Here is a 101,586-nt window from a genome sequence, read left to right on the forward strand (position 1 = left end):
CGGACACGACGTTCGAGACACCGTGGATGACGGTCGCCTGCTCCTTGCCCTTGGGCAGCGGGTAGGCGACGACGTCCTTCTCGAGCTCGGTGCCGGTCAGCGCGGAGCGGAACCAGCTGCCGCCCTGGTACATCGCGAGCTTGCCCGAGGTGAACCACTGGTCGGCCGTGGTGTCGGTGAGCTGCTTGATCGAGGGCGATGCCCCCGAGTCGATCAGGTCGGTCCAGAACTGCAGGCCGTCCTCGGAGGCCTTCGTGGCGTACTCGGACTCGGTGCCGTCCGCGTTCACGACCGATCCCCCGGCCTGCAGGATCGTGTTGTAGTACGTCGTCTGGCCGTCCATGCCGCCGGCTGCGCCGTAGGCGCCCTTCGCCTGCAGCTTCTCGGACAGCTCGGCGCCGGTCCGCTGGAAGTCGTCCCAGGTCCAGTCCTTGGAGGGCAGGTCCATGCCGGCCTGCTCGAACAGCGACTTGTTCACCCAGACGCCGATGGTGTCGAAGTCCTTCGGCACGCCGTACTGGGTGTCGTCGTACGTGTAGAGGTCGTTGAGGGCGCTCGAGTACTTCGACGCGTCGATGTCACCCGACTCGACCTCGCCGGTGATCGGCGCGAGCTTGCCGTTGGCTGCGTACAGCTGGAAGTTCGGGCCGTTCATCCAGAACAGGTCGGGCAGGGTGTTGCTCGAGCCCTGGGTCTGCAGCTTCGTCCAGTAGTTGGCGTACGGCGTGACGTCGACGCTCACCTTGATGTCCGGGTACTCCTCGTTGAAGCCCTTCAGGTTGGCCTTGATGGCCTTGACCTGGTTCTCGTCCCAGACGGCGTAGGTCAGGGACGCCTTGGTGTCCTTCGGCGCGGCTTCGTAGTCGCCGCCGGAGCCGGACGCTCCGGACGACGCGGAGCAGCCGGCCAGGAGTGCGGCCGCGCCGAGTGCGGCGACGGCGCCGAGGAGGACGCGGCGCACGCCGGTTCCTCGGGTGGGGATGTGTGCGGTCATCGGGGTGTCCTTTCGCACGGCCGTCAGGAACCGACGGTCTGGGCGGGATGCGGGGTGGAGGGGGTGGAGCGGGTGAAGTGCGCGATGGTGTCGGCCGGCAGTGGGGGGACGTCGATGGGGACGGACCCGTTGCGGAGCGAGCGCGTGGCCAGCGCGCCGGCGGCGACCGCGGCACGGGCCGCGATCGGGGAGAGCTCCGACGGTTCGCCGAACGCGACGGACCGCAGGAACTCGGTCATGGTGAGCAGGTCGGCATCGGCGTGACCGTCCTCGACGCCGTCGATCGGGTACTCGCGGTCCCCCGCGGTGTCCCAACCCCGGCGGTGCGTCCAGACCTTCACGACGCCACCACCGGTGTCGCCGATGTTCTCGAGGCGTCCTTCGGTGCCGATGACGGTGTAGTTCCGCCAGTAGTCCGGGGTGAAGTGGCACTGCTCGTAGCTGGCCTGCACCCCGTTGTCGAGCGTCATCATCACCATCGAGACGTCCTCGACGTCGACGACGGGGTTCAGCCCGGTCTGGGCGAGCGGCGGCCAGTTGTCGTGGGAGAACCAGTCCCCCATGAGCTCGCCGCTGCGGTCGCGCCGGTCGGTGACGTCGCCGTAGACCGACAGCGACCCCATGCCGACGACCCGGGCGGTGTCACCCCCGCCGAGCGCGTGGATGACGTCGAGGTCGTGGCTCGCCTTCTGCAGCAGCAGGGAGTTCACCTTGCTGCGGTCGGCGTGCCAGTCCTTGAAGTAGTAGTCACCGCCGTTGCCGACGAAGTGCCGGCACCAGACGGCCTTGACCTGGCCGATCTCGCCGCGGGCCACGATCTCGCGCATCAGGCGGACCACGGCGGCGTGCCGGAAGTTGTGCCCGACGTACAGCGGCGTGCCGGTCTCCGCCGCGGTGTTCAGGACGGCGTCGGCGTCCTCGACCGTGATGGCCAGCGGCTTCTCGAGGTAGACGGCGATGCCCGCGCGGAGCAGGTCGATCGCGATCTCGGCGTGGGTCCAGTCCGGCGTGGTGACGATGGCCGCGTCGACGTGACCGGTGAGGTCACGGTGGTGTTCGACCACCAGGGCGTCCGGGTACCCGTCGTGCCCACGATCCCGGCCGGCCGCGGTGACGTCCGCGACGGCCACGACCCTGGCCTGCAGCGACGGGTCGTCGGCCGTTGCCTCGGCCACGTGGCGCGCGATGGCGGACCGCTGGCCCATCCCGATCACCGCGACGCGGAGTCCTGCGTTGTCAGCGCCCATGCTCATCGCTCCCTTGCGTGAATGTGACGCCAATGATGCCGAATCGATCATGAATGCACAATAGGCGCTCACAGATCGCTCACGCATCCGTGCCGGGGAGGGTTTTACACGATCGAAACGTCCGGACCGTTCCGGGGCGGCCGCAGGGGGCGCTCAGTCGGCGACGACGAGCTCCACGCCTGCGCTGGCCAGGTCGGCGGCGAACGAGGCCGGCACCGGCTGGTCGGTGACCAGGACGTCGATGCGGTCGAGCGGGCAGATCCGGGCGAAGGTCGACCGCTCGATCTTGGTCGAGTCGGCGACCACGACGACCCGTCGCCCGACCGAGGCGAAGTGGCGGCTGACCTCGGCCTCGCCCTCGTGCATGGTCGTCGCGCCGTACTGGCCGGTGAGCCCGTCGACACCGAGCACCACGAGGTCGAGGGCGAACTCGTCGAGGGTGTCCCGGACGAGCGGCCCGACGAGCTCGTAGGACTGCCGCCGCGCCACACCACCGGTGACCACGATCTTCACGTTGGCGCGGACGGACAGCTCGTACCCGACGTTCAGGGCGTTCGTCACGATCGTGATGCCGAACTCGCCGTCGGCGCGGATGAACCGCTCGCTCTTGCCGAGTTCACGCGCGACCTCGGTCGTGGTCGTCCCGCCGTTGAGCCCGACGGTCTCCCCCGGCTGCACCAACCGGGCGGCCGCGCGGGCGATCGCCGTCTTCGCCTCGGCCTGCCGGGCGATCTTGTACTGCAGCGGGAGCTCGTACCCGGCCCCGAGTGCTGCCGCTCCCCCGTGCGTGCGCGTGACGAGCCGCTGGTCGGCGAGGGTTGCGAGGTCACGGCGAGCCGTCGCGGCGGAGATCCCGAGCAGCTCCCCGATCTCGGCGATCGACACGTTGCCGCGTTCACTCACCAGTTCGAGCAGGGCGTTCAGCCGCTGTTGGGGGGTCATGACGGTCATCCTACGGCGTAGCCACCGTCCCACGGTGATCGGAAATGACGTTTTGCCCTTCCCTTGCGCACGATCGCTCGCTACGCTTCCTGATCATCGATCACCCGGATCGATCCGGACCCGGAAGGCTCCCATGACCGACACCTTCGTGAGCGCTGAACTGGCCTCGCAGCCGGAGACCTGGCGTGCAGCCGCCGCGCTCCTGCCGACCTTCGCCGATGCGCTCCCCCAGCCGGGCGAACGCGTGGCCGTGATCGGCTGCGGCACGAGCTGGTTCATCGCCATGAGCTACGCCGTCGCCCGTGAGCAGGCGGGCCTCGGCGTGACCGATGCCTTCGCCGGGTCCGAGTACCCCGCGTCCCGCGAGTACGACCGTGTGCTCATGATCAGCCGCTCGGGCACGACGACCGAGATCGTCGACCTGCTGCAGGCCCTGCCGTCGCAGCGGACCGTCCTGATCACGGCCGTCGCCGACAGCCCCGCCGCGGCCGTCGCCGACCAGGTGGTCGCCCTGCCGTTCGCCGACGAGCGCTCGGTCGTCCAGACCCGCTTCGCCACCACGACGCTCGCACTGCTGCGGGCGTCCATCGGTGACGACGTCGACGCGCTCGCAGCCCAGGCCGAGACCGCACTGACGGTGCCCATCGACGACCTGCTCGACGCCGAGCAGGTCTCGTTCGTCGGTCGTGGGTCCGCCGTCGGCCTGACGTTCGAAGCCGCGCTCAAGACGCGTGAGGCAGCGCAGTTCTGGGCCGAGTCCTACCCGGCGATGGACTACCGGCACGGTCCCATCGCGATCGCCCAGCCCGGACGGCTCGTCTGGTCGCTCGGTACTGCGCCGGACGGACTGGCCGACGAGGTCGCCGCCACCGGCGCCCGCTTCGTCCAGCACGACCTCGACCCGATCGCCGGACTCGTCGTCGTGCACCGGTTCGCCGTCGCCCTGGCCGAGGGACGCGGGCTCGACCCGGACAACCCCCGGTCGCTCACCCGGTCGGTCATCCTCACCTGATGGGCGGCGCAGGCGCGGTGCTCGGGGTCGACGTCGGCGGCACGGGCATCAAGACCCGGCTGACGACCGCCGACGGACTCGTCCTCGACGAGACCCGGGTACCGACGCCGCGCGACGACCCGGGCGCCGAGCGCCTCGCCGCCGTCGTCGCCGGACTGGCCGCACAGGCCACGCGACGGGCGCAGCTCGGAGCCATCGGGGTGGTGACCCCCGGCGTCGTCGACGAGACCCGCGGCACCGTGGACCTGTCCGTCAACCTCGGGTGGCGCGACGTCCCGGTGCGTGACCTCGTCCGCGCCGAGCTCCTACGGCAGGGGATCGACGTACCGATCGCCTTCGGCCACGACGTCCGCGCCGGCGCCCTGGCCGAGGTCCGGGCCGGCGACCCGGCGCTCTCGCGGGGGTCGGTCTCGTTCGTGCCGGTCGGCACCGGGCTCGCGAGCGCCCTGGTGGTCGACGGCGCCGTCGTGTCCGGCGGTGGCTGGGCGGGGGAGATCGGACAGGTCCGGATCCAGGCCGGCCCGCACGTGGGCCACCGCGTCGAGGAGATCGCGTCCGCCGGGGGAGTCGCACGTCGTTCCGGTGTGCCGTCCGCTCACGCCGCCATGCTCCTGGTCCGCCAGGGCGACCCCGCTGCCCGTGCGGTCTGGGACGACTGCGTCGCGGTCCTGGCCGACGCACTCGCCTGGACCACCGCGGTCGCCGGGGTCCACACCATCATCGTCGGCGGGGGACTCGCCGAGTCGGGCCCGCTGCTGCTCGACCCGCTGCGCGACGCCGTCTCGGAGCGTCTGCAGGGCGTCCGTGTCCCCGTCATCGTGCCCGCCCGGCACGGTGACGCAGCCGGCGCCATCGGAGCGGGGCTCCTCGCACGCACGCTGCTCGAGGCCGAGACCGGGGTCCTGCTGTGACCACCCTCGTCCGGGCCCATCGCATCGTCACGGCCCAGGCAGACCTGCACGACGGCTGGCTCGTCATCGGTGACGACGACACCGTTCTGGCGACCGGCACCGGGTCCCCGATGCGCACGGACACCGCCGTCACCGTCGACGGTGTGGTCGTGCCCGGGTTCGTCGACCTGCACGCCCACGGGGCGCTCGGGCACGACTTCGCCGGGTGCTCCGCCGAGGACGCCCGTGTCGCCGCCGGGCACCACCGGTCACGGGGCACGACCACCCTGGTCGGGTCCATCGCCACGGGCGAGCGCGCGGACACCGTGGCGGCCCTGACCCGGCTCCGGCCGCTCGTCGCGGACGGCACGCTCGCCGGGCTGCACCTGGAGGGGCCGTGGCTCGCGCCCGCCCGTCGCGGGGCGCACCGCGTGGACCTGCTGCACGCCCCGGACCCCGCCGAGGTCGACGCCTACTGCGACGCCGCGGGTGGTGCCCTGCGGATCGTCACGCTCGCGCCGGAGCTCCCGGGTGCACTCGAGGCCGTCGCCCGTTTCGTCGAAGCCGGGGTCGTCGTCGCCATCGGCCACACCGACGCCACCGCCGAGCAGACCCGCCGCGCGGTCGACGCCGGAGCCTCGCTCGTCACCCACCTGTTCAACGGGATGCCCCCGCTGCACCACCGTGCGCCCGGGCCGGTCGGGGTCGCGCTCTCCGACGACCGTGTGCTGCTCGAGTGCATCGTCGACGGCCACCACCTCGATCCCGTGACGGTCACTCTCGTGCAGCGCAGTGCTCCGGGCCGGATGGTCCTGGTCTCCGACGCCATGGCTGCGACCGGCTGCCCCGACGGCACGTACTCGGTGGCCGGATCGGCGGTGACCGTCCGCGACGGGCTCGCCGTGCTCGCCGACGGTTCGTCGCTGGCGGGCAGCACGATCACGGTCGCCGACGCCGTCCGCCGCCTGCTCGACGCCGGGACCGCCCTGCCCGAGGTCGTCGCGGCGTCCGCGGGGCGTGCCGCACGCCTGCTCGGGGCTCCGGCACCGCTCAGCGTGGGCGGCCCCGCCGACCTGGTCGTGCTCGACCCGGAGCGCGGCAGCGTCCGAGCCCTGCCGACGGCGGTGGTCGCATGATCCTCGTCGTCACCCCGAACCCGGCCGTCGACGTGACCTACCGGGTCGCCGAACAGCGCATCGGCGAGACCCAGCGCGTGCTCGAGGTCCAGCGGCGCCCCGGCGGCAAGGGCCTGAACGTCGGGCGGGTCCTCGCCGCCACCGGCGTGCCGACCCACGCCGTGCTGCCCCTCGGCGGCGACGGCGGGCGCTGGATCACCCACGCCCTCGACGACCTCGGGCTCGTCCACACCGACGTCGCCGTCCGTGGTGAGACCCGCACGACCGTGACGGTGGTGGACGACCTCGCTCACCCGACGATGTTCGGCGAGCCCGGACCCGTGCTCAGCCCCGACGAGTGGGACACGGTCACCGCCGCGGTCGAGACACTGCTCGACAGTGATGTCGGCCGTACTGGCGGCGCCGGCGGTGCCGCCGGTACCCCGCCCGCAGCCGCCCTGGTCGTGTCGGGCTCGCTGCCCCGCGACTCCGATCCCGCGGTCGTCGCCCGCTGGGTCACCGCCGCTCGCCACCGCGGTGTGCTCTCGGTGGTCGACTGCTCGGGCACCGCGCTGCTGGCGGCCGCCTCGGCCGGGGCGACGGTCTGCAAGCCCAACCGCGAGGAACTGCTCGAGGCCACGGGCACCGACGACGAGCGCTCCGGGGCACTCCGGCTCCTCGGACTCGGAGCGACGGTCGTCGTGGTGTCCCGCGGATCCGACGGCATCGCCGCCCACACCACCGAGCACGTGCTCGAGGTGCCGGCGGTCCCCGGGGTCTCGGGCAACCCGACCGGCGCCGGTGACGCCGCCACCGCCGGGCTCGTCGGTGTCCTCGTCGAGGTGCTCGTCGGTGCCGGTCTCCCCTCGTCCGACGGCAGCGTCCGGGCCCTCGACGACGCCACCCTGCTCCGAGCCCTGCGGTCCGCCGCCGCACACGGGGCCGCGGCCGTCCTCCAGCCGGTGGCCGGCGCGGTCGACGCGGCAGACGTCCACCGCTTCCTGTCCACACCGCCCGATCCCGCCCACGACCGAACGAGGACCCCCGCATGATCACCGACCTCGCCCTCACCGGCCTGCTCGACACCGCCCGCACGGCACGCCGCGGGGTCGGTGCGTTCAACGTGGTGCTGCTCGAGCACGCCGAGGCGATCGTCTCCGGCGCCGAGCTGGCCGGTCTGCCGGTGATCCTGCAGATCAGCGAGAACTGCGTCCGCTACCACGGCGGCCTCGCACCGATCACGACCGCGACGCAGGCGGTCGCACGTGCCGCCGACGTCGAGGTCCTCGTGCACCTCGACCACATCGAGGACCCCGAGCTGGTGGCGGCCGGCGTCGACCTGGGCGTCGACTCGGTCATGTACGACGGTTCGCACCTGGACTTCGCCGCCAACGTGGCAGCGACCCGCGAGCTCGCCGCCCGGTGTCACGCCGCGGGTGTCGCGATCGAGGCCGAGCTCGGCGAGGTCGGCGGCAAGGACGGCGTGCACGCGCCCGGCGTCCGCACCGATCCGACCGACGCCGCCGCGTTCGTCGCCGACACCGGGGTCGATGCCCTGGCGGTCGCGGTGGGGACCTCGCACGCGATGCAGACCCGCGAGGCCTCGGTGGACCGCGACTTGGTCGAGCGCCTCCGTGCCGCGGTGCCGGTGCCGCTCGTGCTGCACGGGTCCTCGGGCCTGTCCGACGACGAACTCCGCGGCGCCGTGCACGCGGGGATGACGAAGATCAACATCTCAACGCACCTGAACGGCCTCTTCACCCGTGCGCTCCGCACCGTGCTCGACGAGCGGCCGGACGTCGTCGACCCGCGCAAGTACGTCTCAGCGGGCCGGGACGCCATCGCCACCGAGACGGCGCGACTGCTGACGCTCCTGCACGCCTGACGCGCGAGCGGACGCTCAGCAGAGCGGGACGTTCACCGCGAGCCCGCCCATCGCGGTCTCCTTGTACTTCGACGACATGTCCGCCCCGGTCTGCCGCATCGTCTCGACGACCTGGTCGAGCGACACGTGGTGCACCCCGTCGCCGCGCAGGGCCATCCGGGCGGCGTTGATCGCCTTGTTCGCCGCGATCGCGTTCCGCTCGATGCACGGGATCTGCACCAGACCGCCGATCGGGTCGCAGGTCAGCCCGAGGTTGTGCTCCATCGCGATCTCGGCGGCGTTCTCGACCTGCTCCGGCGTGCCCCCGAGGACCTCGGCGAGCCCCGCAGCCGCCATCGACGCCGCGGAGCCGACCTCGCCCTGGCAGCCGACCTCGGCGCCGGAGATCGACGCCCGTTCCTTGTAGATCGACCCGATCGCCCCGGCGGTGAGCAGGAACCGCACGACGGCGTCGTCCCGTTCGGCGGCGGGGGCCTCGGCGACCGTGGGCACGTAGGTGAGCGCGTAGTACAGGACCGCGGGGATGATGCCGGCTGCGCCGTTCGTCGGGGCGGTGACGACGCGGCCCCCGGTGGCGTTCTCCTCGTTGACCGCCATGGCGACGAGGTTCACCCACTCCATCGCGAAGAGCGGGTCGTGGTCGGGGTCCTCGCGGGTGAGCTGCTCGTGCCAGGTGGCGGCGCGACGGCGGACGTCGAGCCCGCCGGGCAGGCACCCACCTCTGCGGACGGAACGGTCGACGCACGACTCCATCACGCCGTGGATGCCCAGCAGTCCGGACCGGATCTCGGCGTCCGTCCGGGTGACGGCCTCGTTCGCCAGGGCGACGCCGCTGATCGGCAGGCCTGAACCGGCACACGCGGCGAGCAGCTCGGCGCCGCTCGAGAACGGGTGGGGCACGGCGTCGTCGACCGGGATCGCCGCACCGGCGACGGCAGCCGAGGCGTCCGCCGCGGGCTCGGCTGCCTCGTCCCGCGCGATGAAGCCGCCACCGATCGAGTAGTAGGTCTCGTCGGCCAGATCGGTCCCGTCGGCGTCACGGGCACGCAGCCGCATGGCGTTCGGGTGCCGGGGGAGCATCGTCAGGGGGTGCAGGACGATGTCGGCGAGGCGGAACGGCACGCTCGCACCGCCGTCGAGCCGCAGGACACCGTTGCGTTCCAGGGCCTCGAGCGCGAGGACCATGGCATCGGGGTCGACGGTCTCCGGGTGTGACCCCATGAGCCCGGCGACGACGGCACCGAGGGTGCCGTGACCCTGCCCGGTCGACGCGAGGGACCCGTACAGGTCGACCACCACGGACGTGACGGGCAGGCCACGGACGAGGGTGGCGAACTCGGCACCGGCCCGCATCGGGCCGACGGTGTGCGAGCTCGAGGGGCCGACACCGACGCTGAACAGATCGAAGACGGAGACCGGCACGCCGCCACACTAACCCGTCCGGACGGACCGGTGCTCAGCGCCGCGACCCCGACCGCTCAGCGCCGCCGACCACCCTCGGGCGGCATGACGAACCACAGCACGACGTACGCGATCCACAGCGGCCCGGGGAAGAAGCTCAGGATGACCCAGACCACCCGGACCAGGGTGCGGGACAGGTTGAAGCGGTCGGCGAGACCGGCGCAGACGCCGGCCAGCAGACGACCGTTGCGGGGACGGGAGAGTGTGCTCATACCGACGACGCTACGCAACGCCGCCGGTCGAGCGCATCCGGGACGCACCCCGAGCGTGGTGGGGGAAACCCCCGGACCGGCCCTGAGCGACCCTGGGATCAGGGGATGAGGACGATCTTGCCGCGGGTGTGGCCCTGCTCGAGCTCCTCGAAGGCGTCCTGCACGCGGTCGAGCGGGTAGGTCGCGGCGACGGGCACCTCGATCGCACCGTTCGCGACCTCGAGGGCGAGCGCCCCGAGGATCTCCGGGTCGGCGGTGTCCGCGCTGCCCGAGGCCTTCGCCCCGACCTCGGCGGCCTCGTCGAACGCGATGATCGTCTCGATGCGGTCGACCGGCACCCCGAGGGCGATGCCGAGCCGGACGTACTCGGCGCCGTGGGTGTCGATCACGGCGTCGACGCCGTTCGTCGCGAGTTCGGTGATGCGCTCCTGCAGCCCGTCGCCGTACGCGACCGGCCGTGCACGCTTGGAACGGAGCCACTCGTGGTTCGCCTCGGACGCGACGGCGATGACGTCGATGCCCTCGTTCGCGAGCAGCTGGGTGACGAAGCCGCCGACCCCGCCCGCGGCGCCGGACACCACGACGGTCTCGCCCGGACGCGGATCGACCGCGCGGACGGCCGCGGCCGCGGTGGTCGCGATGACGTCGAGGCCACCCGCCACGGTCCAGTCGAGCAGGCGTGGCTTCTGGACGACCTGGACGGCCGGCACGGAGACGTACTCGGCCTGGCTCGCGCGGTCCCACGACCAGCCGATGACCTCTTCGCCCTCGTCGACGCCGTCGACCTCAGCCCCGACGGCCACCACGATGCCGGCGAAGTCGGTGCCCTGCCCGGACGGCAGGTCGCCGCCGAACGCGCCCTGGCGGATGGCGGACTCACCGGGGTTGATGCCCGCGGCGCGGACACGGACGAGCACCCGCCCGGGCGTCACCTCGGGAACGGGCACCTCGGCGACGTGCAGGACCGATCGGTCACCCCACTCGTCGAAGCGGACAGCGCGCATGGTCTCCGGGATCTCAGTCATCGGCACCGACGCTACCCCGGCGCGCGGCACCCGGTCTGCGTGGACCGCTCCATCCCTGCGAGGACGCGAAAGGGAGAGGGTGCGAGACTGGGGGCATGCCCATCCTGAACAAGGACATGCAGGTCTGCATGTCGCTGGCCGCGCGACCGAGCAACATCGGCACCCGGTTCCACAACTACCTGTACGACGAGCTCGGCCTCAACTTCCTGTACAAGGCGTTCACCACGACCGACCTGCCCGGCGCCGTCGCCGGCATCCGTGCGCTCGGGATCCGCGGTTGCTCCGTGTCGATGCCCTTCAAGGAGGCGATCATCCCGCTGGTCGACCACATCGAGGACTCCGCCGCCGCGATCCAGTCGGTCAACACGGTCGTGAACGACGACGGCGTGCTCACCGCGTCGAACACCGACTACGAGGCGATCGCCGCCCTGCTCGGGTCCCACGAGGTCGACCCGGCTTCGCGCGTGCTGCTCCGCGGCTCGGGCGGCATGGCCAAGGCCGTCACGGCGGCGTTCCGCGGTGCCGGCTTCGACCGGTTGACGGTCGTCGCCCGCAACGAGCAGACCGGCCCGGCCCTCGCATCGCAGTACGGCTACGAGTGGGTCGCCGACGAGCGGGAAGCGGGGGAGACCGACCTGGTCGTCAACGTCACCCCGCTCGGCATGCGCGGCGACCAGCAGGACGCACTCGCCTTCGCGCCGGAACGGATCGAGGCGGCGCACACCGTCTTCGACGTGGTCGCGTTCCCGTCGGAGACCCCGCTCGTGCGGGCGGGCCGCGACGCCGGCAAGCACGTCATCACCGGCGCCGAGGTCATCGCCCTGCAGGCAGCCCGCCAGTTCGAGCGGTACACGGGCGTCGCCCTGACCGACGACCAGGTGGCGCGGGCCAGCGAGTTCTCGCGCGCCGAGTAGTCGACGCACCCACAGGGCGGACGGGAGGCACGTGGCGGCACCGCCACGGGCCTCCCGTCCGTCTCGTGGGACGTCTCAGGCGTTGGCCGCGCGCCCGACGGCCACCCACTCGAGGCGACGGAGCGTCTCGCGGTTGCGGATCCAGATGAGCGGCTGCATGAGGAAGTCGGGCACGTACGAACCCGGCCCGGCCACCGCGTTCTCGGTGATCGTGACCTTGCAGCCGTGCCGGTGCGGTTCGACCGTCAGTTCGACGCGGGCCTCGCCGATGGGCCAGCCCTTCGGCTGGATGACCATGCGGTGCGGCGGCTCCCACACCAGCGACGTCGTGACGTCGTTGATGACGATCGGCCACGCGCCGAACGAGTGGTGCAGGTGGGTACCGACCTGCGGCCAGCCGGACTCCTCCTTGCGCATGCGCGAGGCCCCGACCACCCAGGTCGTGTAGAGCCACCCGTCGCCGAGCACGTCGAAGACGGCTTCGGGACGGCAGTGCAGGATGCGGACGTTCTTCGCCATGGTGATCAGCCTTCCGGGGTGAGGTCGACGTCCTCCGGCAGGCCGAAAGTGTGCCGGAGTGCGCTCTTCGCCGCGTGCCACCCGGCCATCCCGTGCACGCCGGGGCCGGGCGCGGAGGACTCGGAGCACAGGTACATGCCGCCGCCCATCCGCCACGGGTCGCTGGACAGGACGGGGCGCTTGACGAGCTGCCAGAAGCTCGCGGCACCGGCGGCGATGTCGCCACCGACGTAGTTCGGGTTGTACTCGCCCATCTGCACGGCCGTGCGGGAGCTCGACGACAGGATCGTGTCGCGGAACCCCGGCGCGAACCGCTCGATCTGGCGGGTGACGGCCTCGGTCGGGTCGACGTCCGACCCCGCGGGGACGTGCGCGTAGGCCCAAAAGACGTGCTTGCCGGCCGGTGCCCGGGTCGGGTCCACCACGGTCGGCTCCGCCCCGAGCACGTACGGGCGCTCGGCGTGCTGCCCGTGCGCCACCGCCCGTTCTGCCGCCGCGATCTCCTGGCGGGTCCCGCCGATGTGGACGGTCCCGGCCTTCCGCAGCGACTCGTTGGTCCACGGCACCGGGTCGGACAGCGCGAAGTCGACCTTCGCCGCCGCGTTGCCGAACCGGAAGCGACGCAGCGCCCCGCGCTTCGGCGTCGGGATCTGCTTGCCCGCGATCCGGAGCATGCCCGGCACGCTCGTGTCGAACAGCACCGCCTTCGCCGGGGTGAGGTCACCGAGCGACCGGACCTCCTGCCCGGTGACGATGCGGCCGCCGTGCGCGACGAGGTCGGCGGCGAGCGCGTCGACGATCGCCTGGCTGCCGCCGATCGGCACCGGCCAGCCGCGGGCGTGCGCGTACGAGCCGAGCGACAGTGCCGCCGCCGCGGTGGACAGGGACGGCAGGTGCTGGATCGAGTGCGCGGCGACGCCGGACACCATCGCCGGAGCAGCGTCGCCGCGGAAGCGCAGGTTCCACGCGGCGGTGCCCTGCTCGAGCGCCCGCAGGCCGAAGCGCAGGACGGTCAGGGGGTGGCGCGGCACGTGCAGCAGCGCGTCGGTCGCGAAGTCGGCGACCTGGTCGGCGTTCTCCGCCAGCGGGGCCATCAGCTGCTTGAAGGCCGGACCGTCCACCCCGAGCTCGGCGGCGGTGCGGTCGAGGTCCTGGTAGGCGATGCCGGCGCGGCCTCCGTCGAGCGGGTGGCCGTACTGCACCTCGGGCAGGCGGAGTTCGATGCGCTCCTCCATCCGGAAGAGCCGGAAGAACTCCGACTGCAGGGCCATCGGGTGCACGGCGGAGCAGACGTCGTGCAGGAAGCCGGGCAGGGTGAGCTCGGCCGTGCGGGCGCCGCCGCCGATCGTGTCGTTCCGTTCGACGACCTCGACCGACAGTCCGGCGCGTGCGAGCGTCACCGCTGCCGCGAGCCCGTTCGGTCCCGCTCCGACGACCACCGCATCAACCATGCACCGAGCCTAGGGACTCGTGACTGCGTGTGGTGTCGGTCAGATCACCGAAGCGCCTGTCGACACCGCCATCCGCTTCCGAGCCAGCACGTCGTCGATACGGTGCGCACCGGTGATGAAGGCCGCTGCGTCGGGATCGATCGCTCCGGCGATCGCGACGATGTCGTCGCGGATGGCCGCCAACGGCGCGTTGTGGATCGGTTCGTGGTGGGCGAGCCGGTTCCGGAACCTGCGCACCGCATCGAGTCGCCGGTGCAGCTGCTTGCGTCGGACCGCTCCCAGGCCGGGGAACGCGTGCACGAGCCGCGGCTGCCAGAGCGTCGTCTCGTAGCTCCAGATCGGGTCTCGGGGGATGCCCGCATCGGTGAGGCCGACCCAGAAACCGAAGCTCGTCGCGGCGACCACCTGATCCGGTTCGGGATCGGCGAAGCCCCGTCGACGCAGGGTTCGAGTGGCGTCGTCGACCGCTCGGCGTTCGCGTTCCAGCAGGTGGACTGCGGCGTCGTTCCACCAGTCGTCACGACGCCCCCGGCGAAGTTCGTCGTGGAGCGCGTTCCGGACGAACACTTCGAGGCAACCGACGGGACCCCAGAACGCCGACGCGATCTCTGAGTTCCAGGCGTAGAGCCGCGCGGCGAGGTCGGTACGGCCGGCGTAGCGAGCCGCGTACCGGTCGAAGCGCGCTGCGCTGAGCAGCCTCGGGAGCGCCTGCAGCGTGGCTGGATCGATTATCGCGCCCTTCGTCACACCCCTCTGAGACAGCAATCGCCCCAGGAGTCCGGCGAGCCGAATGGTCCTGGGGCGTTACTCGAGGAGCGTATCGAAGACGAGTCGGTATATCAAGTACCGGTCAGGTGCGCGAGGTGTCGGGATCAGCGGGGTCCGACTCGTCCTGGTCGCCGTCGGCGTCGTCGGGCTCGTCGGCGTCGACCGGGGTCGATCCGACGGGGTGCTCGGCGAGCAACTCGGCGAAGTCCTCGTCGAGCATCTGCTGCAGCCGGTCGTCGCGGCCGATCTCGTAGTCGTCCGCGGGGCGCTGGGCCCAGCCGAGGCGCCCGACGACGGTGGTGCCGATGTCGTCCCAGGCGCGGGCCCGCGCGGCGAGCACGATGCCGTCGACGAAGTGCTGGTCGTCGCGCCGCTTGTCGAGCATGGTGGCGAGCTGCTCGTAGGTGGCCTCGCGCATCCGGAGCTTCAGGTCGTCGCCCCGCCGGTAGTCGTGCTGGTGGCGGGAACGGCCCTTCTGCTTGCTCGAGGTGGAGCGGATCTCCCGCATGCGTGCGGCGTCGCCCCGCTGTTCCTCGGCCATGCGGTGGAGTTCCTCGCGCGTGGCCTCGGCGATGAGCGCGTGGTCGAAGTACCCCTGGTCACGCAGGGCGTTCGTGATGATGCGGTTGGCCACCGCGATGGTGACGGCGGCCTTCGCGATGAGGAAGCCCTCGTCGACCGCCCGCTTCAGTTCGACCTGGCTGATGGGTCGATCGCGCACGTCGGGGTTGCGTCGTCCGAACAAGGCCATGCTCCGACGATACCGGCGACCGGTGTCGGTCGGCCTGCACGACGGTCGCGCGGGCACCCGGTGCCGACGCGCCGCGCACAACCGAAGTGCCGTCGAACCGGCGGTCGGCGCGGTTCGGATGGGCTTTGGTTGTGCGGCGCTGCGGCACACCGGGAGCGCGGCCAGCGGCCAGCGGCCGTCGGCCGTCGGCCGCGGCCGGCGGCCTGCACGACGGCGACGGGCGTCAGAGCAGCAGGCCGTACACCGCGACGTCGACACGCTCGGGCCCGAGGGGCAGCGCGCCGCGCAGGGTGCCCTCGTGCGCGAAGCCAAGCCGCTCGGCGAGTCCCCGGCTCCGCGCGTTGTCGACCGCCGTCCGGATCTCCATCCGTGCGGACCCGCGCGCCCGGGCGACCCCGATCAGCACGGTGGCGGCCCGCCGGACGACACCACGGCCCTCCTGTCCGGCGTCCACCCAGTAGCCGAGCGATGCCTGGCCCAGGTACGGATCGAACGTCAGCGAGGCCACCCCGACGATGCGGTCGTCCGCCCGGATGACGCAGGGCAGCGCGCGGTCCATCGCGAACTGACCGAGCAGCCGCTCGGTGTGCAGGGCGATGGCCTCGCGGGTCTGGGGGTCCCAGGCCCAGGGCTCGGCGGCCCGCAGACGATCGGTGTTGGCGTGCACGAGTGCGAGCACCGGGTCGACCGTCGTCAGGTCGCGCAGCGTCAGCGTGTAGCCGTCACCGAGATCGCGTCCGAACGTCGTCACCGTCCAGACACTAGGCACCCCTGCCTGTCACTCGTACCGGAGCGCCTCGATCGGGTTCTGCCGTGCCGCTCGTCGTGCCGGCAGGGTGCCCGCCAGGAACGCGATGAACATCACGACGAGGATGATCGTGGCGACGGAGCCCGGCGCGAACTGCATGATCTGCAGCCCCGGCAGGTCCTTGAGGAGCGTGCCGGCCAGGACGTTCGAGATCCCGGTGCCGAGCAGGATCGCGACCCCGGCGCCGATGGCGCTGCCGAGGAACCCGATGAACACCGCCTCGAGCGAGAACAGCGTGTAGACCTTGCCGCCACCCATGCCCATCGCCTTCATGAGGCCGATCTCGCGGGTGCGCTCCTGCACGCTCATGAGCAGGGTGTTGATGATGCCGAAGCCGGCGGCGACGAGCGCGATCACGGCGAAGGCGTTCAGGACCCCGACGATGCCGCTGATGACGGTCTGGAACTGGCCGAGCTGGTCCTGGATGGTCTGACCGAGGAACCCGTCGTCGGCCAGGGACTTCTTGACCGTGGTGACGGAGGCGTCGGAGTCGAGCGTCGCGGTGGCGCTGGCGTAGGACGTGGCGATCGAGTCGGGCTTGCCGATCTCCTGCGCCGCCTGCATGGCGTCGGTCAGTGCGGCGTTCGCCCCGGCACCGCTGCCGAACAGCGACTCGTTCTGCACCCCGACGACTGTGGCGGTGAGCGTGTGCGGCTTGCCCTGGTAGTCGTCGACGGCGATCGTGAGCTCCTTGCCGACGGCGGCCGACGCGCTGCCGAGGCCCATGTTCTTCAGGTAGTCCGTCGGCAGCATCACCTGGTTGGCGTCGGTCTCGTCGTCGAGCTGCTTGCCGCTCGCCAGGTCGGCGTCGAGCTCGCCGGCGTTGGCCGTGAGCGAGACGACGTACTTGCCCTTGTCCCCGTACTCGGCGTACTTCGGTGCGAGGGCGACCGCGGGGCGGAGGCCCTTGATGCCGTCCGTCTTCTTGATCGCGTCGACGTCGGACTGCGACAGGTACGAGAACGACGCCGGGCCGCGGTCGACGCTCTGGCCCGAGGCCTCGGGGTCGTACTTCGCCGGGCCGCTGTCGGTCGAGGTGGAGTCCACGGCCTTCGTGACGACCAGGGTGCCGTCGTCTCCGATCGAGGAGACCTGGCTGTCGATGTAGTTGCTGACGCCCGTGCCGATGGCCGAGGTCAGGGTGATCGTGAAGGCGCCGATGAAGATCGCGATGACGGTCAGGGTCGTGCGCAGCTTCGAGCGGAAGGTGTTCGAGACCGCGGTGCGCAGGAGGTCGAGGAAGTTCATGCGGAGTGCCTTCCGTGCGTGGCAGACGCGTCGACCGCGTCGTCCGAGCCGCCGACGATCAGGCCGTCGCGGACGTTCACGCTGCGGTCGCAGCGCGCGGCGAGCTCTTCGTCGTGCGTGACCGCGACGAGCGTGATCCCCCGCTCGCGCTGCAGCCCGAACAGCATGTCCTCGACCACCTGCCCCGTGTTCGTGTCGAGGTTGCCGGTCGGCTCGTCGGCGAAGATCACGCTCGGCTCACCGACCAGCGCCCGGGCGATGACCACGCGCTGCTTCTGGCCGCCGGACAGGTCGTTGGCGTCGTTCTTCGCCTTGTCGGCCAACCCGAGCGCATCGAGGGCTGCCATGCCCCGGCGCTTCCGCTCGGCTCCGGAGACACCGGCGATCTTGAGCGGGAGCACGACGTTGTCGAGCACCGAGGTCTTCGGCGTCAGGAAGAACTGCTGGAACACGAACCCGAAGGTGCTGTTCCGGGTGCGGTTGACCTGCCGCGCACCGAGCGTCGCCGCGTCGGTGCCGTCGAGCAGCACCTGTCCGGCCGACGGCTTGTCGAGCAGTGCGAGCAGGTGCATCAGCGTCGACTTGCCGGAGCCGGACTTGCCGACGATCGCCAGGCTCTCACCCTGGTGCACCGCCAGCGACACCCCCTTGAGCGCGTCGAACCGCGTCGCGCCGCGGCCGTAGGTCCTGGCGAGGTCACGGGCCTCGAGCACGGGAGTGGTCATGGGTTCACCGTAGTGGCCGGTGCACGACTGCAAGTTTGCGTTTGCTGTAGATCATGTGACGTTCCGGTTACAGTCGGGCCCATGCCCGACTCCGCGACGCCGTCAGAACTCGGTCTCCGTGACCGCAAGCGCATCGAGACCCGCAACCGCATCGCCGAGGCGGCTCGGTCCCTGGCCCTCGAGCAGGGCGTCGACGGCACCACGATCGAGCAGATCGCCGCGCGGGCCGACGTCTCCCCGCGGACGTTCTTCAACTACTTCGAGAGCAAGGAGGACGCGGTCCTCGGGCACACCGAGCTCGACCTCGAACCCGCCACCCTCGAGGCGCACCTGGCGGCCGTCGCAGGGGAGCCGGCGGAGCAGGCCGTCGTGGACCTGGCGTTCCTGGTGTTCGGGTCGTCGTTCGGCGACGAGCACGAGCGGCTCGAGCGCAAGGCCGTCATCGTGCGGTTCCCGCAGCTGATGCGTCGGCAGGTCGCGCGGATGACCACCGTTGCCGAGGCGATGACCGGCGCCGTGCGCACGATCCTCGAACGCGACCCGGCCTGGGGCCCGGAGGCCGCGACCCCGCAGGCGGCCGAGATGCTCCTCGGCATGTGCATGACGGGCCTCCGCAGTGCCGCTCGGTACGAGGGTTCCGACCCGGAGCAGGTGCGGGCGGCGGTGGTCGCGTCGATCCGCGACACGGCGGCGCGCATCGCCGCGGCCTGAGACGCGACCACGAACGCAGGGGAGGCACGGTGCCAGCTGGCACCGTGCCTCCTGTCCCTGACGTGGATGCGTCGAGAACGGTCAGGGCTTCGTGATGAAGCCCTCCTTCACCATCCAGTCGAAGGCGACGTCGGCCGGCTCACGCCCCTCGACGTCGACCTGACGGTTGAGCTCCTGCAGCACGGCGTCCGTGAGCTTCGGCGAGATCTGGTCGTAGATCCCCTCGAGCTGCGGGTACTCCTTGAGCGTCTTCGAGTCGATGACGGGCGCGACGTTGTACGCCGGGAAGAAGCCCTTGTCGTCATCGAGCACCGTGAGCCCGAGCGACTTGATGCGGCCGTCGGTGGTGAAGACCTCACCGAAGTTGCACTTGCCCCGGTCGGTGGCCGTGTAGACCGTGCCGGTGTCGAGGATGCTCACGTTGCTGCTCGGCACCCCGTTCGACCCCGAACCGCCGAGCTCCAAGCCGTACTTCTTGAGCATCGGCTTGAAGCCGTCGGCACGGGAGTTGAACTCCGACTCGACACAGAACGTGCGCTGGTCGACCGGCAGCTTGGTGATGTCGGAGAGCGTCTTGACGTCCCCGAGCTCCTTGACGGCCTCGTTGCGGACGGCGAACGCGTAGGTGTTGTTCATCGGCGCGGGTTCGAGCCACGTCAGTCCGTTGCCGGCGTCCTCCTTCTTCACCGCCGTCCACTGCTCGGTCTTGTCCGGGATCCCCTTCGTGTGACCCATGAAGGTCAGCCAAGCGGTACCGGTGTACTCGTACGTGAAGTCGGCCGCGTGCGAGGTCATCAGCTCACGGACCGCGACACTGCCGGGCACGTTCGTCTCGTCGGTGACGTCGAACCCGGCGGCCTTGGCGGCGAGCACGGCGATCTTGCCGAGCACGAGCTGCTCGGTGAAGTTCTTCGACGTCACGGTGATGTGGGCGCCGGCCGGCAGGTCGTCGATGCGCTGGATGGAGCCGGCGCCGGCCTCGGGCACGAACGACGTCGCGGGCTGCAGGCCGCACCCGGTCAGGACGAGGGCGGTGGCACCGGCGACGAACGCGGCGGCTCCGACCCGGGTGCGGGTGCGGCGGGTGCTGCGTGTGCGGCGGGTCATCGGAGTCCCTTCGGTCGTGCGACCGTCTCGACCACGCGGCCGAGCCAGTCGATGGAGAGGGCGAGCAGGGCGACGAGGAGGGCCCCGGCGACGAGCACCTTCGGCAGGAACAGCGTCACGCCCGTGGTGATGAGCAGACCGAGTCCGCCCGCACCGACGAAGGTGGCCAGGCTCGCCGTGCCGACGAGCAGCACGAGGGCGGTCCGGATACCCGAGAGCATCACGGGCACCGCGAGCGGCAGTTCGACGCGCATCAGCACGCTGAAGGCGCTCATGCCCATGCCGCGACCGGCCTCGACCAGGCGGTCGTCGACGCTCTGCACGCCGATCATGGTGTTCCGGAGCACCGGCAGGATCGCGTAGAGCACGAGCGCGATGACGGCGGACGAGCTGTTCAGGCCGAGCCAGGCGGCGAGCAGCACGATGAGGCCGACGGCCGGGGCCGCCTGCCCGAAGTTCGCGACGGCGAGCACGTACGGGCTCGCCCGGCGCAGCGGCCCGCGGGTGAGCACGACGCCCAGCGGGATGCCGATCACGAGCACCAGGACCGTCGACTGCAGGGTCAGCACGAGGTGCTGGCCGGTCAGGGCCAGGATGTCCGCCGGGTTGAGCGTCGTGCGCTCCGTCGGGGTCAGGTCCGCCGTCGCGAGCCACACCGCGAAGCCGGCCAGGACGACCAGGATCGCGATCGGCTGGAACAGCAGGCCCTTCCACGAGGTGCGTGCACCGGTGGCGGGGCCGGCGACGGCGACTGCGCTCACAGGTCTTCTCCGGTGGGCATCGCCGACACCGGTGACGACGGCATGGTCTCGATCGGGTTCGTGTTGGTGCCGACCGGCGTGTAGGCCTGGTCTCCGGCGGCGGTCGCGCGGGAGCGGGTGATCGCCTCCATCACGGTCTCGACGGTGATCACGCCGCGGAACGCGTCACGACGACCGGTGACGAGTGCGGCTCCGGCGCTCGAGACGAGCATGGTGTCGAGCGCGTCGTTGAGGGTCGCTGCCTCGCCCACGACGGGCAGGCCGGGCTCGACGCCGTCGGGGATGCGGTCGAGACGCTCGAGCTGGCGGCGCGACGGCCACCCGATCGGGCGCTGGCGGTGGTCGACGACGACGGCGTGCTGGTGCCCGCCGGCCTCGTTCATCCGCTGCAGCACGGCCTTGACCTCTTCGCCGGGCGAGCACGTCACGGCCGACTCGACCTCGACGTCGCGCACGCGGTTCAGCGTGAGTTGCTTCAGGCCCGCACCGGAACCGATGAAGTTCTCGACGAACTCGTTCGCCGGCTCGGCCAGGATCCGCTCCGGGGTGTCGTACTGCACGATGTGCGCGCCCTCGGTGAAGATGACGATCCAGTCGCCGAGCTTCACGGCCTCGTCGAAGTCGTGCGTGACGATGACGATCGTCTTGTGCAGTTCCTCCTGGATCCGCAGGAGCTCGTCCTGCAGGCGCTGGCGGGTGATCGGGTCGACCGCACCGAACGGCTCGTCCATGAGCAGGACGGGCGGGTCCGCCGCGAGCGCACGGGCCACGCCGACGCGCTGCTGCTGGCCACCGGAGAGTTCGCGGGGGAACCGGTCGCGGTAGGTGTCGGGGTCGAGCGAGACCAGGTCGAGCAGCTCGTCGACGCGCGCCGCGATCTTCTCCTTCGACCAGCCGAGCATCTTCGGCACGATCGCGATGTTCGCCGCGACCGTCATGTGCGGGAAGAGACCGCCGGCCTGGATCACGTAGCCCATGCGGCGGCGGAGCTCGTCACCGTCGATGCCCGTGACGTCGTCGTCGCCGACGACGATCCGGCCCTGCGTGGGCTCGATCAGGCGGTTGATCATCTTGAGGGTCGTCGTCTTGCCGCAGCCGGACGGGCCGACGAGCATGACGATCTTGCCGGCCGGGATCTCGAGCGTGATGCCGTCGACGGCGGGCTTCGACTGCCCGGGGTACCGCTTGGTGACCTCGTCGAGCAGGATGCTGCGCCCGGTGACGTCCCCGTCGGGCGCGGTGGTGGTGGCGGAGTCAGTGCTGGACACGGATACCTCTCGAGATGGTCAGGCGGCCGAGGCCGATGAGGAGCAGGTCGAGGACCAGGGCGAGCAGGACGACGCCGACCACCCCGACCACGACGGAGAACAGGGCGTTGGCGCCGCCGAGGCGGGACAGCCCGGAGAAGATGAAGCCTCCGAGCCCGGGACCGAGCGCGTACGCGGCGATGGCGGCGATGCCCATCACCATCTGCGCGGCCACGCGCACGCCGCTCAGGATGATCGGCCAGGCCATCGGCAGTTCGACCTGCAGCAGGGTGCGGAACCGGCTCATGCCGATGCCGCGCGCCGACTCGACGACTGCAGGCGGGATCTCGGCGAGACCGACGACCGCGTTGCGCAGGATCGGCAGCGCGGCGAAGAAGACGACCGTCACGACCGACGGCAGGACGCCGAAGCCGAGCGGGACGATGAGCAGGCCGATGACGGCGAAGGACGGCAGGGTGAGGCCGATGGCCGACACCCCGTTCGCGAACGCGGTCAGGCGCGGGCTGCGGTAGACGAGTGTGGCGAGCACCACGGCGATGACCGTGGCGAGGACGACGCACTGGACGACCAGTGAGAAGTGCTGCCACGATGCGAACCAGATCTGGTTCCATCGCTCCACGACGTACTGGAACACGGGTGGGCGCTCCCCTTCCGGTCGGCTGAACTGCCCACAGATCGGGGCACGAGCTCGGCCAAAGCTATGCAACAGCGGGACCGGTTGTACAACGCAACCCCGCCTGTACGACGGTTTCCCTTGCGGTTGCGAGGAGGACAACCCCTGGTCAGCGGGGGTTTACCAGGGCGAGCCTGGGAGAACGGTAACGATCGGTCTGCCTGCTCGGCTATACGTCGAGCTCGCGCAACCCTGATCGCTCCGCGATGTCGACGAGCTGCTCACGCCACCGGACCCATTCCTCCGGGGACTTGTCGGCCAGGTTGCCGTCGCCGTCGCCGGCCAGGCCGTCGAGCATCTCGCGCACGATGTCGGCGTGACCCGCGTGCCGGGCGGTCTCGTACGCCATGTGCACCAGGATCCGGTGCAGGGTGACGTCCCGGTGCCCCTCCGGCCACCACGGCACGGTCCCGGTGGCGGTGAGGTCGAGCGCTTCGATCGTGGCGTCGGCGTGGGCGGCACTCCGGTGGTGGAAGGCCACGATGTCGGCCATGGTCTCGTCGAGCGAGGCGTACATGTCCTCGCCGTCCTCCGACTCGAGCCAGGCGGGCTGGTCCGGCAACGGCCGCCCGAACACCTCGCCGAAGTAGCCGGCCTGCACCCCGGCGACGTGCTTCACCAACCCGAGGACGTTCGTGCCCGTCGGCGTCACCGGCCAGCGAGCCTGCCGCTCCGCGAGCCCGTCGAGCTTGGCCAGCAGGGCCGCGCGGTGCTTCTGCAGGTACCGGTGCAGCGTCCGCTTCACCGCGGCGTCGGCGGCAGCGGCGTCGGTGACGGTCGCGCCGTCGGGGTTCCGCGTGGACCCTTCGTCCGACAGCAGGGCGTTGCCGCTCGCGGCCAGGGTGCTGGTGCTCGCGGGGTGCACCTCGGGGACCGCTTCGACGTCGCTCATGCCCCCGATCGTGCCACCCGGAGCTCCTGCAGGCGCGTCGACTCCTGCACGGCGACCCGTTCGGCCGTCAGCAGCAGCCCGGCGACCTCGGCGCCGGTGCGTGCCGGGGCGTCGTTCCAGCTCGTCAGGTCACGCACGCGCCCCATCCGGATGTCCGGCGCGGGGCACCACAGCACGGGCTCGCCCTCGTCGCGGGCGAGGGCGTGCCACACGACGTCGAGCGCGTGCTGCACCCGGGGCGCGTGGACCGCGTGCGGCCCGCCGGCGGCGGACACGACCGCGCCGACCAGGCAGGCACCGACGAGCGGCCGGCCCTGCACGTCCATCGCGGCGGCACTGGAGGCCTTGCGCTCGCGGCCGTGCTCGTCGAGGTAGGCGAACCAGGCGTGCTGGACCCACCCGCGTTCGACGACGGCGCGGGCGTCGGAGAGCAGGTGGACGAGTTCCCCGAGTTCGCGCACCCGGTCGTCGACCCGCCGCGCGCGGGCGGCGGCGCGGCGGTCGGACAGACGGTCGAGCAGGCCGCGGAGACCGCGTCGCTCGGGTCGGACGGGGGCGGGGGAGGCGTCGGTGGCGACGTCGTGCTGGACGCGGAGCTCGAGGGTCATGGCGGCCCCTCCGATCGGCTGTGCACGGATGGTGCGGTCACGATAGCCCCGCGAGGACTCAGTCGTCCAGCACCGCGTCGATGCTCCGTCGCGCGACGCTCCGGAAGGCGCGTTCGTCGGCGGTCGCCAGCGCGGACGCGAGCGCGACCACCCACCCGCGTGCGCGCAGCCAGGTGGCCTCCGGGGCCGCGACGCGCGCGCGGAACGCGCGCCGCCCCGGCCGGTCGAGCGTCAGCCAGGCCGTGGCCAGGTCGACGGCCGGGTCGCCCGCGGTGACGTCCCCGAAGTCGATCACGGCCGACAGACGGTCGACGCCGACCGACGAGTCGACGAGCAGGTTGAAGGGGTGCAGGTCGCCGTGCACCCAGACGGGAGGCCCGGCGTGCGCGGGCACGGCCGCTGCGGTCCGCCACAGCGTGGCCAGCTCTCCGGCCCGGTGCACGCCGTGGTCGTCGAGTCGCGCCAGCACGGCCTCGCTCCGCGACGCGAGCGGCACCGCACGGAACGGGTTCGCCGGGGCGTCGTCCGGGGCGGGGACGTGCAGGAGTCCGACGAACGCGGCGAGCGCCTCGGCGACGGGGACCCCGGCCGCCCGTTCACCGATCGCCGTGCCGGGCAGCCACGGCACGATGCTCCACGACCACGGGTACCCGAGGGCGGGGCGGCCGGTGCGCACCGGGGCCGGCACCGGGACAACCGATCCGACCCGGGCGGCGATGTCGGGCAACCAGCGCTGTTCGTGCTCGACGAGGCGTGCGGCCAGCTCCCGACGGGGGACCCGGACGGCCAGGTCGTCGCCCAGGCGCAGCACGACGTTGTCCCAGCCGTTCGCGACGACCTGGAGCGGGAGCCCGGCCAGGTCGGGGTGCTGGTCGCACAGCAGGGCCCGGACGAGCGGGACGTCGACGTCGACCTCGGCAGCGGGTGTGGGCACGGCGTCAGGCTAGTGGGCCGCCGGACACACGCCCGCGAACTGGGGCCGGTGGCGCGACACCCTTCTCGCTAGTCTCAGAGGCGAGGTGACGTGGGTGTTTCCCTGGGGGGACCCGCGTCACTCCGGAGCGATGAGCGCGACGAGCCGCGGGATCTCCGGACGCAGCCGTTCGGTGACGAACGCGTCCAGCAGGACCGTCCAAAGTTCCCGCAGGCCCGCGAACAGGTCGGCCCGGCGGGTCATCACGTCCGAGACGGTCTGCACGCCGGTGTAGGCGCGGACGACGACCCGGCCGACCAGGTCCGGGTCCCACCGCTGGTCGAGCTCGCCCACCTCGACGGCCTGCCGTGCGAACCCGGCGACCACCGTGGTCCAGTCGGTGTACGGGTCCTGCCGCGCGACGTCGCTCGCGGCCACGTCGGTCGACAGCCGCACCCCGGCGCTCACGACGACCTCGGACGTCATCTGGACCGCGAGCCCCTGGCACAGCCACATGATCGACTCGAGCGGGGTGGTGCCCCGGGCCACCGCGGCCTCGCCGTACCGGCGGGAGATCGCGTGCTGCTCGGCGACGACGGCCCCGGCCATGTCGGCCTTCGACGTGAAGTGGAAGTACAGCGCACCCTTGGTCATCCCGATGCGTTCGGCGATGCCGTCCATCGAGGCACCGACGTACCCGCGTTCGTCGAACTCCGCGGCCGCGCCCTCGATGATCGCCGTGCGGGTCGCGAGCGACCGCTGTTGCCGGGTCGGTCGGTCCTGCGCCATGGGGTCCGATCGTAGTCAGCGCACACTGCCGCCGGGGTCCACTGGCCGCATTCGGCAGGCGTTCGGCCGGGTGCCCTACGGTCGGTCGCCATGGACGGATGGCGGAACCCTGCGCGCTGGGCACGGACGGGGCGGTGGCTGCTGCTGCCGATCGCGGTGCTGGACTGGGTCGCGCTCGCGCCGCAGACCATCGTGGTGCTCGCGTTCCTGCTCGCCGTCGTCGGGCTCGCCGGCATGGGTGCGGCCCTCGTGGTGCACATGCTCCGTCGGTCCCGTGGGGCGATGGCCGGTCTCGGGGTCGTCCTGCTGCTCGGTGGCCTCGTCGTGTTCGGCCTCGATCCGTTCCCGGGCTCGTTCCCGCTCATCGAGTCGTGGTGGCCGGAGTCGATCACGCAGCCGCAGCACGTCGGCAGTGCGTACTGGCAGCTCGCCGGCCTGGGCATCGAGCTCGCCGGGTTCGCCCTGCTCGCGACGCTGCTCGTGGTCGCGCTGACCGGAACCCCGCGGCCGCGGCCGGACCGCTTCCGCTCCTGATCCACTGCGGGCGGCGATCCGCACCCCGGGCGACGCCTGACGCACCGAGGCGGCGGATCTCGCTCAGTGCCGTGTGAGCACCACCAGCGTGACGTCGACCGCGGCGTCCGTCGGGATCGCCGTCCGCACCCGTTCGACCGCCGTGGCCCCGTCCGGAGCCGAGCGCACCAGCGAGGCGAGGTCGTCCAGGTGCCGGAGTCCGTCCAGCGTCAGGACGCCCTGGGTGCAGATCGCCAGCCGGTCTCCGGGTTCCAGGTCGAGCGCCCCGGGCGACCGCGGGATCGACTCCGGCTGCAGCCCGAGCGGCAGGTCGAGCGGGTGCAGGACGCGGGCCGGACTGTCGGCGGGGACGAGCACCGCCAGGCCGTGGCCGGCGTCGCCGAAGTCGACGTGACCCGACGTCGGGTCGAGCCGCAGGTGGAAGAGCGAGCCGACGGCGGCCGCAGCCGACAGGTCGGCGGTGACCTGCGCCTCCAGGCCGACGATCGCGTCCGACATGGCCGAACCGGTCCGTGCCGCCACGGCACCGCGGACCGCCGCGGCGAGCAGGCCCGACGCAGGGCCGGCCGCGCTCACCCGGCCGACGGTGACGTGCAGGGCACCGTCCGGTGCGATGCGCCAGTCGGCGACGTCACCCCCGCCGTCGTCGTGCTGGGCTACCAGGACGTCGAGGTCGTAGCCCGGCAGCGCGACCGGGTCCGGCACCAGGCCGTCAAGCACCCGACGGACCCGTCCGCGGTCGATGGCGACGCCGAGCTCGCGCTCCGCCCACCGGGCCAGGTCACCCAGCAGGGCGACGTCGTCCGGCGAGAACGTGCGCGGCACCGCGTCCATCAAGCACAACGTGCCCACCCGGGTGCCGTCGACCATGGTCAACGGTGCGCCCGCGTAGAACCGGATGCCGTGCTCCGCCACCGCCGCCGTGTGCGCGAACCGGGCGTCGAGCGACGCGTCCGGGATCACCATCGGTTCGCGGGTGAGCACGGTCGACGCGCAGAACTGCTCGCTGGCGGGGACACTCGATCCCTGGTGCCAGCCGAAGGTCGACTGCGTGGTGACGAGGTCGTGGTGGACGAGGTTGAGGAAGGTCAACGGGACGTCGAACGCCTCGTGGGCCATGCGGGTGATGCGGTCGAAGCGCTCCTCGGGTCCTGATCCCAAGATGGCGAGCGCCTCGATCACCGCGGCGCGCCTGTGCGCACCGTCGAGATGGTTGGTCACCCGACCTGTCTACCCCCATCGTCCGTCAGGAACCAGTCCCGCGGGTGGGGGTCGGCGGTCAGTTCGCGGCGCTCGGAGACCGGGGCCGCCCAGGCGGCGGCGTTCGACAGCACGCGCTGGATGTCCGGGTGGTGGTACACGGGGTACTCCTGGTCGCCCGGCGAGAAGTAGAAGACCTTGCCGAGCCCCCGGCGGTACGCGACGCCGGAGCGGAAGACCTCTCCGCCCGCGAAGGTCGACAGGAACACCTCTTCGTCGGGGCGCGGGATGTCGAAGTACTCGCCGTACATCTCCTGCCGGTCGATGACGATCGGGTGCGGGACCCCGGCGGCGATCGGGTGCTCGGGCGCGACGGTCCAGACGAGTTCGCGCTCGCCGTCGTTCCGCCACTTCAGCGAGCAGGTCGTGCCCATCAGGCGCTTGAACGGCTTGGAGTAGTGGCCGGAGTGCAGCACCACCAGGCCCATGCCGGCGTGCACGGCGTCGACGACCAGGTCGACGACGGCGTCGCTCACCTCGTCGTGGGCGGCGTGCCCCCACCAGAACAGCACGTCCGTGGTGGCCAGCCGTTCGGCGGTGATGCCGTGGTCGGGTTCCTGCAGGGTGGCGGTGGAGACGTCGGCCCCGGGCTGCAGCTGCCGGAGCGCCTCGGCGATCACGGTGTGCATGCCGTCGGGGTAGTGCCCGATGACCGTCGCGTCACCGCGGGTCTCGTGCACGTTCTCGTTCCAGACGACGATGTTCAGGGGACGGTTCTCGGTCGACGGCGACATGCAGGCAACGCTACCCGTGCTCGGTTCGCGCATCCACTGGCGTTTTCTGATCGTTTGGCCTAGCTTCAGATCACATTCGCGCAGGACGGCAGCGCCAGGGGGCGCCGATCACCGTCCGCGCCGAGGACAGGGGCTCGTCCGATGCAGCACCGCACCATCACCACCGTCGCACTCGCGGCGGTACTCGCACTCGCCGTACCGACCACTGCGTGGGCGTCGTCGCCCACCGGCCACCACCCGACACGGACCGCGACCACCTCGACCGTGACCTACACGGCGAGCGACGCGGTCATCCCGAACCCCTCGCGCGGGTTCGACCACACCACCGAGACGCACTACCGCGCCGACGGCACCGGGTACACGCCGCTCGACGCCGCGACGCTCCGCGGTTACCGCGCCGAGGGGGTCACCCAGGTCGTCCGGGTGTTCTACATGGAGGCGTTCGTGCAGCAGCGGCGCCTCAGCCCGGCCTGGCTCGCGCTCGTGCAGCACGACTACGACACCGCGCGCTCAGCCGGCGTGGGTGTGATCACCCGGTTCGCCTACGTACAGGGCGGCGCGTACCCGTACTCGGCGCCCTACGGCGACGCAGACCTGCCGACCGTGCTCGCGCACATCCAGCAGCTCACCCCGACGCTCCGCCGGAACGCCGACGTCATCCCGACCCTGCAGCAGGGGTTCATCGGACTCTGGGGCGAGGGCTACTACACCGACCACTTCGCCAGCGACCCGGCGAACCCGGGCGTGCTGACCGAGGCCGACAAGGACGCCCGACGGCAGGTCCTGCAGGCCGAACTCGCCGCCCTGCCGTCCAGCCGCTCGGTCCAGGTCCGCACGATGCAGATGAAGCAGGACGCACTCCGCACACCGTCCGGCACGGCCGGGGCACTCACCCCGGAGCAGGCGCACGACGGGTCGGCAGCGTCGCGGATCGGGCACCACAACGACTGCTTCCTCGCTTCGCCGGACGACTTCGGCACGTTCCTGAGCGATCCGCTGTCACTCGACCAGGACTACCTGGCCGCCGAGTCGCGGTACGTCCCCGTGGGTGGCGAGACCTGCGCCGTGAACGCGCCGCGGTCCGAGTACCCGTCCGCCTCGGCCGAGATGGCGAAGTACCACTACAGCTACCTCAACCTCGACTACAACAAGGACGTCCTGGCGACCTGGGGCGCAGACGGCATGACGGACGCCGCGAAGAAGCTCGGCTACCGCTTCACGATGACCTCGAGCACCGTCACCACCGGTCGCACGCCGTCGGTCGCGGTGTCGGTGCGGAACGACGGCTGGGCGGCGCCGTACAACAGCCGCCCGGTGCAGCTCGTCCTGACCGACGGGGGCCGCCGGGTCACCGTGCCGGTGCGCGCCGACGCGTCGTCCTGGCAGCCGGGACGGACCGTGACCGTCCGGGCGTCGCTCGCACACCTGCCGAAGGGCCGCTGGGACGTCGCCCTCGCCCTGCCGGCACCCGAACGCTCGGTGGCGTCGAACCCGGCCTTCGCGATCCAGACCGCGAACACCGGCACGTGGGACGCGCGCGCCGGCGTGAACCGCCTGGGCCAGACGGTGGTCGTGCGGCGCTGACCCGACAAGCAGAGGGCGCCCCGGGTCGATCGGCCCGGGGCGCCCTGCTGTCTGTCAACCGGGTCCGCCACCATGGAGGCCATGACTCCGCGCTCCCTGTTCCGCGCCGCCGCGGTCGCCGAACTCGTGACCTGGACCCTGCTCATCCTCGGGATGGTGCTCAAGTACGGCTTGGACGCCGGCGACTGGGGTGTCCGCATCGGCGGTGGGGTGCACGGCTTCGTGTTCCTGGCGTACCTGGTGGTCACGACGGTCGTGGCGGTGAACCAGCGGTGGTCGTTCGGGGCGCTCGTACTCGGCTGGGCCAGTGCCGTCGTGCCGTACGCCACGGTGCCGTTCGAGGTCGCGGTCGCCCGCCGCGGCATGCTCGAGGGCTCCTGGCGCCGCTCGCCGGACGCCCACTCGGGGTTCTGGGACCGTCTGCTGTTCTTCGTGGTGCGTCGGCCCGCCGTGGCCGCCGGCATCGGGGTCGTGGCCGTCGCCCTGGTCTTCACCGGGTTGCTGGCCGCCGGCCCACCCGTGCCGTCCCGCGGCTGACGCCCCGCGCGTCCCCTGTCACTTCGTGAGCAGGAATGGTCGGGTTCGTGGTGCGGACGCGACCATGGCTGCTCACGAAGCGCGGCTGTGGTCGCGACCACGGACGGACGGGAGGCCCGGTGCCAGCTGGCACCGGGCCTCCTGTCCGGGGGCCGGTCGCTGCTAGAGCGCTGCCAGCGCCGCGTTCAACGTGGCGGACGGACGCATGACCGCGCTCGTCTTGGCGTCGTCGGGGCGGTAGTAGCCGCCGATGTCGGCCGGGTGGCCCTGCACCGAGACGAGCTCGTCGACGATGGTGTGCTCCTGCTCGCCGAGCTTCGCCGCGAGGTCCGCGAACGACGCCGCGAGCTCGGTGTCCTGGGTCTGCGCCGCGAGCTCTTCGGCCCAGTACTTCGCCAGGTAGAAGTGGCTGCCGCGGTTGTCGATCGAGCCGAGCTTGCGGCCCGGGGACTTGTCCTGCTCGAGGAACGTCCCGGTGGCACGGTCGAGGGTCTCGCCCAGGATCTTCGCCCGCTCGTTGCCCGTCACACCGGCGAGGTGCTCGAGGCTGACCGCCAGCGCGAGGAACTCACCCAGGCTGTCCCAGCGCAGGTAGTTCTGCTGCACGAGCTGCTGCACGTGCTTCGGCGCGGAACCACCGGCACCGGTCTCGAACAGGCCGCCACCGCCCAGCAGTGGGACAACGGAGAGCATCTTCGCCGAGGTGCCGAGCTCCATGATCGGGAACAGGTCCGTCAGGTAGTCGCGCAGGACGTTGCCGGTGACCGAGATGGTGTCCTCGCCGCGGCGGATGCGCTCGAGCGAGAAGCGCATGGCGTCCTCGGGCGCGAGGATCTCGATCTGCAGGCCGTCGGTGTCGTGCTCGCCGAGGTACTCGCGGACGAGCCCGATGAGGTTCGCGTCGTGCGCGCGGGTCTCGTCGAGCCAGAACACGGCGGGCGTCGCGGAGGCACGGGCGCGGGTGACGGCGAGCTTCACCCAGTCGCGGATGGCGACGTCCTTGGTCTGGCAGGCGCGCCAGATGTCACCGGGCTCGACGTCGTGCTCGATGACGACGTCGCCCGAGGCGGTCGTGACGCGGACCACACCGGCGCCGGGGAGCTCGAAGGTCTTGTCGTGCGAGCCGTACTCCTCGGCCTTCTGCGCCATCAGGCCGACGTTGGGCACGGAACCCATCGTCGACGGGTCGAAGGCGCCGTGGGCGCGGCAGTCGTCGAGCACGGCCTGGTAGATGCCGGCGTAGCTCGAGTCGGGGATGACGGCGAGGGTGTCGTGCTCGTCGCCGTCCGGGCCCCACATGTGCCCCGAGGTGCGGATCATCGCGGGCATCGACGCGTCGACGATGACGTCGCTCGGCACGTGCAGGTTCGTGATGCCCTTGTCCGAGTCGACCATGGCGAGCTCGGGGCCGTCGGCGATGCCCTGCTTGAAGGCACGCTCGATCTCGGCGCCGTTCGGCAGCGCAGCGAGGCCGGCGAGGATCGAGCCGAGGCCGTCGTTCGGGGTCAGGCCCGCGGCGGCGAGGTCGGCGCCGTAGCGCTCGAACACCGACGGGAAGAACGCCTTGATGACGTGCCCGAAGATGATCGGGTCGGAGATCTTCATCATCGTGGCCTTGAGGTGCACGGAGAACAGGACGTCCTCGGCCTCGGCGCGCTCGATCTGCTTGCGCAGGAACGCCTCGAGTGCGGCCACGTGCAGCACGGTGCCGTCGACGACCTCGCCCTGCAAGACGGGGATCGACTGCTTGAGGACCTGCTCGCTGCCGTCCTCGGCCACGAAGGTGATCGTCAGGACGTCGTCGGCGGGAGCGATCCAGGACTTCTCGTTCGAGCGGAAGTCGTCGACGCCCATGGTGCTGACGTTCGTCTTCGAGTCACGCGACCAGGCGCCCATGCGGTGCGGGTGCTTGCGGGCGTAGTTCTTGACCGACAGGGGTGCGCGGCGGTCGGAGTTGCCCTCGCGCAGCACCGGGTTGACGGCGCTGCCCTGCACACGGCCGTAGCGGGCGCGGACGTCGCGCTGCTCGTCGGTCGTGGCCTCGTCCGGGTAGTCGGGCAGGTCGTAGCCCCGCGCCTGCAGTTCCTTGATCGCGACCTTGAGCTGGGGGATCGATGCCGAGATGTTCGGCAGCTTGATGATGTTCGCCTCGGGGGTCTTCGCCAGGTCGCCGAGCTCGGCGAGGGCGTCGTCCAGGCGCTGCTCGTCGGTGAGCCGCTCCGGGAACTGGGCGATGATCCGGCCGGCGAGCGAGATGTCGCGGGTCTCGACGTCGACACCCGCGGTGCCGGCGAAGGCTTGGATGACCGGGAGGAAGGAGTGGGTGGCGAGGAACGGCGCCTCGTCCGTGAGGGTGTAGATGATCTTGGCCATGCTGGCGGGTACTCCCTTGTTCGACCGTCGGTACGTCCACGGTACTCGTGGCGCAGGATGTCTCGACATCAAGATACATGGCCCCCGCTTCCGCGCGGCAGATGCTCGGCCGACACCCTGGAGGCGCACTGTCGACACATAGGAACGGTGCGTGGACTGGTCTTCCGCAGCACCAGAGCGAGGGAGAGCGCGCATGACCACCACACGGCAGACCCCGGACGACTTCGGCTGGAGGGCGGAGGACCTGCGGTCCGCCTACGCCTCGGACGGCAGCGGCCCCTACCGGTACGCGCCGGACGGCTCCGGCCCGTTCTCGTACGACCCCGACGGCTCCGGTCCCTGGCTCGTCGGCCCCGAACCCCGACGGAGCACGAAGCGGTTCGCACCGCGTCAACATGGCAGCCGATCGCGGTTGCGGCGGATCGGGACGGCCTGCACCGCCGGAGCGCTGGCGCTCGTGCTCGCCGTCGGCAGTGTCTCCGTCGTCGCGCACGCCGCTCCTCCACACCCGTCGGTGCAGGCGAGCGCCGCGCAGGGCTCCGGACCCGACGGAGCCTGAGCCTCAGTCGCCGATCGAGACGCGGAACACCCGGACGCCGGCGGCACGGAGCCCGGCGAGGCCGAGCCGCATGCGCAGGGGCCGGAAGGGCCGACGGAACCCGGACGACGCCGACGCGGCATCGATCTGGTGCAGGACCTCGGACGTCAGGGTGCGCTCGAGCTTCGGCGCGAGCCGGGTCACCCCGGACACCGTGACGACGATGCGGACGGCGTGCGGCGCGAGCATCGGCGCGATGAGTTCGGCCGCCGCCTGCGCCCGGTGGAACGCGGGGTCGTCACCGGGGCGGCGGATGGCGATGACGGCCAGCGCCGCGTCCCAGGTCTCGTCGGGGTCCGGCAGGTCGTCGACCCCGATGACCCGCATCCGCGCGGCGTCGATCCCGGCGCGAACGGCCGCAGCCCGGAGCACGGGCAGGAGTTCCTGGGTACCGGCCAGCACGACGTCGGCCGACGCCAGGTCGACCGTTCCGTACCGCTCACGCGGCGATCGGGCCATGGTGCGGGTCCTTCCGTCGCTTTCCCCCGACCGTACCGATGCGGAGGGCCCGGGGGACGCTTCCGCCCGTGGTGGTCAGGCGCCTCCCAGCGCACTCGGTAACGAAAAGATCACGGAAGGGCCTGTACAAAGCGACAGAGTCGTGCAGAATGGTGGGCGGCCATGACGACTGCACCCGAACCAGACCAGCACCCGGAGACCCCGGTGGTGCACCTGTCCCGACGCGCCGCCCTCGAGGCCGAGCGCGCAGCCGCCCGCGGACCACAGCGTCGCAGCAAGACGGCCCCGGCCGCGAAGGCCGCCAAGCCGGCCAAGGCACCGAAGGCCGCCAAGCCGGCCAAGGTCGCAAAGCCGGCCAAGGCACCGAAGGCCGCGAAGGTCGCCAAGCCGGCGAAGTCCGTCGTGCTCGCGACCAAGTCCTCGGCCACCGAGCCGGCCGGCCGCCGCTCCGCCGCCGCACGCGCCACCACCGAGCACGTCGACGACCGCATCCAGCGCGTCGTCCGCCGCCCCGCGCCCAGGGTGACCCGCGTCGCCAGCGCACCCCGGGCCTCCCGGTCGGCCCGTGCCGGACGCATCACCCTCACCAGCGCCGCCGCAGCCATCGCGATGTTCGCCGCCTCGGCGATGCCCGCACACGCGAGCGCCGGCACCTCGATGGCCACCTCGACCATCGCGCCCATCGTGCGCACCCAGGACTACGCCGTGACCCAGGCGGTCACGTCCGCCGGGTTCGACCGTGACGGGTTCACCGTCGGCGGTGGCTCGACCGTCACCACGACGACGGCTGGTTCCGCCGACACCGCGGCGATCGCCGGAGGCGCCGTGTCGTTCGGCGGCGCGGTCCGCTCGCCGTTCCCCGGCCCCGTGCAGATGAGCTCCGGCTTCGGGTACCGCTCGGCACCGTGCGGCGCGTGCTCGTCGCTGCACCAGGGCCTCGACTTCACCCCGGGCATGGGCACGCCGATCGGCGCCGTCGCCGCGGGCAAGGTCCGGGTCTCGGGCACCTACTTCTCGTACGGCAACGCGGTCATCATCGACCACGTGGTCGACGGCCGACAGGTGTCCACGCTCTACGGCCACATGATCCCCGGCTCCTCGCCGCTCAAGGTCGGCGACACCGTCGCTGCCGGGCAGTTCATCGGGCTCGTCGGGTCCTCCGGCGTCTCGACCGGTGCGCACCTGCACCTCGAGGTCCTGATGGACGGCGTCACGCCGATCGACCCGGAGGCGTGGCTCGAAGCCCGCATCGGTCGCTCGCTCACCCTGTAGCGACCGCTTCCGCCGCGACGCGGGATCCACAGCCGCTGTCGAGCGGCAGCACGGTGATGTCCCAGTCGGCCTGTGCAGACTCACAGGCATGGACGATCCCCACAGACCGCCCGCCCGTCGTCGATCCGAGGCGGCTGCCCGCTGATGGGCGCCGACACCTGGATCGCCTTCGGGCTCGTCATCCTCTTCGTGCTCGTCGGCGGGGTCTTCGCGGCCGCCGAGATCGCACTCGTCTCCCTCCGCGAATCCCAGCTGCAGCAGCTCGAACGCCGCGGCCCCCGGGGGATGCGGGTCGCCGAGCTCGGCCGTGACCCGAACCGGTTCCTGTCCGCCGTGCAGATCGGCGTGACCGTCGCCGGGTTCTTCTCCGCCGCGTACGGTGCGTCCTCGATCGCACCCGACGTCGCACCGCTGTTCCAGGGACTCGGCCTCGAGCAGGGCACCGCCGAAGCCGTCGCGCTGGTGCTGATGACCCTCGTCATCGCGTACCTGTCGCTCGTGTTCGGCGAGCTCGTGCCGAAGCGCCTCGCCCTGCAGCGTGCCGAGGGCTTCTCGATGGCCGTCGCCCCGACCCTGGAGCGCTTCGCGGTGCTGATGCGGCCGGTGATCTGGCTGCTCTCGAAGTCCACCGACACCGTCGTGCGACTGCTCGGTGGCGACCCGGACGCCCGCAGCGAGTCGATGAGCACCGAGGAGCTCCGCGGCCTGGTCGACGAGCACACCGGCGTCGACGAGCAGGGACGCCGGATCGCCCGCAGCGCCCTGGACGCCGGTGACCGCATCCTGCGCGAGTCGATGCGCCCCTGGTACGACGTGTCGACACTGGACGCCGGCCTCTCCGTCGCCGACGCCACCGACCAGGCCATCGCAGCCGGGCACACCCGGTACCTCGTGACCTCCGGCGGGCGCGACGAGGTCCAGGGCTTCGTGCACCTCCGTGACCTGCTGCGTCCGGTCGACCCCTCGGCCCCGGTCGCCACGCTCGTCCGGCCGGTGCTCGCCCTGCCCGAGACGAAGTCGCTGTCGAGTGCGATCGCGGACATGCGCACCGACGGCCACCAGATCGCCCTGGTGGTCGACGAGTACGGCGGCAGCGCCGGCATGGTCACGCTCGAGGCGCTGCTCGAGGACCTCGTCGGCCGCATCCGCGACGAGTGGGACTCCAGCGAGTACGACGAGTCGATGCTGGCTCACGACGGGGTCGACGGGGCCACGGTGCTCGAGGACCTGGCCGCGGACGGCGGTCCCGTCCTGCCGGACGGCGACTACGAGACCGTGGGTGGGCTCGTGCAGGTGCAGCTGGACCGCGTACCCGAGGTCGGTGACGTCGTCCTGGCCGGCGGACACCGCCTCGAGGTGACCGCCATGGACGGTCACCGTGTCGCGCGGGTGCGGATCGGGGCCGACGCCGCGCCCTGACCGCGGCCCCACAGCGGTCGGGAGGCCCGTGGCGACGGGCGGTCGCAACACCCCGCCAGACGCCGACGAGCGGTCACAGGCCGTCGTCTACGGCACCACCAGCCGACCGGTCGCGACCACCCGGCGGGCGGCACGCGACGTGTCGCGACCGGTCGGGCACGGCCGGTCACGCAACGGAACGCGACCAGACGGCGTACGGGAGACGCGTGGCGGGGCCGCCCCGCGCCTCCCGTCCGCTCCGGGCGGTCGCAACACCCCGCGGGACGCCGGCGAGCGGTCACAGGCCGTCGTCTACGGCGCCACCAGCCGACAGGTCGCGACCACCCGGCGGGCAGCACGCGACGTGTCGCGACCGGTCGGGCACGGCCGGTCACGCAACGGAACGCGACCAGACGGCGTACGGGAGACGCGTGGCGGGGCCGCCCCGCGCCTCCCGTCCGCTCCGGGCGGTCGCAACACCCCGCCAGACGCCGACGAGCGGTCACAGGCCGTCGCCTGCGGCGCCACCAGCCGACAGGTCGCGACGGGACGGCACACGGCACGCTACGTGTCGTGACCAGTCAGCGACGGCCGGCGGCCCCGCCACGGCCCTCCCGCCTGCCGGACGCACGGCCCGGGCACGTACGCTCGTCGCATGGGTATCGACGTGCGCAACGAGATCCGCGACTTCTTGTCCTCCAGGCGGGCGCGGCTCACCCCCGAGCAGGTCGGCATGCCGTCGTTCGGCGGCGGGGTCCGACGCGTGCCCGGGCTGCGTCGGCACGAGGTCGCCATGCTCGCCGGCGTCAGCGTCGACTACTACACGCGACTCGAGCGCGGTTCGCTCAAGGGCGTCTCGGACAGCGTGCTCGAGGGCCTGGCGAGCGCCCTGCAGCTCGACGAGGACGAGCGCGCGCACCTGTGGGACCTCACGCGCCTGGCGAACTCCGGCGCGAAGGTCATGCACCGGAACGTGCCAACCCGCGTGCGCCCCGGCGTGCAGCGGCTGCTCGACGCCATCACCGGCGCACCGGCCTGGGTGCGGAACGAGCGCGGGGACGTCGTCGCGACGAACGAGCTCGGCCGTGCCCTGTACGCACCGCTCTTCGCCGGCCCCGGACGCCCGGTGAACACCGCACGCTTCACGTTCCTCGACCCGGCCGCCCGCGACTTCTTCCCGGACTGGGCGCAGACCGCGAAGGACGCCGTGGCCGTGCTCCGGACCGCCGCGGTGTCGAACCCCTGCGAGCCGGGGCTCATCACGCTCGTCGGTGAGCTCTCCACCCGGAGCGAGGAGTTCCGCGGCTGGTGGGCCGCCCACGACGTCCGGATGCAGCGCACCGGCAAGAAGCGCATCGACCACCCGATCGTGGGGGAGCTGCGGCTGTCCTACGAGGCGCTCGACCTGGTCGCCGACCCCGGTCTGACGCTGTTCTCGTACTCGGCCGAACCGGGCAGCGAGTCCGAGCGGTCGCTCGCGCTGCTCGGCAGCTGGGCCGCGACGGAGCGGGCCGAGCAGTACGCGGCCCTGCGCGAGTCGGAGTCCGAGTCCGAGTCGGTCGACTGACCCGGCGCCCGCGGGTTCGTAGGGTGGGGACGTGACGAGGACCACGGACGGCTCAGCAGGGGATGCGGACCGCCGGCAGCACCGCCGGCCCGAACCCGCGTTCGCCCGCGCGGTTGCGAAGGCACTCGGAGACGCCCGGACCGTGCTCGACATCGGTACCGGTACCGGTGCCGCTGCCCGTTCGTACGCGCCGACCGATCGCGACGTGACCGCCGTGGAGCCCGCCGGAGACCTGCCCTTCGCCGACGACACCTTCGACGCCGCGATGACGACCTTCTCGATGCACGAGTGGCATGACCTCGAACGCGTGCTCGCCGAGGTGCGTCGCGTGACCCGGGGCCCCGTCGTGGTCCTGACGTTCGACCCCGACCGCATCGAGCGCTCCTGGCTCGCCGAGTACGCGCCCGAGGTGCTGTCGGCCGACGCCCGTCGCCATCCGGCACTGCCGCGGATCGCCGACGCGCTGGGCGACGACACCGTGACGAGCACCCCGTTGCCGATCCCGTTCACGTGCGTCGACGGGTTCGCCGAGGCGTACTACGCCCGCCCCGAGCGACTGCTCGACCCCGGCGTGCGCCAGGCGGACCCGGCGTGGGGACTGGTCGACGAGTTCACCGTCCGGCGGTCGGTGGCAGCGCTCCGGACCGCGCTGGAGTCGGGGGAGTGGGATCGGCGGCACGGGTCGCTCCGGATCCGCCCGACGTACGAGGGCTCGGTCGTCCTGGTCACGGCGACGCCGAACCGACCGCAGGCGGACCGGGCCGGGCTTGACACCCGGTCGTAGGCTGGTCGGGTGAGCTTCCAGGAGGTGGTCGGCGCCCGTATCGCCGGCATCAGGGCGTGAGGCCCTCGGTCGTGCCCTCGGGTGCGGCCGCCCTCGTCGAACCCTGACCTCCTCCGCCCGGTGCGGTGTGCGTCCGCACGCCCCGGGCCCGCACGAAAGCGATCACCCATGCTCCCCATCGTGGAGAAGACCCTCCGCACGTCCTTCGTCAACGCCTCGCGCAAGGAGGTGTCCGACCTCACGCTGCCCGCCGACTTCGAGACACTCGACTGGGACGCGCTCGACTACCTCGGCTGGCGCGACCCGAAGATCGGGCGGCGTGCGTACGCCGTCGTGCCGACCCTGGACGGCGACCTGATCGGCATCCTGTTCCGGCAGGCCGAGGCCTCGCCCCGCTCCCGTGCCCAGTGCTCGTGGTGCCAGGACGTCAAGCTGCCGAACGACGTCGCGTTCTACAGCGCGAAACGGTCCGGGCCGGCCGGACGGAACGGCAACACCGTCGGCACCCTGGTGTGCCAGGACTTCCAGTGCTCGCGGAATGTCCGGAAGCTGCCGCCGCCCGCCTACGAGGGCTACGACGTCGAGGCAGCGCGCCTCCGGCGCATCGAGGACCTGCAGGTCCGGGCCGCGTCCTTCGCCGCCGAGGTCTGAGACGCCGGCGTCCTCGGAAGACGCCGCCGAGTCAGCGAAACGCCGCCGGATTCGGAGGCGTCTCGCGCTGACGCCGGCGTCTCGCGTCCGCAAACGCGACTGACGACGGACGGGAGGCCCGTGACGGATCCGCCACGGGCCTCCAGGCCGTCATCCGGTCGCGTCTACCGGCCGATGGTCGACATGTCGGGGTAGCGGTCACCGGTCGGGACCGGCAGCGCCGACAGGCGCGACAGCTGGTCCGCCGTGAGGGTCAGGTCGGCTGCGCCGACGTTCTCCTCGAGGCGGGAGACCCGCTTCGTGCCCGGGATCGGGACGATGTCGTCGCCCTGGGCCAGCAGCCAGGCGAGCGACACCTGCGCCGGGGTGGCGCCGGCCTCGGTGGCGATCTCCTTGACCGCGTCGACGATCCGCATGTTCTGCTCGAACGCCTCTTCCTGGAAGCGCGGGTTCGCCAGGCGGAAGTCGTCGGAGTCCAGGTCGGACGGCTTCGTGATGGCACCCGTCAGGAACCCGCGGCCGAGCGGCGAGTACGGCACCAGGCCGATGCCGAGCTCGCGCAGGGTGTCGAGCACGTCGCCCTCGGGGTCGCGCGTCCACAGCGAGTACTCGCTCTGCAGCGCGGTGATCGGGTGGACGGCGTGGGCCTTGCGGATGGTCTCGGCACCGGCCTCGGACAGTCCGATGTGCCGGATCTTGCCCTCCTGCACGAAGCCGGCGAGCTGGCCGATGACGTCCTCGATCGGGACGGCCGGGTCGACGCGGTGCTGGTAGTAGAGGTCGATGTGGTCCGTGCCCAGGCGACGGAGTGAGCCCTCGAGCGCCTCGCGCACGGACTCGGGCTTGCTGGAGATCCCGCGCTGCTGCGTCGGCGTCTCCTCACCGGCCTCGTGGTGGTACAGGCCGAACTTGGTCGCGATGACGACGTCGTCGCGACGGCCCTCGAGCGCACGGCGCAGGAGTTCCTCGTTCGTGTAGGGGCCGTACGCCTCGGCGGTGTCGAACAGGGTGACGCCGAGGTCGATCGCGCGGTGGATGGTGCGGATCGACTCGTCGTCGTCGGTGCCGGCGCCCGTGTAGAAGGCGCTCATGCCCATGGTTCCGAGGCCGATCGGGCCGACCTCGAGGTCTGCGAGCTTGCGTGTCTGCATGCTGCAGGTCTACTCCCGGTCCCCCTGACGGCGGGAGGCACTGGCTGTACCCGCCTCCGCACCACTACGCTGCGAGGGACGGGGCAGACGCCCCGGGCTCGGGGGAGTGTCGTGGTCGTCATCTGGATCGTCATCGCCGTGGTCGTCGTGCTCGGCGCCCTGCTCGTCGTGCTCGAGGTGCAGAACCGCCGTCGGCGGCGAGCGCTCGAGGACCTCGAGGACTTCTCCGACCCCACCGCCGGGTCACGTGCCATGGTCGAGGCCGACGCCGCTCGATCGACGGCCGAAGGGGTGTCGAGGACCGCGCACCCGGGTGGCAGCGCCTCCAGCGGGATGTTCTCCGGCTGACCCACCCGGCCGCTCCGGCGGTTGTGCGAAGCAGCGGATCGCGGTGACCCGGACTGCCCGCGCTTCGTGAGGTTCCTCCAAGGTGCTCGCACGATTGGTCCGCGCACTGGTGTGATCGTCCCGTGAACCTGTACTTCCGACTGCTCCTGCTGCAGCTGCGCACACGTCTGCGCGCTCGGGTGGGTGGGCGCCGCCGGGCGTCGCTCTGGGACGAGGTGCGGACGCCGTTCCGGGTGGTCCCGACCGACCTCGACCCGCTGCGGCACGTCAACAACGGCAAGTACCTGTCGATGCTCGACCTCGGTCGGCTCGACCTGATGCTCCGCTCCGGGTACTGGGCCGCGCTGTCCGAGCACGGCTGGTACCCCGTCGTCTCGGCGCAGACGATCACGTACAAGCGGTCGCTGACGCTCGGGCAGCGGTTCGAGCTCCGCACCCACGTGCTCGGGGTCGACGACCGTGCCGTGTACCTGGAGCAGACGTTCGTGCGAGGGGGTGCCGTGATGGCCCGCGCCGTGGTGCAGGCCCGGTTCCTGCGGCGTTCCGGCGGGACGGTGCCGACCGCGGACCTGCTCCAGGCCGCGGGTGGCGCGGACCGCGACCTGACCGTGCCCGACTGGGTGCACGACTGGGCGAGTGCGACCCGGATCAGCAGTGGCGCGGCGTAGACAGGTCCGGTGACCGAACCAGCAGGCTCCCACCGGACGACCGCCACCTCACGCCGCGCGCTCATCGCCGGCGGGGTCGGTCTCGGTGTCGCCGGCATCCTCGCCGCCTGCAGCAGGCCGGGGCCCGAACCCAGCCGGTCACCGAGCGCCGCCCCGACGCGCTCGCAGACCCCGGACCCTGCACCGAGCGACTCCCCGGACCGCGGCCCGGATTCATGGGACGCTCTGGCCGCCGCGGTGACCGGAACCGTGCTCCGGTCCGGCGCGGCGGGGTGGGACGACGCCCGTGTGCTCGAGAACCCGCGCTTCGACGACGCCGACCCGCGGGGGATCCTCCGGGCGGCGGACACTGCGGACGTGCAGGCCGGCCTCGCCTTCGCCCGGACCACCTCGACGCCGGTGGCGCTCCGGGCCGGCGGGCACTCGTACACGGGGTGGTCGGCCGGAGGGGCACCCGGCACCGGCGTGCCGCGATCGCTGGTCATCAGCACGCAGGACCTGGACGGCATCGACCTGCACGACGACGGGACCGTCACGATCGGCCCGGGTGCCCGGCTCGGCGACGTGTACGCCGAGCTCGCGAAGGCCGGACGGGCGATCGGCGCCGGTTCGTGCCCGACGGTCGGCATCGGCGGACTGACCCTGGGTGGTGGAGTCGGCGTCCTCGTCCGGTCCTTCGGGCTGACCTGCGACCAGCTCACCGGGGCCACCCTCGTCACCCCGGACGGAGTCGTGCACCGGGTGTCGACGTCCCGCGAACCCGACCTGTTCTGGGCCTGCCGCGGTGGGGGCGGTGGAACCGTCGGCGTCGTGACGGCACTGACGTTCCGGACGCACGCCGCGCCTCCCGTCCTGCTCTTCACGATCACGTTCGCGTGGTCGGCCGCCGCTGCCGTGGTGCGTGCCTGGCAGGACTGGGCGCCGACCGCCGACCGGGAGCTGTGGTCCACGCTGAAGCTGCTGAACGGCAGTCGGCACACCGCACCGACCGTCACGGTGACCGGCGTGTGGACCGGATCGAAGACCGGCGCCGACACCTCCGTCGACGGTTTCATCGCTGCCACCGGCGCGAAGCCGCTCGCCCACACCGGGCGGGTGCTCACCTACGGCGCGGCGATGTCCGCGTTGGCGGGGAAGCCGCAGCGGGTGTCCGAGGCGGCGACGTCGTCGATCGGATCGGCGAAGCTCACCGACCGGCAGATCGACGTGCTCGTCGCCCAGGCGGCCGCGGCGGGTGACGTGACGGGCAACCTCGAGGGTGGGGTGGCGCTCGATGCGCTCGGCGGCGCCGTGGCGGACGTCGGCGCGGGGGACTCGGCCTTCCCCTGGCGGTCGGCGCTGATGACCGTGCAGTACACGGCGGTGTTCGCGGACGGGGCGGATCCCGCGCCGTTCGATGCGTACGTGCGGGGGTTCCGGAAGGCGATGCGACCGGCGTGGGGCGACGCCGCGTACGCGAACTACTGCGATGCATCGATCACCGACCCGTCCGCGTACTTCGGGGACAACACCGCACGTCTGCACCGCATCGCCGAGCAGGCCGACCCCGCGGGCGTGCTCGCGCAGCCGCACTGGGTCTGACGTCGGCCCGGGCACGGTGCGCGCGGTCCGGGTTTCGGCCCCAGCGACACTGCACGCGTCCCGCACCCCGTGAACTGTCGCTCAGCGCGAAACTCGACCGACCCACGGCCCACGGCCGGCCGGTCCTACGATGACCGCATGGACATCGTCGACCTGGTGCTGCCGGACGTCGCCGCGTGGCGTGCCTGGCTCGACGACCACGAGCACGAACCCGACGGGGTGTGGCTCGTCCTCGCCAAGAAGGGCGTCACGGAACCGACGACGCTGACCTACGACACGGCCCTCGACGAGGCACTCTGCTCCGGGTGGATCGACGGGCAGCGGCGCGGGCGCGACGACACCACCTACCGTCAGCGGTTCACCCCGCGCCGGAAGGCCTCGCTGTGGTCGCAGCGGAACCTCGGCCTGGTCGCGGCACTCATCGCCGAGGGGCGGATGCGGGAGCGCGGGCACGCCGAGATCGAGCGCGCCAAGGGTGACGGGCGGTGGGACCGCGCCTACGCCGGATCCGCCACGGCCACGGTGCCCGAGGACCTGCAGGCCGCGCTCGACGCCGCCCCCGCAGCCGCCGCACTGTTCGCCGAGCTCGACGCCACGAACCGGTACGCCGTCCTGCACCGGATCACGACGGCCCCGAACGCCACGGTGCGGACGAACCGGCTCACCAAGCTCGTCGGCGGACTCGAACGCGGCGAGACCCCGTACCCGCGGCCCACCCGTTCGTAGACCCTGCGAACCCGGGGAGCGGTCGGGGGACACCGACTCAGGGACCGGCAACGCACCGGGCGTAGACCGGGGACATGACCACAGGCACTGACACCACGAACCGTCCGGCCGCGTCCTCCGGCACCTTCCGCATCGGCGGCGACCTCGAGGTCAACCGGCTCGGCTACGGCACCATGCAGCTCACCGGCCCTGGCGTCTGGGGACCGCCGAAGGACCACGACGAGGCGATCCGCGTCCTCAAGCGTGCCGTCGAGCTCGGCGTGAACTTCTTCGACACCGCCGACTCGTACGGCCCCTACGTCGCCGAGGAGCTCCTCAAGGAGGCCCTGCACCCCTACGGCGACGACGTCGTCATCGCCACGAAGGCCGGCCTCACCCGCACCGGCCCGAACGTCTGGCCGCCCGTCGGCCGCCCGGAGTACCTCCGGCAAGAGGCGGAGATGAGCCTCCGCCGCCTGGGCCTCGAGCGCATCGACCTCTTCCAGCTGCACCGCATCGACCCGAAGGTCCCGCTCGAGGACCAGGTCGGCGAGCTGAAGAAGCTGCAGGACGAGGGCAAGATCCGCCACATCGGCCTGTCCGAGGTCTCCGTCGACGAGGTCAAGGCCGCGCAGGAGATCGCCGCGATCGTCTCCGTGCAGAACCTCTACAACCTGCAGAAGCGTGACGCCGAGGAGCTGCTCGACTGGTCCGAGGAGCAGGGCATCGGCTTCATCCCGTGGTTCCCCCTGGCCACGGGTGGCCTGACCGGCGAGGACTCGCCGCTCACCGAGATCGCCGAGCGCAAGGGCGCCACCCCGGCGCAGCTCGCGCTCGCCTGGCTGCTCAAGCGCTCCCCGGTGATGCTGCCGATCCCCGGCACGTCGAGCGTCGCGCACCTGGAGGACAACCTCGCGGGTGCCACCGTCGAGCTGACCGACGACGAGTTCGAGGAGCTGGCGAAGCTGGGTCACTGACCCCGGGAAGCGACGGCGGGTCGCGAACGCGACGACCGGTCGGACGGGAGGCGCGGTGCCAGCTGGCACCGTGCCTCCCGTCCGTTTCCTGCCCCGTCCAGATCCGTGCTTGCGCAGGCATACCGGGTATGTGCATACTCAGTATGGCCACGGTGGCCCGAGACGGGGGAAGTGTCATGAGCGTTCGGATGGGCGTACTCGCGCTGCTGGTAGGGGGACCCGGTTACGGGTACCAGCTCCGGGGTGAGTTCGAGCACCGCACCGGCGGGAGCTGGCCGCTGAACATCGGCCAGGTCTACACGACCCTGGACCGCCTGGAACGCGACGGCCTCGTGGCCCGCGGTGACGCCGACGACGACGGGCACGTCGTCTACACGGCGACGGACGCGGGTCGCGCCGAGGTGGCGCGCTGGTTCAGCGAGCCCGTGCCGGCCAAGCGCGGCCGCGACGAGCTGGCGATCAAGTTCGCCCTCGCCGTGACCGTGCCCGGGGTCGACGTCGCCCGGCTGGTGCAGGTGCAGCGTGGTGCCGCGATCCGGAACCTGCAGGACCTGACGCGGCTGAAGCGGACGACCGACCCGTCGACTGACCTGGCGTGGTCGCTCGTGCTCGAGTCGATGGTGTTCCAGGCCGAGGCCGAGGTGCGCTGGCTCGACCACGTGGAGTCGAGTGTCGCGCGGTACCGGCCGGACGAGCACCCAGCGGCGCCTGCCAGTGCCGACGCTGCCGCTTCGCGGAGCGCACGGTGACCGCCGCACCGCTCCTGCAGCTCGACGCCGTGAGCGTGCACTACGGCTCCGGCGCGAAGGCCGTCACGGCCCTGGCGGGCATCGACCTGCGGGTCGAGCGCGGCGAGATGGTGGCCGTGATGGGCACCTCGGGGTCGGGCAAGTCGACGCTGCTCGCCTGCGCCGGCACCCTGCTGCCGCCGACGAGCGGTGAGGTGCTGATCGACGGCTCCTTCGTGTCCGACCGTCCCGCCAAGGAGCTCGCAGCGCTGCGCCGCCGACTCATCGGGTTCGTGTTCCAGGACTTCAACCTGATCCCCTCGCTGACCGCGGTCGAGAACGTGGCACTGCCGCTCGAGCTCGACGGGTGGAAGGCCTCGCAGGCCCGCCGCGCCGCGGAACTCGCGCTGGACAACGTCGAGCTGTCGCACCGCGCCGACGCCTACCCGGACGACCTGTCCGGCGGCCAGCAGCAGCGCGTCGCGATCGCCCGCGGCGTGGTCGGGGAGCGTCGACTCGTGCTCGCCGACGAGCCGACCGGAGCCCTCGACTCGCAGACCGGCGAGGTCGTGCTCCGCATGCTCCGTCGGCACGTCGACGCCGGAGCCGGCGCCCTCCTGGTGACCCACGACGCCCGGCACGCGGCCTGGGCGGACCGGATCGTGTTCCTGCGCGACGGTCGGGTGGTCGACGAGACCGTGTACTCGGGCGTCGAGGCGGCACTGACGGACCGGACCGCCTCGTGAGCCGGGGTCGGCGTGCCGGGACCGGCCGGACGCCGTTCGCCCTCCGACCGGCGCTCCGTCTGGGGCGTCGGCTGGCGTTCGCGAAAGCGGGCCGTGCGGCACTGATCATCGCGCTCATCGGGATCCCCACCGCCGGGTTCGCCGCCGTCGCCGTCGTGGTGCAGTCGACGCAGCCCACGGTGACCGAGCAGCTCGACCACGACCTCGGCCAGGCATCGGCGCAGATGCGGGTGTCCGGCCCGGACCTGCCCGGCATGGTGCAGGACCCGGTGCAGTGGCAGTTCACCGACTCGAAGCGGAACAGCCCCGTCACCAAGTCGGACGAGGACTCACCGTTCGCGAACGTCCTGGCGCACGTGCCCGACGGCGCGCTGGCGATCCCGGTCGGCGGCACGCCCGTCGTGGTGCAGGGTGCGCACGGCCCCGTCGGACTGACCGCGGTGGAGGGCAGCGTCTGGGACCCGTCGCTCGAGGGCCACTGGCACGTGCTCGACGGCTCCAGGCCGACCACGCGCAGCGAGCTCATGGTCACGCCGGCGACGCTCGACCGCCTCGGGGCGCGGATCGGTGACACGGTGGACCTGACCGACCCGGTCACCAAGCGCTTCACGATCACCGGGACCATGACCGACCTGGGGACGGACCCGGGGACGCAGGGGGTGTTCCTGCCCTGGGGCACGACGCTCTCGACGACCGACACCACCGACGACGTCGGGCTCGACGACGTCACCGTGTACCTGCCGTCGGACGCCCCGACGTGGTCGGAGATCCGGCAGCTCAACGCGCACGGCATCATCGTGCAGTCGCGTCCGGTCGTGCTCGACCCGCCCGACGCCCGGCTCTCCGGTGGGCAGCTGAGCTCGACACTCGGCTGGTACCTCGGGGCGATGGGGTTGCTCGGCGTCTTCGCGATGTTCGAGGTCGCCCTGCTCGCCGGGGCAGCTTTCCTGGTCGGCACCCGGGCGGACACCCGCTCGTACGCCATCGTCACGAGCGTCGGCGGTGACAAGCGGTTCGTCCGCACGATCGTCGCCGGGTCGGGCCTGGTGCTGGGGCTCGTCGGCGCGGTCCTCGGGGTCGCCGCCGGCACCGGGATCGGCGTGCTCGCGTTCCGGCTGGTCGACAACGGCAACGTGGTGTCGTTCCCCGGGTTGCACGTGCCGCCGCTCCTGCTGCTGTCGATCGCCGCCGCCGGGGTGCTCGCCGGACTCGTCTCCGCGCTCGTCGCCGCACGGTCCGCCACCCGGATCAACGTGCTCGCGGCGCTGCGGGGCTCGCTCCGTCCGGTGCCCGTCAGCCGTCCGGCCCGCCGTCGTCGGCGCATCTGGGGACCGCTGCTCGTGGTCCTCGGCGCCGTGATGACGCTGGCGTGCGGTGTCGGGGTGCTCATGCTCAACGACCGCCCGGTGCAGCACGACCGGTGGGCCTACGTCGTCGGTGCCGGCGTCGCGATCGGGCCGTGCCTGATGCAGCTCGGCATCGCCATCTGCTCGCCGTGGCTGCTCGCCCTGGTCACCCGGCTCACTTCCCGCGCGGGGCTGTCCGCACGGCTCGCCGCCCGCGACGCCCGCCGCAACCCGGTCCGCACGGTGCCGGTGCTGGCGAGCGTGATGAGCGTCGTGTTCGTGGCGTCGGTCGTGATCACGTGGAGTGCGTCGAGCCAGGCCCAGTACGTCCGCGGGTACGAGTACACGACTGCGGTCGGGGTCGCGACGGCCGAGGTGCAGACCGAGACGAAGGACGGCGGCAGTACCGGTCGCCACGACGCGGAGCTGACGGCCCACGCCGCGAAGGTGGTGGCCGGGGTCTTCGACCAGGACCGCATCCGGGTGCTCGGTGTCACGCAGGAGCAGCCGGGCGACACCCCCGCGACCGTCACGATCCCGCACCGCTGGAGCGCGTACGACTGCCCGGCGAACGACACGACGAGCTGCTCGTACTACCTGGACACGGCGAGCGCGTCGAGTCCGCACATCTGGACGGGGACCGTCGACGACTACGCCGTGCTCACCGGGCACCGGCCGTCCGCCGCCGTCCGGAGCGCGCTCGAGGGCGGTCGGGCCGTGTCGCTCTGGCCGGAGTACGCCCACGACGGCGCGGTCCGCGTCGACACCTTCCACGACCGGACGTGGGAGAGCGAGCCCATCACCGAGCGGAGCCGACCGGCGGCCAGCGTCTCGATCCCCGCCGTGCTCGACGTGCAGACCCCGCGGATCCAGGTCGGCGTCTTCATGTCGAAGGCGACCGCCGAGCGGTACGGCGTCCCGGTGGTCGACGGCATGCTCGTCACGACGCTGCCCCACGACCTCGACCCGGCACAGGCGGACGAGCTGAGCTCGGCGTGGCAGAGCTTCGGCGGCGACGACCGTGCACGGTGGAGCGGCCCGTCGTTCGCCTACGAAGCCGGTCCGGTCGACAACGAGGCGATCATCCGGGCGATCGTGCTCGCACTGGCGGCGGCCGTCACCATCGGTGCGACGGCGGTCGCGATCGGACTCGCACGGTCCGACGGCCGGCGGGACGACGAGGTGCTTGACGCCATCGGTGCCGCACCACGCCTGCGCCGAGGGGTGTCGACGTGGCAGGCGGCGATCCTGGCCACGGTCGGCTCGGTGATCGGGACGCTCCTCGGACTCCTGCCGATCCGCGCCCTGACCCTGCGGTTCACCGAGAGTCCGGTCGGGGTGAACCACATGCCGTTCGTGCCGGACTGGCCGGTACTGGCCCTGCTGGCGGTCGGCCTGCCCCTCGTGGTGACGGCCGGGGCCTGGCTGACCTCGCGGGGTCGGCGGCGGGTGGCGGTGCGACGGGCGCACTGACGCCACGGGAGGCCCGTGGCGGCGTCGCCACGGGCCTCCCGTCCGTCACATGGTGAGCAGGAACGGTCGGGTCGCTGTGCCGGACCCGACCATTCCTGCTCACGAAGCGGCGAGCGCCGCGCTCACGCGAGCTCGGGGAGCGCCTCCGCGTAGGTGCGGAAGTCGCCGCGCTCCGTGTGGATCGCCCACAGGCGGTCGGCGATGGACTTCCCGGAGTGCTCGGGCTGCCCGTCGTCGATGCCGAACGGGATGATGAGCTGGCCGACGTGGACGTCCTCGTCGCGGACGGCGTCGTGCAGCAGCTGCGCGTAGGCGCTCTCGGCCGCGAAGGCGACGGATGTTCCGGTGACGCGGGCGCCCGGTCGGACCGCGCTGCCGCCGTTCACGAACAGGATCGTGCCGTGGCCGATCGCGCGCATGCCGGGCAGCACCTGGCGGACGGCGTTGACCGAGCCGTAGACCGAGAACTCGATCGGGCCGACCAGGTCGTCCGCCGTGGTCTCGAGCACCGGGCGCATGTACTCCTTGGCGGGGAGCGGGCTGTACTGCAGCACCTCGATGGGGCCGAGCTGCTCGGTCGCGCGCTCGAGTGCGGTGCGCAGGGAGTCCCCGTCACGGACGTTCGCGGCGAACCCGGCGGCGGTGTGGCCGCGCTCACGCAGTTCCGCGGCGAGGCCGTCCAGCCGGTCCTGGTTGCGGGAGATCAGGGCGACGGCGAAGCCCTCACGGGCGAAGCGCTCGGCGACGGCGAGGCCGAGGCCCTTGCCGGCCCCGACGATGGCGATGGTGGTCATGCGGTGTACTCCTCGTCGCTCACGTGCTCGAGCCAGGTGGTGGTCGTCGCCGGGTCGTCGGCGGCCTCGAGCATCGCGAGGTGTTCCATGGAGTCGGTGGGGGTCGCGCCGTGCCAGTGTTCCTCGCCGGCGGGCGTGTAGACGGTCTGTCCAGCCTGCACCTCGATGACGCGGCCGTCCCGGGTGCCCATCCGCGCGACGCCCTCGGTGACGTGCAGGGTCTGGCCCTTGGCGTGCGAGTGCCACGCGGTGCGGGCGCCGGGCAGGAACCGGACCTTGGCGACGGTCATCGTCTGACCGGGCTCCTTCGGCGAGGCGATGGCGTCGAGGTACACGTCGCCGGTGAACTGCTCGGGCGGGTTCTTGACGGTCGGCTGCTTCGGTTCGATCTGCATGCCGACGACGGTAGGCCGCCGTGCGCACCGTCGGGAGGTGCCGACAGACCCCCTCAGGGGTTTCCCGAACGCAGCGTGTGTGATCGACCCACGACCCCGGGAGGATCATCGTGGACACACCCGCCGGAACGCCCCGCAGCCGCCGCCTCTGGTCGCTGGCCGGCCTCGCCGCCGTCGCCGCACTGGCCCTCACCGCCTGCACGAGCGGAGACGGAACCGAGCAGGACGGGTCCGACCGGGGCGGTTCGCCGTCGGCGCGCGCGACCGCGCCCGCCGACCTGTCGGCCGGTCAGGTGGCGCTCGACGGTGACACCACCGACGTGGTCACCGGCCTGGAGGCCCCCTGGTCGGTGGTCCTGACGGGTGACGACGGCGACGCGCTGGTCAGCGAGCGTGACTCGGCCCGGGTGCTCGAGCTGCGGTCCGACGGCACCACCCGTCAGGTCGGCACCGTCGACGGTGTTAGCCACGGCGGCGAGGGCGGACTGCTCGGGCTCGCGCTGCACGACGACGACCTGTTCGTGTACTCCACGGCCGACGACGGCAACCGGATCCAGCGGTACGAGCTGACCGGTGACACCGGGTCGTGGGGGCTCGGGGACGCGACGACGATCATCGACGGGCTGCCGAAGAACACGTTCCACGACGGGGGCCGGATCGCGTTCGGGCCCGACGACATGCTCTACGCCAGCGTCGGGGACGCCGGGGCGAGCACGGACGCGCAGGACGAGGACTCGCTCGCGGGCAAGATCCTGCGGCTCACCCCGGACGGCGACGTCCCCGCCGACAACCCGATCGACGGGTCGCCGGTGTGGAGCCTCGGGCACCGCAACGTGCAGGGCATGGGGTGGTCGTCGGACGGCACGATGTTCGCGTCGGAGTTCGGTGAGAACACCCACGACGAGCTCAACGTGATCGAGCCCGGGTCGAACTACGGCTGGCCCGAGGTCGAGGGCACCGGTGGCGAGGACCAGGGCTTCGTCGACCCCGTGCAGCAGTGGTCCACCGACGAGGCGTCCCCCAGCGGCCTCGCCGTCGTCGACGACACGGTGTTCATCGCGAACCTGCGGGGCGAGGTGCTCCGGGCGGTCCCGGCCGACGACCCCGGCACCGCGACCGAGTACTTCGCGGGTGACTTCGGGCGCATCCGCACGGTGCTCGAGGGCCCGTCGGACACCCTCTGGTTCGTCACGAACAACACCGACGGCCGCGGGACGCCGTCGAGCGGGGACGACCGGATCGTCTCCGTCCCGTTCACGCGCACGTGAAAGGGGTTCCCGCAGCCCCTCGCTCGCGCCGGACGGGGCGAAGTACCGTGACGGCATGAACCACCGCGACGAAGCGCGCGACTTCCTCTCCAGCCGTCGCGCCCGCATCACCCCCGAGCAGGCCGGCGTCGAGACCTTCGGCACGCGGCGTCGCGTCACCGGGCTGCGTCGCGAAGAGGTCGCGCGCCTGGCCGGCGTCAGCATCGACTACTACACGCGGCTCGAGCGCGGCAACCTGCAGGGGGTCTCGGACAGCGTGCTCGACGCCATCGGCCGGGCCCTGCAGCTCGACCCCGCCGAGCAGGAGCACCTGCGCGACCTGTCGCAGCACCAGAACGAGACCCCGCGTCGCGCCGGTCGTGTCGTGCCCGTCGCTGCCGTCCGACCGGAGCTGCAGTACCTGCTCGACGTGGTCACGGACGCCCCGGCGATGATCATCAACAACCGGCAGGACATCGTCGCCGCGAACGCGCTCGGCTTCGCGATGCACTCGGACCTGGTCGCGGCACCGGCGCGGCCGATGAACTTCTCGCGCTTCATCTTCCTCGACCCGCAGGCGCGGAACTTCTACCAGGACTGGCAGCGGGCCGCGCACACGAACGTCGCGATCCTGCGCCGCGAAGCGGGCCGGACGCCGAACGACAAGGACCTCGCTGCGCTGATCGGCGAGCTGTCGATGCGGAGCGACGACTTCCGCGGCCTCTGGGCAGCGCACGACGTCCGACGCCACTACGCCGGCGTGAAGTCGTTCCGGCACAGCGTCGTGGGGCCGCTCGAACTCCACTTCCAGACGCTCGAACTCGCCGAGGACCCGGGGCTCGCGCTCACCATCTACCCGGCGACCCCGGGCAGCCCCACGGCGGACGCCCTGCGGGTGCTGGCCTCGTGGGCAGCGACCGAGGGCATCGCGGAGCGGGCGCGCCAGCTCGCCTGAGGCGGTGGTGGCGACCACCCCACTGACTGGAGGCGCGGGGCGGGCCCGCACCGCGCCTCCAGTCCGGTGCCGGTCGCGTCGTACCTCCGTGCCGGCTGTCCACCATCACGACCAGGAAGGGCGCGCTGAGCGCATGAACGACACCGAGTCCCTGCAGACCGCGCCACCCGCGGCGCCGCTCGGTCTCCTGCAGCGCCTGCGGTTCCGGCTGCGGGCCGAGCAGGAGATCCACGAACTGACCCGTGACCGCGAGCTCGAGGCACGTGTGCGTGCCGAAGCGGCCGTACGGCTCACGCCGGGGCCGTGGCACCTGGGTGCGCTGTTCCAGCGACAGCAGAAGCTGGACCTCCCGGACGAAGGAGCACCCCACGCATGAGCACGGACCACTCGATGTCGACGGGCCGGACCCTGCTCTTCGCCGTCGCCGGGGGAGCAGCGGTCGGCAACCTGTACTGGTCGCAGCCGCTGCTCGACGACATCGCATCGTCGCTCGGCACCTCGGCGTCGCTCGCCGGGCTGCTCGTCACGCTGACCCAGGTCGGCTACGCCCTCGGCATCCTGCTCGTCGTGCCGCTCGGGGACGTCCTCGACCGCCGACGCCTCATCCCCTGGGTGCTCGTCGCCTCCGCCGTCGCGCTGCTGCTCGCCGCGATCGCACCGACCTTCGCGACGCTCCTGGTCGCCCTGGCGCTGGTCGGGCTCACCACGGTCGCGGGGCAGCTCCTCATCCCCCTGGCCGGGGACCTCGCCGACCCCGCGCAGCGCGGACGCGTCGTCGGCACGATCGCGTCCGGGGTGCTCACCGGCATCCTCGTGTCGCGGACGATCAGCGGCCTGGTCGCGGACGCGTTCGGGTGGCGCGCGATCTACGTCCTCGCCGCCGTCGTCGCGGTCGTCCTCGCCGTGCTGCTGCGGCGGGCCATCCCGGAACTCGGAACCCGCGGCAGGGTGGCGTACCCGCAGCTCATCCTGTCGGTGTTCCGTGCCGTCCGGACCCACCGGACCGTCCAGGTCACGCTGGTGATCAGCTCCTCGGTGTTCGCCGTGTTCACGATGTTCTGGACCGCCCTGACGTTCCTGCTGAGCAGCGACCCCTACGACTTCTCCACCAGCAGCATCGGGTTGGTCGGCCTGGTGGGGCTCGCGGGTGCCGTGGCGGCGCAGCGGGTCGGGCGACTGCACGACCGCGGGTTGTCGGTACCCGTCACCGGCGGAGCGATCGTGCTCCTGCTCGTCTCCCTGGTCGTCGCCGGGATCGGTGCGCACTCGATCGTCGTGGTGCTGCTCGCCGTGCTGCTGCTCGACGTCGCCGTGCAGGCCGCGAACGTGCTCAACCAGACTCGGCTCTTCTCGGTCGACCCGGCCGCGCGGAGCCGGCTCAACACGGCGTTCGTCACCTCGAACTTCATCGGCGGCGCGATCGGTTCGGCCCTGGCGTCGGTGCTGTGGAACGCCGGGGGCTGGACGGCGGTCACGATCGGCGCCGCGGTGCTCGCGGGGTTCGCCGCGACGGTCTGGGTCGTGCACCGGAACCGTGGGCTCGTGGTCGAGCCGGAGCGGGCCTGACCGTGGATCTCAGCGGACCAGGGGGTTCGTGACCGCGAGCTCACCGTGGTCGACGAGCCAGCGCACGGCGTCCAGCACGGTCTCCTCGGCGGTGAACGCCGGCGCGTAGCCGAGCAGACGACTCGCCTTCTCGGTGCTGAAGACCTGGCTGCGGGACAGGTGCTCCCAGCTGGCGTCAGCGTGTTCCGGAGCCGTGGTCTCGCGGAACCGGTCCCAGGTGACGGAGTCGAGCCGGGCCTCCTGGCCGAACCACGACGCTGCCAGGTGGGCGTACCCGCGCGCGGTGAGCGCCGTCGGAGCCGTCACGAAGAAGTCCTCGCCCGCCGCCGCATCGCGGTGCTCGACCGCGAGCTGGAACGCCTGCGCGACGTCGTCGGCGTGCACGTGGGCCATCGTCTCGGCGCCGAGACCGGGGACCTCGAGCGGTTCGCCGGCGGACAGCTTCGTCAGCACCGAGGTGTCGAGGTTGCCGAGCGGACCGATCGGCGTCCAGCCCGGACCGCTGATGTGTCCGGGGTGCAGCGACGTCGTGACCAAACCGCCTGATGCGGTTTCTTCCTTGAGCATCCGGGCGATGGCGTCCTTCTGGACGCCGTAGTCGCCGAACGGCGGGGTGGCGTCCTGCTCGGTGATCGGCAGCACGTGCGAGACACCGGCGCGCCAGATCGAACCGCAGTGCAGCAGGTGCGTGCCGGTGCCGCGGAGCGCGTCGACCAGCGCTGCGGCCGAGGACTCGGTGAAGCAGACGAGGTCGACGACGGCGTCGGCACCGAGCGCGGCGATGCGGCTGCCGAAGGTGCCGTCACGGTCCTCCTGCTCGCGGTCGGCGGTGATCCGCTCGACCTGCTGCCACTCCGGGGCGTCGGCGTACGGGGTGCTCGTGCCGCGCGTGACGGCGACGACGCGGTGCCCCGAGCGGACGAGACGGGGGACGAGGAACGAGCCGATGTGGCCGGTGGCTCCGATGACGACGATGTGCATGAGGGCCACCGTAGGCCGAGGCGTGCGGATCGTGAGCAGGAACGGTCGGGTGCGGCGGTGCGACCCGACCGTTCCTGCTCACGAAGCGCGCCGCGGCGAGCGCAGCGCGCGCGGCGAGCAAGCGCAGCGCGCCCGCGGCGCTCAGTCGGCGGTGATGACCTTCACGGAGCCGGCGATGGTGGCGGCGTCCTCGGCGAGCGCGACGACGGGGTCGGGCAGGCCCGCGCCCCCGAGGGCCTTGCGCACACCCCAGCCGACGAAGCTGCCGACGAGGGCACCGACGCCACCGAGGATCGCGCCCTCGATGCGCAGGTCGCGCTTGCCCGTGGTGCCGAGTGCGGCTCCGGCGAGGGCACCGGACGCGACACGTCCGAGCAGCGCCGAGGGGGCGATGCGGTTCGGGGTCTTCGGCAGCTTGTCGCCGATGAGCTCACCGACGGCGGAGGCGACGAGCAGCCCACGGCCGACCGGGGTGCTGAAGACCTTCCACTGCTGCCACGAACCCTTCAGCGAGGACCGGTCGTGGTTCAGTGCGAGGACGGCGAGCGGGGTGGCGCTCCGGCCGCCGCTCATGATGCCGAGGACCAGGGTGCGGACCAGGGTGTGCTGCTCGTGCTGCTTGCTCATCGTGACTCCTGTCGTGTTGCCCCCGACGGTACGCACGGTGACCTCGGGTGTTCCGAGCATCGCGAGCGATCGCCGGGCGGACGTCCGGCGTTCCCGGGTACGGAGCCTCCCCGAGTAACGTCCGGCGCATGAGCAACGTCATCGTCCTCGGCGGCCACGGCAAGGTCGCCCTCCTCGCCACCCGCATCCTGTCCGAGCGCGGACACACGGTCACCTCCGTCATCCGGAACGCCGACCAGTCCGACGAGATCCGGGCGCACGGCGGCGAACCGCACGTCGCGGACATCCAGCAGCAGTCCCTGAACGACTTCGCCGAACTGATCCGCGGGCACGACGCCGTGGTGTGGTCGGCCGGTGCCGGTGGCGGTTCCGTCGACCGGACCTGGGCCATCGACCGCGACGCTGCGGTGCTGTCGATCCAGGGGGCGAAGCAGGCCGGCGTCGACCGCTACGTGATGGTGTCGTGGTCCGGCTCGCAGCTCGACCACGGGATCCCGCAGGACCAGGACTTCTTCGCGTACGCGCAGTCGAAGATGATCGCCGACGCCGTGCTCCGCGACTCGGGGCTGCAGTGGACGATCGTCGCCCCGAGCACCCTGACCGACGACGAGCCGACCGGCTCCGTCGACTGGGACGGCTCGTCCACCCAGGTGCCGCGCGGTGACGTGGCGCACGTGGTCGCCGACGTGGTCGAGAACCCCGGCACGGCCGGCAACACCTTCCGGTTCAACACGGGGTCGACCCCGGTGGCGGAGTTCCTGCGCGCGGACGCGGTCTGACCAGGACCGGCAGACCACTGACGGACGGGGTCGCGACGGTCCTCCCGCCGCGACCCCGAGCTGTCCGTCGCGTCGCCGCGGCGCTCAGGCCATCTGCGCGTAGAAGCGCTCCGGTGCATCGGCGAGCGACGCCTTCACCATCCGGCTCCAGTCGTCGACCAGCACCTCGGCCGCGCCGCGCTCCACACCGTCGAGTGCCGCACGGGCCACGTCCGTCGGGTCCGTCTTCGGGCCGTCGTAGTCGCCCATCATGTCGGTGTCGGCCGCACCGAGGTGGAGTCCCTGCACGCTGATGCCCCGGTCGGCGAGCTCCAGGCGGACGGCGTTCGTCATGTTCCACTCGGCCGCCTTCGCCGCGGCGTAGCCACCGGCGCCGGGCGCCGCGAACCAGGACAGTGCCGACAGCACGTTGACGATCGCGCCGCCGCCGTTCCGCTCGATCACCGGCGCGAAGGCACGGATCATCGACAGGCTGCCCCAGAAGTGCGTGTCCATGGCCTTCCGGACGATGGTCAGGTCGTCGGTCACCAGGGAGCCCTGCGTCGAGATGCCGGCGTTGTTCACGAGCAGCGTCACGTCGCCCGCGGCTGCGGCCACCGCGTCGACCGAGGCCTGGTCGGTGATGTCGAGGGGCAGCGCGACGACGCCCTCGACGTCGACGAGTTCGGGGCGGCGTGCGGTCGCGTAGACCTTCGACGCCCCGCGCTCCAGCAGCTCCAGGGCGAAGCGGCGTCCGATGCCGCGGTTCGAGCCGGTGACGAGTGCGACCGATCCAGCGATGTCCATGGTGTCTCCTCCTGCCGCGCGGGTGTCTCCCGCAGCGGCTCGGCTACGCTAAGACCTCACATCCATGTCAGGGGCAAGCCCGGATCGGAGCACACATGCGCATCGGCGACCTCGCGGCCGAGACCGGCGTCAGCGTCCGCTCGCTGCGGTACTACGAGGAGCAGGGACTGCTCACCGCGTCGCGCACCGCGAGCGGGCAGCGGATCTACACGGACGCAGCGGTCGAGCGGGTCCAGCTCGTGCAGCAGCTGTTCGCCGCCGGGCTCGCGAGCCGCACGATCGTGCAGCTGCTGCCCTGCGTCGACCGTGGGGAGTCGACGCCGGAGTCGTTCGCGCTGCTCATCGCGGAGCGGGACCGGATCACCGCGCAGCTGGCCGAGCTCGAGGCGGTCCGGGGGCGGCTCGACCAGGTCATCGCGATCACCGAGCACCCCACCGCCGAGCACTGCCCGGCGCTGCGTGACCGGCCTGCGGAGCCGGTCGCGGCCTGAGACGCGACACCGGGACGGACGGGAGGCCCGTGGCGGGTCCGCCACGGGCCTCCCGTCCCTAGCGGGTCGCTGACGACGCCCGCACCACCAGCGTGTGGCGCGAGCGCAGCACCCCCGGTGTCGCCGGGGCGCCCTCCTCGAGCTGGGCGACGAGCACCCCGACCGCCGTCGCAGCGACGCGGTCCAGGTCGGCCGACACGGTGGTCAGCGCCGGGGTCGAGTACGCCGACTCCTCGATGTCGTCGAACCCGACGACCGCGACGTCGTCCGGCACGGTCCGGCCCGCGAGCTGCAGGGCACTCATCGCCCCGAGCGCCAGCGCGTCGTTGCAGCAGACGATCCCATCGACCGGCACACCGGCGTCGAGGAGTTGCCGTGCAGCCGCCGCCCCCTCGGCCCGGTGCCACAGCGCGGTCCGCACCACCCGCTCGGGTGCGAACGGCACGCCGTGGTCGTCGAGCGCCTCGCGGTAGCCCCGCAGTCGCTCCTGGGCCGTGCGCACGGGGCCCGACGGGTCGAAGCCGATGAACGCGATCGACCGGCGACCGGCGTCGAGCAGGTGGGCGGTCGCGTCCCGCAGCGCGTCCGCGTTCGACATGGCGATGAACGGCACGGGGGCGTCCGGGATCGGCTCACCGAGCACGACCAGGGGGAACTTCACCTCGAGCGCGGCGGCGTCGCTCGGCCGGACGGTCAGGGGGCTGTAGATGATGCCGTCGATCGAGTGCTCGCGCATCCGGGTGATCGCGTCCGCCTCGCGCACGCCGCTCGCGGTCTGCTCGATGAGCACCGTGTAGCCCACGGCTCCGGCAGCGCGGATGACGGCGTCGGCGAGTTCGGCGAAGTACGCCTGCCGCAGTTCCGGCACCGCGAGGCCGAGCACCTTGGAGCGTCCGGCGCGGAAGTTCCGCGCCGAGACGTTGAGCTCGTAGCCGAGCTCGTCGACGGCGGCCATCACACGGTCGCGCGTGCGGACGGAGACGTGTTCGTAACCGGACAGCACGTTCGAGACGGTCTTCTTCGAGACACCCGCCACGGCGGCGACGTCGCTCATCGTGGGCGGAGAGCGGTGCCCCTGCGCCATCGGGCGCCCCCTCTCACCTGCGGACTGCGTTCGGCAGGAACCTACCGCACCAGCGTGGTGCGGACCGGACGGGAGGCCCGTGGCGGGCCCGCCACGGGCCTCCCGTCCGGTCGGTCGCCCGTCCAGGGCCCCGCTCAGTCCGCCAGGAACCGCAGGACCGCGAGCACCCGCCGGTTCTCGTTCGGCGTCGCCTCGAGCCCGAGCTTGGTGAAGACCGCGGTGACGTGCTTCTCGACGGTCCCGCCGGACAGGAACAGCGTGTCCGCGATCGCGGCGTTGGACCGGCCCTCGGCCATCAGGCGCAGCACGTCGGTCTCGCGGGCGGTCAGCGAGTCGAGCGGACCGTTCGTGGCACGCGGCGCCTGGACCAGTGCGGCAGCCACCTCGGGGTCGAGCACGACGTTGCCCGCGGCGACCTGGTGCAGTGAGTCGATGAAGGTGCCGACCTCGGCGACCTGGTCCTTCAGCAGGTACCCGACGCCGACGGTGGCGACGTCGAGCAGCGCCCGCGCCCACTGCGCCTCGGCGTACTGCGAGAACAGGAGCACCCCGACGTCGGGCCGGACGTCCTTCACCCGCATGGCCGCGCGGACCCCCTCGTCGGTGTGGGTCGGCGGCATCCGGATGTCCATCACCACGACGTCGACCGCGCCGTGCGCGACGGCGGCCACCGCGGCGTCGCCGTCCGACACCGGCACGACCTCGTGCCCGCGACCGCGCAGCAGGGACGTCAGCCCCTCGCGCACGATCGTGTTGTCGTCGGCGACGACGATCCTCACCGTTCGGCTCCGCTCGGCATGCGCATCCGGATGCGGGTCGGGCCGCCGGCGGGGCTGTCCACCTGCAGGTCCCCGTCCACGGCGCGCAGCCGTTCGAGCACCCCGGCCAGGCCGGTGCCGTGACCGTCGGGGGTGCCGAGCGCGACGTGTGCCCCGCCGTGGCCGTCGTCCTCGACCTCGACGAGCAGGTCGGTGCCGAGCATGCCGACCCGGACGGCGGTGGCCGAGGCTCCGGCGTGCTTCGACACGTTCGTCAGCAGCTCGAGCACCCCGAAGTACGCGATCCCCTCGACGACGCGGGACGGCCGGACGGGCAGGTCCACCGACAGCGCGACGGGGAACGGGGTCCGGGAGCACGCCGAGGTCAGCGCGGCCTCGAGCCCCTCGTCGAGGACGGGCGGGTGGATGCCGCGGGCCAGGGCGCGGAGCTCGACCAGCGCCTCTTTCGTCGACGCGTGCGCCCGGTCGACCAGCGCGGTGACCGCGTCCGGGTCGGCGCCGGTCTGCAGGCGGTCGCGGGCGTCGCCCAGGGTCATCGCCAGGCCGACGAGCCGGGCCTGGGTGCCGTCGTGCAGCTCCCGCTCGATGCGGCGCAGGGTGGTGTCGGCGTCGAGCACGGCGGCGTCGCGCGAGGCCGTGACCTGGCGGAGCCGCAGGTCGCGGGCGGTGGCACCGAGCAGGGCGCGGATGACCACACGCTGCAGTGCCGCGAGCCCGTGGTTCACCGCGGGCCAGAGGAACAGCACGATGAGCAGGCCGAGCACCGCGAACCCGACCTGCAGCGGCGGGGTGTCGACGTACACGCCGAGGAACTGCGCACCGCTGTGGAGCTCGCCGTCCGCGCCCCGCTGCGCCGGCAGGAAGTGCCCCCACGCCGCGTGCGTCATCGCGCCCAGACCGCTCACGAGCACAGCGGTCGAGACGGCGAACGTGGTGGTGGTCAGCACGAACCCCGCGAGCAGGTACGCGAACGCCCGCCAGGTGGGGCCGTCCGACAGCCGGGCGAACGCGGTGCCGAGCGGCGTCGAACCTGCACGGGGCGGTGCCGGGGCGACGACGACCTGCCCGAGCAGCGCGGCGGACATCCGGCGGGTGACCGCGGCGAACCAGTGCGACCCACCGAGCAGGAACGCGGCGACGACCAGGCCGACCCAGGTCAGCGACACCGGGATGCCGACGGCCAGCACCACGACGAACCAGGCCAGCGCGGCGATCGCGATCGGCAGGTGCGCGGCGTGGAACGCGAAGGCCCGCCAGGTGCTGCCGTCGGCGACGGCTCGGAACGGTCGGAACCGGGGGACGGTGGTGGGTGCGCCCGAGGTGGCGACGGCGGTGTACATGCGGACCTCTTCGTGTCGGTGACGAGCTTATTGCCCGACACCAGCCTCGCCGCGGGGGTCCGCCCGCACACCGGTGCTGCCCCCCGTCGACGGTGGGGAAACCCCGCGATCGTCGTCAGCCGGGTCCGCTCAGGCCCCGGTCTGCTCGGTCGGTGCGGCCACGGGCTTCGACTGGCTCGACCCTCGTTGCCGCAGGGACACGGTGGCGATCACCATCACCGAGATGACCAGGAACTCCGACTGCCAGTTCTGCATCGACTCGAACCAGAACTGGCTCGTGCCCAGGTAGCCCCACGCCGTGACGACATCGCCGCCGTGTTCGAGCTGCTCCTCGTTGTAGGCCGCCGCACCACCGATCAGGTGCCCCACGACACTGCCGAGGAACAGCACCGCGAACAGGATCAGCAGGGAGTTCTCGTACAGCACGAGCACGATCCCGCCCCGGCGCACCGGCCACGGGGCCTTCGGATCGTCGGCGTGCTCCCGGGGGTCCTCGTCCTGCGGGCTCTGTTCGTCCAGGGGCTCGGACTCGCTCGACCCCTTCTGGAACAGGAACACCGTGAACACGATGTACGCGCCCATCTGCAGGAACTCGCTCTCCCAGTTCTCGAAGGTGGCCTCGGCGAAGTCGCCGCTCGTCAGGAAGCCCCAGAGCGACACGGCCGCCTCGCCGTGCTGGAGTGCGTCCGCCGCGGACACCCGCCACCCGGCCAACACCATGCCGACGAAGCACACGACGAAGACGGCGACGTTCGCGAGGAGCAGGCCGTGCCGTCGCACACGCTGCCACCCACTCGATCCGTTGTGCAGGCCGAGGGTCACCGGGTCCTCCGTTCGTCGCGCCGAGCCCATCCTGGTCCGGTCGCCACGAACGCCTTCGCAGGAGCACCCGACCGGTCGTGCCGGTCCGTCAGCGACTCAGAGCGTGACGCCGGTGGCCGTCGCGAGCGTGTCGAGCAGTTCGGTGCGGAACCGCTGGTCGGCGACCGCCGGGTGCGGCTCCTGCCGCTCTCCGTGGAACCAGTAACCACCCGTCACGGTTTGGTCCGGGTCGGTCGCGAGCGTCTCCTGCGTGCGGTGTCCGAGCTCGAAGTCGTCCGGAGCGCCGGCCCCGCCCATCTTGGTCGCCACCCAGCCCGGGTCGACGGCGTTGCTCAGCACGCCCGGGCGTCGGAGCGGCACCTCGGCGGCGAGCGCCGTCACGAACAGCTTCGTGTCGGAGTACGAGTTCGTCTCCGAAGCGCCGGTCCAGTCGACGGTGTCCAGGCGCGGACGGCCGCCCCGGTGCATCCCGCTGCTCAGGTACACGTGCCGCCCCGGCGACCGCAGCAACGCGGTGAACAGGTAGGGCGCCACGACGTTGACGGGCACCAGGGAACGGCCGGAGATCACGCCGGCGTTGTGCACGACGGCGTCGAGCGGGGTGCCGGCGTCGAGTTCCCGGGCGGTGGCGATCACGGCGTCGCGGTCCGCCAGGTCGGCGACGACGAGTTCGGCGCCGCGCTCCACCAGGTCGGCGACCGCCTCGGCGCGGGCCGGGTTGCGCGCGTGGACGACGACGACGTGTCCGCTGCGGAGCAGCGAGTCGGCGGTTCCCCGCCCGAGGCCGTCGGTGGATCCGGTGACGAGGATGCGTGCCATCCGCCCATCATGCGCCCGACGGCTGCGGCGGGTCCGGCAGGTGGACCGGCAACGGGCGGACGGGAGGCGCGGTGCGGGCCCGCCACGGGCCTCCCGGCTGTTCACGGGCCGGCCACAGGGCCGAGGATCGCAGCGAGCTGCGACCGGATGTCCTGCAGCAGCTCCTCGGTCGTCAGCGCCTGGTGGACGGTGGCGGTCAGCCCGATGTGCAGCACGGCGGTGACCACCCGGGCGAGCACCGGGGCGTCGACGGTCGTGACCCGGGCGTGCCGCTCGAGCACCGCGGCCACGCCGTCCTCGAGACGCTGGGCCAGGGCGAGTCCGCGGTGCCGGTTCGGTTCTGACGGGTCGCCGAACACCAGCTCGTGCAGGTAGGTCCGGCCGTTCTCGGGATGCTCCCGGACGCAGTGCACCACCGGTCCGAGCAGCGCGAGCACGACCGGTACGGCATCGGCATCGTCGGGGGCGGCCGCGACCGCCGCCAGACCGTCGTCGATCGCCGTTGCGAACCGCTCGTTCTGCACCATGATCAACAGCTCGGCCTTGGTCGCCGCGTACCGGAACAGGGTGCCGACGGCGACGTCCGCCCGGTCGGCGATCTGCTGTGTGGTGACCCCGCCGACGCCCCGCTCCAGGAACAGGGTGCGTGCGGCGTCGAGGATGCGCCGGGTCTTGTCCTGCCGTCCGCGTTCCCGCCGACCGAGGGTGGCTTCCATCGCGCTCCTTGACAACTTTAGTGAGTGTGCTCATTATTGAGCATACTCGGATAGCCCGAGGCGCACCACACCAGACCAGGACGGCGATGGACGACGAACCGCACACCGAGCGCGACACGTCGACGACGACCCGTGCGATCGCCGTCCCGGGCGGGACCGTCCTGGCCCGCACACTCGGCAGCACCAGCGCGGGCATCCCGCTCGTGGTCCTGACGCACCTCGCCGCCAACCTCGACAGCTTCGACCCCGAGCTCGTCCAGCCGCTCGCCGAGCACGGCGGCGTGGTCTTGCTCGGCTACCGCGGAGTCGGTGGCGCCGGAGGACGCGCCCGCGACTCGATCGAGGAAATGGCCACCGATGCCCTCGCGGCGATCCGAGCACTCGGTCTCGACCGGATCGACCTGTTCGGGCTGTCGATGGGCGGGATGGTCGCGCAGGAGATCGTCGAGCGCGCCCCCGGGCTGGTGCACCACCTGGTGCTGGCCGGGTCGGGACCGGCCGGTGGGCCCGGCCTCGCGAGCATGACCGGTGTCGTCGTCCGCACGATCCTGCGCGGGCTCGTCACCGCCACCGATCCCACGACCCTGCTGTTCTTCACCAGGACACCGGCCGGACGCCGTGCCGCTGCCGACTACCGGGCACGCCTCGCCCGCCCGCGTACCGACCGAGACCGTGCGATCAGCCCGGCGGTGTTCCGCGCACAACTCCGCGCGGTCCGCCGGTGGAGCGATCGGCCACTCGTGTCGACGCCGTCCGCGTTCACCGGGCCCGCGTTGCTCGTGCACGGCGACTCCGACCGGATGGTCCCGGTCACCAACGTCGACGTCCTGCGCGATCGGTTCCCGCACGCCTCGGTGCGGATCGTCCCCGATGCCGGGCACGGCGTCGTGTCCCAGGACCGGACCGCCGTCGTCGACGCGGTCCGCGACCTGCTCGGCCAGTAGACCCCCACACACCCAGACCCCTCACGACCACAGGAGCACCAGACCCATGCGCGCGTTCATCTTCGACGACTACGAGCAGCCCCTCCACGGAGCCGACGTCCCCGAGCCCGTGGTCGGCGACCACGACGTGCTCGTCGCGGTCGCCGCCGCAGGGCTCAACCAGCTCGACGAGAAGCTCCGGCTCGGCGAGTTCAAGCTGATCCTGCCGTACAGGACCCCCCTGATCCTCGGGCACGACGTCGCCGGCACGGTCATCGCCGTCGGTGCCGCGGTCCGCCGGTTCGCCGTCGGCGACGAGGTCTTCTCGCGACCTCGTGACCACCGCATCGGCACGTTCGCCGAACGCATCGCCATCGACGAGGCCGACGTCGCACACGCCCCCGCGAACACGAGTCCGGTCGAGGCTGCGTCGCTCCCGCTCGTCGCCCTGACCGCGTGGCAGGCCCTGGTCGAGCGCGGAGACGTGCAGGCCGGGCAGAAGGTCCTGATCCACGCCGGCTCGGGCGGTGTCGGCACGATCGCGATCCAGCTCGCCAAGCACCTCGGCGCACACGTCGCGACGACCGCATCGGCCACCAACGGCGACTTCGTCCGGGAGCTCGGCGCAGACGTCGTCATCGACCACCGCACGCAGGACTTCGCCCAGGAGCTCTCCGGGTACGACCTCGTCCTCGACAGCCTCGGCGGTGAGAACCTCGAGCGGTCCCTCACCGTGCTGCGACCGGGCGGCAAGGCGATCAGCATCAGCGGTGCCCCCGACCCGGCCTTCGCGCGGGCTGCGGGGCTGAACCCCGTCCTCCGCCTGGTCATCGCCGCCATCAGCCGGAAGATCCGCCGCCGGGCGAAGCGACTCGGGGTGACCTACGAGTTCCTGTTCATGCGTGCCGACGGGCAGCAGCTCCGCCGGATCGCCGACCTGGTCCGCGACGGCGTCATCCGGCCGGTCGTCGGTGCCACGTTCCCCTTCGACCAGACCCCGCAGGCACTCGAGTCGATCACCACGAGCCGGGTGCGCGGCAAGACCGTCGTCACCGGCGCCTGAGCACCTTCCCCTCCACGCACGACCTGACGAACGGACCACGACCATGCACGACGCAGCAGCACCCGTCACCTCCTCCGCACTGGCACCGGCGAAGACCGTGCAGGCCGGCGGGATCACCTTCGCCTACCGCGAGCTCGGCCCGGTCGAGGACGTCCCCGTCGTGTTCTTCGTGCACCTCGCCGCGACCCTGGACAACTGGGACCCGCGCATCGTGGACGCGATCGCCGCGCACCGGCACGTGATCACCTTCGACCAACAGGGTGTCGGTGCCTCGTCGGGCACGGTGCCGCGGACGATCGAAGCAGCAGCCGACGACGCCCACACGTTCATCACCGCGCTCGGGTACGACCAGGTCGACGTGTTCGCGTTCTCCATGGGCGGGATGATCGCGCAGGACCTCGTCGTCGCGCACCCCGGTCTCGTCCGGAAGCTCGTGCTCACCGGCACCGGACCCCGCGGCGGGAAGGACATGGACAAGGTCGTCACCACCACCTACTTCGACGTCCTCCGTGCGACGCTCACCCGGTCGGACCCGAAGGAGTTCCTGTTCTTCAACCGGGACGCCGTCGGCAAGCGTGCCGCCAAGGCGTTCCTCGCTCGGCTGCAGGAACGCACGGTCGACCGTGACGCACCCATCGGCCTGCGGGCGTTCGGGACCCAGCTGCAGGCCATCAAGCGCTTCGGCCGCTCGGCGCCGTCGGACCTGTCCGTGATCACGCAGCCCACACTCATCGCCAACGGCGACCACGACCGGATGGTGCCGTCGGTCCTGTCCGAGGACCTGCACCGCCGCATCGCCGGCTCGGAGCTGGTCATCTACCCGAACTCCGGCCACGGCGGGGTGTTCCAGTACTGGGAGCAGTTCGCTCCGGTCGCGGCGGAGTTCCTGCGGCGCTGACCCGACGCGCGCTGCAGCGATCAGCTCGGCAGGACCGCCCCGACCTGTGCGCGGATCGTCGCCACCACCTCGGCGACGCTCGTGTCGGGGTCCGCGCTGGACACCATCGTCACGAACAACACCGCGGACACGACGTGCGCCAGGGTCGCCGCCCGGTCCTCGTCGACGCCGCCGTGCTCCGTGATGAGTCCTGCGACCGTGCGCTCGGTCTCGCCCGAGATCGTCAGGGCCTCGGCGTGGTTCGGTTCGCCCGGGTCACCGAACGCCATCTCCCGCAGGTAGGTGCGTCCGTTCTCCACCTGCACCCGGTTGCACGCGACCACCGGTTCGACGAGGGCGACCACGGCGTCGACGAGCGTTCGTGCGTCGGCTGCGGCCCGTCGCCCCAGCTCGAGTGCCTCGCGGTAGTGCTCGTTCTGCACGAGCAGCAGCAGTTCGCCCTTGTTCTTGACGTACAGGAAGAGCGTGCCGGCACCGATGTCGGCGCGTTCGGCGATCTGCTGCGTGGTGACCTCGTCGACACCCTGCTCGGCGAACAGCTCCCTCGCCGCAGCGACGATGCGCTCGAGCTTGACCTGCTTGTTCCGCTCGCGTCGTCCGGACGGCTGGGTCACCTGCACGACTGCTCCTCCGGGTCCGGGAACGCCCCTCGGGGGACGGGGCACCGACCATCATCGCAGGCCGCAGGACCCGCTGATCAGACCTCGGCGACGGCCCGCAGTTCGAGCGCCACGGCGTTCAGGTCCTCGATCAGCCCGTCCGCCCGGTCGGCGTACTCCGGAGCAGGTGCCCCCGCATCACGCCCCTTGCCGTTCGGCCACGGTGCCCGCACCGGCGCGGCGACCGTCAGCAGGTCGTCACGGTCCCAGCCGTGCTCGAGCAGCCCACGCGCATGGTCCACACGCTCCTGCACCCGCGCGACGTGGGGATCGTCGTGCTCGGTGAGGAACGCAACGAGCCGGTCACCGCGGACCACGTACCGCCGGAGCTGGTCACGTCGGTCCCGCTCGTCGTACCGGCCGCCGTGCAGCAGGTTTCGGCGCAGCCATCCCATGCCCCGATGATCCCACCGCACATCGCGGCCCGCTGGTCCTGTACGTTTCCTGTGTAGACATCCCCTGACCAGAGAGGACGCGGCGCCATGAGTGACGGCACGCCCCAGTACAACCAGCAGAACCCGAACCCCTACGCCGCCGGCGGACAGCCCTACGGCGCTCCGATGCAGCCGTCGTCCGACCGCTTCAACGTCATGGCGATCGTCGGGTTCGTCCTGGCCTTCGTGGTGAACATCGCCGGCCTCGTGGTGTCCATCATCGCGCTCTCGCAGATCAAGAAGACCGGGGAGCGCGGCCGCGGCCTGGCCCTCGCCGGCGTCATCATCAGCGCCCTGTCGATCGTGTTCGGCATCTTCTGGATCATCTTCGTGGTCACGGTCCTCGCGAACACCCCCACCAGCACCACGGGCGGGTACTGACGCCCACCAGCACGAGACCGGAGGCCCGTGGCAGCTCGCCACGGGCCTCCCGTTCGTCCGGGGTCGGTTCCGGACCGCGGCCTCAGCCGATGACGCCGGTGTGCTCCAGCACGATGTTCAGACCGATCAGGATCAGGACGACACCACCCGCGATCTCCGCCGGCTTGCCGAAGCGGGCACCGACACGGCGACCGACCAGGACCCCGACGAACGACAGCACCGAGGTCGTGATCCCGATGAGCAGCACCGCGCCGCCGATCGAGACGGGCAGGAACGCCAGGGTGACGCCGACCGCCAGGGCATCGATGCTGGTCGCCACCGCCAGCACGAGGAGCTCGCGGACCGGCAGCCGATCGGTGTCCTGCTCGGTGTCCTCGTGCTTCGAGAACGCCTCCCACAGCATCTTCCCGCCGATCAGCGCGAGCAGCCCGAACGCGACCCAATGGTCGAAGGCCGCGATGTACTGCGCGAACGCCGACCCGAGCAACCAGCCGAGCAACGGCATCACCGCCTGGAACACCCCGAACGTGAGCGCGATCACGATCGCGTGCCGCACGTCGAAGCGCTTCATGTGCAGGCCCTTGCCGAGGGCGACGGCGAAGGCGTCCGCGGAGACGCCGAGCGCGATGAGGAACAGGGCCCAGAAGGACATGGGGGAGGCGCCTTTCGAGACGGTCGGATGGAGACTCCGACGTCTCAGGACCTGACGATCCTGGCACGGTCCAGGGCACGAAAAGGCCTGATCAGCGGGATTCGTCGCCCCGAATCCGCGGGTTGGTGGGCCCGGTCCGCCAACCCGGCCCACGTCGTCGACGTGACCAGGGGACGGACTGGAGGCCCGTGGCGGGCACGGCCACGCGCCTCCAGGCCGGCAGTCAGTGCGTCAGGAACCGGCGGCCGCGTGCGCGGCGACCTGACTGGCCGTCAGTTCGGTGCCGTAGACGGCGGCGTACCGCATCGACCCGGTGAAGTACGGGTTGTTCGTGGAACCCGGCCACCCGCTGACGACGTCGTAGCCGACGCGGAAGTACCCGGTGAAGTTCTCGGGGCTCTTGAAGGCCGCGTTCGACGCCACGAGGGTGCCGTCGACGTACAGGCGCATGCCGTTGGTGGGCGACATCGTGGCGACGGTGTGGTGCCAGGCGCCGTCGGTGTAGGCCTTCGGCGAGGTGAGGACCTGCGTGGTGCCGCTGTACGTGCCGAACGCGAGCTGGCCGCTGGTGGTCAGGTAGAGCTTCCGGTCGTGCTGGCCCGACGCACCGGTCTGGTTGCTGCCGAAGCCGATGAGCATGCCGCCGGCGACCGTGGTGCGGAACCAGACCTCCTCGCTGAAGGTCGTCGGGTTGGCGTACGAGCGCGGGGTGGAGACGTAGCTCGTGGAACCGTTGAGCGCGTAGGCGCTCCCGCTGTCACGCGGGCAGGCGTTCGGGCTCGGCGTGGTCGCGGTCATGGCGCCCTGGTAGGTGCCGTTCGCGCCGCGACCCGACCAGTCGGTGGCCGTCTTCGAGCCAGAAGCCTCGGTCAGGCGGTAGGCGAACAGCGCGTTCGCGGTGTCCGCACCGACGGCGCCCGTGCACGTGAAGTACGGGGCGGTCGCGGCCGTGTTCGCGCTGTTGGTCACGCGGGCGGTGTACGCCGAGCGGGTCGGGGCGAACTGGTTCAGCAGGACGACGACGGCCAGGGCGACCACGAGGAGGACGGCGACGACGCGACCGTCGCGCAGGCGGCGGAGGATCACGCGGGACGCACCGCCTCGACGCGGCCGACCGCCAGGCACGCCACGAGCGGCACGAGGCACACGGCGATCAGGGCGACCCAACCCAGGGGGTCGAGGTCGATGTTCGACATGAGCTGGTAGTGCCCGTTCTTCGTCAGCTCGTGGATGACGACCCGGCCCATCTCGCCGTCGACCAGGTGGACGCTGTTGCCGCCGTGGGCGTCGACGCGGACCGGGAAGATCCCCGACGAGATCACGGTGGCCTCGACGCCGGCCGGGCTCGAGGTGTTCGTGATCGTCGTCACGTTGACGAACGGCTTGAACACGAACGCCGCGTACGAGACGGTGAGGGCGCTGCCCGCGATCCGCAGGCAGGAACGGGTCACCCGGTCGGTGAACGCGCTGGTCAGGGTCAGGATGATCAGCGTGCCGATGAGCAGGATCGGGGCGGCGCGGAGCAGCCAGCCGATGCGCGGGACCAGGAGCGCGGGGGTGCCGATCACGTCGGCCTGGGTGAGCGTCCACGGGTCCGTCGCGCCGTTGACGTCACCGCGGGTGTGGATCCCGCCGTCCGCGTCGATCGAGACGATGCGGTGCGTGTAGACGACGTCCGGGTTGGCGGAGGTCTCGAACGAGACGATGTCGCCGACGCTGAGCGTGGCGACGTCCACCGGCAGGTCGAGCACGAGGGTGCCGACCGGGGCGGCTTCGCCCATCGATGGGGTCTCGACGACGAACCAGCGGCCGCCGGCGGAGAGGAACAGGACGGCGGCGGTGAGCAGCAGGGCTGCGATCGCGGCGACCGACCAGGCGAGGACCGTCTCGGAGCGGGTGACCTGACGGCCGCGGAGGACCGGGCGGTCGAGCATGCCTCTGAGCGGGATCGCTGCGGTCTGGCTCATGGGCTCTGCTCCGGGAGGTCGGGGTGGGGCGGTGGTCTTGCTGGTCGTGCTGGTCTTGCTGGTCTTGCTGGGGTGGCGACGCTCGGCCGGAGGGGGGTCGGCCGAGCGTCGCCGGTCTGGGGGAGGGGTGATGGGGGTGGATCAGGCCGGATCAGGCTGGATCAGGCCGTGAAGGTCCAGGTCATCGGGACCGAGGCGGCGAGGCCCTGGTAGGTGTTGCCGGCCGAGGAGTCCAGGGTCACCGCGAAGTTGAACGGGACGCTCGCGCCGGCGGCCGGAGCCTGCGGCATCGTGAAGGCCGACGCCGCCGCACCCTTGAAGCTGGCGAGGGTGCCGCTGAACACGGTGGTCGAACCGGAGGTGACGACGAGGTTCATCTTGGCGCAGAGGTCGGTCGCGGTGCCGTTGGCCGAACCATTCGCCGACTGGGTGCACGTGGCGCCCGGGTTCAGCGTGAAGGTGCTGGCGTTCGCGGTGCCGGTGTTCTTGATCGAGATCGCGGTGTTGACCGTGTTGCCCGGGGTCATCGTCGTGCTGCCGCCGAACTTGTTGATCGTCGAGCAGGTCGCCGAGTTCGTCGAGACCGAGCCGCCGTCGGTGCTGAGGCAGGTGACGGTCGCGCCGGCGTTCTGCTCCTGCATGATCAGCGTGCCGCTGCCGGCGGTGTTGCTGCTGTTGGTGATGCTCGCGGCGAACCCGGAGAGGGTGCCGGTGAGCGAGAGGGAGAGCAGGACGGCGGCGAAGATACCCGCGAGGAGCGCCACGGGGGCGAAGCGGATCCGCTTCAGTGCGGAGGTGCGGAGCTTGGTGGACACGGGGTACCTCTTCGTTCGGTGGTGGTTTCAGGAAGTCGGGGGAGCAAGACCTTCGGGCTGTTTTGCTTCAATGGTTAAGATAGTCAGTGATTCACCAAGTTGACCACTCGTATACTTACCCCAGTGCGGGGGACGCACCTTGTCCCCCGGTCCCCGACACGGAAGAAGGCCCTCGTGGCAGCAGCACCGAACGACGACGACGCCGCCGATCTCATGGCCGCGTTCACCGCCGTCGTCCGTGCGAACGCCAGCCTGGTGAGCCAGCTCAGCGCCCGGGCGGGCGTGCACGAGAACGCCCTCCGCGCCCTGGTGCTCATCAGCGACACCGGGTACTCCACGCCGACGGAGGTCGCCGGGTACCTGGGGCTGACCTCGGGCGCGGTGACGAACATGATCGACCGGATGAGCACCGCCGGCCTGCTCGAGCGCGCACCGAACCCGGCCGATCGCCGGGGCTCACTGCTGCGGCTGCTTCCCCCGGGCCATGTCGTCGTGTCGGACTACCAGGAGCGGTACGCAGCGATGCTCCGGGCCGTCGACGGGGCGCACAAGGGCGAGCTGCACGAGGTGCTCAACGACCTGGCGACGAGTCTGTACGAGCAGGCTGCCGCTGCGTCCTGATCTCGCTCGTGCGGACCGCGCGTCTACCTGGTGTGGATCGCCCGTTCCTCTGTCGAGGTGAGGCCGGCACGGCGTTCCCGATCCGTCCCGCGGGCACGCTCGTCCTCGAGTACCCGCACGACGGTGTCCCGGATGGGTCGGGTCACCCCGCCGGCGTCCGTGAACGCCACCGAAGAGCGCTGCGCGAACCCGGCCTCCGACACCGGGATCCACAGGGGGAGTGATCGCGGTCCGGCCCAGTAGGCCACGTCATGCGCAAGCAGGAGGTCGTCGTCGACCGCGACCAGCTCGTCGTCGAAGCCGGTGACCTCGGCGACGCACCGGAAGAAGTCCTGCATCGGCGTCGGAGCGCCCACGGCGTTGACCGTGCCGACGAACCCGTCGCGCCCGGCACGGACGAGCCAGGCGGCGAGGTCCGCGACGTCGATCACCTGGACGAACCGCTCCGCCGTCGTCGGCACCAGCACCGGCCCCGGCCCACCGCGGTCGAAGCGTGCCGGCCAGTACCCGAACCGGTCACTGGGGTCGCCGGGCCCGACGATCAACCCCGGTCGCGCGATGAGCAGCCGCGACCCGAGGCGGAGCCGGGTGGTGCGTTCGGCGAGGACCTTCGCGTCGGCGTAGGCGGACGGGTCCCTCGGCTCCACCAGTCGAGCGGACTCGTCGGCGCCCGGTTGGTCGTTGTCCGCGTACACCGAGACCGTCGACACCAGGGTCCAGTGCGCGGCCCGGTCGGCGAGGGCGTCGAGCGCCGGTGCGACGAGTTCGGGGGCGTGGGCGAGCTCGATGACCTCGTCCCAGCCACCGGTGGCCTGTTCGTACGCGCCGGCCAGGGCTCGATCCGCCTGGACGAAGTGCGCTCCCTCAGGGACGCTGCCGGTGGTGCCCCGGGCAAGGCAGGTGACGTCGGCGCCCTCGGACAACAGCTCGTCGACGATCGTCCGTCCGAGCCAACCGGTGCCACCGAGTACCAGGACGCGTCGCACGCGCTGCGGCATCAGACGGGCTGGAGGGGTCGTCGTTCGCCGTCCGGGAGCTCGACCCGGATGCGATCGCCCGGCCGGACCGTCCCCCCGGTGAGCACGACGCTCATCACGCCGCCCTTGCGCTCGACCGTGCCGTCCTCGGCGCGCCCCAGCACGGCACGCAGGAGTCCCGGCTCGAAGCCGTTGATCTGCTGGCACGGGTTCCGCAGGCCGGTGACCCGGACGGAGGCGTCCTCACCGAGGTGCAGCACCGCCCCCTCGGGCAGCCCGAGCAGGTCCACGCCGCTCGTCGTCACGTTCTCGCCCATCTGGCCCGGTTCGACGCTGAACCCGGCCTCGGCGACCTCGTCGAACAGCTCGGCGTGCAGCAGGTGGACCTGGCGCAGGTTCGGCTGCGAGGGGTCACGGGCGACCCGGGAGCGGTGCTGCACGGTCGTGCCGGCGTGGGCATCACCCTCGATGCCCCACCCCGCCACGAGCGTCACCGCGTCGACCAACGGCTTGCTGAACCGGTGCTCGCCGTCCTTGCTCACCGCGACCACGCGCGGCTGGTCCATGTCGTCCCCGCTCATGGGGCCGATTCTGCCCCATGGTCGCGGCCGCGCGAGTGCAGCGCCGATCAGCGGCGCTCGCGCAGGCCGGTTCAGCGGCGCTTGCGCAGCGCGTTCGTGGCCCACAGGGAGACGGCGATGAGCACGGGCTGGAACAGCAGGCGGACGAAGCGCTTGGTGTCGGTGTCCAGGCCGAACCCGTCGCGGTGGTGCATCCACTGCGCGATGTTGCCGGGGAAGACCGCCAGGAAGAACACCGCGACAACCCATCCGACGGTCACCTGACGCCGAGCCAGGAGCATCAGCGCAGCTCCGAGGGAGATCTCCACCACGCCGGAGGCGATCACCGTGATGTCCGTCGGCAGCGGCACGAACTTCGGCACCTGCGCCTGGAACTCCTCGCGCGCCACCGTCAGGTGGCTGATGCCGGCCCACGTGAGCATCGCGCCGAACAGGATGCGGACGATGGTCCGGGGGCGGGTGGAGCGGACTGCGGGGGTGCGGGTTGCCATCGGGGTGGTGCCTTTCACGGTCGTGGTGGGGTTCGGTGGAGTGGGGGAGCCGAGGTCAGCGGCTGCGGAGGACTCGGCGTCGGCGTGCGGCCTCGAACGTGATCGCGGCAGCGGCGGCACCGAGCGTGAGGATCCGAGCGACCGGACGGCCGCGGGTCGAGGCGGCCAGACGCAGTGCGCCGACGAGCGCGAGTGCCCCGGCAGCACCGGTCGTGGTCGTCGCCTGCCGGTCTTCGAGGTCGATCACGAGCCGGGTCCCGCCGAGGGCGGTCGCCGCGATGGTGGAGCCGGTGCCGACCAGGTGACTCCCGGGGGCACGGCGGAACGCTGCAGCGGCGAGTCCGAGCCCGGACAGGACGTCCAGGGCCGGGATGCCGAGTGCGTGCGGGACGCCCGGCTCGAAGCCCCGGCGCTGCATCTGCCGGGCCCTGGCGCGCAGCGGGGTGCGGCGAACCATGACGATGCCGTGCCCGGTGAGCAAGCCACCGGTGACGAGGTCGATCCAGCTGGTCAATTTCACGTTGTGCTCCATTAGGTTGCGCACAACCTAACACGTCGGGGACGATGTGTCGTCGTGACGGCCATGAGTGCGAGTGCACGAACACGTTGCGGGTGTTGTTGTGTGTACGCCAACGCGAGCGAGGTTCCCCAGGAGATCCCGGTGATGACCCAGGCGTCGATCCCGCTTCTTCATGGCGTCCCCGCACCCGACGCTGTAAATCGACGGGCTTCCCACGACGCCGCACCGCTGACTCGCCGCCGGGAAAACCGCAGCGGACCATCGTCGCCCTGCTGAACGGGCGCCGCTGGTAGCCGACCATTACCCTCAAACTCATCGGCACTCAGGGTTCGCCGGCCGGGGCGCTCGAACTGCTCCGTGTCCTCGAGCCGGAGCGGCCGGAAGAACTCTGGTACCGCGACAACGACACCGGCCCGCCGGATACGAGGTCCTCCGCTCGTACCGGGACGCCGAGGAGGTGGTCCGTTCCCGGAGCGACCACAGCCCGTGGGCATCGATCTACCGCGACGTCGGCGACGACAACGACCCGACTGGTGGCGGTTCTGCTTCGAAGTCCTCAGCAGTGGCGATCGCATTTTCATCTGCGGTTGCGTCGAAGTGCCTGGCTCAACCTGGTTCTGGTCGAATTGGCCACGACCGGTCGACTTCGGCACCTTGACGTCGGCGACGGTCGGTCCCGCGTGGTACCGCGGCGAGGTATGGGAGCAGCAGCTGCAGCTGCAGCTGCAGACGATCAACGACCCGGTCGCGCAGCTCCGTCCAGCACTGAACGCAACCCGCTTCGAGGCCGACCAGTTGTGGGGGTACCGGTGGCTGAACCGGTGGAACGACCGGTCGCTGCTGGAGCAATTGCGCACGCCGCTCTCTGATCCGACTCCGCTTTCGGGTTAGCCGACGGCGGTCAGTGCCGGCAACATCGTCGAGGTACCGCTCTCACCCCATGCGCGGAGGCGTTCTTCTCGCGCTGGGTCGACGTACCGGAAGCTCTGTGGTGGTTCGAGCCCGATTTCGCTCCGGAGCAGTGCCAGCGGCATGGCCTTCGGCCACCGGATTGGCGAGCGCACACGCAGGATGGCAGCGTCGTTGACGTTGTCGAGGTACTCCTCGAGCGGTTGCCGATGAATCTGGATCTCATGCCGGTACAAGTCCCATACGGACGACGCGGCAGGGCGGTCGATGCCTTCGAGCTCGATGGTGCCGAGGACTGCGCGGTCCGGGGTGCTTGAGTACACGTAGATCGTGGCGGGCGTTGCGACGGCGGGAAACCGTCGTCGAACCTCGGCGGTCTTCGTGCCCTCCAGCAGTGCGTGTGCGAAGGCGGGCCGGACTGAGAGCAGGATCGATGTCAACGTGCGCTCCTGCCTTGGCTCTGGATGAGGTCGTCAAACAGCGTGGACGGTACCTGCCGGAACGAGGGTATCGGGTGCTTCACGTCGTGCTGCTCCAACAGTTCGGCAAGTTCGGGACCCCCGATCCGGCGGCCTAACAACTCAGTGTCCTCGAACCGTATGACAGTGACTCGTCCGCGCTTGTCGGCAGCTGAGCGCACGTCCCGACGCTTAAACACCCCGACCTGCTTGTGTCTGCGAAATGCCTCGTCGGGTGATGTGCGCTCGTAACCGAGGCTCCTGGAGTAGGCAACGATGCTCCGAATGGTTTCCGTGTCGTCCGCAGAGGCGTACCAGAGGATGCGAGCGCCAGGTGGGGGAAGCGCTCGACTGCTCCCGCTGTAATACACGTGTTCTCGCGAGAGGCCCAGCGCCAACGGTCGGTCGTCTCCCCAGAGCGCTTGCCTCGGGATGCCGAACAGCGGGTAGACGAAGCGCGGCTGGATGGGCGCGATGTATGTCGGTGCCCCTGCCCGCAAGAGCACCACGGGCCAGAACCGGTGCTCAATGTCTCGCAGCTGCGCTGCGGTCTGGAGTACCTCTGTGGGGTGGTCGGCGAGGAATCGCGATGCAGGTTCTGCCCGATCGATCACTTCGGCACACAGCTCGTCGTCGAAGCCCTCTGTCCGGAGACCGTCGCGGACGACATCGGCGACTACTGGGTCGGTGATCTCGACGACGGGCAGCTGGTTCTGACGGGCGACGTGGCGCGTGTGACGAGCGAGCTGGAGCGCGACCGTCGTCGTTTCGCGACGGCGTGCGACTCGCATGAGCGGAATCACCAGCATCTCGTCGCCAGGATGTTCAGCGAGCATCGCCCAGGGTCGTTCCCGTTCGTCGATGAGAACTCGGGTGGACCTCGGGTGGGATGCGATTGACGCGCGGATGAGCCGTCGTAGATCGCTGCCTCGTTCGTTCCGCTCGTGGGTGAGGAACGTGTCGACCAGCTGGTCGATCGTGAAAAAAGTTGCCGGAACCCAGCGCAGGTCGATGTCCTCGATGAGTCTGGACTGGAACACGGGTTGCCCGAGCCGTTGATCGACCTGCTGTATTAGCTCATGCGGACGGAGAACGCGAAGCTGGGTGTCGACGGGGAGGTAGGAGTCGGCAAGTCGCAGCAAGCGGGTGTCGTTCGTGACGAAGAACGCCGCGTGTGCGGCAAGCGCGTCAGCGATGTGATTCAGGTCGTCGCGCAGCGACGGGTCTGCCGCGAGCTCTTCCGGGCCGATTCGTTGCAACAGGACGTCGAGCACTGAAGTATCTTCACGGCGAATGGACCGCAACCGAACGAGGTGGTCCGCTCCGGAACGTTGTCGGGAGCGTTCGTCTTCGTCATCAATGCGGTCGATTTCGACGTCAACCTGCGGAGAGACGACCGCAGTGATCTCCGCCGCTATCCAGTCTGCGGTGAGGCCAAGGGACGCATCGCGATCAGCGCGATCGAGTTCGGAGGAGCCGTAGAGGTCGGCGACGATGTTGGTGTCGTACACAACCAGCGGCAGCCCTGCCCCGAGCGCCGCATCTTCGAACAGGTCAAGCTCTCCGAGCGGCATCCACCAGCGCGTCAGGGTGGATCCGGCGGCCGCCCTGCCGGCTCGTTCGCCGCGGGGCGACAGTCCCACAGCCGCCCAAAACCGATCCAGCCCGTAATCGCGACGACAGTAGGCGACAACGCCAATGGCTTCGGGGTGAGCCTGCACCGCGGCATCAACGAGCATCTTCCCGATGCCCGTCCCGCGGAGACCGACGCAGACGTGCACCAGCTTGATGTAGCCGGCGCGTGGGACGTCGTAGATGCAATACCCGACGATGTCTCCGCCGACGCGGGCGATGACGACGGTGCCGCGGCCGAGACGGTCCTCGAACGCGGAGTCCGTTAGGAACCCGAGCGTGGCCCGGTTCGCTTTCGCAAGCAGCAGTAGTTGGTCCCAATCGTCCGGCTTCGCGCTGACATGCTCGAGAACGACGTCGTGTTGCCCATCCATGGTGGTCTCATCGTGCCGATCACTAGACGTGAGTAGGACTCGACGCGCCGCTCGGCGCGTGAGGTTGTCAAGGTCAAGGGATTCCCAATCGCCGCTCGGGTCCCCGTCAAGCCGCCCTGTCGAATCGAGGACGCGGACTTGAGGGCGTCCGGAATGGCCCGTGTTGAAGACCAGGCGGGTCAGCCGTGCGTCACATAACGGAGTTCCGGTTCTGACCCACGCCCAGGCTTCGCAACGCTTAGGTCCGGTGTGAGTGGGCATCACTGACGCGCGGCGCTAGATGTTGATGATCTGCGCCAGGCTCTGCTCGGGCGCGTCGGGCGTGAGCCGCCAGAAGATGGCGATGTTGATCGGGCCGCTGAGAGTGCCGCGTTCTACGACTACGAACTCGAATGAACCGCCTTTCGGGACTTCTGTCCAGTCGTCCTGCCCGGAGCGCATCCGCTTCCGCGTTCTGTCGTCGTTGCCTTCGACGTGAGCCCACGCCCTGTGCCCCGTCCGGTTGAGTGCCATCCACCGCTCCGCGCCTGCGTAGTGGAACTCCCACTCGTCGAACGCGGCGGTCCGCGCCGCCATCTCGACTTGTCGCTCCTGGGCCGTGGCGCTCCGTTCCGCAGCGTTAGCGGACCGCTCGGAAGCGTGCAGGGCGGCCTGTTCGTGCCGGGCAGCCAGATCACGGGCGCTCTCTGCCTCGCTGCGGGCCTTTCGAGCCTGGATGGCCTGGTAGCCGGCGAAGACCGTCGCAACTCCCGTAACGATCAAAAGCCCGAGGTTGATGATGATTGAGGCATCCACTGCGTCACCGTATCGGGGCCTCGGCCGCCGCGACCCGGGCACGTCGGTTGTGCTCGACATACTGTTCGCGTGACTGACTCAGCGGACGACGTATCGATCGGCTCGGAGGATCGCGTCATCTCCGCGATGGTGCTCCCGAGTTTCAACGCGCCCGGCTCGATTCTGCCGCCAACCGAAGTGGAACGCGGCGCGGTGAAGACCAGCGGCGACTGGCAAGTACTCGGCGCACAGGCGACGACCTGGGAGATCCGCGGAACGCTCGCTGGTGTTGAGCACGGCAGGCTCGCTGAGCTGTTCGGGTTGGCGGGGGCGGCGGGGGAGCAGCTCGGGCTTGCCGCGACAGCGAGCCGGGACATCGCTCGGTGGCTCGCTGTCATTGAGGACGTGAACGATGGATGGGGGTTCGCTACCCGTGCGGCGACGGAACGACTCGTGTCGTATCTGCACTCCGCATCGCATCACTTCGGCAGTGTCGCCACGCGGACGATGCTCCTCAGGCCGCCGGCGTCCAGCCCGCTGGTCCGGAAGCAGGCGCGGTACGCCAGGGACTACCCGGACCGGCCGGCGCTGTGGACGCCGTTCTCGTCCGACCCGGCCGCGTTCTTTCCGTTGAATCGGGAAACAGCGCGTGTGCTCCGCCGCGAGGCACGATGCCACGACGCGGAGTGCTTCACGCACGTCTCAGACGCGGTCTCCTCAGTGACCGTGGACGACCGTTGGGAGGAGATGGTTGGGCGCCGCCACAACGAGTATCACCGGTGGCGCGTGCAGTCCTCGCCGGGGGCGGACCCGGCGGAGTTCCCGTGGAAGCGTGAAGCGGATACCTTGACGCTGTCAGTGCGGGTGCAGCGTGCAGTGCCGTTCGATCCGATGAGGACGATGAAGCTCGCGGAGGACGCTCGCGCGGGGTTGCACCTGCTCGCTACGGCGATGCGCACTTGGCTGAGCGTCTGGGAGGAGAGCTGGGAAGAGTTCCTCGCAGGCTGATCGATCGCCCGCGCGGCGGGCTTGCTCAGGCCGCCGGTGACTGGTGGCTGCATACCTCGCCGGGTTGCGAAGATCACGGCCCTGCATGACGTCAAAGTCGGTGGCGTCGGCGGTGTGGATGAGGTGGGCCATGAATGTGTCAGCGTCGAACCGGGCATCGGTCCCGTCGACTCGGGCTTCCATCCCAACGAGCGCATCCGCGACATCCGAAGGGTGATCTCCGGCGTACAGCCGGTCAACGTCCTTTCGGCTGAGCTTCACTACGGTGCACGACTTCACCAACGCTTCGAACGCGTCTAACAATGTGGGTGAGTCAGGCCCTCGTCGTCAGGTTTTTCCGTCCACCATGACAGACACGCCGTTGTGGCTGGCACGTTCGGCGAGTCCGAGCAGACGGTGCGCCGAGAGAGCGGTAAGTGCGTCGAGCGAGGCGAAGTGGACTGCGTCGGTCGCCGACACATTGAGTGGGCAAATGGCCGTCTGTATCCGTGTGCTTCGGGTCCGGCGGCCGTAGGGGTCGACCGCCCGAACTGACGTCGCTAGATGTAACCGCCCGCGCAGTAGCGCGAGCCGAGCTTCTCCTGGTCAGCGGAGGGGTCGAAAATCTCCACGGTCAGGTCTTTGCTTACCAGGGTCAGCATGGACGTCCGTTCGATGCGCTTGCGAGGCGGGGCGAGTGTGCGCATCGGCTTCGTTAAACACATTTCGGGTCGTGACTCTCGTGCGCCGTATCCCGCCTTCGTGGGGATGCGCTCTCTCTCCTCGGTGCGATTAGTCGTTGAAGGTGCCTGCCAGGTCGACGCAAAGCCGATTGCCCCACCCGTAGTCGAGCATTCGACGGCGGTGCATCTGGTGAACTGCGACTCCGGGAGCGATGCCGATGGCGGTGGCCTTCCGTCGGATGTCTGCGTCACTCGTGAGTCCTCGGAATGGCGCGACGCCGGCGTCGCCGAAGAGGGTCCGCATCGCGAACGCGTTCGCGCTCTTCTCTGCCTCGGAGTTTCGCTGCTTCTCAGAGTTGTACTCGAGGTGCATCTCGCCACGCGGATCGTTGAGGACGTGTCCGAGTTCGTGGAACAGCGTCCAGATGACGAAGCCGTCCTTGCCCCAGCGGCCGGTTTGCTGGATCACGGGGACACGCTCATCGATCCAGCGGGTCATGCCCAGCAGGGGGAACTTCGATGGAGGGTCCACGACCATGAACACGACACCAACTTCGGCGAGCATGCGCGCGATGTCACGAAGCATCGACGAGTTGGGGGTCGCTGCTCGTTCGCGCAGTCGCGGCAATGCGGCGATCAGCTCGTCCGAGTTGTAGATGTGGGTCCGTCCTGTCTCGAACGTCGGCGTCTGCTCTGCCGCTCGAAGCCAGGTTGAAAGGACTGTTGGTTCGAGCGTCGCCTTCGAGTCCTTCAGCGCTGCGAGCGCGTAGTCGCCTCGCGTAGCCGTCTCGTGCAGGTGCAGGTAGGCATCCCACGTTCCGCAGCCGTGGTAGGCAAGGAAGTCCGAGACCAGCCTTCCGGGATCACGCTTCGTGGCGGTCGTGGCGCCGACTGCGCGCAGATAGGTCGCAGCGTTCGGACTGATCTCGTCGACGTGGTCGGCGAGGCGTTCCTCGTCCTCAATTCGTGCCCGGTCCGCACGGTAGGCCGCCTCGTAGCGGAGCCAGGTCTGCGCCGGGATACCGACGACTCGCTGGAGTCGGAGCGCGGTGTCCGCGGTGATGGGTGCGCGCCCATTGACGATCTCGTTGACCTGCTTCCGGCTACAGCCAAGAAGGTTCGCGGCGTCAGCTTGAGAGAGACCGCGGTCTTCAATCCACTCCTCGAGATACTCTCCCGGGGCAACGGCGTAGTTCGTCTGCGTCATGGTCTCTCCCTCCTCAGTGGTAGTCCTCGATTTCGACGACCGTCGCTTCGATGGCGGCGAGCGACTTCGCCGGTATCGGATCAACTAGGAGCCGCCAGTTGCCGCTGAGCTCTCCGGCCCAGATCCCGCTTCGATCGCCCTTCAGGTCGTGCCACGCACCACCAGGGTCATCCCGCGGGAGGTCGCCGATGGTTTCGGCGTTGTTCAGTGCGTTGATGCGGAGCCGGAGCTTCTTGGCGACGTCGGGGCGCTTGCGCTGCATCTCGCGCTCGTTCGTGCACACCTTCTCGAGACGGTTGTCCTTGTACCGCACTTTCAAACGATGTCACCGATCTCGTTACACTCTAACGCTGTTGCGGGCCCCAGTATGCCTGTTCCGCGACGGATGGACGCCGACCGTGTGGCGCTTCGGTCCGTTCGAAGCGAGATTCGCTCACTGGGCTCGTCAGAAGGTTAGACCACCGCAGTGCATCAGCCCGCCACTGGGAGGAGTCCAGTTACCTCGGTGCCCGGAGCGTTTGCAGCATTCGCGCGTTCATGACCGACGGCCAGGCCCTTCCGCACCGACAACAAGCCGCCTACTGCGGCATGTCGACGAACCGCGAGAACATCCCGTGGAACGCCACGGTGATGGTGTCCGTCGGTCCGTTACGGTGCTTCGCCACGATCAGGTCCGCCTCACCCTGACGCGGGTTGTCCTTCTCGTACGCCGACTCACGGTGCAGCAGGATGACCATGTCGGCGTCCTGCTCGATGGAGCCGGACTCACGGAGGTCGGAGATCGCCGGCTTCTTGTCGGCACGCTGCTCCGGACCACGGTTCAGCTGCGACAGGGCGATGACCGGCACCTGGAGCTCCTTGGCCATCAGCTTCAGGGCACGCGAGAACTCGGAGACCTCTTGCTGGCGGCTCTCGACCTTCTTGCCCGAGGTCATCAGCTGCAGGTAGTCGATGACCACGAGCTTCAGGTTGTGCTGCTGCTTGAGTCGGCGGCACTTGGCGCGGATCTCGACGAGCGTCATGTTGGGGGAGTCGTCGATGAAGAACGGGGCGTCGTTGATGCGGCCGCGGGTCTGCGCGATGGTGGTCCAGTCGCGGGAGTCCACGGTGCCCTTGCGCATGTTCTGCAGCGGCACGCTGGTCTCGGCGGAGAGCAGACGCATCGCGATCTCGGCGCGACCCATCTCGAGCGAGAAGAAGGCGGCGGTCTGGTCGTGCTTGATCGCGGCGGCGCGGCACAGGTCGAGCGCCAGCGTCGACTTGCCCAGGGCGGGGCGGGCGGCGACGATGATGAGCTGTCCGGGGTGGAAGCCGTTCGTCAGGCCGTCGAGCTGCGCGAACCCGGTCGGCACGCCCGTCATCTGGCCGTCGCGGCCCTTGGCGGCCTCGATCTCGTCGAGCGCGGCGGAGATGGCGTCGGTCAGCGGGACGTAGTCCTCGGTCTGCACACCACCGGCGACGTTGTAGACCTCGGCCTGCGCGCTGTTGACGAGGTCGGTGACCTCACCCTCAGACGCGTAGCCCATCTGCACGATGCGGGTACCGGCGTCGACCAGACGACGGAGCACGGCCTTCTCGGCGACGATGCCGGCGTAGTAGCCGGCGTTCGCGGCGGTCGGCACCATGCTCGTGACGCTGTGCAGGTACTCGGCGCCGCCGGCACGGGACAGCAGGCCGGTCTTGGTCAGCTCGTCGGTGACGGCGATGACGTCGGTGGGTTCACCGTGGGAGTAGAGCGACAGGATCGCGTCGAAGATGACCTCGTGCTTGGGGACGTAGAAGTCCACACCGCGGGCGGTCTCGATGACGTCGGCGACGGCGTCCTTCGACAGGAGCATGCCGCCGATGGTCGACTGCTCCGCGAGCATGTCGTGCGGCGGGGTGCGTTCCATGCCGCGGTCCGCGTAGTCCTGCGGTGCGGGCTCAAGATGTGCGATCGACACACGCTCTCCTCTGTTGACGACACGGACCTGAACCGGCGGGACAGCACCCACCGGCCGGAACCCGCACCCCTGTTTCTACCCCCGGCGACCGACATCCCCGAGTCGCTCGCCCAAGCTACGGCCCCAGAGTTATCCCCAACAAACGGCCCTGTGGATAACTCTGTGGAGAGGCTGCGGAACACGCCGGAACGCTGTGTGGAGAACTGTGGACGAGCCTGTGGAAAAAGCGGCGTGCGAACACACTTTCGATCACTTGACCTGGGTTTTTCTGTTGCACACCGTGTGTGGAAAAGTGGGGTTCAAGTACCCCTTGAAGGTTCCGATTTGACACGTTTCCACTGTGTAAAACGACTTGACAAGCACCCCTCCTGTGGGAAGAGTTCTCGGCCCGTTCCCAGCCAGCGTGACCCCGTCTGAACCGTAACCAGCCAGCCCGAGTCGAGCCGCGCCTCCAGGCCCGTGACCATGTCGGCGACAGCCGTAGGACAAGCCACGCGACCGCCCCCGGAACGCAACGACGGGCGGGCCTCCCGGAGGAGACCCGCCCGTCGTGGAGCGGAACGTCAGTGCTACTTGGCAGCGACGACCTTGAGCGAGATCACGGCAGTGATGTCCTCGCGCAGGCGCACGGTGGCCTCGTGGTCACCGACGGTCTTGATGGTCGCGGGGACCTCGACCTTGCGCTTGTCGAGCGAGCCGACGCCCTGCGCCTGGACGGCGTCAGCGACGTCGCCCGGACGGACGGAGCCGAACAGACGACCGTCCTTGCCGGCCTTGACCGACAGGGTGATGGTCGCGTTCTCGAGCTTCATCTTGAGGTCCTGTGCCTCTTCGATGGTGGCGAGCTCGCGCGCGGTACGCGCGGCACGGATCGACTCGACCTGCTTCTCGCCGCCCTTGGACCACGCGACAGCGAAGCCCTGGGGGATGAGGTAGTTGCGGGCGTAGCCGTTCTTGACGTCGACGACGTCACCAGCGGAACCGAGGCCGGAGACCTCGTGGGTGAGGATGAGCTTCGACATGTGTCGACCTCCGATCAGCGGCCGGAGCCGGCGTAGGGGAGGAGCGCCATCTCACGGGCGTTCTTCACGGCACGGGCGATGAGGCGCTGCTCCTGGACGGAGACGCCGGTGATGCGACGGGCGCGGATCTTTCCACGCTCCGAGATGAACTTGCGAAGGGTCGCAACGTCCTTGTAGTCGATGACGCCGACCTTGATCGACTTCGCGGGAGCAGCGTTCTTGCCGCCCTTGCCGCGAGGCTTCCGGCGGTCGCCGGTGCTCTTTCCAGCCATAGTGATTTGTCCTTAGAAGAAAAGTTGTGTGTCCGTCGGAACGCTGAGGATCAGAACGGGGTCTCGTCGTCGAAGTTGCCGCCGGGGGTGCTCCACACGTCGTTCGACTGTGCGTTGCCGCCACCCTGCTGGCCGCCCTGGGGAGACCAGGGCGCGTCCGACTGACCGCCACCGTTGTTGTTCCAGTTGCCGCCGCCGTTGCCCGCGGGGGCGCTGGCGCCGCCGCCGACCTGGCCACGACCGCCGCCACTGCCACCCGCTGCACGGGTGATCTGTGCGGTCGCGTAGCGGAGCGACGGGCCGATCTCGTCGACCTCGAGCTCGATGCTCGTGCGCTGCTGGCCCTCACGGTCCTGGTAGGAACGCTGACGCAGACGACCCTGCGCAATGACGCGCGAGCCCTTCGTCAGCGACCCCGCCACGTGCTCGGCGAACTCGCGCCACACACTCGCGCGGAGGAACAGCGCATCGCCGTCTTTCCACTCGTTCGCCTGACGGTCGAACGTGCGAGGGGTCGACGCGATGGTGAAGTTCGCCACGGCGAGCCCGTTCTGCGTGTACCGCAGCTCGGGGTCCGCGGTGAGGTTGCCCACCACCGTGATGACGGTTTCGCCGGCCACGGGTTACTCGGCGCTCGCGGTCGCGGTTGCGGAGGCGTTGGCGGCCTTGCGGGCCGCGCGAGCCTCGTCACGCTGCTTCTGGGCGGCGACCTGCGCGATGCCCTCTTCAGCGCGGAGGACCTTCGTGCGGAGCACGGCCTCGGAGAGACCGAGCTGACGGTCGAGCTCCTTGGCGGCCTCGGGCGACGACGTGAAGTCGACGACGGCGTAGATGCCCTCGGACTTCTTCGCGATCTCGTAAGCGAGCCGGCGACGGCCCCAGACGTCCACGTTGTCGACGGTGCCACCCGCGTTGCGGATCACGGCCAGGAACTTGTCCAGGCTGGGAGCGACGGTGCGCTCATCGATCTCGGGGTCGAGGATCGCCATCAGTTCGTACTGGTGCATGCGGAACCCACCTCCTCTGGTCTCAGCGGCCCCGGGCGGTTCCCGGGGCAGGAGGGTCGATGCATGTGCCCCAGACCACGCAGGTGCGCGAGGGGCAACCTGGGTAGCCTACCGGACTGCCTGGAGGCGCGCCACCGGCCTGTGGAGAACGGTCCCGCCCGTCAGGCGGTCGCGTCTCAGGCGCCGGTGTCTCAGGCACTGGCGTCGCCTCGGGCGCTCCACCACTCGCGCAGGCGCTCCTCGGCCGTCTCCGGCCCGAGGGGTCCTTCGTCCATCCGGGCCTCGAGCAGGAACCGGTACGCCTCGCCCACGGCACGCCCCGGCGGGATGTCGAGGATCCGCATGATGTCGTCGCCGGTCAGGTCCGGACGGATCGACTCCAGTTCCTCCTGCTCGGAGAGGGTCTTGATGCGGTCCTCGAGGTCGTCGTAGGCGAACGCCAGCCGGTCGGCCTTGCGGCGGTTGCGGGTGGTGACGTCCGAACGGGTGAGCTCGTGCAGCCGTTCGAGCTGGGGTCCGGCGTCACGGACGTAGCGGCGGACGGCGGAGTCGGTCCAGGCGCCCTCGGTGTACCCGAAGAAGCGCAGGTGCAGCTCGATCAGGCGGGAGACCGCGGCGATGGTGTCGTTGTCGAAGCGGAGCGCACGGAGTCGCTTCTTCGCCATCTTCGAACCGACCAGGTCGTGGTGGTGGAAGCTCACGGCACCGCCGGGCTCGAGCTTGCGCGTCGCGGGCTTGCCGATGTCGTGCAGCAGCGCCGCGAGCCGCAGCACGGTGTCCGGGGGATCCCCGGCGTGCCGCTCGGCCTCGTACCCGATGGCCTGCTCGAGCACGGTGAGCGAGTGCTCGTAGACGTCCTTGTGGTGGTGGTGCTCGTCGACCTCGAGCCGCATCTCGGGCAGCTCGGGCAGGAACCGCTCGGCGAGTCCGGTGTCGACGAGCAGCCGGAGACCGGGGACCGGATCGTCCGTGTTGAGCAGCTTGACGAGCTCGTCGCGGACTCGCTCGGCAGACACGATGTCGATCGACGCGACGAGCTCCTGCATCGCGGCCCGCACGTCGTCGTCGACGGTGAAGCCGAGCTGGGAGGTGAACCGTGCGGCGCGCATCATCCGCAGGGGGTCGTCGCGGAACGAGACGACCGCGGTCTGGGGCGTCCGGAGCCGTGCGGCGAGCAGGTCCTCGACGCCGCCGTGCACGTCGACGAGCTCGCGGGCCGGCAGCCGCAGGGCCATCGCGTTGACGGTGAAGTCGCGACGGAGCAGGTCGTCCTCGATGGTGTCGCCGAACGCGACCTCGGGCTTGCGGGTCTCGCCGTCGTAGACGTCGCTGCGGTACGTGGTGATCTCGACCTGCTCGCCGGCGACCCGTGCGGCGATGGTGCCGAACTGGCGACCGACGTCCCACGTGGCGCTCGCGATGGGCTCGACGATCCGCAGGATGTCGTCCGGCCGGGCGTCGGTGGTGAAGTCCAGATCGGTCACCGGACGGCCGAGGAACGCGTCACGGACGGGGCCGCCGACGAGGGCGAGTTCGTGTCCGGCGTCGGCGAAGGCCCGAGCGAGGAGGTCGACGGGCTCGGTGGTGGCGAGTGCGTCGAGTCGTTCGACGGCCTGGGCAACGGACTGCATGACGGTGCTCATCCTCCCAGATCGAGGCCCCGAGTTCTCCACAAGCCGCGCGCGCACGGGACCTGTTCATGGTCGCGCCTCATACACTCGTGCTCGGCCCGAACCGACCCCGTGGCCCGCTCCCCGTATGCAGATGCTCCGCACCACGCTCGCCGCAGCCGCGTCGACCCTCGTCGCGCTCGGCCTGGTCGTCGCGCCCGTCGCCACCGATCACGCCTCGGCGTCCACGACATCAGCCGCCAAGAGCCACGTGGCCGATCCCGCCGCCGCCGACGCGGGCAAGGCGACCATCTCGATCGCCCCGGCGAACCGCGGCGTCGTCCAGCGCGACCAGGACCTCACCCTCTCGGTCACCGTCACGAACGACACCGACGCGGCCCTGCCCGCCGGGACCGCAGACTTCCGGATCTTCCGGTCGGTGAGCACGCGCGACGTCCTCGCCGGCTGGCTTGCCGACACCACCACAACGGGTTACCTCGGCGCAGAGATGGACTCCGTGGACATCCCGGCGATCCCGGCACACCGTTCGGTCTCGATCGACTCGGTGGACATCGTCTCCGGCAACGTCGCCCTCGGCGGGTACCCCTCGTTCGGTGCCCGCCGCATCGCTGCCGAGTACACGGCGGGTGACGCCTTCGCCGTCGACCGCTCCGCGATCACCTGGTACCCGGACTTCGAACAGGCCCCGGTCAGCGTCTCCGTCGCGATGCCGGTCACGGTGCCCAAGTCGACCGACGGCGTCCTCACCGCCCCGGTGCTGGCTGCCGCGACCTCGGTGGACGGCACCCTCACGCAACAGCTCGACGCGGCCGAGGACCACAACGTCGCCGTGGCCGTCGACCCGCGGATCATCGCCTCGATCCGGCTCCTCGGCGACAACGCCCCGTCGAGCGCGACCACCTGGCTGCAGCGTCTCGAAGCACTGCGCAACGAGACCTTCGCACTGTCCTACGCCGACGCTGACGTCACCGGCCTCCGCCAAGCCGGGTCAGATGGAATTCTCTCGCCGATCTCCCTCGACCAGTCCGTCGAGTCCGAGAACTTCCCCGGCGCCGAGACCCCAGCCCCGACACCGACGGCCACGCCGGGGCAGACCTCGTCCCCGGCACCCACCGAGACCTCGACCGACGGCGCCACGACCGGCGACGCCGCCGACCAGGCGCAGGAGACCCTGCCGACCACGGAGTCCCTGCTCGACTTCCCGTACTCGATGGACTCGATCGCCTGGCCGACCGAAGGCACCGTGTCCTCCGCCGACCTGCCCGCGCTCGAGCGTGCCGGCACGAAGACCACCATCGTCTCGAGCGGCAACACCTCGGCCGGCGCGGACACCACCATCACGGCGTCCGAGAAGATCGGCGACGACCACGTGCTCGTCTCCGACCAGTCGATGTCGTCGATGCTCCGCCGAGCCGCGGCCGCCACCGACCGGCAGACCTTCTCGTCGGCGATGTCCGAGCTCACCGCGACGCTGGCCACCTCGGCCCGTGCAGCGACCGCCACGGGCCCGATCCTGCTCACCCTCGGACGCGAGTGGCCGTCTGACTCCACGCGGCTCAGCCAGGCGCTGGACGCCCTCGAGAGCACCGCCTGGGTCGCCCCGGCCGACCTCTCCACCGCTTCGAAGGCCGTCGCCGGGTCGCTCACGCTCGCCAGCGCGTCCACCGGCGAGGCCCGCATCGACCAGCTCCGGCGACTCGTGCGCGGAGAACAGGGGCTCTCCGCGTTCGCGACGATCCTCGACGACCCGAACCAGCTGACCGCGCCGGCCCGGCTCCGTCTGCTCGCGCTCGCCTCGAACGCGTGGCGCGACGACGACCAGGGGCTCGCCGCCGCGGTCGAGGCCCGCACGGCCGCCTGGGCGAAGACCACCACCGAGGTCGGCATCGTCGACTCGAGCAGCCTCACCCTGCTCGGCGACCGGTCGTCCCTGCCGGTGTCCATCCGCAACAGCTCCGACTACCCGGTCACGGTGCACCTGTCCGTGCAACCGTCCAACTCGGCGCTGCGGGTGGTCCGCAACGACATCGTCGTCGAGATCCAGCCCGACTCCTCCACCCGCGCCACCGTCCCCGTACAGTCGGTCGCGAACGGCAAGGTCGAGCTGACGATGTCGCTCTCGAGCCCGACCGGCGTCGCCGTGGCCCAGCCCGCGACCGTCGAGCTGAACGTGCAGGCCCAGTGGGAGACGGTCATCACCGCGGTCGCTGCGATCGCCCTGATCGGCATCTTCGGCTTCGGCATCTTCCGCAGCATCCGCAAGCGCATCCGTCGCCGCAACGGCGAGCTCGACGACGAGGACGACGACGACCCGAACCGCCCCCTGGCGGTCCAGCCGACGGTCGGGGGCACTCAGGCGGCAACCACCCGGCCTGGAGGCACGGATCACCCCTCCGGAGCGGCCCCCGCTCCCAGCGTGGCCGCGTCCACCGCCGGGGTGGCGACCGCAGCGCCGGCCGCTGCGGTGGACCAGGGCCCCCTGCACGACGCCATCGCGCGTGCCGGAGCCGAGCCGGGCCTCCCGTCCGACGCCGCACGCAGCACCGTCGCGGACGACCGCGACCCCGAGGAGCCGACCATCAGCGCCAGCCAGCCCCAGCCCGACGTCGACGCCGAGCCGGTCGCCGAGCGCAGCCTCGGCCGGGCGAGCGCGATGCTCGCCGCCGGCACGATGCTGTCGCGCATCCTCGGCTTCGCGAAGACCTTCGTGCTGGCGTACGCGATCGGTCAGACGCAGTCACCGGCGGCGGATGCGTTCGCGGTCTCCAACCAGCTCCCGAACAACATCTACGCGCTGATCGCGGGTGGCCTGTTGTCCGCCGTGCTCATCCCGCAGATCGTCCGTGCGATGAAGCAGCACACCGACGGTGGCACGGCCTACGTCAACAAGATCGTGACGCTCGGCGGTTCCCTGTTCATCGTCATCGCCCTCGTGGCGACCCTGATCGCCCCGCTGCTCGTGCAGGTGTACGCGCAGACCGCTTCAGGCGAGGGCAAGGGGTTCACGCCCGGTCAGATCGACCTCGCGGTGGCGTTCGCGTTCTGGTGCCTTCCGCAGATCCTCTTCTACGCGATGTACTCCCTGCTCGGCGAGGTCCTGAACGCCAAGCAGGTGTTCGGCCCGTTCACGTGGGCGCCCCTCATCAACAACGTCATCTCGATCGCCGGGCTGGTGGTCTTCATCGCCATGTTCGGTGGCAGGGCCGCGAACTCCGGCGTCGACGACTGGACTCCGCTCAAGATCGCCGTCCTCGCCGGCAGTGCGACCCTGGGCGTGCTCGCTCAGGCCGCCTTCCTGCCGTTCTTCTGGCGCCGGGCTGGCCTGAGCTTCCGACCCGACTTCCGCTGGCGCGGCGTCGGCCTGAAGTCGACGGGCACGGCGGCCGGGTGGCTCTTCGCGATGATCCTCGTCACCCAGCTGGCGGGCATCGTGCAGTCGCGCGTCGCATCGCTGGGATCCGGCGCCGCGGGCAATGCGGTGCTGCAGAACGCGTGGCTGCTCTTCATGCTGCCGCACTCGATCATCACGGTCTCCATCGCGACCGCGTACTTCACACGGATGAGCCACGATGCCGAACGCGGCGACCTCGGCGCCGTCCGGAAGAACCTGTCGCTCTCGCTGCGGATCGTCGGACTGTTCACGGTCTTCGCCTCCATCGCACTGATGGTCGTCGCCGTTCCGTTCGGACGCATGTTCTCCAACACCTTCGACGGGGCACTGTCGATCGGCGCGGTCCTGCTGGCCTACATGCCGGGGCTCGTGCTCTTCAGCATGTTGTTCATCATCCAGCGCGTCTTCTGGGCGATGCACGACCACCGGACGCCGTTCCTCATGCAGTGCGTCCAGTCGGTGCTGTTCGTGATCGGCGCCCTCGCGGTCACCACGCTCCCGAACGAGGCGATCGGTGTCGCGATCGCAGCCTGCACCACACTCGCGGGCACCGCGCAGACGATCGTCGCCCTGGTGCTCGTCCGCAAGCGGCTCGGTGGCATCGAAGGACCGGTGGTCACCCGTTCGCACGTGCAGTTCGTCATCGCCGCGCTCATCGCGGGCGTCGCGGGACTCCTCGTCGTGAACTTCTTCGGGTCGTTCTCGGCGAGCGGCTTCGCGATGGCCGACTTCACCGGAGCGCTCATCACCCTCGTCCTCGCCGGCGCGGTGATGGCGGCCGTGTACTTCGGAGCCCTCGTCGTCGCGAAGAACGGCGAGATCGGCAATGCCGTCCGGTTGCTCCGCAGCAAGCTCGGCCGCTGATCCCAGCCGAGCACCACACGCTCACGGGCCGCGTGGAATGCCTCACCGGTACGATGGGTTGACCCGGTCAGACGCAACGGAAGGGCAATCAGGCATGCGCCAGCTCATCATCATCGGTTCCGGCCCGGCCGGGTTCACCGCCGGCATCTACGCAGCGCGCGCAGAGCTCAAGCCGCTCATCGTCGCCTCCAGTGTCGAGACGGGCGGTGAACTCACCAAGACGACCGAGGTCGAGAACTTCCCCGGCTTCCCCGAGGGGATCCAGGGCCCCGACCTCATGATCAAGATGCAGGAACAGGCCGAGAAGTTCGGTGCCGAGGTCCTGTACGACGACGCCGTCTCCGTCGACCTCACCGGCAAGGTCAAGAAGGTCACGGTCGGCTCCGGCGAGACGTACGAGGCCCTCGCGGTCATCTACGCCACCGGCTCGGCCTACCGTCACCTCGGCCTTCCCGACGAAGAGCGCCTGTCCGGCCACGGTGTCTCGTGGTGCGCGACCTGCGACGGCTTCTTCTTCCGACAGAAGAACATCGCCGTCGTCGGTGGCGGCGACTCCGCGATGGAAGAGGCGACGTTCCTCACCCGCTTCGCCGACAAGGTGACGGTCATCCACCGCAAGGACTCCCTGCGTGCGTCGAAGATCATGCAGGACCGCGCGATGAAGGACCCGAAGATCGAGTTCGCCTGGAACAAGGAAGTCACCGGCATCAAGGGTGACTCCGCGGTCGAGGGCGTCACGCTCAAGGACACCGTGACGGGCGAGGAGTCCGAGCTCGCGCTGGACGGCCTGTTCATCGCGATCGGCAACGACCCGCGCACGCACCTGATCCACGGCCAGATCGACATCGCGCCCGAGGGCACCATCGCCGTCCAGGGCCGTTCGTCGAAGACCAACCTGCCTGGTGTCTTCGCCGCCGGTGACGTCATCGACCCGACCTACCGTCAGGCCATCACGGCTGCCGGTTCCGGCACGGTCGCCGCGCTCGACGCCGAGAAGTACCTCGCCGAGCTCGACGACGCACTGACGGACGAGGCCGAGGGCGTCGCCCCGACCGAGCCCGCGATGGTCGACGTCATCGCCGCACGGGCCTGACCCGCCTCGGAATACCACGACGGCATCGCCGTTGTACCCCCTGAACGACTTCTCGAAGGAGCACACATGTCCAACGCCAAGGCTGTCACCGACGCCACCTTCTCGGACGAGGTCCTCAAGTCCGACAAGACGATCCTCGTCGACTTCTGGGCCGAGTGGTGTGGCCCGTGTCGCGCGGTCTCGCCGATCCTCGACCAGATCGCCGAAGAGCACGCCGGCAAGATCGAGATCGTGAAGCTCAACGTGGACGACAACCCCCAGTCGGCCATGAACTACCAGATCACGTCGATCCCGGCGATGAAGGTCTTCAAGGGCGGCGAGGTCGTCAAGACCGTCATCGGCGCCAAGCCGAAGCCCGCGCTCGAGGCCGACCTCGCCGAGTTCCTCGCGTAGGTCGCCCCAGCCGAACGGCCCCGCTCTCCCCGGAGAGCGGGGCCGTTCTCGTCCGGAGCCACCGGATGACGATCGGCCCCGTCGCGGAACCCTGGTTCCCCGGGCCGATGTCGTAGTGTGGCGGGAATGTCCCACTGAACGGAGCACTCGATGACGAACGGCAACAGCCTCGACCCCTGGTACGACTCCTACGCCCAGCGCACCGCCGGGCTGAGCGCCTCCGAGGTCCGAGCCCTGTTCGCCGTCGCCTCGCGGCCCGAAGTGGTCTCGCTGGCCGGCGGCATGCCGTTCGTCTCCGCGCTCCCCAGAGAGCTCGTCACGGGCTCCCTGGACCGTGTCATGACCGAGCACTCCGCCATGGCCCTCCAGTACGGCGGTGGACAGGGCCTGCGGTCCCTCCGCGAGCACATCGTGGACGTCATGAGCCTCGAGGGCATCCGGGCCAGCGCCGAGGACGTCGTGGTCACGACGGGCTCGCAGCACGCCCTCGACCTCGTCACCCGGCTCTTCATCGATCCGGGCGACGTCGTGCTCGCCGAGTCGCCGTCCTACGTCGGCGCGATCGGGGTCTTCCGGTCGTACCAGGCCGAGACGGTGCACGTGACGACGGACGAGCTCGGTCTCGTCCCCGAGGCGCTGCGCGAGGCGATCGCGAACCTCCGCACCCAGGGCAAGCGGATCAAGTTCCTCTACACGATCCCGAACTTCCACAACCCGGCCGGCGTCACGATGAGCCGCGAGCGTCGCATCGAGGTGCTCGACATCTGCCGGTCGAACAACATCCTCGTGCTCGAGGACAACCCGTACGGGCTCCTCTGGTTCGACGAGCCGGCGCCGCAGGCGATCCGATCGATCGACGAAGAGGGCGTGGTGTACCTCGGCTCCTTCTCGAAGACCCTCGCACCGGGCTTCCGCGTCGGCTGGGCCCTCGCGCCGCACGCCATCCGCGAGAAGCTCGTGCTCGCCAACGAGTCGGCCGTGCTCGCGCCGAACTCCTTCGGCCAGTACGTCGTGAACGCGTACCTCGACGCGGCGGACTGGAAGGGCCAGGTCGACACCTTCCGGGGCATCTACGCCGAGCGCCGTGACGCCATGCTGTCCGCGCTGGGGGAGTTCCTTCCCGACCTGTCCTGGACCAAGCCGAACGGTGGCTTCTTCGTGTGGCTCACCCTGCCCGAGTCCCTCGACTCCAAGGGCATGCTGCCGCGCGCGGTCAAGGAGCTCGTGGCGTACACGCCTGGGACGGCCTTCTACGCCGACGGACGCGGAGGCGGACACATCCGTCTGTCGTTCTGCTACCCCACGCCGGACCAGATCCGCGTGGGGGTCAAGCGCCTGGCCAACGTCGTCAACGACGAACTCGAACTGATCGAGACGTTCGGCCCGACGACCCAACCGAACACCGTGGTCCGCCAGACGTCGTCGGTCAGCGCACCGCCGCCGAACATCTCCTGATCAGCGCTTTTCCTCAGTGCTGCTCGCACAGCACCGCAGTTCCACACCGGAGGACCCCGCATGGCCGAGCTCACCCGTCGTCACGTCGTCGTCGTAGCCGGAGGCATCTCGCACGAGCGCGACGTCTCCCTCCGCTCCGGCCGTCGGGTCGCCGACTCACTGACCGGCTACGGCTGGCAGGTCGACCTGCGCGACGCTGACGCGATGCTCCTGCCGGCTCTCGCCCAATCACGCCCGGACGTTGTGTGGCCGGCACTGCACGGCGCCTCCGGTGAGGACGGGGCCCTGCGGGGCATCCTGGAGGCCGTGGACATCCCGTTCGTCGGCTCACGTTCGACGTCGGCCCGGTTGGCATGGGACAAGCCCACAGCGTCAGCGTTGGTCGCCCGCGCCGGCGTCCGCACCCCTCGTTCTGTGACGCTCTCCCACGACGTCTTCCGTGAGCTCGGTGCCGTCGGTGTCCTCGAGGCCATCGCGACGGAGCACCCGGTGCCGCTCGCGGTAAAGCCGGCGCGAGGCGGGAGCGCACAGGGCGTCACCCTGGTCAACGACGTCAAGGACCTGCCCCGGGCCATGGTGACGGCGTACACGTACTGCGACGACGTCGTGGTCGAGCAGCTCATCCGCGGCACCGAGGTCGCCGTGGGGATCATCGACACCGGAGACGGCCCCGTGGCGCTCTCCGCCGTGGAGATCGTGCCGCGGAACGGCATCTACGGGTTCGAGGCTCGCTACAACGCGGGGGAGACGACCTTCTACACGCCCGCGCGACTCTCGGCCGAGTTCGCCGGAGCAGCCGCGGAGGCTGCGGTCGCCGCGCACGCAGCTCTGGGACTCCGCCACCTGTCCCGTGTCGACCTGATCATCGACGGGGCGGGGACGCCCTGGTTCCTCGAGGCCAACGTCCTCCCCGGGCTCACTGAGACGTCACTGCTTCCGCAGGCGCTGTCGGCTTCCGGTTTCGATCTCGGCTGGACCTACGCCGAGCTCGCCGAGCAGGCGATCCGCGACCACCGCGCCTGACCCTGCAGCCGATGTTCCACGTGGAACACCGGCACATCGTGTCCCGCCTGCTCTGTCGGCGCGCTTCGATGTTCCACGTGGAACGTCGCTCCACTCGCCGAGGCGTTGGGTGCCGAGCAGACGGGCGCTCGGCGCGCCCGCCACGTTCCACCGGAACAGCACCAGGTGCCAGAAGCCCGGGCTCTTCCGGGATGGGTCGATCAAGCCGTTCGTACCAACTTCGATAAGGCGGTCACGCTCTGTCAAGGAGCCAAGGCGTCCTCGAGGTCGATGCCGACTGCCTTCACGGCGCTCACATCGCGCAGGTCGACGATGCCGGACGCTTCGACGTCGATCGCGACGATCTCCACGGCCTCGGGCTGGACGTCATTGTGGGCGATCATCGCGGAAGCTCGGGTCAACGGCCCGGTAGAACGTCCCTCGGACCGATGGCGTGAAGGGCGAGCCGCAGTTGGTCACGACACCACCATCTCACCTGAGGCGAACCGCGGTCAGCCCTGTTGCAACCGCGCCCGAGCGACCTACGGAGCCGCTGGAGCCGACGAAACGACCTACCCTCATCCGGACCCAGCCTGGCCATTACGGGGGCTCAAAACGCCGCACACGGCCGCACAGCGATGGGTTCAGCCCTCGAGGTCCTGCACTCCGAGTTCGCCGAGGATCCGGTTGAGGTCATCGCCGTTCGCGAAGTCGATCGTGACCGAACTCTTGCGAGCACCGACCGCGATCTTCACCCGCGTGTTCAGGCGATCACCGAGCCGTTCAGCGAGATCGTTGAAGTGTGCCTGGCGCTTGGACGGCTCGACCTTCGGCTTCGCCGGCGGCGTCTTCGCGGAGAGTTGCTGCGCGATCGCCTCAGCAGCACGGACGGACAGGTCCTCGTTGACGATCTTCTCGGCCAGGTACTCCATCGCCTCGGCGTCCGGGGCGGCGAGGATGGCACGAGCATGTCCGGCGGAGAGCACGCCTGCAGCCACTCGACGCTGCACGGGGGAGGGGAGCCGCAGGAGTCGGATCGTGTTCGTGATCTGCGGGCGCGATCGGCCGATGCGCTGTCCGAGCTGTTCCTGGGTGATCCCGAAGTCCGCGAGGAGCTGCTGGTACGCCGATGCCTCCTCGAGGGGGTTGAGCTGCGCACGGTGGAGGTTCTCCAGCAGTGCATCGCGCAGCATCGCGTCGTCGGGGGTGTCCTTCACGATCGCCGGGATCGTGCTCAGGCCGAGTTCCTTCGTAGCACGCAGACGACGCTCACCCATGATGAGCTCGTACTGCGGCTCGGTACCCGTCGCGCCGGGGATCGGCCGGACGACGATGGGCTGCAGGACACCGATCTCACGGATCGAGTGGACGAGCTCCTGGAGCTCCTCTTCGCGGAACTCCTTCCGGGGCTGCTGCGCGTTGGGGATCACGTCGAGCGGATTGAGGTTTGCAAGTCGTGCTCCCGGCACGGCCACCAGCTCGTCTGCCGTCGGAGCGGATGCCGGCGAGCCTCCGGTCGGGAAGAACACGTCGACGGGACGGTCCTGCTGGTCGGTTGCTGTGGGGATCAGGGCGCCGATGCCTCGGCCGAGCCCGGTTCGCTTCGGTGCCATCAGTGCTTCGCTCCTCGTGCTGCGATCTCGGCGGCCGCTTCCAGGTAGGACAGCGACCCGGTGGAGTTCACGTCGTAGGCGACGACACTCTGGCCGTAGCTCGGTGCTTCGCTCACTCGGACGGAGCGGGGGATCATGGCCTTGAGCACCTGGTCGCCGAAGTGCTCACGGACGTCATTCGCCACCTGGTTCGACAGGTTCGTGCGGCTGTCGTACATGGTCAGCAGGATCGTCGAGACCTGGAGATTCGGGTTGAGGTGCCGTTCGATCAGTTCGATGTTCCGAAGCAGCTGGCTCAGTCCTTCGAGCGCGTAGTACTCGCACTGGATCGGGATGAGTACCTCTTGTGCGGCAACGAAGGCGTTGATCGTCAGGAGGCCCAGCGACGGCGGGCAGTCGATGAAGACGTAGTGGTAGGGCTCATCCAGCGACTGCAGGTACATGTCGAGTGCAGTCCGGAGGCGCTGCTCACGGGCCACCAGTGACACGAGTTCGATCTCGGCGCCCGCAAGGTGGATCGTGGCCGGCACACACCAGAGCGTGTCCGACTCGGGGGAGGCTTGCACGGTGTCGGCCATCGGTGCCTCATCGACGATCACGTCGTAGATGCTCGCGACCTCCGCCTGGTGGTCCACGCCGAGCGCCGTCGAGGCGTTGCCCTGCGGGTCGAGGTCGATCACCAGCACCCGAGCGCCGCCATGCGCGAGACCAGCGGCCAGGTTCACCGTCGTCGTCGTCTTGCCGACGCCACCCTTCTGGTTCGAGACGGTGATGATCCGTGTCTCGGAAGGCAGCGGGAACTGCTGCGTGGCGATCGCGCGCCGGCGACGGTTCAGGTCGGCGATCTCGCGAGCGAGCGGTGTCGACGCGTCGTAGTCGGTCGATGAACTCAACGAGTGCCTCTTCCCCGGTTCGATGTTTCACGTGGAACGCGGAGCCACTGGCGGCCGGATGTCCCGGCCCGAGCCGCAGCGTCAGTCAACTGTAGCCCGGAAGACGCGGGTGGTCTCGTCGACCACACCTTCTCCGAGCTCGAGCACCTCGACATCGGAGAGGCGCTTCCGGAGGATGACCTTTCGGGCCTTCTCGATCTCTTCGTCGACCCGCGCACCCTTCATCAGGATGAGCTGCCCGCCCGAGCGCACCAGGGGCACGGTGAGCGGGATGAGCTTTGACAGGGCACTCACGGCCCGTGCGGTGACCTGGTCGACGACGACATCGTCAGCGACGTCCTCAGCACGCCCGCGGAGCACCGTGACGTTCTGCAGGCCGAGCCGATCGGACTCGGCACGAAGCCAATCCGTCCGACGCTCCATCGGCTCGATGAGGACGAACTCGACGTCCGGACGGGCGATCGCGAGCACGAGACCCGGCAGCCCTGCCCCGGAGCCGACGTCGGCAACGCGACCACGGGCCTCCAGGAGCGGTGCAAGCAACGCCGAATTGAGGATGTGTCGTGTCCACAACCGGGGGAGCTCGAGCGGGCCGATCAGGCCCAACTCCTCACCCCGTCGCGCAAGTTCGTTCGTGAACGAGCGAGCACCCTCGATCTGGTCACCGAAGAGTGCTGCGGCCGCTGCAGGCTCAGCCTCGAGCACCGGTGCGGCCTCGGTCGGGACGGGTGCGTCCGTCATCGGGTGACGACCGTGTGGCGGTCCCGACCCTCACCCTCGGACTCCGAGTGGAAGCCCTTCTCAGCGACCAGGTCGTGCACGAGCTTGCGCTCGTAGGACGACATCGGGGGGAGTGCAGCCGACGACGAACCGGCTTCGATGCGCTCGACGGCGGTGTCCACGAGCCGCTGCAGCTCGTCAGCACGGGCGTCCCGCGAGCCGCCGACGTCGAGGATGAGCCGGCTGAACTCGCCGGTCTCTGCCTGCACGGCGATCCGGGTCAGCTCCTGCAGTGCCGTCACGGTGTCGGGCTTCGACAGCACTCGGAGTGCCTCGCCGTCATCGGTGACCGACAGGTACACACGACCGGCGCGTTCCTCGATCTCGATGTCGCCGTCGAGGTCGCAGATGTCGAGGAGCTCCTCGATGTAGTCAGCCGCGATGTCCGCTTCGTCGCGGGCGTCCTCGATCTCGGTGTCCGTCGTCTCGGTGTCCGTCGCCTGGACGGCGGCTGCGGTGTCCTGCTCGGTCACTTACTTCTTCCCGTTCTTCTTCTGGCGCTGCTTGCCGACCGGCTGCTGACGCTGGGTGGTGACGCGCACGGGCTCGATCTCCGTCGCACCGGCGCCGGCGCCGGCCTCGGCGAGCACCGGGGTGGCGGTCCCGCGACGCTGTGCCTTCTTGGCCAGGCGGGCTTCACGGGCCAGTGCTGCTTCGGAGCCCGGCGTCGGCATGCTCCGGATGACGAAGTACTGCTGCGCCATCGTCCAGAGGTTCGAGGCCAGCCAGTAGAACATGACGCCGAGGGGGAAGCTCAGACCCGAGATCACGAAGACCAGCGGGAGGATGTACAGCATCATCTTCTGCTGGCGGTACATCGGAGACTCCTTGGTCTCCGGCGACATGTTCTTGGCGACGAGCTGCAGCTGCGTGATGAACTGCGACGCCGTCATCACGACGATCATGAAGCCCGCGATCGCACGGACCTCCCACCCGGAGGCGTTCGTGAACGTCTCGTGCAGCGGAGCGCCGAACAGGGCCGCGTTGCCGAACGAGCCCGCGAGGTCGTTCGTCAGCAGGCCGATGCCCGTCTTGTTGATCTGGGCCTCGTGCAGCACCGAGTACAGCGAGAAGAAGATCGGCATCTGCAGCAGCAGCGGCAGGCAGGAGCTGAGCGGGTTGGTCCCGGTCTCCTTGTAGAGCGCCATCGTCTCGCGGCTCATGGCCTCACGCGAGAACTGGTCCTTCTTGCCCTTGTACTTGTCCTGGATCTTCTTCAGCTGCGGCGCGACCTCGAGCATGCGGCGCTGCGACTTGATCTGCCGGACGAAGATCGGGATCAACGCCGCGCGGACGACGAACGTCAGGAAGATGATCGAGAGCACCCACGTGATGCCCTCGTTCGGGTCCATGCCGAGGTTCTCGAAGATCCAGTGGAAGCCGACGAGGATGGCCGAGACCACCCACTTGAGCGGCCAGAGGATCGTTCCGATGATGTCCATGGGGACGGCTACGCCTTTCGAGTGCGCTGGGGGAGCAGGACCGGCCGAACCGTTCCGACCGCGGGGTGCGGCTGCTGCGGGATCGGCGCGAGGACGAACCCGAACCGGTTGACGACGAACGGGTGACGGCGTTCCTTGACGTCGTCGATGCCGCCAGCAGCCCAGGGGTTGCAACGGGCGATGCGCCAGGCGCCCATGGCGGATCCGCGCACGACGCCGTACTGCTGGATCGCCTCGAGGGCGTACCGGGAGCACGACGGGTGGTAGCGGCAGACGTTGCCGTACAGCGGGGAGATCACAGCACGGTAGGCCCGGAGCACGACGACGCACGCGTTGCGTGGGAGCAACGCGATGACCCAGGCAAGCCGGGTCCACAGAGTGCGGTTCATGCTGCCTTCTCCACCCCGCGCGCGAAGGAGCGCGTGACGTCTTCGAGCAGGGTAGGCCATCCGGCCTGCGATGCGGCTGGCAGTACACGGACCACCACGTCGAAGCCCTGAGGGCACTCGACGAGCAGGTCGTGCGCGATCGCCTTGAGCCGCCGCCTGATCAGGTTCCGCGTCACGGCGTTGCCCACCGCCTTCGCGACGATGAAGCCGAACCGCGTCGGTCCGTTGCGATCCGCCGGCTGACGGACCACGGACACGACGACGTGCGCCGTGGCGCTCTTGCGACCACGACGCACGACGTTCCGGTAGTCATCCCCGCGCACGATGCGGTTGGCGCTGGCCAACACTGCGACGCCGGGGTCAGACCGAGGACCGGATCAGGCGATGAGCCTGATCAGGCCGAGAGCTCGGTACGGCCCTTGGCGCGACGCGCCGACAGGATGGCGCGGCCGGCACGCGTCCGCATGCGGAGGCGGAAGCCGTGCTTCTTGGCGCGGCGGCGGTTGTTCGGCTGGAAGGTGCGCTTGCTCATGATGTTCTCCACACGGCTGCTCGCGGCGAGCCGTCACGTATGTGTAGCCGTCCGGGTGTCGAACGACGCAGATGGGCGCGACCAAAGGGCCGCAGTCAACTGGTTAACGGTACGTGACAGCGGCGAGCAGGTCAAACCCCGCTCGGAGCGGTCGCGCCGTCGCCGCCGGGTCCGGCGCCCCTCGAGCCCATTCTCCACATTGGGGACAACTTCCGTTCGGTGGGACTCGGTCCGGTCCTTTACAGTGGTGTGATCGATCCCCCCGATGGCCGGTACGACAGGGAAGTACTCCTGTCGGACGGCTCGAGGTGGTCGTGGACAACACTGTGGACAACCCTGTGGGAACCTCCGCGGCAACGAGGCGTCGACGAAGCCCCCGGAGCCACCGACGATCCGCCGGCGACGACCTGGTCCCGAGTGCGGTCGCCGAGGACGCCACGGCATGTCCGACCCCGCAGGACGCACCCTCGTCCGGCAGCGAACGCACGACACGACCCCTGGAGACGAGCGCGAC

Annotated in this window: 111 protein-coding genes (1 of these 111 running past the window's edge); 42 read left to right on the top strand and 69 right to left on the bottom strand. The window is 70.6% G+C overall.

Annotation, left to right across the window (positions count from 1 at the left end; genetic code table 11):
• From ORG17_RS16955 to ORG17_RS16965, 3 genes are all read right to left on the bottom strand, one after another.
• Window positions 1-994: the 5' portion of an ABC transporter substrate-binding protein gene (locus tag ORG17_RS16955; protein WP_214526071.1), read on the bottom strand. The gene continues 332 nt to the left of window position 1, outside the view; only the first 994 of its 1,326 coding nucleotides appear in the window; it begins with the start codon at window positions 992-994; its stop codon lies beyond the left edge, outside the window.
• 23 nt (window positions 995-1,017) lie between these two features.
• On the bottom strand, window positions 1,018-2,247 hold the full coding sequence (locus tag ORG17_RS16960) for a Gfo/Idh/MocA family protein (RefSeq protein WP_214526070.1): 1,230 nt from the start codon (window positions 2,245-2,247) through the stop codon (window positions 1,018-1,020).
• A 147-nt stretch (window positions 2,248-2,394) separates the two neighbouring features.
• The gene (locus tag ORG17_RS16965; protein WP_027466817.1) at window positions 2,395-3,183 is read right to left on the bottom strand and encodes a DeoR/GlpR family DNA-binding transcription regulator; all 789 of its coding nucleotides are present in this window, start codon (window positions 3,181-3,183) and stop codon (window positions 2,395-2,397) included.
• A gap of 133 nt (window positions 3,184-3,316) precedes the next feature.
• On the opposite strand from ORG17_RS16965, the gene ORG17_RS16970 reads away from it, so the two are divergent.
• The 5 genes from ORG17_RS16970 to ORG17_RS16990 are packed head-to-tail and all read left to right on the top strand — an operon-like array spanning window position 3,317 to window position 8,085.
• Window positions 3,317-4,195, top strand: a complete 879-nt coding sequence (locus ORG17_RS16970; RefSeq protein WP_214522015.1) for an SIS domain-containing protein — start codon at window positions 3,317-3,319, stop codon at window positions 4,193-4,195.
• The gene (locus ORG17_RS16975; RefSeq protein ID WP_214526069.1) at window positions 4,195-5,106 is read left to right on the top strand and encodes an ROK family protein; all 912 of its coding nucleotides are present in this window, start codon (window positions 4,195-4,197) and stop codon (window positions 5,104-5,106) included. Before ORG17_RS16970 ends, ORG17_RS16975 begins: the two co-directional genes overlap by 1 nt.
• Entirely contained in the window at window positions 5,103-6,221 is a 1,119-nt protein-coding gene (gene nagA, locus ORG17_RS16980; protein WP_214526068.1) for an N-acetylglucosamine-6-phosphate deacetylase, read from the top strand. The genes ORG17_RS16975 and nagA overlap by 4 nt, the downstream gene beginning before the upstream one ends.
• Window positions 6,218-7,252: a 1-phosphofructokinase family hexose kinase gene (locus ORG17_RS16985; RefSeq protein WP_214526067.1), complete on the top strand. Its 1,035-nt coding sequence runs from the start codon at window positions 6,218-6,220 to the stop codon at window positions 7,250-7,252. The genes nagA and ORG17_RS16985 overlap by 4 nt, the downstream gene beginning before the upstream one ends.
• Window positions 7,249-8,085, top strand: a complete 837-nt coding sequence (locus tag ORG17_RS16990; RefSeq protein WP_111056516.1) for a class II fructose-bisphosphate aldolase — start codon at window positions 7,249-7,251, stop codon at window positions 8,083-8,085. The genes ORG17_RS16985 and ORG17_RS16990 overlap by 4 nt, the downstream gene beginning before the upstream one ends.
• Window positions 8,086-8,100: 15 nt before the next feature.
• Here ORG17_RS16990 and ORG17_RS16995 read toward each other — a convergent pair whose 3' ends face one another.
• From ORG17_RS16995 to ORG17_RS17005, 3 genes are all read right to left on the bottom strand, one after another.
• A complete protein-coding gene (locus tag ORG17_RS16995; protein ID WP_214526066.1) occupies window positions 8,101-9,507 on the bottom strand; it encodes an L-serine ammonia-lyase in 1,407 nt (468 codons plus the stop codon).
• A 56-nt stretch (window positions 9,508-9,563) separates the two neighbouring features.
• On the bottom strand, window positions 9,564-9,758 hold the full coding sequence (locus ORG17_RS17000) for a PspC domain-containing protein (protein ID WP_027466823.1): 195 nt from the start codon (window positions 9,756-9,758) through the stop codon (window positions 9,564-9,566).
• A 98-nt stretch (window positions 9,759-9,856) separates the two neighbouring features.
• Window positions 9,857-10,783 (bottom strand): NADP-dependent oxidoreductase, encoded by a 927-nt coding sequence (locus tag ORG17_RS17005; RefSeq protein WP_232749124.1) that lies wholly within the window; start codon window positions 10,781-10,783, stop codon window positions 9,857-9,859.
• Between the two features lie 95 nt (window positions 10,784-10,878).
• Between ORG17_RS17005 and ORG17_RS17010 the strand changes: the two genes are divergently transcribed.
• Window positions 10,879-11,697, top strand: a complete 819-nt coding sequence (locus ORG17_RS17010; RefSeq protein WP_214523014.1) for a shikimate 5-dehydrogenase — start codon at window positions 10,879-10,881, stop codon at window positions 11,695-11,697.
• A gap of 75 nt (window positions 11,698-11,772) precedes the next feature.
• Here the strand turns inward: ORG17_RS17010 and ORG17_RS17015 are convergent, their stop codons facing one another.
• The 7 genes from ORG17_RS17015 to ORG17_RS17045 form a co-directional block, all read right to left on the bottom strand.
• Window positions 11,773-12,216 (bottom strand): SRPBCC family protein, encoded by a 444-nt coding sequence (locus ORG17_RS17015; protein ID WP_110859412.1) that lies wholly within the window; start codon window positions 12,214-12,216, stop codon window positions 11,773-11,775.
• A 5-nt stretch (window positions 12,217-12,221) separates the two neighbouring features.
• On the bottom strand, window positions 12,222-13,667 hold the full coding sequence (locus ORG17_RS17020; RefSeq protein ID WP_138802121.1) for a phytoene desaturase family protein: 1,446 nt from the start codon (window positions 13,665-13,667) through the stop codon (window positions 12,222-12,224).
• Between the two features lie 39 nt (window positions 13,668-13,706).
• Window positions 13,707-14,414 carry a hypothetical protein gene (locus tag ORG17_RS17025; protein WP_301565269.1) on the bottom strand — a complete coding sequence of 236 codons (708 nt, stop codon included), beginning with the start codon at window positions 14,412-14,414 and terminating at the stop codon, window positions 13,707-13,709.
• A 103-nt stretch (window positions 14,415-14,517) separates the two neighbouring features.
• A complete protein-coding gene (locus ORG17_RS17030; RefSeq protein ID WP_027466829.1) occupies window positions 14,518-15,186 on the bottom strand; it encodes a hypothetical protein in 669 nt (222 codons plus the stop codon).
• A 223-nt stretch (window positions 15,187-15,409) separates the two neighbouring features.
• Complete coding sequence (locus tag ORG17_RS17035) at window positions 15,410-15,937, bottom strand: GNAT family N-acetyltransferase (RefSeq protein ID WP_071245631.1); 528 nt, start codon at window positions 15,935-15,937, stop codon at window positions 15,410-15,412.
• A 27-nt stretch (window positions 15,938-15,964) separates the two neighbouring features.
• Window positions 15,965-17,242, bottom strand: a complete 1,278-nt coding sequence (locus ORG17_RS17040; protein ID WP_214526065.1) for an ABC transporter permease — start codon at window positions 17,240-17,242, stop codon at window positions 15,965-15,967.
• Complete coding sequence (locus ORG17_RS17045; protein WP_214526064.1) at window positions 17,239-17,967, bottom strand: ABC transporter ATP-binding protein; 729 nt, start codon at window positions 17,965-17,967, stop codon at window positions 17,239-17,241. The genes ORG17_RS17040 and ORG17_RS17045 overlap by 4 nt, the downstream gene beginning before the upstream one ends.
• An 81-nt stretch (window positions 17,968-18,048) precedes the next feature.
• Between ORG17_RS17045 and ORG17_RS17050 the strand changes: the two genes are divergently transcribed.
• Entirely contained in the window at window positions 18,049-18,678 is a 630-nt protein-coding gene (locus ORG17_RS17050; RefSeq protein ID WP_214526063.1) for a TetR/AcrR family transcriptional regulator, read from the top strand.
• An 81-nt stretch (window positions 18,679-18,759) separates the two neighbouring features.
• On the opposite strand, the gene ORG17_RS17055 is transcribed toward ORG17_RS17050, so the two are convergent.
• From ORG17_RS17055 to ORG17_RS17090, 8 genes are all read right to left on the bottom strand, one after another.
• On the bottom strand, window positions 18,760-19,785 hold the full coding sequence (locus ORG17_RS17055) for a glycine betaine ABC transporter substrate-binding protein (RefSeq protein ID WP_214526062.1): 1,026 nt from the start codon (window positions 19,783-19,785) through the stop codon (window positions 18,760-18,762).
• The gene (locus ORG17_RS17060; protein WP_111056509.1) at window positions 19,782-20,546 is read right to left on the bottom strand and encodes an ABC transporter permease; all 765 of its coding nucleotides are present in this window, start codon (window positions 20,544-20,546) and stop codon (window positions 19,782-19,784) included. The genes ORG17_RS17055 and ORG17_RS17060 overlap by 4 nt, the downstream gene beginning before the upstream one ends.
• A complete protein-coding gene (locus ORG17_RS17065; protein WP_017887899.1) occupies window positions 20,543-21,814 on the bottom strand; it encodes an ABC transporter ATP-binding protein in 1,272 nt (423 codons plus the stop codon). The genes ORG17_RS17060 and ORG17_RS17065 overlap by 4 nt, the downstream gene beginning before the upstream one ends.
• Window positions 21,801-22,448, bottom strand: coding sequence for an ABC transporter permease (locus ORG17_RS17070; RefSeq protein ID WP_071245638.1), 648 nt, complete (start codon window positions 22,446-22,448; stop codon window positions 21,801-21,803). Before ORG17_RS17070 ends, ORG17_RS17065 begins: the two co-directional genes overlap by 14 nt.
• 208 nt (window positions 22,449-22,656) lie before the next feature.
• Window positions 22,657-23,379, bottom strand: a complete 723-nt coding sequence (locus ORG17_RS17075) for a DinB family protein (RefSeq protein ID WP_214526061.1) — start codon at window positions 23,377-23,379, stop codon at window positions 22,657-22,659.
• On the bottom strand, window positions 23,376-23,987 hold the full coding sequence (locus ORG17_RS17080; protein WP_027466837.1) for a DUF6197 family protein: 612 nt from the start codon (window positions 23,985-23,987) through the stop codon (window positions 23,376-23,378). Before ORG17_RS17080 ends, ORG17_RS17075 begins: the two co-directional genes overlap by 4 nt.
• 58 nt (window positions 23,988-24,045) lie before the next feature.
• Window positions 24,046-24,921 (bottom strand): aminoglycoside phosphotransferase family protein, encoded by an 876-nt coding sequence (locus ORG17_RS17085; protein ID WP_214526060.1) that lies wholly within the window; start codon window positions 24,919-24,921, stop codon window positions 24,046-24,048.
• Window positions 24,922-25,038: 117 nt separating this feature from the next.
• A complete protein-coding gene (locus ORG17_RS17090) occupies window positions 25,039-25,689 on the bottom strand; it encodes a ScbR family autoregulator-binding transcription factor (RefSeq protein WP_110865312.1) in 651 nt (216 codons plus the stop codon).
• A gap of 90 nt (window positions 25,690-25,779) precedes the next feature.
• Here ORG17_RS17090 and ORG17_RS17095 point away from each other — a divergent pair, with 90 nt between their 5' ends.
• A complete protein-coding gene (locus ORG17_RS17095) occupies window positions 25,780-26,223 on the top strand; it encodes a disulfide bond formation protein B (protein WP_027466840.1) in 444 nt (147 codons plus the stop codon).
• A gap of 63 nt (window positions 26,224-26,286) precedes the next feature.
• Here the strand turns inward: ORG17_RS17095 and ORG17_RS17100 are convergent, their stop codons facing one another.
• Both ORG17_RS17100 and ORG17_RS17105 read right to left on the bottom strand, forming a co-directional pair.
• Complete coding sequence (locus tag ORG17_RS17100; protein WP_214526059.1) at window positions 26,287-27,444, bottom strand: GAF domain-containing protein; 1,158 nt, start codon at window positions 27,442-27,444, stop codon at window positions 26,287-26,289.
• Entirely contained in the window at window positions 27,441-28,217 is a 777-nt protein-coding gene (locus ORG17_RS17105) for a ThuA domain-containing protein (RefSeq protein WP_250892044.1), read from the bottom strand. Before ORG17_RS17105 ends, ORG17_RS17100 begins: the two co-directional genes overlap by 4 nt.
• A 141-nt stretch (window positions 28,218-28,358) precedes the next feature.
• Between ORG17_RS17105 and ORG17_RS17110 the strand changes: the two genes are divergently transcribed.
• Entirely contained in the window at window positions 28,359-29,801 is a 1,443-nt protein-coding gene (locus ORG17_RS17110; protein ID WP_214526058.1) for a DUF4832 domain-containing protein, read from the top strand.
• Between the two features lie 81 nt (window positions 29,802-29,882).
• Window positions 29,883-30,338 (top strand): DUF3817 domain-containing protein, encoded by a 456-nt coding sequence (locus ORG17_RS17115; RefSeq protein ID WP_035809287.1) that lies wholly within the window; start codon window positions 29,883-29,885, stop codon window positions 30,336-30,338.
• A gap of 162 nt (window positions 30,339-30,500) precedes the next feature.
• Here the strand turns inward: ORG17_RS17115 and ORG17_RS17120 are convergent, their stop codons facing one another.
• A complete protein-coding gene (locus ORG17_RS17120; RefSeq protein ID WP_214526057.1) occupies window positions 30,501-32,711 on the bottom strand; it encodes an NADP-dependent isocitrate dehydrogenase in 2,211 nt (736 codons plus the stop codon).
• Window positions 32,712-32,904: 193 nt separating this feature from the next.
• Here ORG17_RS17120 and ORG17_RS17125 point away from each other — a divergent pair, with 193 nt between their 5' ends.
• Complete coding sequence (locus ORG17_RS17125; protein ID WP_214526056.1) at window positions 32,905-33,270, top strand: hypothetical protein; 366 nt, start codon at window positions 32,905-32,907, stop codon at window positions 33,268-33,270.
• Between the two features lie 3 nt (window positions 33,271-33,273).
• Here the strand turns inward: ORG17_RS17125 and ORG17_RS17130 are convergent, their stop codons facing one another.
• Window positions 33,274-33,768 carry a hypothetical protein gene (locus ORG17_RS17130; protein ID WP_111056500.1) on the bottom strand — a complete coding sequence of 165 codons (495 nt, stop codon included), beginning with the start codon at window positions 33,766-33,768 and terminating at the stop codon, window positions 33,274-33,276.
• Window positions 33,769-33,930: 162 nt separating this feature from the next.
• Here ORG17_RS17130 and ORG17_RS17135 point away from each other — a divergent pair, with 162 nt between their 5' ends.
• The 5 genes from ORG17_RS17135 (at window position 33,931) to ORG17_RS17155 (ending at window position 39,440) form a co-directional block, all read left to right on the top strand.
• Complete coding sequence (locus ORG17_RS17135) at window positions 33,931-35,040, top strand: M23 family metallopeptidase (RefSeq protein WP_214526055.1); 1,110 nt, start codon at window positions 33,931-33,933, stop codon at window positions 35,038-35,040.
• Between the two features lie 144 nt (window positions 35,041-35,184).
• Window positions 35,185-36,459 carry a hemolysin family protein gene (locus tag ORG17_RS17140; RefSeq protein WP_214526054.1) on the top strand — a complete coding sequence of 425 codons (1,275 nt, stop codon included), beginning with the start codon at window positions 35,185-35,187 and terminating at the stop codon, window positions 36,457-36,459.
• Window positions 36,460-37,093: 634 nt separating this feature from the next.
• A complete protein-coding gene (locus tag ORG17_RS17145; RefSeq protein ID WP_071406260.1) occupies window positions 37,094-38,005 on the top strand; it encodes a helix-turn-helix transcriptional regulator in 912 nt (303 codons plus the stop codon).
• Window positions 38,006-38,036: 31 nt separating this feature from the next.
• Complete coding sequence (locus tag ORG17_RS17150) at window positions 38,037-38,789, top strand: class I SAM-dependent methyltransferase (RefSeq protein WP_214528005.1); 753 nt, start codon at window positions 38,037-38,039, stop codon at window positions 38,787-38,789.
• 168 nt (window positions 38,790-38,957) lie between these two features.
• Window positions 38,958-39,440 carry an FBP domain-containing protein gene (locus ORG17_RS17155; RefSeq protein ID WP_071406263.1) on the top strand — a complete coding sequence of 161 codons (483 nt, stop codon included), beginning with the start codon at window positions 38,958-38,960 and terminating at the stop codon, window positions 39,438-39,440.
• 164 nt (window positions 39,441-39,604) lie between these two features.
• Here the strand turns inward: ORG17_RS17155 and ORG17_RS17160 are convergent, their stop codons facing one another.
• Window positions 39,605-40,591, bottom strand: coding sequence for an aldo/keto reductase (locus ORG17_RS17160; RefSeq protein WP_111056494.1), 987 nt, complete (start codon window positions 40,589-40,591; stop codon window positions 39,605-39,607).
• 111 nt (window positions 40,592-40,702) lie between these two features.
• On the opposite strand from ORG17_RS17160, the gene ORG17_RS17165 reads away from it, so the two are divergent.
• The 8 genes from ORG17_RS17165 to ORG17_RS17200 all read left to right on the top strand — a co-directional run bounded on the left by ORG17_RS17165 (window position 40,703) and on the right by ORG17_RS17200 (window position 49,163).
• Entirely contained in the window at window positions 40,703-40,939 is a 237-nt protein-coding gene (locus tag ORG17_RS17165) for a hypothetical protein (protein ID WP_111056493.1), read from the top strand.
• A 122-nt stretch (window positions 40,940-41,061) separates the two neighbouring features.
• Window positions 41,062-41,607 (top strand): acyl-CoA thioesterase, encoded by a 546-nt coding sequence (locus tag ORG17_RS17170; protein ID WP_214528004.1) that lies wholly within the window; start codon window positions 41,062-41,064, stop codon window positions 41,605-41,607.
• A 9-nt stretch (window positions 41,608-41,616) separates the two neighbouring features.
• The gene (locus tag ORG17_RS17175) at window positions 41,617-43,188 is read left to right on the top strand and encodes an FAD-binding oxidoreductase (RefSeq protein ID WP_214528003.1); all 1,572 of its coding nucleotides are present in this window, start codon (window positions 41,617-41,619) and stop codon (window positions 43,186-43,188) included.
• A 138-nt stretch (window positions 43,189-43,326) separates the two neighbouring features.
• On the top strand, window positions 43,327-43,914 hold the full coding sequence (locus ORG17_RS17180) for a YdeI/OmpD-associated family protein (protein ID WP_214528002.1): 588 nt from the start codon (window positions 43,327-43,329) through the stop codon (window positions 43,912-43,914).
• A gap of 74 nt (window positions 43,915-43,988) precedes the next feature.
• Window positions 43,989-44,870, top strand: a complete 882-nt coding sequence (locus ORG17_RS17185) for an aldo/keto reductase (protein ID WP_214528001.1) — start codon at window positions 43,989-43,991, stop codon at window positions 44,868-44,870.
• Between the two features lie 176 nt (window positions 44,871-45,046).
• Window positions 45,047-45,619 (top strand): PadR family transcriptional regulator, encoded by a 573-nt coding sequence (locus ORG17_RS17190; RefSeq protein ID WP_250892618.1) that lies wholly within the window; start codon window positions 45,047-45,049, stop codon window positions 45,617-45,619.
• Window positions 45,616-46,344, top strand: coding sequence for an ABC transporter ATP-binding protein (locus ORG17_RS17195; RefSeq protein ID WP_138802144.1), 729 nt, complete (start codon window positions 45,616-45,618; stop codon window positions 46,342-46,344). The genes ORG17_RS17190 and ORG17_RS17195 overlap by 4 nt, the downstream gene beginning before the upstream one ends.
• Window positions 46,341-49,163 carry an ABC transporter permease gene (locus ORG17_RS17200; RefSeq protein WP_214528000.1) on the top strand — a complete coding sequence of 941 codons (2,823 nt, stop codon included), beginning with the start codon at window positions 46,341-46,343 and terminating at the stop codon, window positions 49,161-49,163. The genes ORG17_RS17195 and ORG17_RS17200 overlap by 4 nt, the downstream gene beginning before the upstream one ends.
• 122 nt (window positions 49,164-49,285) lie before the next feature.
• Here the strand turns inward: ORG17_RS17200 and ORG17_RS17205 are convergent, their stop codons facing one another.
• Window positions 49,286-49,957, bottom strand: a complete 672-nt coding sequence (locus tag ORG17_RS17205; RefSeq protein WP_214527999.1) for an SDR family NAD(P)-dependent oxidoreductase — start codon at window positions 49,955-49,957, stop codon at window positions 49,286-49,288.
• A complete protein-coding gene (locus tag ORG17_RS17210) occupies window positions 49,954-50,352 on the bottom strand; it encodes a (R)-mandelonitrile lyase (RefSeq protein ID WP_214527998.1) in 399 nt (132 codons plus the stop codon). Before ORG17_RS17210 ends, ORG17_RS17205 begins: the two co-directional genes overlap by 4 nt.
• A 110-nt stretch (window positions 50,353-50,462) precedes the next feature.
• Between ORG17_RS17210 and ORG17_RS17215 the strand changes: the two genes are divergently transcribed.
• From ORG17_RS17215 to ORG17_RS17230, 4 genes are all read left to right on the top strand, one after another.
• Window positions 50,463-51,620 carry a PQQ-dependent sugar dehydrogenase gene (locus ORG17_RS17215; protein ID WP_214527997.1) on the top strand — a complete coding sequence of 386 codons (1,158 nt, stop codon included), beginning with the start codon at window positions 50,463-50,465 and terminating at the stop codon, window positions 51,618-51,620.
• A gap of 55 nt (window positions 51,621-51,675) precedes the next feature.
• Window positions 51,676-52,554, top strand: a complete 879-nt coding sequence (locus ORG17_RS17220) for a helix-turn-helix transcriptional regulator (RefSeq protein ID WP_027466864.1) — start codon at window positions 51,676-51,678, stop codon at window positions 52,552-52,554.
• A 133-nt stretch (window positions 52,555-52,687) separates the two neighbouring features.
• On the top strand, window positions 52,688-52,930 hold the full coding sequence (locus ORG17_RS17225) for a hypothetical protein (RefSeq protein WP_214527996.1): 243 nt from the start codon (window positions 52,688-52,690) through the stop codon (window positions 52,928-52,930).
• Window positions 52,927-54,120 carry an MFS transporter gene (locus ORG17_RS17230; RefSeq protein WP_214527995.1) on the top strand — a complete coding sequence of 398 codons (1,194 nt, stop codon included), beginning with the start codon at window positions 52,927-52,929 and terminating at the stop codon, window positions 54,118-54,120. The genes ORG17_RS17225 and ORG17_RS17230 overlap by 4 nt, the downstream gene beginning before the upstream one ends.
• A gap of 9 nt (window positions 54,121-54,129) precedes the next feature.
• Here ORG17_RS17230 and ORG17_RS17235 read toward each other — a convergent pair whose 3' ends face one another.
• Together ORG17_RS17235 and ORG17_RS17240 are read right to left on the bottom strand one after the other, a co-directional pair.
• Entirely contained in the window at window positions 54,130-55,101 is a 972-nt protein-coding gene (locus ORG17_RS17235) for an NAD-dependent epimerase/dehydratase family protein (protein WP_214527994.1), read from the bottom strand.
• A gap of 141 nt (window positions 55,102-55,242) precedes the next feature.
• Window positions 55,243-55,728, bottom strand: a complete 486-nt coding sequence (locus tag ORG17_RS17240; RefSeq protein WP_051597019.1) for a DUF4126 family protein — start codon at window positions 55,726-55,728, stop codon at window positions 55,243-55,245.
• Between the two features lie 128 nt (window positions 55,729-55,856).
• Here ORG17_RS17240 and ORG17_RS17245 point away from each other — a divergent pair, with 128 nt between their 5' ends.
• Window positions 55,857-56,507, top strand: a complete 651-nt coding sequence (locus tag ORG17_RS17245; RefSeq protein ID WP_214522632.1) for an NAD(P)H-binding protein — start codon at window positions 55,857-55,859, stop codon at window positions 56,505-56,507.
• Between the two features lie 84 nt (window positions 56,508-56,591).
• Here ORG17_RS17245 and ORG17_RS17250 read toward each other — a convergent pair whose 3' ends face one another.
• A complete protein-coding gene (locus ORG17_RS17250) occupies window positions 56,592-57,293 on the bottom strand; it encodes an SDR family oxidoreductase (protein ID WP_111038386.1) in 702 nt (233 codons plus the stop codon).
• A 95-nt stretch (window positions 57,294-57,388) separates the two neighbouring features.
• On the opposite strand from ORG17_RS17250, the gene ORG17_RS17255 reads away from it, so the two are divergent.
• A complete protein-coding gene (locus ORG17_RS17255; RefSeq protein ID WP_027466874.1) occupies window positions 57,389-57,784 on the top strand; it encodes a MerR family transcriptional regulator in 396 nt (131 codons plus the stop codon).
• A 58-nt stretch (window positions 57,785-57,842) separates the two neighbouring features.
• On the opposite strand, the gene ORG17_RS17260 is transcribed toward ORG17_RS17255, so the two are convergent.
• From ORG17_RS17260 to ORG17_RS17285, 6 genes are all read right to left on the bottom strand, one after another.
• Window positions 57,843-58,838, bottom strand: a complete 996-nt coding sequence (locus ORG17_RS17260) for a LacI family DNA-binding transcriptional regulator (protein ID WP_214527993.1) — start codon at window positions 58,836-58,838, stop codon at window positions 57,843-57,845.
• Between the two features lie 164 nt (window positions 58,839-59,002).
• Complete coding sequence (locus tag ORG17_RS17265) at window positions 59,003-59,647, bottom strand: response regulator transcription factor (RefSeq protein ID WP_138802162.1); 645 nt, start codon at window positions 59,645-59,647, stop codon at window positions 59,003-59,005.
• Window positions 59,644-60,987 carry a sensor histidine kinase gene (locus tag ORG17_RS17270; RefSeq protein WP_214527992.1) on the bottom strand — a complete coding sequence of 448 codons (1,344 nt, stop codon included), beginning with the start codon at window positions 60,985-60,987 and terminating at the stop codon, window positions 59,644-59,646. The genes ORG17_RS17265 and ORG17_RS17270 overlap by 4 nt, the downstream gene beginning before the upstream one ends.
• A gap of 129 nt (window positions 60,988-61,116) precedes the next feature.
• Window positions 61,117-61,809, bottom strand: a complete 693-nt coding sequence (locus ORG17_RS17275; RefSeq protein WP_301565339.1) for a DUF6766 family protein — start codon at window positions 61,807-61,809, stop codon at window positions 61,117-61,119.
• Between the two features lie 96 nt (window positions 61,810-61,905).
• On the bottom strand, window positions 61,906-62,628 hold the full coding sequence (locus ORG17_RS17280; protein WP_214527991.1) for an SDR family NAD(P)-dependent oxidoreductase: 723 nt from the start codon (window positions 62,626-62,628) through the stop codon (window positions 61,906-61,908).
• A 101-nt stretch (window positions 62,629-62,729) separates the two neighbouring features.
• Complete coding sequence (locus ORG17_RS17285; protein ID WP_214527990.1) at window positions 62,730-63,344, bottom strand: TetR/AcrR family transcriptional regulator; 615 nt, start codon at window positions 63,342-63,344, stop codon at window positions 62,730-62,732.
• Window positions 63,345-63,430: 86 nt separating this feature from the next.
• Here ORG17_RS17285 and ORG17_RS17290 point away from each other — a divergent pair, with 86 nt between their 5' ends.
• The 3 genes from ORG17_RS17290 to ORG17_RS17300 are packed head-to-tail and all read left to right on the top strand — an operon-like array spanning window position 63,431 to window position 66,228.
• Window positions 63,431-64,288 (top strand): alpha/beta fold hydrolase, encoded by an 858-nt coding sequence (locus tag ORG17_RS17290; protein WP_214527989.1) that lies wholly within the window; start codon window positions 63,431-63,433, stop codon window positions 64,286-64,288.
• Window positions 64,289-64,334: 46 nt separating this feature from the next.
• The gene (locus ORG17_RS17295; protein WP_214527988.1) at window positions 64,335-65,330 is read left to right on the top strand and encodes an NADP-dependent oxidoreductase; all 996 of its coding nucleotides are present in this window, start codon (window positions 64,335-64,337) and stop codon (window positions 65,328-65,330) included.
• Window positions 65,331-65,373: 43 nt separating this feature from the next.
• Window positions 65,374-66,228, top strand: coding sequence for an alpha/beta fold hydrolase (locus tag ORG17_RS17300; protein WP_214527987.1), 855 nt, complete (start codon window positions 65,374-65,376; stop codon window positions 66,226-66,228).
• 20 nt (window positions 66,229-66,248) lie between these two features.
• Here ORG17_RS17300 and ORG17_RS17305 read toward each other — a convergent pair whose 3' ends face one another.
• Together ORG17_RS17305 and ORG17_RS17310 are read right to left on the bottom strand one after the other, a co-directional pair.
• Window positions 66,249-66,848 (bottom strand): TetR/AcrR family transcriptional regulator, encoded by a 600-nt coding sequence (locus ORG17_RS17305; RefSeq protein WP_214527986.1) that lies wholly within the window; start codon window positions 66,846-66,848, stop codon window positions 66,249-66,251.
• 77 nt (window positions 66,849-66,925) lie between these two features.
• Window positions 66,926-67,282 carry a hypothetical protein gene (locus ORG17_RS17310; protein ID WP_214527985.1) on the bottom strand — a complete coding sequence of 119 codons (357 nt, stop codon included), beginning with the start codon at window positions 67,280-67,282 and terminating at the stop codon, window positions 66,926-66,928.
• Window positions 67,283-67,369: 87 nt separating this feature from the next.
• Here ORG17_RS17310 and ORG17_RS17315 point away from each other — a divergent pair, with 87 nt between their 5' ends.
• Window positions 67,370-67,702, top strand: coding sequence for a DUF4190 domain-containing protein (locus tag ORG17_RS17315; RefSeq protein WP_214527984.1), 333 nt, complete (start codon window positions 67,370-67,372; stop codon window positions 67,700-67,702).
• Window positions 67,703-67,784: 82 nt separating this feature from the next.
• On the opposite strand, the gene ORG17_RS17320 is transcribed toward ORG17_RS17315, so the two are convergent.
• The 4 genes from ORG17_RS17320 to ORG17_RS17335 form a co-directional block, all read right to left on the bottom strand.
• Window positions 67,785-68,354, bottom strand: a complete 570-nt coding sequence (locus ORG17_RS17320; protein WP_214527983.1) for a manganese efflux pump MntP — start codon at window positions 68,352-68,354, stop codon at window positions 67,785-67,787.
• A gap of 231 nt (window positions 68,355-68,585) precedes the next feature.
• Window positions 68,586-69,440: a LamG domain-containing protein gene (locus tag ORG17_RS17325; RefSeq protein WP_214527982.1), complete on the bottom strand. Its 855-nt coding sequence runs from the start codon at window positions 69,438-69,440 to the stop codon at window positions 68,586-68,588.
• Window positions 69,437-70,321: a S26 family signal peptidase gene (locus ORG17_RS17330; protein ID WP_214586056.1), complete on the bottom strand. Its 885-nt coding sequence runs from the start codon at window positions 70,319-70,321 to the stop codon at window positions 69,437-69,439. Before ORG17_RS17330 ends, ORG17_RS17325 begins: the two co-directional genes overlap by 4 nt.
• 161 nt (window positions 70,322-70,482) lie before the next feature.
• A complete protein-coding gene (locus tag ORG17_RS17335) occupies window positions 70,483-71,136 on the bottom strand; it encodes a COG1361 family protein (protein WP_027466885.1) in 654 nt (217 codons plus the stop codon).
• 174 nt (window positions 71,137-71,310) lie between these two features.
• Between ORG17_RS17335 and ORG17_RS17340 the strand changes: the two genes are divergently transcribed.
• The gene (locus tag ORG17_RS17340; RefSeq protein WP_071248606.1) at window positions 71,311-71,757 is read left to right on the top strand and encodes a MarR family winged helix-turn-helix transcriptional regulator; all 447 of its coding nucleotides are present in this window, start codon (window positions 71,311-71,313) and stop codon (window positions 71,755-71,757) included.
• A gap of 23 nt (window positions 71,758-71,780) precedes the next feature.
• Here ORG17_RS17340 and ORG17_RS17345 read toward each other — a convergent pair whose 3' ends face one another.
• The 5 genes from ORG17_RS17345 to ORG17_RS18440 form a co-directional block, all read right to left on the bottom strand.
• Window positions 71,781-72,743 carry an NAD-dependent epimerase/dehydratase family protein gene (locus tag ORG17_RS17345; protein ID WP_301565340.1) on the bottom strand — a complete coding sequence of 321 codons (963 nt, stop codon included), beginning with the start codon at window positions 72,741-72,743 and terminating at the stop codon, window positions 71,781-71,783.
• 11 nt (window positions 72,744-72,754) lie between these two features.
• Entirely contained in the window at window positions 72,755-73,315 is a 561-nt protein-coding gene (locus tag ORG17_RS17350; RefSeq protein WP_175475047.1) for an MOSC domain-containing protein, read from the bottom strand.
• 71 nt (window positions 73,316-73,386) lie between these two features.
• A complete protein-coding gene (locus ORG17_RS17355; protein WP_214526510.1) occupies window positions 73,387-73,806 on the bottom strand; it encodes a DoxX family protein in 420 nt (139 codons plus the stop codon).
• A gap of 55 nt (window positions 73,807-73,861) precedes the next feature.
• Window positions 73,862-74,326 carry a hypothetical protein gene (locus ORG17_RS17360; RefSeq protein ID WP_214526511.1) on the bottom strand — a complete coding sequence of 155 codons (465 nt, stop codon included), beginning with the start codon at window positions 74,324-74,326 and terminating at the stop codon, window positions 73,862-73,864.
• Between the two features lie 11 nt (window positions 74,327-74,337).
• On the bottom strand, window positions 74,338-74,487 hold the full coding sequence (locus tag ORG17_RS18440) for an alpha/beta fold hydrolase (protein ID WP_214526579.1): 150 nt from the start codon (window positions 74,485-74,487) through the stop codon (window positions 74,338-74,340).
• Between the two features lie 325 nt (window positions 74,488-74,812).
• On the opposite strand from ORG17_RS18440, the gene ORG17_RS17370 reads away from it, so the two are divergent.
• Window positions 74,813-75,217 carry a hypothetical protein gene (locus tag ORG17_RS17370; RefSeq protein WP_214526512.1) on the top strand — a complete coding sequence of 135 codons (405 nt, stop codon included), beginning with the start codon at window positions 74,813-74,815 and terminating at the stop codon, window positions 75,215-75,217.
• Here ORG17_RS17370 and ORG17_RS17375 read toward each other — a convergent pair.
• The 3 genes from ORG17_RS17375 to ORG17_RS17385 form a co-directional block, all read right to left on the bottom strand.
• Window positions 75,214-75,675, bottom strand: coding sequence for a hypothetical protein (locus ORG17_RS17375; protein WP_214526513.1), 462 nt, complete (start codon window positions 75,673-75,675; stop codon window positions 75,214-75,216). The genes ORG17_RS17370 and ORG17_RS17375 overlap by 4 nt on opposite strands.
• Complete coding sequence (locus ORG17_RS17380; RefSeq protein WP_214526514.1) at window positions 75,672-77,699, bottom strand: GNAT family N-acetyltransferase; 2,028 nt, start codon at window positions 77,697-77,699, stop codon at window positions 75,672-75,674. Before ORG17_RS17380 ends, ORG17_RS17375 begins: the two co-directional genes overlap by 4 nt.
• 276 nt (window positions 77,700-77,975) lie before the next feature.
• A complete protein-coding gene (locus tag ORG17_RS17385) occupies window positions 77,976-78,494 on the bottom strand; it encodes a hypothetical protein (protein ID WP_214526515.1) in 519 nt (172 codons plus the stop codon).
• A gap of 69 nt (window positions 78,495-78,563) precedes the next feature.
• On the opposite strand from ORG17_RS17385, the gene ORG17_RS17390 reads away from it, so the two are divergent.
• On the top strand, window positions 78,564-79,481 hold the full coding sequence (locus tag ORG17_RS17390) for a hypothetical protein (protein ID WP_214526516.1): 918 nt from the start codon (window positions 78,564-78,566) through the stop codon (window positions 79,479-79,481).
• A gap of 539 nt (window positions 79,482-80,020) precedes the next feature.
• On the opposite strand, the gene ORG17_RS17395 is transcribed toward ORG17_RS17390, so the two are convergent.
• The 9 genes from ORG17_RS17395 to ORG17_RS17435 all read right to left on the bottom strand — a co-directional run bounded on the left by ORG17_RS17395 (window position 80,021) and on the right by ORG17_RS17435 (window position 87,225).
• Window positions 80,021-80,167 (bottom strand): hypothetical protein, encoded by a 147-nt coding sequence (locus ORG17_RS17395; RefSeq protein ID WP_214526517.1) that lies wholly within the window; start codon window positions 80,165-80,167, stop codon window positions 80,021-80,023.
• 85 nt (window positions 80,168-80,252) lie between these two features.
• Entirely contained in the window at window positions 80,253-81,350 is a 1,098-nt protein-coding gene (locus ORG17_RS17400; protein ID WP_214526518.1) for a HigA family addiction module antitoxin, read from the bottom strand.
• Between the two features lie 13 nt (window positions 81,351-81,363).
• Window positions 81,364-81,663 (bottom strand): type II toxin-antitoxin system RelE/ParE family toxin, encoded by a 300-nt coding sequence (locus ORG17_RS17405; protein WP_214526519.1) that lies wholly within the window; start codon window positions 81,661-81,663, stop codon window positions 81,364-81,366.
• A gap of 265 nt (window positions 81,664-81,928) precedes the next feature.
• Complete coding sequence (gene dnaB / locus ORG17_RS17410) at window positions 81,929-83,293, bottom strand: replicative DNA helicase (RefSeq protein WP_027466900.1); 1,365 nt, start codon at window positions 83,291-83,293, stop codon at window positions 81,929-81,931.
• 569 nt (window positions 83,294-83,862) lie between these two features.
• On the bottom strand, window positions 83,863-84,315 hold the full coding sequence (gene rplI / locus ORG17_RS17415) for a 50S ribosomal protein L9 (RefSeq protein ID WP_027466901.1): 453 nt from the start codon (window positions 84,313-84,315) through the stop codon (window positions 83,863-83,865).
• Window positions 84,316-84,329: 14 nt separating this feature from the next.
• The gene (gene rpsR / locus ORG17_RS17420) at window positions 84,330-84,587 is read right to left on the bottom strand and encodes a 30S ribosomal protein S18 (RefSeq protein WP_017887834.1); all 258 of its coding nucleotides are present in this window, start codon (window positions 84,585-84,587) and stop codon (window positions 84,330-84,332) included.
• A 50-nt stretch (window positions 84,588-84,637) separates the two neighbouring features.
• Window positions 84,638-85,207, bottom strand: coding sequence for a single-stranded DNA-binding protein (locus ORG17_RS17425; RefSeq protein ID WP_027466902.1), 570 nt, complete (start codon window positions 85,205-85,207; stop codon window positions 84,638-84,640).
• 3 nt (window positions 85,208-85,210) lie between these two features.
• On the bottom strand, window positions 85,211-85,594 hold the full coding sequence (gene rpsF / locus ORG17_RS17430) for a 30S ribosomal protein S6 (protein ID WP_027466903.1): 384 nt from the start codon (window positions 85,592-85,594) through the stop codon (window positions 85,211-85,213).
• 191 nt (window positions 85,595-85,785) lie between these two features.
• Window positions 85,786-87,225: a CCA tRNA nucleotidyltransferase gene (locus ORG17_RS17435; RefSeq protein WP_111057375.1), complete on the bottom strand. Its 1,440-nt coding sequence runs from the start codon at window positions 87,223-87,225 to the stop codon at window positions 85,786-85,788.
• A 127-nt stretch (window positions 87,226-87,352) separates the two neighbouring features.
• Between ORG17_RS17435 and ORG17_RS17440 the strand changes: the two genes are divergently transcribed.
• From ORG17_RS17440 to ORG17_RS17460, 5 genes are all read left to right on the top strand, one after another.
• Window positions 87,353-91,480, top strand: a complete 4,128-nt coding sequence (locus tag ORG17_RS17440; protein ID WP_250892216.1) for a DUF6049 family protein — start codon at window positions 87,353-87,355, stop codon at window positions 91,478-91,480.
• 94 nt (window positions 91,481-91,574) lie between these two features.
• Window positions 91,575-92,573 carry a thioredoxin-disulfide reductase gene (gene trxB, locus ORG17_RS17445; RefSeq protein ID WP_214526520.1) on the top strand — a complete coding sequence of 333 codons (999 nt, stop codon included), beginning with the start codon at window positions 91,575-91,577 and terminating at the stop codon, window positions 92,571-92,573.
• A 66-nt stretch (window positions 92,574-92,639) separates the two neighbouring features.
• The gene (gene trxA / locus ORG17_RS17450) at window positions 92,640-92,966 is read left to right on the top strand and encodes a thioredoxin (protein ID WP_017887828.1); all 327 of its coding nucleotides are present in this window, start codon (window positions 92,640-92,642) and stop codon (window positions 92,964-92,966) included.
• 150 nt (window positions 92,967-93,116) lie between these two features.
• Window positions 93,117-94,421, top strand: a complete 1,305-nt coding sequence (locus ORG17_RS17455) for an aminotransferase-like domain-containing protein (RefSeq protein ID WP_214526521.1) — start codon at window positions 93,117-93,119, stop codon at window positions 94,419-94,421.
• A 60-nt stretch (window positions 94,422-94,481) separates the two neighbouring features.
• A complete protein-coding gene (locus tag ORG17_RS17460) occupies window positions 94,482-95,444 on the top strand; it encodes a D-alanine--D-alanine ligase family protein (protein WP_214526522.1) in 963 nt (320 codons plus the stop codon).
• A gap of 242 nt (window positions 95,445-95,686) precedes the next feature.
• Here the strand turns inward: ORG17_RS17460 and ORG17_RS17465 are convergent, their stop codons facing one another.
• The 9 genes from ORG17_RS17465 to rpmH all read right to left on the bottom strand — a co-directional run bounded on the left by ORG17_RS17465 (window position 95,687) and on the right by rpmH (window position 101,072).
• Window positions 95,687-95,827: a hypothetical protein gene (locus ORG17_RS17465; protein WP_214526523.1), complete on the bottom strand. Its 141-nt coding sequence runs from the start codon at window positions 95,825-95,827 to the stop codon at window positions 95,687-95,689.
• Between the two features lie 240 nt (window positions 95,828-96,067).
• Window positions 96,068-97,036 carry a ParB/RepB/Spo0J family partition protein gene (locus ORG17_RS17470; protein WP_214526524.1) on the bottom strand — a complete coding sequence of 323 codons (969 nt, stop codon included), beginning with the start codon at window positions 97,034-97,036 and terminating at the stop codon, window positions 96,068-96,070.
• Window positions 97,036-97,929, bottom strand: coding sequence for a ParA family protein (locus tag ORG17_RS17475; protein WP_284731079.1), 894 nt, complete (start codon window positions 97,927-97,929; stop codon window positions 97,036-97,038). Before ORG17_RS17475 ends, ORG17_RS17470 begins: the two co-directional genes overlap by 1 nt.
• 81 nt (window positions 97,930-98,010) lie before the next feature.
• Window positions 98,011-98,670 carry a 16S rRNA (guanine(527)-N(7))-methyltransferase RsmG gene (gene rsmG / locus ORG17_RS17480; protein ID WP_051597032.1) on the bottom strand — a complete coding sequence of 220 codons (660 nt, stop codon included), beginning with the start codon at window positions 98,668-98,670 and terminating at the stop codon, window positions 98,011-98,013.
• Window positions 98,667-99,182, bottom strand: a complete 516-nt coding sequence (locus ORG17_RS17485) for a Jag family protein (RefSeq protein WP_027466912.1) — start codon at window positions 99,180-99,182, stop codon at window positions 98,667-98,669. Before ORG17_RS17485 ends, rsmG begins: the two co-directional genes overlap by 4 nt.
• Window positions 99,183-100,151: a membrane protein insertase YidC gene (gene yidC, locus ORG17_RS17490; RefSeq protein WP_214524603.1), complete on the bottom strand. Its 969-nt coding sequence runs from the start codon at window positions 100,149-100,151 to the stop codon at window positions 99,183-99,185.
• An 8-nt stretch (window positions 100,152-100,159) separates the two neighbouring features.
• The gene (gene yidD, locus ORG17_RS17495) at window positions 100,160-100,540 is read right to left on the bottom strand and encodes a membrane protein insertion efficiency factor YidD (RefSeq protein ID WP_071248636.1); all 381 of its coding nucleotides are present in this window, start codon (window positions 100,538-100,540) and stop codon (window positions 100,160-100,162) included.
• Window positions 100,537-100,887: a ribonuclease P protein component gene (gene rnpA, locus ORG17_RS17500; protein ID WP_214526525.1), complete on the bottom strand. Its 351-nt coding sequence runs from the start codon at window positions 100,885-100,887 to the stop codon at window positions 100,537-100,539. Before rnpA ends, yidD begins: the two co-directional genes overlap by 4 nt.
• A 47-nt stretch (window positions 100,888-100,934) precedes the next feature.
• Entirely contained in the window at window positions 100,935-101,072 is a 138-nt protein-coding gene (gene rpmH / locus ORG17_RS17505; RefSeq protein WP_022889115.1) for a 50S ribosomal protein L34, read from the bottom strand.
• Window positions 101,073-101,586: the final 514 nt, after the last annotated feature.

It is taken from the genome of Curtobacterium flaccumfaciens pv. betae (assembly GCF_026241855.1).
Taxonomy (GTDB): Bacteria; Actinomycetota; Actinomycetes; order Actinomycetales; family Microbacteriaceae; genus Curtobacterium; species Curtobacterium flaccumfaciens.

Bases quoted from the DNA above. Each gene is read 5' to 3' on its own strand.
- ORG17_RS17005 (WP_232749124.1), bottom strand. From the start codon at position 10,783: ATGACTGAGATCCCGGAGACCATGCGCGCTGTCCGCTTCGACGAGTGG.
- ORG17_RS17260 (WP_214527993.1), bottom strand. From the start codon at position 58,838: ATGAGCGACGTCGCCGCCGTGGCGGGTGTCTCGAAGAAGACCGTCTCG.
- ORG17_RS17000 (WP_027466823.1), bottom strand. From the start codon at position 9,758: ATGAGCACACTCTCCCGTCCCCGCAACGGTCGTCTGCTGGCCGGCGTC.
- ORG17_RS17110 (WP_214526058.1), top strand. From the start codon at position 28,359: ATGCAGCACCGCACCATCACCACCGTCGCACTCGCGGCGGTACTCGCA.
- ORG17_RS17135 (WP_214526055.1), top strand. From the start codon at position 33,931: ATGACGACTGCACCCGAACCAGACCAGCACCCGGAGACCCCGGTGGTG.
- ORG17_RS17455 (WP_214526521.1), top strand. From the start codon at position 93,117: ATGACGAACGGCAACAGCCTCGACCCCTGGTACGACTCCTACGCCCAG.
- ORG17_RS16990 (WP_111056516.1), top strand. From the start codon at position 7,249: ATGATCACCGACCTCGCCCTCACCGGCCTGCTCGACACCGCCCGCACG.
- ORG17_RS17155 (WP_071406263.1), top strand. From the start codon at position 38,958: ATGCTCCCCATCGTGGAGAAGACCCTCCGCACGTCCTTCGTCAACGCC.
- ORG17_RS17090 (WP_110865312.1), bottom strand. From the start codon at position 25,689: ATGGCGCAGGACCGACCGACCCGGCAACAGCGGTCGCTCGCGACCCGC.
- rpmH (WP_022889115.1), bottom strand. From the start codon at position 101,072: ATGAGCAAGCGCACCTTCCAGCCGAACAACCGCCGCCGCGCCAAGAAG.
- ORG17_RS17120 (WP_214526057.1), bottom strand. From the start codon at position 32,711: ATGGCCAAGATCATCTACACCCTCACGGACGAGGCGCCGTTCCTCGCC.
- ORG17_RS16960 (WP_214526070.1), bottom strand. From the start codon at position 2,247: ATGAGCATGGGCGCTGACAACGCAGGACTCCGCGTCGCGGTGATCGGG.
- ORG17_RS17235 (WP_214527994.1), bottom strand. From the start codon at position 55,101: ATGCACATCGTCGTCATCGGAGCCACCGGCCACATCGGCTCGTTCCTC.
- ORG17_RS17460 (WP_214526522.1), top strand. From the start codon at position 94,482: ATGGCCGAGCTCACCCGTCGTCACGTCGTCGTCGTAGCCGGAGGCATC.
- ORG17_RS17300 (WP_214527987.1), top strand. From the start codon at position 65,374: ATGCACGACGCAGCAGCACCCGTCACCTCCTCCGCACTGGCACCGGCG.
- ORG17_RS17330 (WP_214586056.1), bottom strand. From the start codon at position 70,321: ATGAGCCAGACCGCAGCGATCCCGCTCAGAGGCATGCTCGACCGCCCG.
- ORG17_RS17180 (WP_214528002.1), top strand. From the start codon at position 43,327: ATGGACATCGTCGACCTGGTGCTGCCGGACGTCGCCGCGTGGCGTGCC.
- ORG17_RS17050 (WP_214526063.1), top strand. From the start codon at position 18,049: ATGCCCGACTCCGCGACGCCGTCAGAACTCGGTCTCCGTGACCGCAAG.
- ORG17_RS17020 (WP_138802121.1), bottom strand. From the start codon at position 13,667: ATGGTTGATGCGGTGGTCGTCGGAGCGGGACCGAACGGGCTCGCGGCA.
- ORG17_RS17280 (WP_214527991.1), bottom strand. From the start codon at position 62,628: ATGGCACGCATCCTCGTCACCGGATCCACCGACGGCCTCGGGCGGGGA.
- ORG17_RS16975 (WP_214526069.1), top strand. From the start codon at position 4,195: ATGGGCGGCGCAGGCGCGGTGCTCGGGGTCGACGTCGGCGGCACGGGC.
- ORG17_RS17145 (WP_071406260.1), top strand. From the start codon at position 37,094: ATGGGTATCGACGTGCGCAACGAGATCCGCGACTTCTTGTCCTCCAGG.
- ORG17_RS17270 (WP_214527992.1), bottom strand. From the start codon at position 60,987: ATGTACACCGCCGTCGCCACCTCGGGCGCACCCACCACCGTCCCCCGG.
- ORG17_RS17125 (WP_214526056.1), top strand. From the start codon at position 32,905: ATGACCACCACACGGCAGACCCCGGACGACTTCGGCTGGAGGGCGGAG.
- ORG17_RS17255 (WP_027466874.1), top strand. From the start codon at position 57,389: ATGCGCATCGGCGACCTCGCGGCCGAGACCGGCGTCAGCGTCCGCTCG.
- yidC (WP_214524603.1), bottom strand. From the start codon at position 100,151: ATGGACATCATCGGAACGATCCTCTGGCCGCTCAAGTGGGTGGTCTCG.
- ORG17_RS17095 (WP_027466840.1), top strand. From the start codon at position 25,780: ATGGACGGATGGCGGAACCCTGCGCGCTGGGCACGGACGGGGCGGTGG.
- ORG17_RS17355 (WP_214526510.1), bottom strand. From the start codon at position 73,806: ATGGCAACCCGCACCCCCGCAGTCCGCTCCACCCGCCCCCGGACCATC.
- ORG17_RS17250 (WP_111038386.1), bottom strand. From the start codon at position 57,293: ATGGACATCGCTGGATCGGTCGCACTCGTCACCGGCTCGAACCGCGGC.
- trxA (WP_017887828.1), top strand. From the start codon at position 92,640: ATGTCCAACGCCAAGGCTGTCACCGACGCCACCTTCTCGGACGAGGTC.
- ORG17_RS17030 (WP_027466829.1), bottom strand. From the start codon at position 15,186: ATGGCCTTGTTCGGACGACGCAACCCCGACGTGCGCGATCGACCCATC.
- ORG17_RS17435 (WP_111057375.1), bottom strand. From the start codon at position 87,225: ATGCAGTCCGTTGCCCAGGCCGTCGAACGACTCGACGCACTCGCCACC.
- ORG17_RS17240 (WP_051597019.1), bottom strand. From the start codon at position 55,728: ATGAGCAAGCAGCACGAGCAGCACACCCTGGTCCGCACCCTGGTCCTC.
- trxB (WP_214526520.1), top strand. From the start codon at position 91,575: ATGCGCCAGCTCATCATCATCGGTTCCGGCCCGGCCGGGTTCACCGCC.
- ORG17_RS17010 (WP_214523014.1), top strand. From the start codon at position 10,879: ATGCCCATCCTGAACAAGGACATGCAGGTCTGCATGTCGCTGGCCGCG.
- ORG17_RS17245 (WP_214522632.1), top strand. From the start codon at position 55,857: ATGAGCAACGTCATCGTCCTCGGCGGCCACGGCAAGGTCGCCCTCCTC.
- ORG17_RS17080 (WP_027466837.1), bottom strand. From the start codon at position 23,987: ATGACCCTCGAGCTCCGCGTCCAGCACGACGTCGCCACCGACGCCTCC.
- ORG17_RS17400 (WP_214526518.1), bottom strand. From the start codon at position 81,350: ATGACGCAGACGAACTACGCCGTTGCCCCGGGAGAGTATCTCGAGGAG.
- ORG17_RS17350 (WP_175475047.1), bottom strand. From the start codon at position 73,315: ATGAGCGGGGACGACATGGACCAGCCGCGCGTGGTCGCGGTGAGCAAG.
- ORG17_RS17210 (WP_214527998.1), bottom strand. From the start codon at position 50,352: ATGCAGATCGAACCGAAGCAGCCGACCGTCAAGAACCCGCCCGAGCAG.
- ORG17_RS17075 (WP_214526061.1), bottom strand. From the start codon at position 23,379: ATGAGCGACGTCGAAGCGGTCCCCGAGGTGCACCCCGCGAGCACCAGC.
- ORG17_RS17465 (WP_214526523.1), bottom strand. From the start codon at position 95,827: ATGATCGCCCACAATGACGTCCAGCCCGAGGCCGTGGAGATCGTCGCG.
- rplI (WP_027466901.1), bottom strand. From the start codon at position 84,315: ATGTCGAAGCTCATCCTCACCCACGAGGTCTCCGGCCTCGGTTCCGCT.
- yidD (WP_071248636.1), bottom strand. From the start codon at position 100,540: ATGAACCGCACTCTGTGGACCCGGCTTGCCTGGGTCATCGCGTTGCTC.
- ORG17_RS17295 (WP_214527988.1), top strand. From the start codon at position 64,335: ATGCGCGCGTTCATCTTCGACGACTACGAGCAGCCCCTCCACGGAGCC.
- ORG17_RS17310 (WP_214527985.1), bottom strand. From the start codon at position 67,282: ATGGGATGGCTGCGCCGAAACCTGCTGCACGGCGGCCGGTACGACGAG.
- ORG17_RS17015 (WP_110859412.1), bottom strand. From the start codon at position 12,216: ATGGCGAAGAACGTCCGCATCCTGCACTGCCGTCCCGAAGCCGTCTTC.
- ORG17_RS17225 (WP_214527996.1), top strand. From the start codon at position 52,688: ATGAACGACACCGAGTCCCTGCAGACCGCGCCACCCGCGGCGCCGCTC.
- ORG17_RS17395 (WP_214526517.1), bottom strand. From the start codon at position 80,167: ATGCGCACACTCGCCCCGCCTCGCAAGCGCATCGAACGGACGTCCATG.
- ORG17_RS17290 (WP_214527989.1), top strand. From the start codon at position 63,431: ATGGACGACGAACCGCACACCGAGCGCGACACGTCGACGACGACCCGT.
- ORG17_RS16985 (WP_214526067.1), top strand. From the start codon at position 6,218: ATGATCCTCGTCGTCACCCCGAACCCGGCCGTCGACGTGACCTACCGG.
- ORG17_RS17320 (WP_214527983.1), bottom strand. From the start codon at position 68,354: ATGTCCTTCTGGGCCCTGTTCCTCATCGCGCTCGGCGTCTCCGCGGAC.
- rsmG (WP_051597032.1), bottom strand. From the start codon at position 98,670: ATGACGGACGCACCCGTCCCGACCGAGGCCGCACCGGTGCTCGAGGCT.
- ORG17_RS17315 (WP_214527984.1), top strand. From the start codon at position 67,370: ATGAGTGACGGCACGCCCCAGTACAACCAGCAGAACCCGAACCCCTAC.
- ORG17_RS17285 (WP_214527990.1), bottom strand. From the start codon at position 63,344: ATGGAAGCCACCCTCGGTCGGCGGGAACGCGGACGGCAGGACAAGACC.
- ORG17_RS17040 (WP_214526065.1), bottom strand. From the start codon at position 17,242: ATGAACTTCCTCGACCTCCTGCGCACCGCGGTCTCGAACACCTTCCGC.
- ORG17_RS17470 (WP_214526524.1), bottom strand. From the start codon at position 97,036: ATGGCACCGAAGCGAACCGGGCTCGGCCGAGGCATCGGCGCCCTGATC.
- ORG17_RS17440 (WP_250892216.1), top strand. From the start codon at position 87,353: ATGCAGATGCTCCGCACCACGCTCGCCGCAGCCGCGTCGACCCTCGTC.
- ORG17_RS17205 (WP_214527999.1), bottom strand. From the start codon at position 49,957: ATGACCACCATCGCCATCGTCGGGGCCGGCAAGGGCCTCGGCCTCGCC.
- ORG17_RS17380 (WP_214526514.1), bottom strand. From the start codon at position 77,699: ATGGATGGGCAACACGACGTCGTTCTCGAGCATGTCAGCGCGAAGCCG.
- ORG17_RS17140 (WP_214526054.1), top strand. From the start codon at position 35,185: ATGGGCGCCGACACCTGGATCGCCTTCGGGCTCGTCATCCTCTTCGTG.
- ORG17_RS17105 (WP_250892044.1), bottom strand. From the start codon at position 28,217: ATGTCGCCGTCGACCGAGAACCGTCCCCTGAACATCGTCGTCTGGAAC.
- ORG17_RS17045 (WP_214526064.1), bottom strand. From the start codon at position 17,967: ATGACCACTCCCGTGCTCGAGGCCCGTGACCTCGCCAGGACCTACGGC.
- ORG17_RS17185 (WP_214528001.1), top strand. From the start codon at position 43,989: ATGACCACAGGCACTGACACCACGAACCGTCCGGCCGCGTCCTCCGGC.
- ORG17_RS17220 (WP_027466864.1), top strand. From the start codon at position 51,676: ATGAACCACCGCGACGAAGCGCGCGACTTCCTCTCCAGCCGTCGCGCC.
- ORG17_RS17130 (WP_111056500.1), bottom strand. From the start codon at position 33,768: ATGGCCCGATCGCCGCGTGAGCGGTACGGAACGGTCGACCTGGCGTCG.
- ORG17_RS17055 (WP_214526062.1), bottom strand. From the start codon at position 19,785: ATGACCCGCCGCACACGCAGCACCCGCCGCACCCGCACCCGGGTCGGA.
- rpsF (WP_027466903.1), bottom strand. From the start codon at position 85,594: ATGCACCAGTACGAACTGATGGCGATCCTCGACCCCGAGATCGATGAG.
- ORG17_RS16965 (WP_027466817.1), bottom strand. From the start codon at position 3,183: ATGACCCCCCAACAGCGGCTGAACGCCCTGCTCGAACTGGTGAGTGAA.
- rpsR (WP_017887834.1), bottom strand. From the start codon at position 84,587: ATGGCTGGAAAGAGCACCGGCGACCGCCGGAAGCCTCGCGGCAAGGGC.
- ORG17_RS16970 (WP_214522015.1), top strand. From the start codon at position 3,317: ATGACCGACACCTTCGTGAGCGCTGAACTGGCCTCGCAGCCGGAGACC.
- ORG17_RS17160 (WP_111056494.1), bottom strand. From the start codon at position 40,591: ATGCAGACACGCAAGCTCGCAGACCTCGAGGTCGGCCCGATCGGCCTC.
- ORG17_RS17190 (WP_250892618.1), top strand. From the start codon at position 45,047: ATGAGCGTTCGGATGGGCGTACTCGCGCTGCTGGTAGGGGGACCCGGT.
- ORG17_RS17230 (WP_214527995.1), top strand. From the start codon at position 52,927: ATGAGCACGGACCACTCGATGTCGACGGGCCGGACCCTGCTCTTCGCC.
- ORG17_RS17115 (WP_035809287.1), top strand. From the start codon at position 29,883: ATGACTCCGCGCTCCCTGTTCCGCGCCGCCGCGGTCGCCGAACTCGTG.